General features: G+C 38.1%; 101 protein-coding genes and 1 pseudogene (1 of these 102 only partly in view). 52 read left to right on the plus strand and 50 right to left on the minus strand.

Annotated features, from left to right (window positions below; all coding sequences use genetic code 11):
* Positions 1-982: 982 nt before the first annotated feature.
* The 20 genes from J8L85_RS15315 to J8L85_RS15410 all read right to left on the minus strand — a co-directional run bounded on the left by J8L85_RS15315 (position 983) and on the right by J8L85_RS15410 (position 26,837).
* Positions 983-2,419, minus strand: a complete 1,437-nt coding sequence (locus tag J8L85_RS15315) for a hypothetical protein (RefSeq protein WP_211018715.1) — start codon at positions 2,417-2,419, stop codon at positions 983-985.
* Positions 2,420-2,479: 60 nt separating this feature from the next.
* Entirely contained in the window at positions 2,480-3,961 is a 1,482-nt protein-coding gene (locus J8L85_RS15320; RefSeq protein WP_211018716.1) for a RagB/SusD family nutrient uptake outer membrane protein, read from the minus strand.
* Between the two features lie 21 nt (positions 3,962-3,982).
* Positions 3,983-7,240: a TonB-dependent receptor gene (locus J8L85_RS15325; protein ID WP_211018718.1), complete on the minus strand. Its 3,258-nt coding sequence runs from the start codon at positions 7,238-7,240 to the stop codon at positions 3,983-3,985.
* Positions 7,241-7,811: 571 nt separating this feature from the next.
* Positions 7,812-8,078, minus strand: coding sequence for a hypothetical protein (locus tag J8L85_RS15330; protein ID WP_211018720.1), 267 nt, complete (start codon positions 8,076-8,078; stop codon positions 7,812-7,814).
* A gap of 573 nt (positions 8,079-8,651) precedes the next feature.
* Entirely contained in the window at positions 8,652-9,428 is a 777-nt protein-coding gene (locus J8L85_RS15335) for an SDR family oxidoreductase (RefSeq protein ID WP_211018723.1), read from the minus strand.
* A 22-nt stretch (positions 9,429-9,450) separates the two neighbouring features.
* A complete protein-coding gene (locus tag J8L85_RS15340; protein WP_211018725.1) occupies positions 9,451-10,368 on the minus strand; it encodes a Gfo/Idh/MocA family oxidoreductase in 918 nt (305 codons plus the stop codon).
* Between the two features lie 22 nt (positions 10,369-10,390).
* Positions 10,391-11,263, minus strand: a complete 873-nt coding sequence (locus tag J8L85_RS15345) for a hypothetical protein (protein WP_211018727.1) — start codon at positions 11,261-11,263, stop codon at positions 10,391-10,393.
* A 90-nt stretch (positions 11,264-11,353) separates the two neighbouring features.
* The gene (locus tag J8L85_RS15350) at positions 11,354-12,607 is read right to left on the minus strand and encodes a sialidase family protein (RefSeq protein ID WP_211018730.1); all 1,254 of its coding nucleotides are present in this window, start codon (positions 12,605-12,607) and stop codon (positions 11,354-11,356) included.
* A 345-nt stretch (positions 12,608-12,952) separates the two neighbouring features.
* Complete coding sequence (locus J8L85_RS15355) at positions 12,953-13,909, minus strand: aldo/keto reductase (protein ID WP_211018732.1); 957 nt, start codon at positions 13,907-13,909, stop codon at positions 12,953-12,955.
* Positions 13,910-13,918: 9 nt separating this feature from the next.
* Positions 13,919-14,734: an aldolase/citrate lyase family protein gene (locus J8L85_RS15360; RefSeq protein WP_211018733.1), complete on the minus strand. Its 816-nt coding sequence runs from the start codon at positions 14,732-14,734 to the stop codon at positions 13,919-13,921.
* Between the two features lie 64 nt (positions 14,735-14,798).
* Entirely contained in the window at positions 14,799-16,322 is a 1,524-nt protein-coding gene (locus J8L85_RS15365) for a hypothetical protein (protein WP_211018735.1), read from the minus strand.
* Positions 16,323-16,352: 30 nt separating this feature from the next.
* Positions 16,353-17,627: a sialidase family protein gene (locus tag J8L85_RS15370; RefSeq protein ID WP_211018738.1), complete on the minus strand. Its 1,275-nt coding sequence runs from the start codon at positions 17,625-17,627 to the stop codon at positions 16,353-16,355.
* Between the two features lie 157 nt (positions 17,628-17,784).
* Positions 17,785-18,537: a phytanoyl-CoA dioxygenase family protein gene (locus J8L85_RS15375; protein ID WP_211018740.1), complete on the minus strand. Its 753-nt coding sequence runs from the start codon at positions 18,535-18,537 to the stop codon at positions 17,785-17,787.
* A 24-nt stretch (positions 18,538-18,561) separates the two neighbouring features.
* Positions 18,562-20,055 (minus strand): sodium/solute symporter, encoded by a 1,494-nt coding sequence (locus J8L85_RS15380; protein ID WP_211018742.1) that lies wholly within the window; start codon positions 20,053-20,055, stop codon positions 18,562-18,564.
* 30 nt (positions 20,056-20,085) lie between these two features.
* Complete coding sequence (locus tag J8L85_RS15385) at positions 20,086-21,396, minus strand: neutral/alkaline non-lysosomal ceramidase N-terminal domain-containing protein (RefSeq protein ID WP_211018744.1); 1,311 nt, start codon at positions 21,394-21,396, stop codon at positions 20,086-20,088.
* Positions 21,393-22,406, minus strand: a complete 1,014-nt coding sequence (locus J8L85_RS15390; RefSeq protein WP_211018746.1) for an amidohydrolase family protein — start codon at positions 22,404-22,406, stop codon at positions 21,393-21,395. Before J8L85_RS15390 ends, J8L85_RS15385 begins: the two co-directional genes overlap by 4 nt.
* Complete coding sequence (locus J8L85_RS15395) at positions 22,406-23,347, minus strand: hypothetical protein (RefSeq protein WP_211018749.1); 942 nt, start codon at positions 23,345-23,347, stop codon at positions 22,406-22,408. The genes J8L85_RS15390 and J8L85_RS15395 overlap by 1 nt, the downstream gene beginning before the upstream one ends.
* Entirely contained in the window at positions 23,344-24,627 is a 1,284-nt protein-coding gene (locus tag J8L85_RS15400) for an FGGY-family carbohydrate kinase (protein WP_211018751.1), read from the minus strand. The genes J8L85_RS15395 and J8L85_RS15400 overlap by 4 nt, the downstream gene beginning before the upstream one ends.
* Positions 24,628-24,639: 12 nt before the next feature.
* The gene (locus tag J8L85_RS15405) at positions 24,640-25,470 is read right to left on the minus strand and encodes a hypothetical protein (protein WP_211018753.1); all 831 of its coding nucleotides are present in this window, start codon (positions 25,468-25,470) and stop codon (positions 24,640-24,642) included.
* Positions 25,467-26,837, minus strand: a complete 1,371-nt coding sequence (locus tag J8L85_RS15410; RefSeq protein ID WP_211018755.1) for an aspartate aminotransferase family protein — start codon at positions 26,835-26,837, stop codon at positions 25,467-25,469. Before J8L85_RS15410 ends, J8L85_RS15405 begins: the two co-directional genes overlap by 4 nt.
* Before the next feature lie 828 nt (positions 26,838-27,665).
* On the opposite strand from J8L85_RS15410, the gene J8L85_RS15415 reads away from it, so the two are divergent.
* From J8L85_RS15415 to J8L85_RS15450, 8 genes are all read left to right on the plus strand, one after another.
* Positions 27,666-28,448, plus strand: a complete 783-nt coding sequence (locus J8L85_RS15415) for a DeoR/GlpR family DNA-binding transcription regulator (RefSeq protein ID WP_211018757.1) — start codon at positions 27,666-27,668, stop codon at positions 28,446-28,448.
* Positions 28,449-29,606: 1,158 nt separating this feature from the next.
* A complete protein-coding gene (locus J8L85_RS15420; protein WP_247656698.1) occupies positions 29,607-30,185 on the plus strand; it encodes a Crp/Fnr family transcriptional regulator in 579 nt (192 codons plus the stop codon).
* A gap of 79 nt (positions 30,186-30,264) precedes the next feature.
* A complete protein-coding gene (locus tag J8L85_RS15425) occupies positions 30,265-30,882 on the plus strand; it encodes an NADPH-dependent FMN reductase (RefSeq protein WP_211018759.1) in 618 nt (205 codons plus the stop codon).
* Between the two features lie 92 nt (positions 30,883-30,974).
* The gene (locus J8L85_RS15430; protein WP_211018761.1) at positions 30,975-31,703 is read left to right on the plus strand and encodes a GNAT family N-acetyltransferase; all 729 of its coding nucleotides are present in this window, start codon (positions 30,975-30,977) and stop codon (positions 31,701-31,703) included.
* A gap of 189 nt (positions 31,704-31,892) precedes the next feature.
* Complete coding sequence (locus tag J8L85_RS15435) at positions 31,893-32,513, plus strand: hypothetical protein (protein WP_211018763.1); 621 nt, start codon at positions 31,893-31,895, stop codon at positions 32,511-32,513.
* A gap of 18 nt (positions 32,514-32,531) precedes the next feature.
* Positions 32,532-32,933, plus strand: coding sequence for a DoxX family protein (locus J8L85_RS15440; RefSeq protein ID WP_211018764.1), 402 nt, complete (start codon positions 32,532-32,534; stop codon positions 32,931-32,933).
* A gap of 42 nt (positions 32,934-32,975) precedes the next feature.
* The gene (locus J8L85_RS15445; protein ID WP_211018767.1) at positions 32,976-33,281 is read left to right on the plus strand and encodes an antibiotic biosynthesis monooxygenase; all 306 of its coding nucleotides are present in this window, start codon (positions 32,976-32,978) and stop codon (positions 33,279-33,281) included.
* A gap of 48 nt (positions 33,282-33,329) precedes the next feature.
* Positions 33,330-33,905: a Crp/Fnr family transcriptional regulator gene (locus J8L85_RS15450; RefSeq protein ID WP_211018769.1), complete on the plus strand. Its 576-nt coding sequence runs from the start codon at positions 33,330-33,332 to the stop codon at positions 33,903-33,905.
* A 60-nt stretch (positions 33,906-33,965) separates the two neighbouring features.
* Here the strand turns inward: J8L85_RS15450 and J8L85_RS15455 are convergent, their stop codons facing one another.
* The 13 genes from J8L85_RS15455 to J8L85_RS15515 all read right to left on the minus strand — a co-directional run bounded on the left by J8L85_RS15455 (position 33,966) and on the right by J8L85_RS15515 (position 46,173).
* Positions 33,966-34,295 carry a hypothetical protein gene (locus J8L85_RS15455; protein ID WP_211018771.1) on the minus strand — a complete coding sequence of 110 codons (330 nt, stop codon included), beginning with the start codon at positions 34,293-34,295 and terminating at the stop codon, positions 33,966-33,968.
* An 86-nt stretch (positions 34,296-34,381) separates the two neighbouring features.
* Complete coding sequence (locus tag J8L85_RS15460) at positions 34,382-35,044, minus strand: SDR family NAD(P)-dependent oxidoreductase (RefSeq protein ID WP_247656699.1); 663 nt, start codon at positions 35,042-35,044, stop codon at positions 34,382-34,384.
* Positions 35,041-35,586, minus strand: a complete 546-nt coding sequence (locus tag J8L85_RS15465) for a hypothetical protein (protein WP_211018773.1) — start codon at positions 35,584-35,586, stop codon at positions 35,041-35,043. The genes J8L85_RS15460 and J8L85_RS15465 overlap by 4 nt, the downstream gene beginning before the upstream one ends.
* Positions 35,587-35,598: 12 nt before the next feature.
* On the minus strand, positions 35,599-37,113 hold the full coding sequence (locus J8L85_RS15470; RefSeq protein ID WP_211018775.1) for a serine hydrolase: 1,515 nt from the start codon (positions 37,111-37,113) through the stop codon (positions 35,599-35,601).
* 31 nt (positions 37,114-37,144) lie between these two features.
* The gene (locus J8L85_RS15475) at positions 37,145-37,600 is read right to left on the minus strand and encodes a GNAT family N-acetyltransferase (protein WP_211018777.1); all 456 of its coding nucleotides are present in this window, start codon (positions 37,598-37,600) and stop codon (positions 37,145-37,147) included.
* A 3-nt stretch (positions 37,601-37,603) separates the two neighbouring features.
* Positions 37,604-38,068 carry a nuclear transport factor 2 family protein gene (locus tag J8L85_RS15480; protein WP_211018779.1) on the minus strand — a complete coding sequence of 155 codons (465 nt, stop codon included), beginning with the start codon at positions 38,066-38,068 and terminating at the stop codon, positions 37,604-37,606.
* Between the two features lie 6 nt (positions 38,069-38,074).
* Positions 38,075-38,518 (minus strand): GNAT family N-acetyltransferase, encoded by a 444-nt coding sequence (locus J8L85_RS15485; protein ID WP_211018781.1) that lies wholly within the window; start codon positions 38,516-38,518, stop codon positions 38,075-38,077.
* 23 nt (positions 38,519-38,541) lie between these two features.
* Positions 38,542-39,633 carry an alpha/beta hydrolase gene (locus J8L85_RS15490; protein WP_211018783.1) on the minus strand — a complete coding sequence of 364 codons (1,092 nt, stop codon included), beginning with the start codon at positions 39,631-39,633 and terminating at the stop codon, positions 38,542-38,544.
* A 16-nt stretch (positions 39,634-39,649) separates the two neighbouring features.
* Positions 39,650-42,829, minus strand: a complete 3,180-nt coding sequence (locus J8L85_RS15495; RefSeq protein ID WP_247656700.1) for a M1 family aminopeptidase — start codon at positions 42,827-42,829, stop codon at positions 39,650-39,652.
* 2 nt (positions 42,830-42,831) lie between these two features.
* A complete protein-coding gene (locus J8L85_RS15500; RefSeq protein ID WP_211018785.1) occupies positions 42,832-43,704 on the minus strand; it encodes an ABC transporter ATP-binding protein in 873 nt (290 codons plus the stop codon).
* 223 nt (positions 43,705-43,927) lie between these two features.
* Positions 43,928-44,272, minus strand: coding sequence for a 5-carboxymethyl-2-hydroxymuconate Delta-isomerase (locus J8L85_RS15505; protein ID WP_211018967.1), 345 nt, complete (start codon positions 44,270-44,272; stop codon positions 43,928-43,930).
* Between the two features lie 5 nt (positions 44,273-44,277).
* Complete coding sequence (locus J8L85_RS15510) at positions 44,278-45,345, minus strand: serine hydrolase domain-containing protein (RefSeq protein ID WP_211018787.1); 1,068 nt, start codon at positions 45,343-45,345, stop codon at positions 44,278-44,280.
* A 132-nt stretch (positions 45,346-45,477) separates the two neighbouring features.
* Complete coding sequence (locus tag J8L85_RS15515; RefSeq protein WP_211018789.1) at positions 45,478-46,173, minus strand: DUF4386 domain-containing protein; 696 nt, start codon at positions 46,171-46,173, stop codon at positions 45,478-45,480.
* Positions 46,174-46,372: 199 nt separating this feature from the next.
* Between J8L85_RS15515 and J8L85_RS15520 the strand changes: the two genes are divergently transcribed.
* The 8 genes from J8L85_RS15520 (at position 46,373) to J8L85_RS15555 (ending at position 53,474) form a co-directional block, all read left to right on the plus strand.
* Positions 46,373-46,822: a DMT family transporter gene (locus J8L85_RS15520; protein ID WP_211018791.1), complete on the plus strand. Its 450-nt coding sequence runs from the start codon at positions 46,373-46,375 to the stop codon at positions 46,820-46,822.
* 39 nt (positions 46,823-46,861) lie between these two features.
* Positions 46,862-47,494, plus strand: coding sequence for an NAD(P)H-dependent oxidoreductase (locus tag J8L85_RS15525; protein ID WP_348771769.1), 633 nt, complete (start codon positions 46,862-46,864; stop codon positions 47,492-47,494).
* Positions 47,495-47,530: 36 nt separating this feature from the next.
* Positions 47,531-48,004 (plus strand): VOC family protein, encoded by a 474-nt coding sequence (locus tag J8L85_RS15530; protein ID WP_348771770.1) that lies wholly within the window; start codon positions 47,531-47,533, stop codon positions 48,002-48,004.
* A 471-nt stretch (positions 48,005-48,475) separates the two neighbouring features.
* Positions 48,476-48,877 carry a hypothetical protein gene (locus J8L85_RS15535; protein ID WP_211018793.1) on the plus strand — a complete coding sequence of 134 codons (402 nt, stop codon included), beginning with the start codon at positions 48,476-48,478 and terminating at the stop codon, positions 48,875-48,877.
* A gap of 173 nt (positions 48,878-49,050) precedes the next feature.
* Entirely contained in the window at positions 49,051-49,851 is an 801-nt protein-coding gene (locus tag J8L85_RS15540; RefSeq protein WP_211018795.1) for an endonuclease/exonuclease/phosphatase family protein, read from the plus strand.
* Between the two features lie 280 nt (positions 49,852-50,131).
* Positions 50,132-51,757: an AMP-binding protein gene (locus J8L85_RS15545; protein WP_211018798.1), complete on the plus strand. Its 1,626-nt coding sequence runs from the start codon at positions 50,132-50,134 to the stop codon at positions 51,755-51,757.
* Between the two features lie 330 nt (positions 51,758-52,087).
* Positions 52,088-52,867, plus strand: coding sequence for a copper resistance protein NlpE N-terminal domain-containing protein (locus J8L85_RS15550; protein WP_211018800.1), 780 nt, complete (start codon positions 52,088-52,090; stop codon positions 52,865-52,867).
* 64 nt (positions 52,868-52,931) lie between these two features.
* Entirely contained in the window at positions 52,932-53,474 is a 543-nt protein-coding gene (locus tag J8L85_RS15555; RefSeq protein WP_211018802.1) for a GNAT family N-acetyltransferase, read from the plus strand.
* 113 nt (positions 53,475-53,587) lie between these two features.
* Here J8L85_RS15555 and J8L85_RS15560 read toward each other — a convergent pair whose 3' ends face one another.
* The 6 genes from J8L85_RS15560 to J8L85_RS15585 form a co-directional block, all read right to left on the minus strand.
* A complete protein-coding gene (locus tag J8L85_RS15560; RefSeq protein WP_211018804.1) occupies positions 53,588-54,775 on the minus strand; it encodes an FN3 domain-containing metallophosphoesterase family protein in 1,188 nt (395 codons plus the stop codon).
* 97 nt (positions 54,776-54,872) lie between these two features.
* Positions 54,873-55,730: an endonuclease/exonuclease/phosphatase family protein gene (locus J8L85_RS15565; RefSeq protein WP_211018806.1), complete on the minus strand. Its 858-nt coding sequence runs from the start codon at positions 55,728-55,730 to the stop codon at positions 54,873-54,875.
* A 24-nt stretch (positions 55,731-55,754) separates the two neighbouring features.
* The gene (locus J8L85_RS15570) at positions 55,755-57,488 is read right to left on the minus strand and encodes a RagB/SusD family nutrient uptake outer membrane protein (protein WP_211018808.1); all 1,734 of its coding nucleotides are present in this window, start codon (positions 57,486-57,488) and stop codon (positions 55,755-55,757) included.
* Positions 57,489-57,499: 11 nt separating this feature from the next.
* On the minus strand, positions 57,500-60,997 hold the full coding sequence (locus tag J8L85_RS15575; protein ID WP_247656702.1) for a TonB-dependent receptor: 3,498 nt from the start codon (positions 60,995-60,997) through the stop codon (positions 57,500-57,502).
* Positions 60,998-61,071: 74 nt separating this feature from the next.
* Complete coding sequence (locus tag J8L85_RS15580; protein WP_211018810.1) at positions 61,072-61,998, minus strand: FecR family protein; 927 nt, start codon at positions 61,996-61,998, stop codon at positions 61,072-61,074.
* Positions 61,999-62,061: 63 nt separating this feature from the next.
* Positions 62,062-62,682 carry a sigma-70 family RNA polymerase sigma factor gene (locus tag J8L85_RS15585; protein WP_211018812.1) on the minus strand — a complete coding sequence of 207 codons (621 nt, stop codon included), beginning with the start codon at positions 62,680-62,682 and terminating at the stop codon, positions 62,062-62,064.
* Between the two features lie 359 nt (positions 62,683-63,041).
* Between J8L85_RS15585 and J8L85_RS15590 the strand changes: the two genes are divergently transcribed.
* From J8L85_RS15590 to J8L85_RS15620, 7 genes are all read left to right on the plus strand, one after another.
* Positions 63,042-63,455: a hypothetical protein gene (locus J8L85_RS15590; RefSeq protein ID WP_211018814.1), complete on the plus strand. Its 414-nt coding sequence runs from the start codon at positions 63,042-63,044 to the stop codon at positions 63,453-63,455.
* Positions 63,456-63,511: 56 nt separating this feature from the next.
* Positions 63,512-64,483, plus strand: a complete 972-nt coding sequence (locus J8L85_RS15595) for an NAD(P)-dependent alcohol dehydrogenase (protein ID WP_211018816.1) — start codon at positions 63,512-63,514, stop codon at positions 64,481-64,483.
* 58 nt (positions 64,484-64,541) lie between these two features.
* Positions 64,542-64,892: a tRNA-binding protein gene (locus J8L85_RS15600; RefSeq protein ID WP_211018819.1), complete on the plus strand. Its 351-nt coding sequence runs from the start codon at positions 64,542-64,544 to the stop codon at positions 64,890-64,892.
* Between the two features lie 152 nt (positions 64,893-65,044).
* Complete coding sequence (locus tag J8L85_RS15605; RefSeq protein ID WP_211018821.1) at positions 65,045-66,448, plus strand: hypothetical protein; 1,404 nt, start codon at positions 65,045-65,047, stop codon at positions 66,446-66,448.
* A 66-nt stretch (positions 66,449-66,514) separates the two neighbouring features.
* Entirely contained in the window at positions 66,515-67,099 is a 585-nt protein-coding gene (locus J8L85_RS15610) for an ASCH domain-containing protein (RefSeq protein WP_211018823.1), read from the plus strand.
* 151 nt (positions 67,100-67,250) lie between these two features.
* Positions 67,251-67,634 (plus strand): hypothetical protein, encoded by a 384-nt coding sequence (locus J8L85_RS15615; RefSeq protein WP_211018826.1) that lies wholly within the window; start codon positions 67,251-67,253, stop codon positions 67,632-67,634.
* Positions 67,635-67,863: 229 nt separating this feature from the next.
* On the plus strand, positions 67,864-68,436 hold the full coding sequence (locus J8L85_RS15620) for a hypothetical protein (RefSeq protein ID WP_211018828.1): 573 nt from the start codon (positions 67,864-67,866) through the stop codon (positions 68,434-68,436).
* A 40-nt stretch (positions 68,437-68,476) separates the two neighbouring features.
* Here the strand turns inward: J8L85_RS15620 and J8L85_RS15625 are convergent, their stop codons facing one another.
* The 5 genes from J8L85_RS15625 to J8L85_RS15645 all read right to left on the minus strand — a co-directional run bounded on the left by J8L85_RS15625 (position 68,477) and on the right by J8L85_RS15645 (position 73,364).
* Complete coding sequence (locus J8L85_RS15625; RefSeq protein ID WP_211018829.1) at positions 68,477-69,238, minus strand: helix-turn-helix domain-containing protein; 762 nt, start codon at positions 69,236-69,238, stop codon at positions 68,477-68,479.
* A gap of 115 nt (positions 69,239-69,353) precedes the next feature.
* Complete coding sequence (gene can / locus J8L85_RS15630; RefSeq protein ID WP_211018830.1) at positions 69,354-69,995, minus strand: carbonate dehydratase; 642 nt, start codon at positions 69,993-69,995, stop codon at positions 69,354-69,356.
* A gap of 12 nt (positions 69,996-70,007) precedes the next feature.
* Positions 70,008-71,567: a SulP family inorganic anion transporter gene (locus J8L85_RS15635; RefSeq protein WP_211018831.1), complete on the minus strand. Its 1,560-nt coding sequence runs from the start codon at positions 71,565-71,567 to the stop codon at positions 70,008-70,010.
* Between the two features lie 134 nt (positions 71,568-71,701).
* Positions 71,702-72,022 (minus strand): hypothetical protein, encoded by a 321-nt coding sequence (locus J8L85_RS15640; protein ID WP_211018832.1) that lies wholly within the window; start codon positions 72,020-72,022, stop codon positions 71,702-71,704.
* A 199-nt stretch (positions 72,023-72,221) separates the two neighbouring features.
* The gene (locus J8L85_RS15645; RefSeq protein WP_211018833.1) at positions 72,222-73,364 is read right to left on the minus strand and encodes an MFS transporter; all 1,143 of its coding nucleotides are present in this window, start codon (positions 73,362-73,364) and stop codon (positions 72,222-72,224) included.
* A 366-nt stretch (positions 73,365-73,730) separates the two neighbouring features.
* On the opposite strand from J8L85_RS15645, the gene J8L85_RS15650 reads away from it, so the two are divergent.
* On the plus strand, positions 73,731-74,855 hold the full coding sequence (locus tag J8L85_RS15650; protein ID WP_211018834.1) for a VCBS repeat-containing protein: 1,125 nt from the start codon (positions 73,731-73,733) through the stop codon (positions 74,853-74,855).
* 62 nt (positions 74,856-74,917) lie between these two features.
* On the opposite strand, the gene J8L85_RS15655 is transcribed toward J8L85_RS15650, so the two are convergent.
* A complete protein-coding gene (locus tag J8L85_RS15655) occupies positions 74,918-75,817 on the minus strand; it encodes an AraC family transcriptional regulator (RefSeq protein ID WP_211018835.1) in 900 nt (299 codons plus the stop codon).
* Positions 75,818-76,042: 225 nt separating this feature from the next.
* Between J8L85_RS15655 and J8L85_RS15660 the strand changes: the two genes are divergently transcribed.
* From J8L85_RS15660 to J8L85_RS15700, 9 genes are all read left to right on the plus strand, one after another.
* The gene (locus J8L85_RS15660; protein ID WP_211018836.1) at positions 76,043-77,215 is read left to right on the plus strand and encodes an efflux RND transporter periplasmic adaptor subunit; all 1,173 of its coding nucleotides are present in this window, start codon (positions 76,043-76,045) and stop codon (positions 77,213-77,215) included.
* Between the two features lie 14 nt (positions 77,216-77,229).
* Entirely contained in the window at positions 77,230-80,385 is a 3,156-nt protein-coding gene (locus J8L85_RS15665; RefSeq protein WP_211018838.1) for an efflux RND transporter permease subunit, read from the plus strand.
* 10 nt (positions 80,386-80,395) lie between these two features.
* Positions 80,396-81,805 (plus strand): efflux transporter outer membrane subunit, encoded by a 1,410-nt coding sequence (locus tag J8L85_RS15670; protein WP_211018840.1) that lies wholly within the window; start codon positions 80,396-80,398, stop codon positions 81,803-81,805.
* Positions 81,806-81,831: 26 nt separating this feature from the next.
* The gene (locus tag J8L85_RS15675) at positions 81,832-83,145 is read left to right on the plus strand and encodes an MATE family efflux transporter (protein ID WP_211018842.1); all 1,314 of its coding nucleotides are present in this window, start codon (positions 81,832-81,834) and stop codon (positions 83,143-83,145) included.
* Between the two features lie 90 nt (positions 83,146-83,235).
* A complete protein-coding gene (locus J8L85_RS15680; protein WP_211018844.1) occupies positions 83,236-83,898 on the plus strand; it encodes a hypothetical protein in 663 nt (220 codons plus the stop codon).
* Between the two features lie 236 nt (positions 83,899-84,134).
* Complete coding sequence (locus tag J8L85_RS15685) at positions 84,135-84,698, plus strand: hypothetical protein (protein WP_211018846.1); 564 nt, start codon at positions 84,135-84,137, stop codon at positions 84,696-84,698.
* Positions 84,695-85,138, plus strand: a complete 444-nt coding sequence (locus J8L85_RS15690; protein ID WP_211018847.1) for a hypothetical protein — start codon at positions 84,695-84,697, stop codon at positions 85,136-85,138. Before J8L85_RS15685 ends, J8L85_RS15690 begins: the two co-directional genes overlap by 4 nt.
* A 312-nt stretch (positions 85,139-85,450) precedes the next feature.
* Entirely contained in the window at positions 85,451-86,212 is a 762-nt protein-coding gene (locus J8L85_RS15695; RefSeq protein WP_047247457.1) for a DUF6090 family protein, read from the plus strand.
* A 365-nt stretch (positions 86,213-86,577) separates the two neighbouring features.
* The gene (locus J8L85_RS15700) at positions 86,578-87,642 is read left to right on the plus strand and encodes a serine hydrolase (protein WP_211018849.1); all 1,065 of its coding nucleotides are present in this window, start codon (positions 86,578-86,580) and stop codon (positions 87,640-87,642) included.
* Positions 87,643-87,775: 133 nt separating this feature from the next.
* Here J8L85_RS15700 and J8L85_RS15705 read toward each other — a convergent pair whose 3' ends face one another.
* Positions 87,776-88,246, minus strand: coding sequence for a hypothetical protein (locus tag J8L85_RS15705; protein WP_211018851.1), 471 nt, complete (start codon positions 88,244-88,246; stop codon positions 87,776-87,778).
* 986 nt (positions 88,247-89,232) lie between these two features.
* On the opposite strand from J8L85_RS15705, the gene J8L85_RS15710 reads away from it, so the two are divergent.
* On the plus strand, positions 89,233-89,865 hold the full coding sequence (locus tag J8L85_RS15710) for a hypothetical protein (protein WP_211018852.1): 633 nt from the start codon (positions 89,233-89,235) through the stop codon (positions 89,863-89,865).
* A 298-nt stretch (positions 89,866-90,163) separates the two neighbouring features.
* Here the strand turns inward: J8L85_RS15710 and J8L85_RS15715 are convergent, their stop codons facing one another.
* Positions 90,164-90,454, minus strand: coding sequence for a hypothetical protein (locus J8L85_RS15715; protein WP_211018854.1), 291 nt, complete (start codon positions 90,452-90,454; stop codon positions 90,164-90,166).
* Positions 90,454-90,831 (minus strand): hypothetical protein, encoded by a 378-nt coding sequence (locus tag J8L85_RS15720; protein WP_211018856.1) that lies wholly within the window; start codon positions 90,829-90,831, stop codon positions 90,454-90,456. The genes J8L85_RS15715 and J8L85_RS15720 overlap by 1 nt, the downstream gene beginning before the upstream one ends.
* Before the next feature lie 503 nt (positions 90,832-91,334).
* Between J8L85_RS15720 and J8L85_RS15725 the strand changes: the two genes are divergently transcribed.
* The 12 genes and pseudogenes from J8L85_RS15725 (at position 91,335) to J8L85_RS15780 (ending at position 102,183) form a co-directional block, all read left to right on the plus strand.
* Entirely contained in the window at positions 91,335-91,910 is a 576-nt protein-coding gene (locus J8L85_RS15725; protein ID WP_047247452.1) for a DJ-1/PfpI family protein, read from the plus strand.
* 190 nt (positions 91,911-92,100) lie between these two features.
* On the plus strand, positions 92,101-92,538 hold the full coding sequence (locus tag J8L85_RS15730; RefSeq protein WP_211018858.1) for a DUF3592 domain-containing protein: 438 nt from the start codon (positions 92,101-92,103) through the stop codon (positions 92,536-92,538).
* A gap of 167 nt (positions 92,539-92,705) precedes the next feature.
* The gene (locus J8L85_RS15735; RefSeq protein ID WP_211018860.1) at positions 92,706-93,386 is read left to right on the plus strand and encodes a hypothetical protein; all 681 of its coding nucleotides are present in this window, start codon (positions 92,706-92,708) and stop codon (positions 93,384-93,386) included.
* A gap of 322 nt (positions 93,387-93,708) precedes the next feature.
* Complete coding sequence (locus J8L85_RS15740) at positions 93,709-94,326, plus strand: collagen-like protein (protein ID WP_211018862.1); 618 nt, start codon at positions 93,709-93,711, stop codon at positions 94,324-94,326.
* A 171-nt stretch (positions 94,327-94,497) separates the two neighbouring features.
* Positions 94,498-94,824 (plus strand): annotated as a pseudogene (locus J8L85_RS15745) (multidrug efflux SMR transporter).
* A gap of 191 nt (positions 94,825-95,015) precedes the next feature.
* Positions 95,016-97,058, plus strand: coding sequence for an amidohydrolase family protein (locus tag J8L85_RS15750; protein WP_211018864.1), 2,043 nt, complete (start codon positions 95,016-95,018; stop codon positions 97,056-97,058).
* 76 nt (positions 97,059-97,134) lie between these two features.
* Complete coding sequence (locus J8L85_RS15755; RefSeq protein WP_211018867.1) at positions 97,135-98,055, plus strand: hypothetical protein; 921 nt, start codon at positions 97,135-97,137, stop codon at positions 98,053-98,055.
* Between the two features lie 152 nt (positions 98,056-98,207).
* The gene (locus J8L85_RS15760) at positions 98,208-98,609 is read left to right on the plus strand and encodes an ACT domain-containing protein (protein WP_211018869.1); all 402 of its coding nucleotides are present in this window, start codon (positions 98,208-98,210) and stop codon (positions 98,607-98,609) included.
* A gap of 87 nt (positions 98,610-98,696) precedes the next feature.
* On the plus strand, positions 98,697-99,023 hold the full coding sequence (locus tag J8L85_RS15765; protein WP_211018871.1) for a multidrug efflux SMR transporter: 327 nt from the start codon (positions 98,697-98,699) through the stop codon (positions 99,021-99,023).
* Positions 99,024-99,293: 270 nt separating this feature from the next.
* Positions 99,294-100,802, plus strand: a complete 1,509-nt coding sequence (locus tag J8L85_RS15770) for a choice-of-anchor D domain-containing protein (protein WP_211018873.1) — start codon at positions 99,294-99,296, stop codon at positions 100,800-100,802.
* Positions 100,803-101,025: 223 nt separating this feature from the next.
* Positions 101,026-101,520 carry a DinB family protein gene (locus J8L85_RS15775; protein WP_211018875.1) on the plus strand — a complete coding sequence of 165 codons (495 nt, stop codon included), beginning with the start codon at positions 101,026-101,028 and terminating at the stop codon, positions 101,518-101,520.
* Positions 101,521-101,721: 201 nt separating this feature from the next.
* Positions 101,722-102,183 carry a PepSY-like domain-containing protein gene (locus J8L85_RS15780; RefSeq protein ID WP_211018877.1) on the plus strand — a complete coding sequence of 154 codons (462 nt, stop codon included), beginning with the start codon at positions 101,722-101,724 and terminating at the stop codon, positions 102,181-102,183.
* Between the two features lie 125 nt (positions 102,184-102,308).
* Here J8L85_RS15780 and J8L85_RS15785 read toward each other — a convergent pair whose 3' ends face one another.
* Positions 102,309-103,817 carry a succinate CoA transferase gene (locus J8L85_RS15785; protein WP_211018878.1) on the minus strand — a complete coding sequence of 503 codons (1,509 nt, stop codon included), beginning with the start codon at positions 103,815-103,817 and terminating at the stop codon, positions 102,309-102,311.
* 184 nt (positions 103,818-104,001) lie between these two features.
* Here J8L85_RS15785 and J8L85_RS15790 point away from each other — a divergent pair, with 184 nt between their 5' ends.
* Positions 104,002-104,808, plus strand: coding sequence for a helix-turn-helix transcriptional regulator (locus tag J8L85_RS15790; RefSeq protein ID WP_211018879.1), 807 nt, complete (start codon positions 104,002-104,004; stop codon positions 104,806-104,808).
* A 63-nt stretch (positions 104,809-104,871) separates the two neighbouring features.
* Here the strand turns inward: J8L85_RS15790 and J8L85_RS15795 are convergent, their stop codons facing one another.
* Positions 104,872-105,414: a sigma-70 family RNA polymerase sigma factor gene (locus J8L85_RS15795; protein ID WP_211018880.1), complete on the minus strand. Its 543-nt coding sequence runs from the start codon at positions 105,412-105,414 to the stop codon at positions 104,872-104,874.
* Positions 105,415-106,148: 734 nt separating this feature from the next.
* On the opposite strand from J8L85_RS15795, the gene J8L85_RS15800 reads away from it, so the two are divergent.
* From J8L85_RS15800 to J8L85_RS15820, 5 genes are all read left to right on the plus strand, one after another.
* Complete coding sequence (locus tag J8L85_RS15800; protein ID WP_211018881.1) at positions 106,149-107,732, plus strand: amidohydrolase family protein; 1,584 nt, start codon at positions 106,149-106,151, stop codon at positions 107,730-107,732.
* A 107-nt stretch (positions 107,733-107,839) separates the two neighbouring features.
* Complete coding sequence (locus tag J8L85_RS15805) at positions 107,840-108,979, plus strand: FecR domain-containing protein (protein ID WP_211018882.1); 1,140 nt, start codon at positions 107,840-107,842, stop codon at positions 108,977-108,979.
* Between the two features lie 146 nt (positions 108,980-109,125).
* Positions 109,126-112,698: a SusC/RagA family TonB-linked outer membrane protein gene (locus J8L85_RS15810; protein WP_211018883.1), complete on the plus strand. Its 3,573-nt coding sequence runs from the start codon at positions 109,126-109,128 to the stop codon at positions 112,696-112,698.
* 19 nt (positions 112,699-112,717) lie between these two features.
* Positions 112,718-114,136, plus strand: coding sequence for a SusD/RagB family nutrient-binding outer membrane lipoprotein (locus J8L85_RS15815; protein ID WP_211018885.1), 1,419 nt, complete (start codon positions 112,718-112,720; stop codon positions 114,134-114,136).
* A 389-nt stretch (positions 114,137-114,525) separates the two neighbouring features.
* Positions 114,526-115,343, plus strand: partial view of a carboxypeptidase gene (locus J8L85_RS15820; protein WP_211018887.1) — the 5' portion only. It continues 685 nt past the right edge of the window; the window shows 818 of its 1,503 coding nt (coding positions 1-818); its start codon is at positions 114,526-114,528; its stop codon lies beyond the right edge, outside the window.

The raw sequence follows: 115,343 nt of genomic DNA on the forward strand, positions 1-115,343 counted from the left end.
AAAGGTCCAGTTTTCACTGGACCTTTACTTTTTTTTATTTTTATAAATAATTATCAGTTTAACAAACACCTCATGTGTACCGTTGGATTGTGAACAAATCTCATTATCATAAGGCCTTTTTGAAACCATTATAAAGCAGTTCTATCCTGACATGCTTTCTCTACCAAACTTATTAGAAAGTTCGCCAAAAGTTGATTTTAAATAAAAGGTTAAAGATTAGGGTATAGTGTTTGAAATTTGGCCAATAATAAGTAATAAAAAATGTCTTGTTCTAATTTGATTGCCCTTGGCACTACCCTAGACACCCCTATTTTCTTTAAGACAAACCCTAAAACCTAACATTGACACCCCATACCACCCTATCGCCTAACCATGATAGTCTTTAAAAATGGATGATCAACCCTACCGCTTTATATACAAATTTATAATATTTGTGACTGTAAATGGTTTTATAACAAAAGCATGGATTGGTCTGCTTTTTTTGACAACCTACTCAAGATTTTTTTAATAACCAGAAAACTAAAACGGCATACTGTAGCCTTCCCTGAAAATAGGACAGTTTAAAATTCAGATTTTCTAACTTTAAATTTTAACTGGCACATAAAAAAAGTAAGTTTACCGAAAGCCAGATAGATCATAAAGCCACTGAAAGAGAATGAACGGGGCCGCAAGCTGTTTATCTGAATCATAATTAAAGTTATGACACTCAATGCATCAGAAGATGCTCCCGCCCAACTTTTAAACATATATATCCTTCTTTACCAATTGCTATTATTTTTTACTTCTGACCCCGATAATAAACTACCATATATATAATAACCAAAAGAATTTTCTAATTAAAATGAATAAGGACGGAATTTTCATCCCGTCCTTACCAAAAACAACTAACTCAACAATATTTCTTAATTATATGGCAACAAAGCCTTGCTGTACTTTTTATATATACTTATATTTTCACCTTGTTTTTTTTAAAAGAAAAAAGTTATTCAGTAAATTTTATGGAGTATAGATCAGCATCTTTCATATAAATACGCAACCGAACTGGTTTAGACGCTAACTTTTCTAATTTTCCATTCCATAAAACAGTTCTAGAAATTTCATTTCCTATCAAGGAACGTGACTCTTCCATAGTAAAGCCAGGAATAGCCCTACCATGTTCATCCTGCATCTCAAATTTAATTTCCCCCGCAGCCGAAGTAGAATAATTAACCTCTAACTTACTACCTGTAAATGTAAATAGTTTTGTCTCAAACTCCCCCCCGCTATAAGGAGCTGAAATTGAAGTAAAACCATCAATTCTAAGCGAATAACGATTGAGGTTTGCCGTAGGTTGGGCATAGTTTTGATTCACATATAAAGACATTTCTTCAGGGCTCGTCTGAACTACATTAAGCGCTGGATAGTTCGACCTAGAAACCCAATTATCAAGACCAATGCCGGGGTGGATAAATGCCTCCATAAACGTTCGTGTATATTCATTTCCTCCTCTTGAAGTCATAAAAAAAGCGTCTGAACAATCTTTAAAATATTTTGGATTTACATCAAACTCTTCAGCCTGTTCCTCTGTCAATACCTGACGCCCCGGCATAAAACGCCCCCCAATAGCAATATAAATATGGGGCGCCCTATAATAGGGACTAGTCTGATTGGTGTACAAATGTTCAAGAGGCGTGTCCCCAAAAGTCATTTGTTCAGGTTCAGACCAGTTAATAAAATCTGAAGAAGTAGTACGACTAATACTCCTAATTCCCGAATATCCTTCACCAGTCCAAGTTCTGAAATAACAAACATATTTTTTTTCCGATTCAGACCAGAATGCAACATTTTGCGAATCTAAAATACCCTTGGTAAAAACAGGTTTTTCTTGAATTTTTTCCCAATGAATACCATCAGGAGAGGCATAAGCAATAAGTCCACTAGTCAAAACACCTGTCAATGCTTTATACTTTTGATTTGGTTTTGCATTCGGATTTGTATCTAAAAATGGACTGAAGTTATGTGAAAGGGGAGCCGCATTTGCTAAGATTACATTATTATCTAAAGTTCCATCTATTTCAAATAATCTTAAATTGGGCTTTACCCAGTTAATACCATCTTTTGATTCCGCATAACAAGTAACTTCAGCATCATTACCATCATTACCAGCTTCACGTACACCACGATAAAATGCCTTATATGTATCTCCATCTTTTATGATGGTAGTATAGGTGCTAAAATTACCTTCCCAAGGTTTATCAAACTTCAACACCGGCCCTTCATCTACTGGAGTGTGCTTTACAATTTCCAATCCATCAAGTTTTTCGATTAAAAAACTATCAACGAAAATTTCTCTTCTATCACCTAAATCTATCGGGTTTTGTCCGAAAATAAGCATCGGAAAAATCGAACAAACCAAAATGCTAATTATTCTATTTTTCATGAATTTCAATTTTAATATATGTGTTTTCTTAAGTTCATAATCAATGACACCCCACATAGTCTAATTGTAACCAGGATTTTGTTCTACATTTGGTTCTAAACTCAAAATATCTAACCCAATAGGCCACAATAATTTATAGTCATCACCCGGATTATCCCTGAAATAAGGAACTAACTCAGACGTTTTATTAAACCGAACAATATCCCACCAATACTTACCCTCATAAAAGAACTCAATAAGCCTTTCATTTAAAATAACACTATCATTTTCTTCTTGGGTCCCATTTACAAAAACATGGTCATCATAGTTATCACCAAATGCACGCATTCTTATTTCGTTCATTGGTGTTGATGGATCTTGGCCAAGTGCATTTTGTGCCTCTGCTTTCATTAATAAAACATCGGCGTAGCGATATATAACAACATCATCTAAAAAATACCTTGCCCCATTTTCAACTAGACCGTTAAATTTAACCTGTAAACAACCATAGAAATCTGTGTATTCCCCAGATTCTTCATTCAGAGTATAAAGCTCAACAAATGTGGCATCTTTACGTTGATCTTCCTCTAAGAACTTTGAAATACTTTCATCCGTTAGCGTCCAATAGCTCGCACCAGCAGGTACTCCCAAAATATCAGCCGCTTCAGGTTCTGCGTCTGGAGGTATGGCATCTATATACATGTTTGCCATAAAAGTTGATTCTGATTCAAATTGTTGATTATTACTAGAAAATAATATCTCTTTATTTCCCTTATTATCATAATCAAAAATGCTACTAAAGTCCGATAACAAAGAAACATCACTAGACTCTATTTCATTTAAAGCATCAAGAGCGATTATAAAATCAGGTTCACCACCATTCATCACCTTTGCTGTCCACAAATATACATCACCCTTCAAAGCATTAACTGCAGGCTTAGACCATCTGTTTCTACCAGTAGTGAAATCATTATTTTCATAAAAACTCAACGCTTCTTCTATATCTTCTTTAATTAATGTAAATACATCTATTACAGGTGAACGTTCTTTGTACAATTCTTCTGGGAAATAACCTTCGGTTGGCTCAGTAAATATAACCGCATCACCCCAAGTTTTCGTAATAACGAAGTAACAGAAAGCTCTCATTGAGTATGCCTCGGCAAGGATTTGATTTTTATCCAATTGATTGGAAAACTCAATATCAGGAACATGTTTTATAATTAAATTCGCATCATTTATTACTTTGTAAAGCGTTTCCCAACTTGGTCCTGCATCTATTGCATCCAAGGTGTTTTGGAAAATCCTAACATTTGTATAATCATTCCCAATGGATTGCTGCATACTTTGACTTCTAGCTTCTCCCCATAAAAATAGATTCCTATTTGTTACATCTCTAAAGCGATCATACATTCCATACAAACCTCCCTGGGCATCATCTTCAGTTTGCCAAAATGCCGTAGCAGATATAGTACTAACCGGCTCTAAATCTAAGGTATCATTACAAGATGTTAATTGAATGATTATAACGGGCAGCCAAATAAATATTTTATTTAATTTTTTCATCGTAGATATTTTAAAATTGATTTAGAAATTAATTGATACACCAAAAATCAGTTCTCTTGGAATAGGATATCCAACATCTGAATCCGTCACCTCTGGATTAAGTCCTTCATATTTAGTAAAATAATGAAGGTTATTACCTGTTAAATGAAGCCTTACATCTTGCAATCCAATCTTTTTCACAGCATTCGATGGAAGATTATAAGCTAAAGTGACCTCCCTAATGCTCAAATAGTCTGTTTTTTGAAAGAATCTTGAACTCCCTCTAGAATTCCAAACATTCCAATTTGCGTTTTGATCCGCCCAATAATATTTTGGTTGATCTGTAATATCGCCTTGATTCTCCCATGAGTTAAGCACGTTTGCACTAATCGCATTTGCTCCGGAAAAATTACCCTCAAGTCTAGCTCCCGTCTCATAATAAACAGTACCTCCTAAGGAATAATCCATGCGAAAATTCATACTAAAGTTCTTATAGGTAAATTGGTTTGAAAAACCACCTGTAAAATCAGGATACTGATTCCCCATATAAACCATATCCCTAGTGTCAATAATATTATTACCATCGGCATCCAACCAATTAACATCTCCGCCAGATTTGGTTTTATCATCCCTAGGAATTAACATATCCACCGGACCCGCGGCAGCTTCCTCATCGGTAGCGTATACACTAACTTGTTTGAATCCATATAAATCCCCTATTCTTCCTCCTTCTTGGAGTCCGCCTTTCCATGCATATTCACCTAACTCAGAATCCCAAACATAATAACCTCCCACACGATTATTTTCAACACCATTTGGTGGAAGTTTTAGAATTTTAGTATTCACTTTTGCAGTATTAAAAGACATATTCCACTGCAATTCAGATGAATGAGGAAGTATATGAGCATTCACCCCAATTTCTATACCTTTATTTTCCAATGAACCATAGTTTGTAATAATATTATCAAACCCAGATGTTGGCGGCATGTCAAGCGTTGTTAACAAATTATCACTGACTCGTCTATAATAATCGAACATTATATCAATTCTCCTATTAAAGAGCCCTAAGTCTACACCAAAATCCAATGTTTTTGATTGTTCCCATTTAAGATCCTGATTAGGTAAAACAGAAATCTGCAGAGCAGAATTACTATCATACTTGGCATTTGAACCATATTCTCCCTGAGCCTGATAATAACCAAGACCACTAATATTCCCTGTTACACCGTAACTTCCTCTTAGTTTTAATTGAAGTACACTTTCAGGTATCATGTTTGCCCAAAAATCTTCTTTGTTCACTACCCATCCTGCCGAAACACCTGGAAAAACCCCCCATTTATTTTTTTCACCCAAATTTGAGGCTCCATCGTATCTTAAACTTGCACTCAGAAGATATTTTTCTTTGTAATTGTATGTAGCTCTTGAAAAATACCCCAACAACACATGATGGGTTTCCTGACCAAATACAGAGGTAGGCACTGCAGAACCATTTAATGTAGGAATTAAATCGGTTGCAGCGCCATTACCAGTTGCCTCTACTTCATCAATATCATTCCCTAAATAAGAAAACCCAGCCATTAAGCTTAAATCATGATTGCCTAATTTTTTTGCATAATTGAAAACACCGTTAAACTGAGGACTATAACTTTGAATCACTGATGTACTAGCATTTCGAGATGTATCATAAGAGGCCACTCCGTTCCAATATGCACCAGTAAAGTTTCTCGAATAGTCCGTTCCTTGCTTCCAAGAAAATTGTGGCTCAAACGATAAGCCTTTTGCAATGTCAAAATGGCCACCTACAATCAGAGTTAAATCATTAGAAAGATTACGTGCATCATTAACCGACAAAGAATACAATGGATTAGAGTAGGAAAAATTTCGGCCCGGGGCCAATGTACCATCCTCAAAGTAAAGTTTATTTGTTGGAGGCTGTATAAGACCATCTCTAAAAACACTTTGTATATTATGAACTTGAGTATTCTTCACATTAGAATACATAACTTTAGCATAAGCCTTAATTTTGTCAGTTATTTCTATTTCACCCCCTAAATTTAAAGTGTATCTCTTATAATCCGTCTGAATAGCTATCCCTTCATTATCCGAATACCCAAGTCCTAAACTAAATGACGTTTTTTCTCCACCCCCAGAAATTGATAACGAATGATCAATAGAAACAGCTGTTCTAAAAAGCAAATCCTGAAAATCGGTATCGGAAAAAATTAATGTTTTTGATGGATCTAAGGGATCTGGCATACTTTGCCAACCCTCATTTAGTTTATATTCATTTTCCGGGGTTAAATACTGCAAACTTGAATATGTGCTGTTTGTTAAATCATTACCTATTCCCCCAGCATATGTAGACCCATCCAATTGCGGCGCTATAGCCGGAAGTATTTGTGACGTTGCATCTAATCCTATTCTAGAATAATACACAAAATCCTTAGCACTTAACAAATCATACCTTCTGCTGGTCTCTCCAAACCTTACATTAGTTTTATAATTCACCTGAATTTTTCCACTTTTACCAGATTTTGTTTCAACAATAATTACCCCATTAGAACCTAAAGCACCATAAATAGCAGTAGATGCAGCATCCTTCAATACCTGAATTGATTCAATATCGGATGGATTAATATCGTTCATATCATAACGTGTTACACCATCGATAACATATATCGGAGAGGCACTATTAGGGCTATTAATAGAAGTCCCACCCCTAATTACAATATTCGGGGCAGCACCAGGCTGTCCAGAAGTACTTTGAACCTTTAATCCAGCTATTGTTCCTTTAAGCGCAGTAGCTGCATTGGTAAAAGGTATATTTTCCAAAACTTTGTCATCTAGTTTAGAAACAGCTGTGGTTAGTGTACTTTTAGATTGACTACCATACCCAACGGCCACAAACTCATCTAACCCAAACGCCTCTACTTCCATTACAATATTATAAGATGCACGCCCATCAATAGGCACTTCTTGCGATTTCATTCCTATATATGTAAATTCCAAAAATTCAGCATCAGACGAAACTAAAAGAACAAACTCTCCATCAAAATTAGTCATGACGCCCTGTGTTTTCCCTTTTACCAATACATTGACCCCAGGTAAAGGCTGGCCATCTTCATCAACAACTTTTCCTTGGATTGATTTCTGGTCAACTTGAAGATTTGACAAAATAGCATCATCATAGAGATTCGCATAAACATCTTGTTGACTTATGAAAATCGAGACGAAAATCAACAATAGACGATAATCTATTTTGAAAAAGTGCAGTAGAGGACTTTTAAACTTTTTTTTCATTGGTTCTGGATTAATTGGTTATTATTATTTTAAAATGACAGATACGAACATTAAAACTTAATTAGAAGTTGCCAAAACTCACTATGGTATTTTATTCGCAACAACCCCCACATACAATCATTATAATGTTTGAATCAATCAAAAATAAACATTTTCAGTCAATAAAAAACTAAAATAACAATAAAATATTAGTCACAATATTATCATATTATTAAAAACAATACCCTTTTACAATCACATGTTCATGAATAAAAGCTCATCATTAACAGTAATATCTCGTAACTACTGTTTATATAGGCACTTACAAAAGAAAATAGCATTTTTATATCAAGTTATTCATATTTTGACTAAATCAGTCATATAAAATCATTGATAATCAAAAAATATCCGCGATTATAATTCAGAAATACAAAAGGCAACTGAAAGGTTTTTGAATAGTTCATTTTATATATTAGTTCTCATTTTATTCATGTTGCGAAGAAATAATCCTGAACATTGACACTAATAATAGAAGTATTATCGAAAAGAACATACTCAAACCCAATAAGAACAAATAAGATACACTAAAAAATCATGTTAAACGTGCAAAACCAGAGCGCTTTCGGTTATTTCCCGTTTTTTCAGTGATGCGGCTACGTTCAATGATTTTCCCTATGTTTTCAAAGACTATATCAAGCGCATCGATGAATTTTTCAGAATACTCCTCTTTTTGCACATACATCAAGTAAAAGGCTGATGATACCAGTAAACCATGATCTAGCATTTTTCTTATATATACCGCTTTGACCCCAAGAAAATCTGTTCCAAGTTGAACGTTTAGCTTGGGTGAAGAAGGCATGCCTCCGATTACGATTTTACATGTCGTGGATGTATCTACTACTACATTATCAAGGTCTGCAAACCGCTTCGTGCATTTCGATAATTAAAGCTCCTAGCAATATGGGAAAGAATAAGTCTGACATATGGATAAGTCTGGTAAAGTCGCCGTATTTACTTCTGATTATTTTCGTCAGATATTGCCCTATTAAGAACTATAAACAAAAGCAAATTTCCCTTTTCCAATTTCACTTAAAGATGCACCCTTTATTTGAGTTCTTCCTTAACTCATGCATTCATTTCTTCTCGATTAACTGTTCCGTGAGGTATCCCAAAATAGAGCCCGTGAATAACCTTAGTCGGCATATATCTTAGTAATGCATTTCTATGTCCTTTATCGCCTAATATACCCGTATCTTAAAAAAAGGCAATACATCGAAAGCAAAATGCTTTTGGATTATGGTGATAGGCATGAATATCAAATATTTCATCGGGAATAAACCCTGCGAACTTCGATGTTACAATATTACGTTCTTGCTTTCCTAATATTTTTGCATACTTCATCCTATAATATTTTTGAATTACTTATATCCGGTTAGGCATTCAGTCCGCCATCCATCAATATATTCTCACCGTTAATATAGGCTCCGGCATCGGATGCAAGGAGAACCATTAGTCCTTTGATATCATCATTGTTTGCAAGTCGACCTGCAGGCACCTTTTTACAGTAATTTTCAAGGAAGCGTTCCGGTTGGTTGTTGAATAATCCACCCGGGCTTACGCAATTGACCCTGATATTTTTATTAGCCAGTATCTTTGTGAGATATCGGGTGAGGTTAATCAGTCCTCCATTGTGAAAAAAGTAATCCGGTGGAGGGTTTCCCATATCGGTTCCCTCATAATTGGTAAGGTCAGGACCATACATACCCATCATGGAACTGATATTGATAACACTTCCTCCTCCATTTTCCTCCATAATTTTGCACATCTCACGCAATATATCCACCATTCCGGTAGCATTGACCCGCATTGATTCAGCAAAATTCTCCATTGAATCGTCATACCCATTCATGGGACGCGCAACAGCATTATTTACGAACACATCAAGTTTTCCAAACGATTTCAAAATTTCCTTTTTGAGCGCTAAAACAGATTCATGTATTCCTTGATCTACCTGCATGGCGTGAACATCCAACCCTTTAACTCGAAAAGCTTCGGCTACGGCTTGTCCATTTTTTAAATTACGTGACGCTATTATAACTGTTCCTCCAGCTTCACCAAGCCCTTCCACTATGCTTTTACCATAGGAGCCTGCACCACCGGAAACCAGAATAACTTTTCCTTCTAAATTCAATAAATCTTTTACGTTCATCTTATATATTTTTTGGTTGCCTTTATAAATACACGGTTTTACCCCCTTTTTCGAGACTTTCCGTTGCTCCGATAAGGGTTTTAATGATCATTTCCGTTTTTTCAAATGGGAGCCTAGGCTTACTTTCTTCTACCGATCTGACAAATTCAATAATATTGTCTCTGAACATGGAATACGAATTTTTAATATCCATTAATCTCCATCCTTTTTGTCCAAACAATGAAATTTGAAAGGTAGGAGCGATGTCCATAAAGAGGTGTAAGGTGGTCACTAAACCATTTTCAAACTTAATATAGACAATGTCTTTTCCAGCTTCCCCAACGTGTTTTACGGATACCGGTTTAGGGTCATCCAACAAAGAAAACAATGCTTCCATAAGATGGACTCCATATTTAATCCAATCTTTTTTACCGACCGCAGTGACCAATTCCAAATTGCCCAAAGAGGCTAGCTCTTGTTTTACAATCCTACATTCGTTGGCATAACGCATCGAAGAACAGGACATAATGAATTTTCCTTTGGCGTTTTGATTTGAAAAATATTCCAAATCTTCAACGGTAATGGCGAGTGGTTTATCAATAAAAATGGGAATGTCCGCATCGATAAAAGGCTTTGCCATAGCGACATGGTTTCTCGGATCATCCCTCGCCAGTATTACAGCATCGACCATGCTAGCCATTTCTTCCAAACTACTTGCAATGGTTTCAATTTTTGCAGTTTTTGCGATGCTTTCTGAAATGTATTTATCTTGGGTCCAGACACAGGTGACTTTTGCCCCACTAATGCCTAAAGTATCCTCATTCGCTTTTAGGTAGTTGGATACAGCTGGGTAACCCATCTTGTTAATCTCCTCTGCATTATAGCAACCATTTATTATGGCCGACCATGAGTGGGGATGAGCATTTCCTTCGCTCATTCCTATAATCCCTAATTTTATCATATTGTTTAATTTCATTAAAAGCCTAACGCCCCGCTCCTGCAACACTCAATATTGCATTTGCGGCAGCCATTGTTATTTCTATGTTATCCTCATCAATATCTTTATTCATAAACGATGTGAGAAAAGGTATATCTTCTTCGGTAGCAATATATTGGTATACGGTCAGTGCTGAAGAGAGCTCATTGAAATTCGATGAATATATTTGTTCATCCAACTTTTCCCTGCATTTAAATACACGTTTGGAAAACAAGGAATCTTTAGGTGTATTTGCCAGTGTACAGGTCAATAAACTTGTATACAACGGTGAATCCTTATGTTCGTTAACAGCTCTAGAAGATAATAAATCCCAATTTTGGACACTTATATCCTTCATTTTATATAATGCATAAATCGCTATTTTCTTAACTAAAGTTGATTCTTCAGAATTTAAAATGATGTCAATAAATTTATTTTTCACCTCGCACATTTTCTTTTCCGAAGTGTAGGCTGTACCCCAATAGGTATAGGCCCACATTGGGTCATGGGTACTTTTAAGGACCGAATCCGTAACCTTAACAGAAATAGAATATGGTGACACTTTTAATTTAGCCAAAGTTTCAGCGGCATGTATACGGTCAAGGGAAGTATACTCTTCGTATACCATTGAAATTGAATCGAGCCACTTATTTTTTTCCTCTAAAGATATTGACGCTTGATTTAACACGCGCCACAACCCTATACGGTAATAAGGCTCTTTTCTATTATACTTCTCTTCTTCAGCAAAAATGTCGTACACATTATTTGAATAATTATGATTAAGAATGTACTCTGCTGCATGGACCTTCTGCCATTTGGAGGAATTCTCTATAGCATACTGCAACTTGTCCTTCGCGTTTTTAACTACTGATTCTGACACAAAGTTTTTTTTATTCATTTGGCAACTAAATATTTGGGTACCTATTGAAACCAGGATTATATATCCGGTTATTTTTATAAACCTCATATATCATTTATTCTCTATTTCTAAAATAGTACCAGCAATATAGCGTGTGCCATTATCATGATTAAAGTAATAGATTACTAAAACGTTGTCATCCTCGGTTTGGGTTGCCCAGGTATAACCAATATCCCTACTACCTCCATCATCACGAAGTACGATCTCGGGAGCTGTTGCAAAATCGGTACATTCCGGATTTAGAATACGGGTGCGTATCCCATATGGTTTATGGCGGTATCCGTAAGTTAGTAGTACTCTCTTATCTTTTAACTGCAAAGCATTTAAAGGATGTCCTTGGAAACCCATCGACTCCCATTTAAAAGTTTTACCCCCATCCGCCGAACGGGAAATAACAGCTTGGTCTTCAAAATTAGCGGTCCTTAAAAAACCTACAAGATCTCCTTTTGGAGTTTCAATTATTGATGCTTCATTAAAAGAAATTATACTATCTACAGCTACCGGAGAAACATAATCCCATGATAATCCTTGATCCTTAGATGTGATAAGATGATTTGAGGTCTTAGTAGGGGTGTCATGGGCAGCTACTATCCATAAAATCTTACCATCATTTGCCTCATACAATGCTCCTCTATTATATGCAGAAACCGGATTACCAAATGCATCATTCAATATTTCCGGTTCTATATGTGGAGGATACAAAACGTCACCCCATGTTTGCCCGCCATCATAAGAACGAACCAAATAACCCCCTAAAAAAACGGCATTCTCTGAATTAATTAAATTAGGTTGCTTTAAATTGGATATACCATCAGGCCTAAGAAAAGCCCAACCATAACTTGCACAAAGAAGTGTTCCATCTTTCAATTGCAACAAACAGGGATCTTGGGAACCTCCAAAGGGATGGGAATAAATTAATTCAGGCTTTTCAGTCCATGTTTCTCCATAATCATTTGATCTTACCATTACCAAATAGCTATTTGGGTCAACATGGTTTGTCTCCCCCTCTCCAAATATTCTACGATCCGGCGCCCTACGAAATGCTACTAATATCTCGCCATCCGGTCGTGTTATTACCGACGGAAATGTTGAGAAAAACATAGAATCCCTGTAAATTACGACATCCTTTATTTTACTTACACCTAGAGTACTATCCCCCAGATATTGCTTATTTTTATGTGTAGCTGTTCGGGAATCTTCTTGTTTTATTTCTGTACTTAAATTAGCTGAATTCGTCTTTTTACAACTCAAAGCAGAAGCAAGAATGAAACATAAAAAGCAAACATTCATTAACTTATATTTCATGATAATTGTGCTTTATTCGTTTTTTATTAAGTCCGTCTGAGTAGATTTCAACAGTCAAATCAAGTTCTTTTAAATTATTTTTAATCGTATTAGCAATACTTCTGACGACGTGCCGATTAAAGAATTAGTTCGAGAGTGCGATTGTTCTACATTACATTGGAGGGATCGTTGGCTCCAAATTGAAAACAGGCCGCAGTTTTATGTAAAACATTACAAGTAATAATCATATAACAACCCTTCAAAACCCTATCAAAAAAGATATTTAGGGAGTATAAAGATGCTAAAGAACAAGAACTTTAATAATTGATATTAATAAGTTTACAATAACCGACTATAAGTAAATCATTATGTCAACCATCCCATTCTTTCCCATTTCACCAAATCTAAAAAATCAACATCAGGGTACTCAAGTTCTCTTGCTCTCCCTAATAATTCTTCATCTAAATAATTGCCATCTGCAACATCTACTGAGTTCTTTAAATATTCTATCCGATCAATACCAACAAGTACTGAAGAAACTTGATCGGATGACAACGCAAATTTCAAAGCCAATCCGGCAAGATCACAATTTAGTTTACTACATAATTCTTTATATAGTTGAAGATGTTGTTGGACATCTTTTAATTTAGGATGCAAAGACCTTCCTTTTTTGCTCAATATTCCTTTAAACAAAACAGAGCGAACCATAATCCCTATTTTACACTTCTCCGCCAAAGGAAAATGCATCTCTTGTGATTGATTCATTAAATTGTAAGGTAATTGCACTACATCCCAATTTCCCACCTCAATAGTCTTCTTTGTTTCTTCCAATGAATAGGTGGAAGCCCCTGTTGCCCTAATCATTCCTTTGTTTTTTAATTCAAGAAAAGCTTCGGCAATTACATCATTATCCAAAATCTCAAGATCTGCTTGATGTAACATATAAACATCCACATAATCAGTTTGCAAGGCCTTTAAACTATCATTTAAGGACTTTTCAATAATTTGCTTTATTTTTTTAGCCGAGGGCAAGACTCCAAACTTGTCTCGTATTTTTACACATTTTGTACTAATGATTACTTCATTTCTTTTATCCTTAAAAGCTTGCCCCATAATATTTTCACTAGCACCATACATACGTGCCGTATCAAAAAAATTAATTCCTTTGTCCAAGGCAGCATGCAATAGGTTAACAGATTCACTTTGCGAGAGCATATCAGCTTGGCTTTTAACCCCAATACCATATGGCATTCCTATTTCAACACCACCAAAGGCAATTTCCGACACGTGAATTCCCGTGTTTCCCAAAAGTCGTTTTTTCATATTACAATATTATTTATATGGACTTTCCGTTCCTTTTTTATTTTCCTCTGCTTCATTGTCTTTTCTGGAATCGAATCCTTTGACAATATCGCGGCAATAGGCTGACAGACCTACGACATCCGCCCCTACGCTAACAAAATCATAGCCCATATCCAGTAATTCATTCAAATTATCAGGACTGCCAACTGTGGCCGCATATTTACCATATTTATTGGCCATTTTCGCTATCAACTTTCGGGTTTCAATTAATTTTGGGTGATTCCATTGTCCAGGAGCACCAATTCCCTGACTAAAATCCCCAGGACCAAAAAACAACATATCATAGCCCTCCAATGCTGCAATTGCCTCAATATCCTCCAATGGCTCGGGGTCTTCTATCTGCAGGGCAACAAAGCGTTCTTTATTCGCTAATCGAATGTATTCATTAAAATCAAGTGCCGTATAGGCTCCGTCTGCATTACCCCCATCAATTGGACGACGACCGACTGGATGAAAACGAACCATATCAACAACCTTTTTAGCATCTTCCAGACTCATAATATGGGGAACCATTATCCCAGTTGCATCCATTTCCAACGGTCTAATATAATCGCTGTAACCGCCACGGGAAACCCTGACCATGACGTCGGTATCATGTGCTTTTGCAGCCCAAATTCCTGCAGAGAGCGTAGACCAATCCTGGCCAATATGTTCCTGATCTACCCAAACACAATCGAATCCCGAGATTGCAACAATCTCGGAAACTTTTGCATCGTTCAGATTGACTTTAAAACAACTGGCCGTCTTTCCTCCCCTTAATTTTTCCAACACTCTACTTCTTCTCATATTTTTATTATTAAAAATTCATCGAAATTATCATAAACCAAGGTATTACAGGCTATGCCTCCTATTAATCAGCACGTTTAGCTTCTGTACCTGCAAAAAAACCATACAATTCCGTATTCACCATCTCAAATTTTATACTAAAAGTATTTTCGTTTTTAGGCAGCTCGCTATGCTTTTTCCATCGAATTGATTGAACAGTCCCATCTTTAACAATTGGGTGACAATCTTCTAAAGAATATCCGGGAATTGTGTTGCCTTCCGAATCGATTAATGTTGCACGTAGGGATCCATTACTAGCATCGGCATTGATAAACAATGGACCATCTGCATTTTGTATGGTCTTAGTAGTAATTGAGGCCGATTCCTGGCCAGCATTCAAGGAAACAAAACCATTCAAGCGCAGGGTAGCCAGTCCAATCCCACTATTTCTGACCTTACTATCGTGTGTATTGTCCCAGCCACCGTAATAAATCAGTGTTTTATCACCATGATTGAACACGGGAGCACAAAAAATCATTCCATCGTCCCAACTGTCGATTTTACCCAATGGGAGAAATGTTTTCTGATTTGCAACCCGCTGCCATTTCTTATTGTCATGACTAATAGTAAGCTGAATATCAATAGTCTCATCACCCGGTTTTTTATACGATTGAAGTAATCCAATATATGAGTTTCCATATTGGGAAACAGTCATCCCATAAGACTGAGGGTCTTCAATATCGAATTTATGACTGATAACAACTTCGGGCTCCGACCAATTTATTAAATCGCTGCTTTCGATACGTACAATTTGCCTAAACGCTGGCCAAGGTTCTGCCCAACCTTTGGTGTAGGCAACAAATTTACCTGTTTTTGTATCTTTCATAAGAGACATAACATCACTAATGGATTTGGATGTTTTATTCACAGATAGAACAGGGTTTCCTGCATACTTCGTCCAATGGATGCCATCGGGTGAAAAGGCAACGCACATTCCATCGTCCTTGTACCCTTCTTTCCCCAAAGGAAAGTCCCACCAAATCATTTTATACCTTTTGGCCGGATCAGGATCTTCATTATCCTTTATTACACTTGGGGAATATAAATCATGAAACCCATAATTATGAAGAACAATATTATTCTCCGTCAACCCTTTATACTCTTTGATTCCAAGATTTGGTCGGACCCAATTAATACCATCTTTACTGATAGAATAAAGAATTGGTGTTTTTTCCTTTATTTCAGCTTTATGATTATAACTCTGATACCAAAATTTGAAAATAGAATCCTGCTCATCAAAAATAACAGTTCCAAAACAATATGGATTTTCTTCCCAAGGAACATCTGCCCGAATCAAAGGATTATCATTATGCCTTTCGGGCTGATGTAGTTTGTATGTAATATTTGTGCTATCCTCAATCCAAAAATCATCAATAAAAAGTTGCCAATTAGCCGTAGTTTTTGTCAAGGAACTTTTAAATTGATTCGAAACCTGTACCTCTGTATTATTTTTACACGCAGAAATTTGGGCAACAAAATAAATTATAAACAAAAAATACATTGAATTAACCGTCACTCCCCTTTTTTTATTTATAATTTCCCTTTTCATAATTGAATATCTACTAAAAACAGTTAACCATTAATGGCCCATAGAAAGTGCTTCCACTTGTTTTGGGAATGGAAACTGTATATCATAAGAATCTTCCGGTAATTTAAAGCGCATTGCCCGGATTGAACTCCCTTCCCCCTCTTCGTAATATATAGCCAATATTGATCCGTCGGATAATTCTACCGTGGAAGGGTAGGCACCTGGAGTATTATCTATAAGGTATGGACCTTCCCATGTTTTAGCTTCGTCTCGGCTAATTCGTAAGCCGGTATAGTATCCACTTTCATCACAATAGGCCCGATATGAAAGTAAAATTTCCCCACTTTTAAGACGTGTTAAAGAGGGAGCGTGGCCTACGAAACCGATATCCTTTACAGGCGTCCAGCTCTTTCCAAAATCGTTGCTTGATGCGTAATGCATATTAACCAGAGAGCGATCTCCTCGTAAAACGGCAAAAAGTGTTTCATCTTTTAATAAAATAACATCTGTTTCTGCTGCAAGTACAAGGTTCGCATCTTCCCCTATTGACACAACTTCACCCCAAGTACTACCCTTGTCGAAGGAAGGAATAACGCCGCCCCAGGCAGCCTTCTTTAAAGGTTCAGACCGATAAACAGGTAATAACCATGAGCCATCGGGCATTTCTCTAACTTTAGCAGAGCAATTCCATTCCGGCCTTGAAGTAGATATTAGTTTCGCTTCTTTTTGCCAAGTGTTGCCATTATTAAAAGATTTTAATATATATGGTCCTTTACTGGTCCATTTGATCTGCCCGGTAGGCCTGACTTTCACTTCGGAGTTTTCCGGTTTTTGTTCGTGTAAAAGATCTGGATTGTTACCAAATTTGGAAACCTGGTCTTGGTTGTAAGAAGGTTCTTCACCTTTTAAACCTTGTGATTCAGAAACATCAAATTCCAATGAAAAAAAGCTTACGATTAATGAGCCATCACTCATCTGATTTATATGGGGATCACGATTATCATTCACATCGTCATATATCACAATGGGATTACTCCAAGTGCTCCCTTCGTCCTTAGATCTAATCAAACAAATTCTTCCTGCATTAGGATACTCTGGATTGGGATACGTAACATGGTTGTCACCATCATAAAAGACTACCACTATATCCCCATTATCTAGACGGCAGGCATCAGGAACTGCTTGATATCCTCTAGTAATACCCTTTTTAGAAATTATTTTATAAAGTACGGAGTCTTTATCAAATACCTGCTCGCCAATAGAATCGTGAATAACCTTTTTTGGGCTATGATTTTTACCACCACAGCTGATTAAAACAATTAGCATTGGTAAAAAAATTAGCGCCATTTTCAAACCCATTATATTAAATTTTAAATTTCTCATATTGATTTATTGCAAAACACTAAAAGTAGATTCTAAAGAACAACATTAAAATTTCACAACCCCAAAACATAATTTTTCCAATCACCCCATAACTATTGTTTTATGCAGGCGGAACTGCATCAACCGCTTTGGTATATTTTTCCTTCAATTCCTGATTGGTTCGGGTATGTTCTCCTCGGTATACAAAGAGTAATCCAAGACGTGAATTACTTGAGTGATTAGGCTCAGAATGGTGCACCGTTTCACAATGATGGATTGTAACGTCACCCGAGTTTAGCAAACCGCAAAATTGATCAGTTTTTGGGATATTTGGCCGTTCGGCCAAGCCAATGGAATTACCCTTCACACCTGAGATTTTGGTAGGTCTCATGCCGGCTTTATGTGACTCTTTAATAAAATAAACTGGACCATTCTGGGGAGTTACCGGGTCAATCGCTATCCAAAGAGTGAGCATATCAGGCGGTGTCTGGCAAAAATAGGCATTGTCCTGATGATAAGGCACATCCGAGCCAACCAGTGCCGGCTTATTAAATGTCTCTACCCCTGAAAGTATCGCCTTGCCATTCACAAGCTTGGAAATTAAAGAAATGATTTCATCTCTTTCAGCCAATTCTTTAAAATATTTATTATAAAGCTCCAACCTCCAAAGATTGCGAATAGTTTTACCATCTTTTTCCGTGGTTTTGGCATCTGGGGGCAAAGAAGGTAAATCATCGCGCATATATCGTTTTAATTCATCTCGAATTTCCGCTACTATTTCTTGTGAAAAAAATTCTCTTATACGTACTACCCCATCCCGTTGATAATCTTTCAACAGTACTTCGTAATCATTTTTGGGTATGAATTTATTCATAAACTTACTTATAACATTTTTTCATCACTTCTCCTTTTTTCGCGTTTCCAAAGTATCATTTGTTAAAAAACCTAAAACCAAACTAATTAGAACCCCAACAATAAACGAGCCTGGAATAATCCAAAGAAAGGAAATGGTTTCTCCAAAAAACTCATAGGAAAAACTAATCAATACTGCCGTAACTCCACTTAACAGCGTACCAATAAAAGTAGCGGTAGGTTTTGCCTTTTTTACAAACATGGCCATGAAAAATGGGACAAATAATGGGGCTACCAGTAAATTGATAGTCTTGTACGTTATCTCTAATAAATTCCCCTTAATGTTACCTACCACAAAACTTAACAAAACAATAATGAAACCAATACTGAAGGATATATATTTTGCCCATTTCACCTGATCCTTATCCGTGATGGTTTTGTTACTAAACCGAAGAATAAAGTCATTTATAATAGACATGGCAGAAGAATTAATACCAGAAGAAAGACTTGACATCGAAGCGGCAAGCAAACCTGCTAAAACCAGACCAGAAAAACCAGCAGGTAGACCGATTACAATAAATCTTGGAAATAAGGTATCCGCTTCATCTATTATTGAGCTTCCATTCAAAACTAAGTCTGGAAACATATTGAAATATGCAAATAGAGCAAGGCCAAGAATTGCTAAAAGCAAAGTAACAACAGCGTTGGATAATATGGAATTTAGATACATTCGTCTTGCTGCCCTGATATCTTTCGTTGCCAAATAACGTTGTATAGCCATTTGATCAGATCCTGCCGTACAGACATACCATCCAAAAGTAGTTATGACAATAGGCAAAAAACTGAGACGGGCCTGAGCATCAAAAAATTCAAATTCAGCCCATTGGCTTGGCCATTCAGTAGGGATTATATTCGAAACACCACCCACCTCATTTACGATTAATATAATTGCTACTATTGATCCTCCAAATAAAATAAACGTTTGAACAACATCCCCCAATACAACACTTTTTATACCACCAAAAGAGGTATAAACTACTGTAACCACTCCCATGGCGATACTCACGAATAAAGCTGTTTCTTCAGGCCAACCCATTATGGGAACAATAACTTTTTCAGATACCATATAGATAATTACAGCCATCCAAACGATACGCATTGTCAAAAAGTAAACCGCAGCAACTATTCTAGTTCGAACATCTAATTTTGTCTCCAGTAATTCATAAGCGCTCGTTATCTGGAGCTTCATTATATAAGGAATAAAGTAATATGCAACCACAAGGTATATGAAGGGCAAAGCAAACAATGATGACCAAATCATCGGTCCGTACTTTATCATTTCTCCAGGCATAGACAGATAAGATACGGCACTGAACATCGTAGCAAAAAGAGAAAGCCCAACCTTCCATGGTGACATATTTCGCCCCCCAAGCATATAATCATCAGAATTCTTATTCTTGCTTGAAAAATAGAATCCCACAAATAACATACCTAAGGCATATCCTATTATTACTATCCAATCTAAAGTCGTTATTGTCATTTTTTTTCTAAATAAATACTCCCAATGGTTTTAACTCAACATTTCATAAACCTTTTCAATAATCAATTTCCCTCCTTCTGCAGAAAAAACACTATTCGAAGCTTCATATCCTCCTTCTTTTTCTGCTTTCTCGGTAACAATATATCCGCCCAAAACACCATTAGACAGGGTGCTAACGAATACCTTTTTTGGTAATTTTTCCTTAATCTTTAAAGAATACTCCACGAATAATTCACCCGGCAGAAAAACAAAATAAAATTCACCTAAAGAAATACTGCTAATCTCTGCTGGCAAAATAGAACCATACACCTTTTCCAAATCTCCATTAATCCACATTTTAGTCAACTTCAAGTTTTCTTCCGCCCCAAACCAGTCGCATTCTACCGTTCTAATTTCTGTGGCCGGTTCACCCTTAATGCGCATTGTATGTAACTTGTTTTTTACATACGCCACTTTCGCTTCAGCATCTTTGAGAGACATAAACTTTTTCCTTGGGAGGTCTAGATTGGATTGTCGAATCTGTAAAGTACACCAATCATGAAAATCGGTCTCTTTTAGTTGCAGAACACTATCCGTAATACGTTTTCCTAGAATAAATCCTAATCGTTTCGCTTCATCAAACGTATTGGAATCAATAAAATGTCTTGGAGATTGATTACCGGAAGGTCCGGTTTGATAAAGCAACACAACATCTTCCCCTAATTTTTCATTGATGTATTTCCTTGTATAACCCGGAAAATCGGCAGAAAACAATTTAGAGTCTTCATGCAATACAGTCGGGTGCATACAATGAATAATTGATAAGCCAAAAATATCCCCTGTATTAAAATCCTTTAAAACAACAATAGGCACTTCAGGGTCAATAGCACCCGAGATACTATGACGATTACCTCCAACACCTGTACTGTCAGCTGACGTTATGGCTATTTTACATCGTCTTTTGTTTTTGAATGCTTCTATAAAAACTTCTGAGATCTTATGAACCAAATACTTTATATACTCTGGATCAGCCTCAGGCACAACAGGGTCATAAAAAATATCAGTAACAATTACTGGCCCTGAATGTGTATGCGAAGCGGAAATCATTAGGTTTTCACCTTTTATGCCAGTAGTCTTTTCGACTTGTTCCCTAACCTGGATTGTAATTTCCTTGGAAATAAAAATAACATCCACCGCACAAAAACCTATTTGATTCTCTCCATTATCTATAATTAATGCGGATGCATATAACGGGTCATGAGTGCCTTCGCTTGTTCGTTCTACATGTGGATAACCATGCAAAAACATTGGCTTTTGTGGTGTCACATCAACTATGGCTACTCCTGCAAATAACTTTTTCATATCTCCTCTCCAAATAAAAAGCGTAAATTATTTTTGTATGTAATATTGGTCTTTAAGGCTTTGGGTACATTATGTAATATGTTAGTTTCCTCCCTATACTCACAATCCAATCGATCTTCAACTAATTTACCATCGCCTGTGTAATACTTTTGTATCCAATAGTTAAAAGGAGTATCACTTCCCCAAAGCATCGTGTCCGGATAGGTTTCTGCCAATTTCACCATTACGGATAGAGGATCATTATAGTCAGCCTTAAAACGAAGGTCTTCGATTGCTATACTGGGCGAATTTTGTACAGCAAGTTTACAATGAATTATAAATGCTGAGAAGTCCACAAAACAGTTATCCAATTCATCCGCTTTTTTTAATACCGGTTCTAAAAAGCGAGCCGAATGAGCTATGCAAAAGCGAATATCAGGATTCCTTTCCGCTAAATCCACTATATCGGAAGCAGAAGCCCATGGGTCATCTGGATGGACTGAAGAATGGAATATAATGGGCAAGTTTTTATTACGTGCGAACTCCAATATTGGACTTCCCTTACCTTCCAAATCATTTACAAAAGCTTGTATATATGTGGAAGCTGTTTTAATTCCGAAAATAGAATACTTTTCTGAAATCTCTTCCATGAAATTCGCTTGTTTCTCAGCCTCCCGGGAAGGATCGAACATTAAAAATGGAAGTATTTTGTTCGTGTATTCAGGAAATATTTCATTTATCTCATTCAACATATTCTTGTTTTCCAATTCAAATGGAAAATTGCAATATTCAGTGGTCGTTTCAATCCTTGAAGAGCTACTATTATTTACATAATATGCAGAGTCAACAAAAGGAAATGTTACAGAAAAATCAATACCAAGCTGATTCATACGAATAACAAGGTCCTCAACTGAAAGTGCATAGGGATATCCATATTGATAAAAGAATTTAGGGGATATTCCAACATGGGTATGCACGTCTATAACAGCTTCTTTTTTATAAAGTGTACTTTTAATATTCTCGTAGTGCATTAATATCCTTTTTCAAAATCAGGTTCAATATTCATTGCTATTGTTTCCGTAACATATGAATCCGTTCGTAAAAGTTGGTGTACGGATTCAGGAACCAATGGTGTTGGTTCTCCATGTAGAACAAGACGAGTGACCAAACGTTGCCATGAACTGACCGTGCCCTGCACGCTGATTCCACAAAATTGCATTCTATTTTTTGCCCTCACCACTTGGGCAGGACCAATAGTGGCCGCCTTAGGAGGCACCATTGCCAAATCACCACTCATGCCAAAACTACCATGAAGGGAATTTTGTGCAAGGGTAAATGGACTCAGTGTAACAATTCGAGGATCCATTTCCATCCATTCGGCCATTGAACCAGCTTTAAATTCTGGTGCGTCGGGCTCAATAAATGCTAAATGACCTGTCCAACCAGGACCGCTATAAACCATGTCGGCCTCACCAAGATCGGAAATCATTTGACCATAATCATTAATATTCTTATTCGTAAACGTATGTATCTGTTTTTCAGGAGGACGAATACTTTTGTCCAGGTTGGAATAGAAATAATTTTTAAATGCATAACCAAAACCATATTTCCAAGTTTCAGGAGCAATATTTCCATCTTGATCCGCGTACTCATCCATATTGAACGTATACAGTTTACTACAATCTACTTTGAACTTATTGAGCATGTGTGCCAACATTCTAAAGTGCGGCCAAGGATTGGGCATAATCAATACAATGGGTTCGTTAGCATCAGAGGCGGTCTTAATACGGTGAAAAATATCAAAAAGCATTATAACACCCATATCCGCATCAGGAACAACTTGAATATTGAAATCAGGGTTCTTGTGTTTCTCTATATCTTCCCGCTTTATATTTCTAACTCTTGCCAATACTTCTTTATCCCTAAAGGGAACATGTTTTGACGGGTCGTAGGTGAAATCTTGATTTTTCATATTTTTGATAGATAAATATTCAAAGCACCAACTAATCCGGCATTTTCTTGATTGTTGATGATTATCGTTTGTTTAACTTCTTTTTTAATTATTTGGAGCAATACGGTTGATTTTGTGATTGCACCGGATAAAAAAACATTATTAACACACACTTTTTGACCAATGCCAATGATGTGTTGTTTTAATTGATTGACATAATATTTAATAATACTGGCACAAAATTGATGGGCTTCTTTACCGGTATTGAACTCAAGGTCATTATCTAAAAAATCCGGTGTTCTTTCTTCTATTTCTGGATAATCAATATAAGTCTGAAAAAGTTGATTATAAGTACCATCTTTAAATAATTTTTCCTTTAAATCCCTTATGACAATACCGAAATCCGGCTCATAGTTTAATAAAAAACAGTCATCAGATATTGGATATTTACCCGCAATTTGGTCCACCCCTAAATCTGTGGTAATATTTTTGGTTATCGAGAATAATACCAAGGCAGAACCAAAATTTATTGTAATATCCCCAGCATCTTTTAAACCTGCACCAGATGCCGAAGCACACTGATCGTTACCACATAAATAGACAGGAAACCTATACGGTATTTTCCATTCTTTGGATATTTCTTTAGAAATTAACACACCTCTTTTTGCCGCATCCTCTATCGTAGGGAAATTATCTGTAGTAAGTTCTAAAATCTGTAAGAGCTTTCCATTAATATCTTTTTGAACAAAATCATACATTCCGCTCATTCCAAAACTAGTAGTATCGGCATAAAAATTATATGTAAGCTGATACACCAAGTATTCATTGATTAAAGGAAAGTATTTGGCCTTTTGAAAAACATCAGGTTCATTTTTCTTCAACCACAATAGTTTTGAAGCGAACAATCCTGAAAGTGGTTGCCCAAAACCTGAGTATTTAGGATAATCAGGTAATTGTGCTTTTAAATAATCAGCTTCATCTTTTGCCCGTTCATCCAACCAAACGATTCCTTTGCGCAATGGGTTAAAATCATTCGTGACAGGGACGAATGTATTGGCCTGACTTGTTATAAGCAAGGCCTTTACCTTCCCCATTTGAACAACCTTTTCAGAAAGACACTGTAGGATTAAATTCTTAACAATATCAAAGAATATAACAACGTCTATCTCAAAAGAACTTCCACTATGAATCATCGGAAATTTTTCTTTCTTTTCGACTAAGATATCAGAAGAAGAGGTAAGACATCCACATTTGATGCTACTCGTACCTATATCCAATACTAAGAAAATTTCCTTTTTCAATTCCTTTGACTTTTATTTAAGAAATTCTAACGCCTGACCAACTGTGATATCATCATGCACAATACCCATTAACGCCTTGGTTATCGCTCCTGGGTTTTCATGTTGAATAATATTTCTGCCATACACTATTCCCGACACTCCTTGATCAATCAATGTCTTTGTTCTTTCCAGAATCTCTTTATCGGATACTTTCCCTCCTCCTCTTACCATTACCGGAATCTTCCCCGCTATTTCAACTACCTTATGATAATCGTTTACATCATTTGTGGGGTCCGCCTTGATAATATCAGCTCCTAATTCTACGGCCTGACGCACCAAAGGCAAAATCATACTGGGGTCACCATCTACCATATAACCTCCTGCCTTTTCATTAGGCTGAAAAACAAGCGGCTCTACCATTAGCGGCATTGAAAAACGCTCGCAAATTGGTTTTATTTTTAGTATATTTTGGATACAGTGATCTGCTACTATTGGTTGACCAGGTATCTGGAACAAGTTGACAACTACACAAGCCGCATCCTGATTAAGAGCTTGCTCTACAGGATGTTCTATCATTCGACTAAATAAATGACTAGGTAATTTTTGCCCATAAACATTGGCAACATCCGTTCTCATAACGAATGTAGGCTTATTTTTTCCAGGCAAAGATTGTAAATAATGAGCCTGACCTACTGTAAGTTGAATAGCATCTGGCGCCGCATCGACCACTGTTTCTACAGCCAATTGAATATTTTCAATACTCTTTAAAAATCCAACTTCATTAAAAAAACCATGATCAATTGCCACATTGAGACAACGATTTGACTTTTCATTGAACAACCTATTTAAACGATAATTTTTCATCTGTAACCAAATTCTTTTTCAACTTCCGTGATCGACTCTTCTATAATATCCAATCCCATATCCGCATGTTCTTTATCCATGATAAGCGGTGGAGACATTCGCAATATGTGACCTGCAGGAATCCATGCCAACCCTTTAGAAAATGCTTTTTGATAAACCAATTTTCCAGCCTCATCAAATGGTTCTTTTGTAGCCTTATCTTTCACCAATTCCATTCCTAGTAGAAACCCTTTTCCTTTTACATCTCCAATGATAGGATGATTCTCTTTCATTCTTTTCATTCTTTTCATGAAATGGGCACCAACCTCACGTACATTTTCCAAAATCTGTTCTTCTTCAATTACCTCAATTGAAGCTAATGCCGCCGCACATGCCATGGGATTACCCCCATAACTCGACGATGCAGAAATCATATCCAAAGCTTCAGCATGCTCCTCTTTGACAACCATAGCGGTTACCGGAAACCCATTACCAAACGACTTACCCAATGTAACAATATCGGGAACTACGTCCCAATGATTCATACATAACCATTCACCCGTTCTACCCATACCCGTTAATACTTCATCAGCGAAAAACAGAATATCTTTTTCTTGACATAATTGTTGAAGTTTAGGAAAGAAATCCTCTGGAGGAAAAATAGACCCTCCCCAACCTTGAGCAGGCTCTAAAACAAACGCCGCAACATTTCCGACTGTAGCTTCTTGAATAAATTGCCTATAAAAATCTATATAAGCATCGGTATCAATTGACCCATCAATCTTTTTAAAAACAGGACGATAAGGATCAGGACGCGGGACCATATAAAAACCGGCCGTTCTCGTAGGACCATAACTAAAAACATCTCCTCTAATCATTCGAGCCATATTAACAGACCCCATAGTCTTGCCATGAAAATCTTTATAACAAGATATAAACTCATGACGATTACCAATCGCTCGAGCCGCCCTAATCCCCGCCTCTACAGCTGTAGTACCATCGCTATACAACTGAATAGAGTTAAGATTCCCCGGTAACACATCTGCCATTTTCTCTAGCAACTTCTCCTTTACAGGCGTGGCAAAATCATGACAATTCATTAACTTTTTCGCCCATTTTGAAACAGCTTCAGATATTTTTGGGTGACAATGACCTAGAGAAGCTACATAAATACCGGATGAAAAATCTAAGTACCTATTATTATCCACATCCGTTAAGGTAATTCCAGACCCTTCAGAAAAGGCAACGGGAAATTGTTTAACCTGCGAAGAAAGTCCTCGAATATACTTACTTGTATTAGCATGCATTTTTCGAGACTTTGAACCAGGCAATTCAGTAATTATATGGGGTATACCTTTTGCTTCTTTTTTCCACCAATCTTTATTCATTATTAAAAATTTAATTTATTAACTATAACTTCTTAAGTTATTATGACTATCGCAATGTTTTATTCTTCCCTACCCTCTTTACAACTAACCAGCAACAAGAACAACTGTACTTTCTACCCCACTTAATTAATGTTACCCATCTCTTAAATTAAAATAGAATCGAACAAAATATAACCACTAAACCCTTCCCCATCTGTATCTACAAAATCGTTAAACACTTATACTATACTTAACATATGTTAGAGACAAGTACATGTACAACCTTTTATTATACTTCTGCTAGCCGATTAAACGAATACCATAAAATTCAACAATCATTTTATGTTCGTTTTAATCAAATTCAATCAAATGTAATCATTTTAATTAATTATCCAAACATTTATAATTACATTCTTGACATTTGTATTTAAAACTCATTTTTTGGTTTAAGTTTGATTTACGCCTACTTACAGGAAAAGTAAAGAAAATCACGTTATCATCTCCAGATATATCAACCAGCCGACTCCAGAAACTATCACTACTAATCACTAAAAATTAACTGGCTAGCTATTTTTATTAAAAACCATTTGTAGAAGTATTAACTCAGAAAAACAAAACCAACATTATTTTTTATAAATACAAACCATATAGTTAGTTATCAGAGAATTGTTTTTAAAATACTTAATAGACTGTCGTCTTAAAACACCATTATAAAACGCTTTTTAAATAAACTCATTCAACTTAAATTTAATACTGAATTTCTTTCAAATCGGATTAACTTGATTAGTTTTGTAACTTATTGAATGAGATAATCATTTATTTCTGAATACTAAAGTAGAATTGAATATAATGAATAATAAAAAAACCAGAATCAAAACACCAGAGTCTCGGAAAAAGATCATTTTAAATCTTTTGAAAGAAGAAGATTCGGTCTCCGTACAAGAAATCGTTGATGAATGTCAGGCTTCGGAAGCAACTATTCGGCGTGATTTATCAGAATTAGAAGGAAAAGGTTTACTCATTAGAACGCATGGAGGTGCGACTAAAAACACTGCTACAGAAAACCTCTTTACCTATAGTAATAAAATGAACCAAAACATGGACAACAAGGAGTATATCTGCAAAATTGCTTCTAAGTTCGTAAATGATAATGATATTATTTTTATCGATTGTGGTTCAACTATTTCTTTTCTCTCAAAATATATTTCCAATAAAGAATTAACAGTTATCACCAATTCTCTTCCCGTTGTATCCGAGCTTATTAACTTCGATAATATTAAACTGATTGTAATTGGCGGTGAAGTTCTTAATGAGCGAAAAGCAATATATGGCCCTTCAGCGGAACGGTCCATTTCACATTATCATGCAACTAAGGCTTTTATTGGCTCCGATGGAATATCACTATCCAGAGGATTATCTTCATATGATGAAAATGAATCTTTAATTACATTAAAAATGGCAGAAAATGCCGATGAAGTCTTTCTACTTTGTGATTCAACAAAAATTGAAAAGGACTCGTTTGTCAATTTCGCCCCAGTTTCGATTATAGATTATGTTATTACAGACAAAAATTTGAATCCTAAATTAATTTCAAAATACAAAAAGAATCACGTGAATCTTATTAATGAATAAATTAAATTGGTTACCTCAAAGTTCATGTTTCCTGCTTTCTCCTTTTTTAACAATCATTAATTAAAAGAAATTACAAATAGCTCTTTAGAGTCATTTTCAATATAAATAATAGAATCAAGATTATGTCATATCAAGTACCTAAATTATGCGAGCCTATTCTTAGAAGACGATAAGAGTCTAAAAAAATATCTGCTTGCTTTTTTGATAAATTACTCAAGAATTTTATAATAACCAGAAAACTAAAACTGCATACGTTTTTGCATACGATTTTATAATCTAATAGTGGCTGAGCCCTATAAAACCGTTGGAATTTTTCCACCCTTGGAGCTCATAACCCGAAGGTCACTGGTTCGAGTCCAGTTCCCGCTACAAAGCTTAAAGTAAAGGTCCAGTTTTCACTGGACCTTTACTTTTTTTATTTTTATAAATAATTATCAGTTTAACAAACACCTCATGTGTACCGTTGGATTGTGAACAAATCTCATTATCATAAGGTCTTTTTGAAACCATTATAAAGCAGTTCTATCCTGACATGCTTTCTCTACCTAACTTATTAGAAAGTTCGCCAAAAGTTGATTTTAAATAAAAGGTTAAAGATTAGGGTATAGTGTTTGAAATTTGGCCAATAATAAGTAATAAAAAATGTCTTGTTCTAATTTGATTGCCCTTGGCACTACCCTATTTACATAAAACACCCCCTTTGCCTCCATAGGGTCACCCCCATAACAACCCTAGTATCTCCCACCCCTCCTTTTACCCCCAAAAGTACCCCCACTAACTACCCTAGACACCCCTATTTTCTTTAAGACAAACCCTAAACTAACATTGACACCTCATTCCACCATCTTAAAACCTACCCATAATAATCTTTATTAGCTACCAAAGAATGGATAACCTACCCTATCACCTACTATTTATTGAAGCATAAATTTAGATGTCCGGTAAGTCGAATCCATATACAAATCTATAAACATCACCATTTTGATTTTCCCATTAGTCGATGAAGAATTTGAAAGTTTGAAAGAAATTGGATTGTAATATTTTCTCCCGACCTTATATATTTTAGCTTTCAATAGTTTACAGCTCTTATTCAAGTCATTACAAAGTTCTAAGAGGGAGTAGTTGATTTTTACTATCTTAATAGCATACTTTTTAGTTTTGCAGGCAAAAGATAAACTCATAGCACACTTAAGGAGAATTATTCAATTATCCCCTACCGAAGAAGTTATTGTTAGAAATAGCTTCAAAAAGAAACATCTAGACAAAAAAGAGGTTTTGCTATTTACTGGAGAAGTCTCCTCGCATATGCAGTTTATTGCAGACGGTTGTCTAAGGGCCTATTATATGGACGATGAGGCTAAGGAACATATCGTTCAATTTGGAATCGAAGGGTGGTGGGTAAATGATTTGTATAGCTATCTTACCCAGACACCTGCTAAACAATTTGTACAAGCTTTGGAAAAAAGCACTGTTCTACAAATACATCGAGACACTTTAAATGATCTCTATAACGAGGTTCCTGCCGTTGAGCGCTTTTTTAGGTTGAAATTTGAAAAGGCTTATGTTGCTTTTCAATATCGTACTATCGATGCTATGGCCAAACCTGCTGAAGAACGTTATTTGGAATTTCGTACAAAATACAGGGATATTGAACAAAGGGTCCCCCAGTATATGGTCGCTTCTTATCTAGGCATCACCCCTGAATTTTTAAGTGCACTTCGAAAAAATTTGCGATAGAACCCCTTTCTTAATCCACCTTAAGATTATTCACTTTTGTCACCCATAGGTTTGTACCGTAATCTTAAATCAGTGCAAAGTGAAAAAAATAATCGCATTTACAGGAAGTAACAATCCAGATTCAATAAACGAAAAATTAACAAAATACATAATTAAGGAATTCCCGAATCGAGGAATTGAATTTGTGGACCTTAAAGAATATAAACTACCTATTTACAGTCAAGAAATAGAAAAAAGGGGTATTCCCAATAAGGCCAAAGAACTTTTTCAATTGTTTACCACTGCGGAAGGTTTTATTCTAGCCTCTCCCGAACATAATGGTCTTCCTTCCGCATTTTTAAAAAACACCATCGACTGGCTTTCAAGAATAGACCAGCGTTTCTTTGGCGACAAGCCCATTCTTCTCATAAGTACATCACCAGGGGCAACGGGAGGGAGCTCACATTTGGAAATAATGGGAAACTTGGTGCAGCGTTGGGGAGGCCAACCCGTAGGTCGATTTTCTTTAGGCAGTTTTCAACAACATTTTAATGAGAATACGGGTCGTCTTACTAACATACAAGAAACCTACGTACTTCAAAAGTTGGTCGTTGCCCTTTTAACGGATCAACCAGTCAATATGGTAGATGATTCAAATGATATTAATGAGCTAATGGCCAACATTACCTCCCAACTTAAATCAAAAGGGTTTTTATAAGAGAATATCAATTCTCCTTTGAACTACAAGGGTATTATAGAATAAAATTTCATAATTCATCCGTTGTCAGTTTAACTCTAAATATAATAATCATGAACAAAAAAATAATCGAACATTTATTCGAGTTTTGGAATGAGATAGGGCTTAATGGCGGATTTCTTATAACAGGAACAGGTTTTAACAGTACAGTCCCTTCTGAAAACGCATGGCCTAGTAAGATCTTCAATGTAAACCCTGAAGTAATCACAATAAAAGACCTCCAGCAAAATATCAGGTCTAAAAAGCTACCTAATTCACTAGCTATATATGAAAAGGAGTCCTTTGAAAAAAGGCTGACCTCTTATGGATTCAATTTGACTTCTACCTTAAAGGCCATGGCCTTGACAACCAATAAAAATTTCTATGATAATGTTAGGGAGTCCGATTTTATCATGGTCAGTTCGGAGAGCGAGGCGGAGCATTTTGCTCAAGTAGCATCCATGTCCTTTGAATACCCTGTTAAAGCATCTACGATAATTCCACTTTACAAGACCCCTTCCCTTAAACTCTTTATCGGAAAATATCAGGATTCTTTTGTGAGTTGTGGCATGGTCTATTTGGATAAGAATGGGGTATCCGGTATCCATATGATTGGGACAAAGGCCGATTATAGGGGATTGGGACTTGGAAAAAAAATGACACAACTTTTAGTGCATGAAGCCCTAAAGAATCAAAGTAAAAAAATATACTTGGTCGCCTCAAAAGCAGGGGAAAGAATATACACTAAAATGGGCTTTAAAACTTATGGAGTATTGAAAAGCTACGCCTTGCCCATGGATTGATTACTTGATATGATTGTAAAGTGACGGGGTAATTGTTTTTCACAATTAAATGAAGAGCAATTACCTTTTGTTATATAATCCGTTGAAATTCTTTTTTGGTTTTATTTCTTTCCTCGTCATTTCTTAAACTACCTTAATAAACACATAAAACACTGATAATAAATTTGTTGCACACAATAAACAGTTGCAATGTCTAAAAATATAGCCATACTCATTTTAACTGATTTGACCGTGCTAAACGTTACGGGCCAAGAACTGGACTTTTCGCCAGATATGGTATTGGGGAACAGATCTGTCACCTATAAACATTTTATTGGATATTCCATAAATTCCAGATTATCTATAGATCAACTGACTCTATTTGATACGGAGTATGAAGAAGACGCCAACAACATCTATTTTATCAGAAATAATTTCTCGTATCATTTCAACGAAAAGATTAAACTCAATACGGCCATTGGAATAAAGAACCCAGGGGCATTCTGCACGGTATCCCTCGGGTTTTCCATGAAAACGAACAATTTTTCCTTTACCTATACGGCGGGCAGCACCTATCAAAAGGGGTTCTCATTTGAACAATCCGTGGTGTTCAGTTATACGCCGGATTTAGGTCATGGCCTTGAAGGATACATAAACCTACTTGCAACGGCCAACATCAACGGGGATGGATATATAAGGGGATTGCAACAGTTCAAAATCGGAATTCGAAAAAAACAAATGATTACGGGGCTAGCTTTAAATCTAGATCAGTTCAACAATGCCCAAAAAAAATTAGAAAACATGGGTGTATTTGTGAAGTATAATTTTTAACCTTAAATATTCAATAAAATGAAAAAAAACAAAAACCTTGCAATTTTTATCTTAAGATTAGCGATACCTTTTACCATGTTGATTTATGGTATAAACAAAATAATTGATGGTACGGGATTTATAGGAAGTCTTTTAGAGCAATTTGGTTTGCCCAAGATTATGGCAAATGGCGTATTTGTCGGTGAGATAGTCGCTCCTATAATGCTCATGATCGGATTTAGGACCAGATTGGCCGGACTGATTTTTTCCTTTAATTGTTTCTTGGCAATTGCCATGGCTCAAACCCAAAATATATTTAAATTGAATGAGTTTGGAGGATGGTCGCTGGATTTATTGTTTATTTATCTAATTGCTGGAATTGTATTTTACTTAAGTGGAGGTGGGCAATATGCTTTATCAACATCCAGTAGTTGGGATTGACCCTCTATTTCTCCAAATCACCTTTATAAAAAAGATAAAACGATGCACGCCATAATTTATAAGTTCAATGTTATAGAGGATCATGAGAACGACTTTGAAATTGCCTGGGAAAAATTGACAAAGGCATTTATGACCTATTCAGGTGGTCTAGGTTCACGACTTCACAAAGACTCAGAAGGTAATTATATCGCATATGCCCAATGGCCAGATAGGGAAACATGGAAGAAAGCAGGAAGTAAACTTCCCGAAAACACCAAAAAATGGGTAAAAGCAATGAAAGATAGTAGTGATGGCACGGAAATATTGCACCAAATGGATGTGATGAATGATTTATTGATAATAAAGTAAAAAAAAGGGTACTAAAGGGGATATGATTAATTCTTAATTTAGTGCCATATGGAGAATGACATAGTCAAATTAATTTCCAGATTCCTTACGCTTACCGAAAAGGAAAGTACTGCATTTATAGAATGTATACCTATTATATCATTTGAAAAAGGAACTATACTCTTAAAAGAAGGGCAGATATCAAGAGATTCTTACTTTGTTATCGAAGGGTGTGTTAGAAAATATTACATTATTGATGGTGAAGAACGAACCACTGAGTTTTATGTAGAAGATGAATCTTTAGCTTCATTACAGAGTTATACAAATAAAACACCTTCCAATCACTATTTTGAATGTGTTGAAGACTGTAAATTGGCTGTTTTGAATTATGACAAAGAACAGGAATTATTCGAACGTGTCCCAAAATATGAAGCTTTGTGCAGAATGTCTATGGAAAATGATTTCGGCGAGCAACAAGAAGCTTTAGCTAAATTTATTACATCTAGCCCAGAGGAGCGATATAAAAACCTTTTAGAAACAAGACCTGATTTACTTCAACGTGTACCGCAATATCATCTAGCAAGTTATTTAGGTGTAAAGCCCGAATCATTAAGTAGAATACGTAAAAGATTAACAAAGAGGTAAGAATGATGCCCTAGAAACATATTCTAGAGCATCTTAATAATCATCAAATTAGGAAAAGAATTATTCTTCCCTTTTTATCACTTTTACAGTTTTAAGATCTACCATTCCTAATGAAAGGATTCGAAGCCATAAACTGGATTTCGTTTCAATGGTATACTTTTCAGCATCCATTACGCTAACAAGTGCCTCCACATTACTTTCCTTTACATTGATGCCAAGCAGATGCAAATCACTTGTTTTCTTAAAGGTTAATTCCTTTGTCTTTTCCCCAAACACTTTTCCTCCATTTTCAAAGGGTTGTGTTTCTGTATTCACTGCAAACTGTTGTACGGAACAGGATGTTAAGGATACACATACCAACATCCCCAATAATACTTTCTTTATGCTCATAATATTAATTTATTTTATGAAGCAAATGTATTGTTGGGTTAAAATTTATTCATTGACTATAGTTAAGAAGCATGGTGTTTTTGGGGTTACCACTTTCTGACCTTTCCTTGGTGCCAAAACTGCCCTGTTTCTACCTTATTATTTAATAAATTTAAAATATCAGCTGCTACATCTTTTGGTAAACGAGGGGCAACTTTTCCTCCCATATCGGTTTGTGTCCACCCTGGATCTAGAGACGATACTTTAATATGTTGTTCCTCTAGTCGTTTTGCAAGTAACTTAGTATACATATTCAACGTGGCTTTGGACATTTTGTAATGTGGTTGAAAGGCATCGAAATTTGGTTCACTAAAGGAACCCCAATCTGAAGTTATATTGATGATATGCCCATTGGAATTTAATCTTGGAAGCAATTTTTCAGTTAATTCTATAGTCCCGAAAACATTTATATTGAAGGTTTGTTTTAATTGGTTCATGTCTATCGCAGAAACATCCCATTTTTCCAGTAATATTCCTGCATTGTTTATTAAAAAATCCAGTTTAACATCACCGAGTTTATCGACAAATTCCGCGATGGCTACACTATTGGACAAATCCAATTTTAAGGCTTTAAAATTTGGACGAATTAGCGAGTGCCTACCCGAGGTAGAACTACCAATAATTTCAAAATTTGGGTTTTCAGATAACAACGCTACCGTTGCAAGTCCTATCCCCCTGCTGCTTCCTGTAACGATGCCGTACTTCATCATATACTTTTTTTAGTTCGGTTCAATAAAATAAAAATGGTAATCACATAAATTACAACTATGGTGAATGGAATTACCACAAACCGTTGTTCTGGAAACACATACCAAAAAAGTACAATTAAAACCGTACGTAAAACGGCATGAAATATTCCCGCCCAATGTTTGATAATCCATGAGAAAGGCAACCACATGGTTCCTGTTAAAATACCTACGGTCAATGGTAAAGATGTATAATCTGTCAGAAAGAATGGGATGGCAATGCCATAGACCAAAACGGCTTGAGCCACTGTATACATAAATAAGGCATCAAAAACATTTTCGGGTCTGTTTTTGTCAAGAAAATTCTCTCCGGTAAATTTGGAAATCAACAAGGCCAAATAAACGATACACCCTGTAGTAACAAACAGTACCCAAACTGTTATACGATCAGGGAAAATCAAACCGGAAACACCAACCAACAACCAGGCTATTAATCCAGAAAATGGCGTTGCTAAAAATTTTCTGTTCGCAAATTCGGTGCGTTGTTTCTCCAAGGAATTCATCATATTGAATAAAATTTAATTAGTAGAATTTAATTTTTGAAGTTGTGATGAAGAGTTTTCACACCAAAAGCAATCATCATTTTCTGACTTTAGTTCCAAGGCTCTTGAGTAAGCACCAATAGCATTTTCTTTTTCATTAACTTTAAAATATGCATCTCCAAGGGAATCCCAGCTATTTCCATCTTCAGGAAATAATTGTGTGTTCAATTTATAAATGGCAATGGCTTTTTCCATTTGATCCTTTCTGTAGTAAACCCCACCTAAACCATTTAGATTTCTTGGTGAATCAATAACATCTTCAAATTTTAGCTTTAATTCTTTCTCTAAATCGTTAACAGTACCCTTGTACGCTTCGGTAAATTGGTAAAGTTCACTTACCATATATTTTGGTAATTCTTTTGGTATATAAGTTTTATCAAATAACATGTTTTCTATTTCTCGAGTCATTCCTCCTATTGGTCTAACAAATGCATTAGATGAAAATAGTATAACAACATCTTCTTTTGGAAACCATACAAACTCGTTATAAGAAACACCATTAAATCCATTATGGGTTATGACTTTAGTATCTCTTTTAGAGGTATAAACAGCCCAACCATAAGCATAATGACTCGACTCATCTTCATATTCGGCTACATAAGGTTTTGTGAGTTTTTCAAATGACTCCGGAGACAAAATTTTATTTGTCTTTAATGCTTGATACCATTTGTACATGTCATTATTTGTGGAGTGTATGCCACCATTTGCAAGTACCGTTCTTGCGATTTCTCCATCTTGTTTATACTGTGCAATATGTGAACCTTCATTAGAAACGTTAAGCAAATATTCATTGGCAACAGTCGTGTTTTCCCAATTGGGTAATAAATAACCAGTCTGTTGCATTCCTGCTGGTTGGAATAATTTTTCACTCAAATACGTTTCATAATCCTGACCAGAAACAAGTTCAATAATTCGTCCTAAAATACTATAGCCTGAATTTGAATATGAATATTCTGAGCCTGGAGTAAATAACAACTTCTCTTGAAACAGATTTGAAAAATATATATCTCTTGGGGTTAAATCAAAATCATCGGTACTACCATGGCCAAAACCAGCTGAATGTGTTAATAACTGATGAATGGTGATGTCTTTTTTATCCTCTGGCAGATCGTCAAAGTAGGTACTGATAGGACTATCCAATTTTAATTTATTGTCTTCAGCTAATTTCACAATAGCAGCACCTGTAAACTGTTTTGATACAGAACAAATATCATAAACTGTATTAGGTTTATTGCCCAACTTATTTTCTTTGTCGGCAAATCCGTATCCTTTATTTAAAATAATAGTATCATTCTTAGCGACCAAAACTGCTCCTGAAAACCCATTAGCCTCACTTTGTTTTAAATAATCATCTATGCGATTGCTTAACAAATTAGATTCATCTGTCGTTGTTTTTTTCGTTTGGCAGGCTACACTTAAAACAACCATTAAACAACCTGAAACAAGGTGTATGTTAGCTATGATTTTTTGTATCTTTCTTATATTCTTCATTATGATCATTTTAAAAATTAACTTAATCATTTTATCCTATTTGCCATTTAGCAAATGATTTTTCTACTACTTGGGCTCCGAGCTTTTTATAGAAATGAATGGCTTTTTCATTATTACTTTCAACCTCCCATTTTATGAGTTCAATATTGTTTGAAACACAAATGTCTTTTGCATACTGCATCAATTTTTGACCTACACTGTTTCCTCTAAACGGTTTACATACAAACACGTCATCAATAGACATGTATGTACTTCCATTCCAAATAGAATAGTTCCACATATAAGTAATACAACCTATTAAAACACCTTTATGTTCTGCTACGATAGCTTCGAATTTTGGAGACTTTAGATTTGAAAACCCTGATTCCGTTATTTGGTTTAAATCAGTTTTAAGGTATTGTAATTGCCCTTCATATGCAGCAAGTTCCTTTATTAAACTTAACAATGCTTTGGCGTCTTTCTGGCTTGCTTTTCTTATGGTTGTCATATTCTACCAATACTCTTTAATCATAAAAATCTTTCCACCCTTAAATTCAAAAAGAGCCATTTGCTTATCACCTTTAACCACTTTACCGTCTTCTTTTTTGATGAAGCGTTTGCTTACTGTAATGGCATTTAAGCCATAAATACTATTCTCTATTTTTATATCAACAACACTTCCGTCATAGCCACCATTACTTTGGTTTCGTTTATAGCCGTTGTAAAGATCCTCTCTTGTATAAATCCCACCGTATTTTGGATGCACATAGGTAAAATCATCGGTAAATAACTCAAAAATGTTATCGATGTCTTCTATGGTCGAGTTTTGTTGGAATACTTTTAGGTTTAACTTGTAGTATTGATTTAGTATAAAGTTCAGTGAATCTTTATGTGTATTTAGTTTTTTTTGCTGTGCTTGAATTATGGTAAGGCTACTAAACAATAGTGTAATTAGAATGACAAATTTTAGTTTCATGTTTCTTTATGTTATTAATTCCATATGTAAAATGGGGTAGGGTTTTCCAGAGGTATCAAATTCTGATCGTCCTTTGGTTTCAAAGCCACAATGTTCGTAAAATCCAACAGCTTGTTCATTCTGTTCGTTTACATCAACCTTGGTTACATTAAAATGGTTGATTGCATAATCCAATAAGGTCTTACCTATTCTTTTACCTCTATGTGCTGGATGAATGAACAACATTTCTAAATTTTCATCAGAGACACCAACAAACCCTACTATTTTATGATGCTCATCTCTATAACATCTTAATTCAACAGCATCTAAATAGGTGTTTAGAATCAAAGGTTTGAAATAGGCGATATCTTCTTCTTTTAAAAAGTGGTGTGTAGCCCTAACGGAAGCTTCCCAAATGGCGACAACTTCTAAATATTCCAATTTATCTATTTCGTCTATTTTATAATTCATTTTTAATTGGCTTTAATCATTAATCAACTCCCGATAATCCAATTTGAAATTTCATTCAAAAAACCAGTTACAAATTTCTTTTCAAGTGTACCGTATTCATCGCGTTGGCCGGTTACTGCTTTTTGGAAAAAATGATTCGCATCCTCAAAAGTCACAAAGTGATAATCTGTCCCCGATTTAAGAAGTGCATTTTCCATTCGGTCTTTATTTTGGAATATAGGAACCTGAAAGTCCAGCCCTCCAAATAAGCTTAATACTGGGACTTTTAATTGTTCTAAATCTTTTGAAGGGTCGTGGTATAGAAATGAGGTAAGTGAAGGTAACCCATAAATTATCTTGAATTCATTTGCTTTAGCAATAGCACCTTGTTGTATTTTTAGGCTATCTACAACTGCCTCTGAAGACGAAAATGCATACAAAATGGATGCTGCCGTATCTTTGAATAAACGATAGGTATCATCAATATTCTCGTCATCTTCAATGGACCTCATCAATTTATTGTGTGCAGATACATCCGCTTCAATAAGTGATTTAGGAATATCAGCATTATTATATTCTTGCCTTACTTGATACAAAACAACCTCTACCAGCGGAACTGCAGGAGCAGCCATTAAAATTACTTTTTTCACAGATTCATTTCCAACAGCCACTTTTCCAGCAAGAATTCCACCTTGACTATGTCCAAATAATATAAAATCATCAAAGGGATGCTCTTTGTTGGTTTTAAAATAGTCCATAATGTTTTCTAAATCCTTCGAATGGTCTTCGATGGTACTATTTACAAAATCACCTGTGCTTTCACCCACACCTCGATCATCATAACGAAAAGATGCTATTCCTTGAGAAGCCAAATGCTCGGCAATAATCTTCATTATTTTAAAGCCCTCTAATGTTTCGTCTCTATCTTGTGGTCCACTACCGGAACTCATAATAATTAAAGACTTTGTACTCAAGTTGGATGGAATAAGAAGTGTGCCTCCAATGTAAACACTCTCTAATTCGACAACTAAACCAATAGATTTTGAATCTTCATTAATTGTATTTTCACTTGAATAACAAGAAAATGTCACAATTAAAAATAGTATTAAAACGGTTAAATGTATTCGTGTTCTCATTTTTGATTTATTGTCATCATTTTACATTACCCTCCATGAACAATTGATCAACTTTAGACTTCAACGCATCATTTGGCAATACCCTATAAAATTCTTCAAGCAGGTCTAATGACGTTGGTTTTTTAGGATATTGATTATTGGCCAAAAAACTTCTTAGTGCTTCATTTACTTTATCTTCGCCTATTAATTCAGATAATTCTACCATTGCTATTGCACCTTTTGAGTAAGCTATATGTGTTGCGCCATAAGGCACTTTGTATAAAGGTGAATCTCCGTAAAGCCCTTTTTCATTATCATAAATTTGTTGATGTATTTTAACGCGTTCCATCATGCGTTCTTTTCCATACATTTTTTTGTAAATCATCATTTCGGTATACATGGCTAAAGACTCTGTAAGCATTGAAGCACCTTCTCTTTCATCTGGATTTATTTGACTATTTCCCCACCATATATGTGCTAACTCATGGCCTGCTAATTCATTTATAACATCTTTACTTGGATCACTATCTATATTAGCATGAAATATCATGTTTTCAGTCATAAAAATGGTTGCTGGATATGCTGTTGCCGCAAACCCACTCGTAAAAGATGAGACCTCAACAAAACTTATTTTTTCAAATGGATAAGCACTAAAATTATCCACACAATAATCTAAACTCAATACGACATTTTTTAGCAGTCGATCTACATTTTCAAAATGCATGTCATGATAAAGTACTTCAATTTCTATGTTACGATGCTTGATAGCTTGTTTTTGGTACTTAGCAGATGCAACTGCAAATCGAAATGGAACACCATCGGCTTTGTATTGGGTATTCGTCCTATCGTTTTCAGTCCAGGTTTTAACAATATTACCTATTCCCATAGGTGTTTGATTGCTTTCAGTGGTAACTACCATATTTAAATTTATAAAGTCATTTTTAAAGACTTTTGGTGTTTCAAGCCTCTTCGAACTTGTTGGATTTCCAAGTCCGTATTCTTCTCGTTTTTGCTGATCCTCTATCTCTTTATCTGATTGGTATCCCAACAAAGGATAATAATTACTAATTCTCATAAACGAACCATTATCAACGATAGCATTAAAAGATTGATGCCCATTGACAGCGAACCATCTGTATGATAAATTAAACTCTAGAGTCGCTGTATCACTCGGCATAAAAGGCTCATCAAGTTTTACCTCTGAAACAATCTCATCAACTGAAATTTCTATATTATGGATTCTAAATGTTGCTTCATTTAATTCTAAGTCAGAATGAAAATTCAATAGAATCCTGCTTATCGGTTTATCTGTTAGATTTTGGATTCTATATTTTCCTTGAATCTTATAAGAATTTTCAGAAGGGTACAAGTCTATTTTTGTGTCTACATCTATAATTGTAGGTTGGGGTATATTTTGATAATGACGGTAATTTTTTTCATAATTAACCGCTTCAACTAGTTGTGAATCTTCATTTTTTGGTGAGTAACCATTCATAAAATTAAAACCTCCACAGATGCCCAATCCAAAAAAAACAGTGACAATAAACGATTTCAATTTGGTCCATTGTTTAAATTTCAAAAATGATTTTAATGCCCATATTAAGCCCAACAGGCTTATTCCAAAAAGCAATCTGTTTGAAAAGGCCGACAGATAAGCACCATAACCATTCAATTCGCTAAACACACCTTTGAACCCTGAGAAAATGTGTAACAATGGATATGGCAACAACATCTTAACTAATGGTGTTGCAAAAACTACAACCGCTAATATTGAAACACCTAAGGCTACATATTTGCTGTTTATAATAGTATTGATAAGAAGTAATAATGCACCGAAAAGGAAAAGCGGAATTGTATTAAATATAATAACCCCAAAATAAGCCAACCAATCAATTTGGGTATATCCATAACTTATTTGAAACACTAATGCTAATACTATAAGTAGCGTAGTTAAGAATACCAATAGCACAGCTAATGACATTAAGTGCCCTTTTAATTTCGCTTTTGAAAAAATTGTACTGTCTTCAATTAAATAAAAATTGGCTGTAGTACTTCTCCAATACATATCATTTATAAAATACGCTAGAATAAATGCTCCTAATAAGTGAAAGCTTTGAGAAATAGAAGTAGCCAAAAGTCCTGAACTGGCATAATAATCTGGTAAACGAATGCCTTTATCTATATCAGAATACATTTCCATACCAACAAAGAATACCAACAGCATTGAAACGGCAACTATAGTTACGCTTTTAAAAAGGTAAATTAAATCAACCTTTGCAAAGGAAATGATTGAACTGAACTCTGACTTAAAACCAAAATTAAGAACAGGTGTTTTGACCTTTGTTAATCTTACTTTTGCATCTTTAACTTTATGCTGTTTACGTCTCAATTCGTTTTTACTTGTAGCTTTATTAAATACATAAAAACGATAAGAAATAACCAAAAACAACATTGACAACAGCATATAAGCTATACGATTGATAGCCAAAAAACCTTTTAATGGCACGATGAACTGATTTTTATCGCTAACACTTAAGTCTTTAGCTTCAAAGAAATATGCAGAAGCTCCAAAAGGATCTAATAATGATGATAGTTGCTGTACTTCAATAGATTGTGGTATGCTGCCTGCCATAAATGGCGAATTAGAAAACACCAATAATACCATGTACAGTACATACAATAGTAAACCTCCAATAACCACTAATAACTTCTTGCGTGAAGTATAAGCAATCATAAACAAGAAGCTACAAACGAAAAAGCAGTTTAAAACTCCAAAGATTAAAAAAGGATAGAGATACGACCAAAAACTAAACCCTAACTGCATTTCGTTTCCAGTACGCGAGTTTTGACCAATGACAAAACCTATAATTAAGATTAAAAAACTTAAAAAAGTTCTTAAAGTAAACACAGAGAATTTCCCTATTAAATAGTTTTTAAGCGTAATTGGATATGAGAACAACATAATATCAAATTTTGTGTCCCATTCCTTAAACAGAATCTCTAAGGCAAATAAAATGGCCATAAAAATTATGGATAGACTCAACAAAGCCATCATAAAGCCAATTGTGTAAGGGGAATTAAGATAAATTCCTTCACCAGCAGTTAAGTTGAACTTATAACCGCAAAACCATCCTATAAACACTAATATTAAAGCTGTTAAACCTAATACATACCGGTTACCGCTATGCTTTAATTGAAATTGAAGTATAGCATTCATAATTAACTGTTTTGAGAAAGAACATTAAAGTAAACGTGCTCTAGTATTGGTTCAACTGGTGAAAATCCTTCGGGTTGTATAGGTGCAAACACTGTAATTTGTAGTTGACGCTCTATAAGTTGTTGACTAATAACTTTTAGATTTGATTGATAAATTTCTAGTTCATCGTTATCAATAAATTTTGACCAGATTTTACCTTTTAAATCTTCAATTAATTCTTTTGGCTTGCCAGTTTTAAGAATTCGACCTCTATTCATTATGGTCATTTCAGAACAAAGGTTTTTAACATCTTCAACTAAATGAGTAGATAAAATCACAACTACTTCACTACTAATATCACTTAGAAGTGTATTGAATCGGTTGCGCTCTTCTGGATCCAATCCTGCCGTAGGCTCATCCACTATAATAATTTTCGGATTCCCCAATAGGGCTTGAGCCACACCAAAGCGTTGTTTCATTCCACCAGAAAACGTATGGACCTCCTTATCTTTAAAATGCCATAGGTTTACTTTTTCCAATAAATACCGTATCTGGTTTTGACGTTCAGCTTTATTATTAACACCTTTTAAAACAGCTATATGGTTTAATAAATCGTATGCATTTACTTTAGGGTAAACACCAAAATCCTGTGGCAAAAATCCTAGATTTTTTTTTATATAATCTGTGTCTTGTACTACATCTATATCATTAAACTCAATAGAACCTGAAGTTGGTTTTTGTAAGCCCACAATCGTTTTCATTAAAGAGGATTTACCAGCGCCATTGGGACCTAACAAACCAAACATGCCATTCTTTATCTCTAGGGAAATACCATTAATGGCATTGTAACCATTTTTGTAAATTAAATTTAAATCGGTAATTTTTAAGGTATTCATGATATTCGTTTTTTGATTGATTGAAAACTGAAATTGACGCTTTTTGATAATAATTAAGCATTAATTGACTCTGACTAATTATGCTTTCTGTAATAAAAGTAAAAACTCTGACCTTACTGTTATTGGACAGGCTTTGTTTATAACCTTTTTCATAGATACAGAACTAATATGTTCGCTTTCTTTGGTTTATTAATATTTTCATTTTTAACTGCAATAAGCATTTCTAAATCATATTTCTATTACAATAGGTAGCTTTCTCAAAATCCCTTATGTTTATTGAGATAATTGGCACCTGAGAAAACATGGCTTTTAGTTCTGTCACGATTTGCTTTGACAGATTCGATTTCTGTTCGGTATTTCGTCCTTGCATGATATTAGCAAACACATGGATAAAATCATCTTTGGTATTGCCAGTATTATAGTATTGAAAAGGATTGATCCGTACTTTAATGTCTTCAGGAGCAAACAATCCGGTCGATGCTGCCGTATCATACACCTTTTGCATGATTTTTTCCGGTGTTTCTAATTTGATGACCTGCTTTGAGCAGTCTATTACAAAATGTGGTATATCGTTTAATTTTTAAGGTTTGCATTAATTACAATTGAAGCTATATCTCTAGTGGCCTTCGTTGGTGAATTGCAATCGCAATTACTAAACCCGATTACGTAAATGTCTAAACCAGGCACATAAACGCCCATAGATTTAAATCCAAAGATGCTTCCACCATGTTCTCTCGAAGGCTCGCCATCTATATCCTTTAGATGCCACCCATAACCATAGGTAAATGGCGTACCATTGTTTAATGTGTATTTAGTGAACATTCGATTGATTGTACCTTGAGAAACCAATACACTATTATTAATGGCCTCTTGCCATTTTAACATATCTTCTACCGTAGACATTAAAGAGCCGGAAGCATAAGGTATACTTAAACTCACATACATCTTATTTGTGTACTCTCCTCTGTTATGATAGCCGTAAGCTCTATGCTTTACGATGTCTCTATCGCTTGCATAGCGGGAATCGGCCATACCCAATTTTTCAAAAATGTTGGTTTCTATAAAATCTTCATAAGTACTTCCGGAAACCAACTCTATAATATATCCTAAAACAACGTAACCGGAATTATTATAGGAAAACTGTTCCCCCGGTTCAAAATCAACGGGTTCATCCTTAAAGAAATCTACCAGCTCTTTCGGAGTAAGGTCTTTTTTGGCGATGGTCATGATGGATTTCATTTTGGTAAAATCCTTTATACCAGAAGTATGCGTCAATAAGTGATGGATGGAGATATTGCTTCCATTCGGATAATCTGGAATATATTTTGAAATCGCATCACTCACATTTAATTTCCCTTGTTCTTCCAGCATCATAATGGCAACAGCTGTAAACTGTTTGGTCATGGATCCTATTTGAAAGACATTATTGGGTTTCATTGGCACATTCAATTCTAAATTGGCCACACCAAAAGCCTTTATGTAAAGGGGGTTGCCGTCTTTTGCAACAAGAAAGACGCCCCCTGGTCCATTTTTGTCTTTAAAAACAGTGGTTATAACACTATCAATTTGAGTTTCTAATGTTTGGGAGCAAGTGACTTGCAGCGAAAACACCACAATTAAAAAGGTTAATACTAATCTCATTGTATTCGTTTTTTGATTGATTATTTAAATTTTTGTTTTGAATTAAAACTAGCTAGTTCAATAGTCAAAAAACTTAAGGTATCTTAAGAAAACTATGAACTTAAAATTATGACTGTAAAACATATCTGGAGGTTACACGGTTTTTATACTATGCTTTTTAAAAGACTTCTTCCTAAATCCTTTAATTAACAGCCAAACAGTCAATGAGAACTCACCAATAACAGTAGGCATAATCACTATAACTTCGAAAATATTTTTATAATCATCATAATTTGACATACTTAGTTTTGCCATTCCATCTATGATATAACCAAACGCAGCCAGTACCAATAGGACCCCTAATGCTTTTGGAATATACGTTGACTTTATAATTAGATACCCAAGAACAATTAAGTGGATACCAAAAAACAACAATCCGATAGTCCAAAGTGTATCAAAATCCAACAACAACTCCGTTACTACTTGTTGTAATTTTATGGAGTTAGAAACGTTATTTGTCAATTCATAAATATGTAATAGTTTAAGAAGGGCCACACAAAAAAACACAGCGTGCAGTATTCTAAAAAAAGAAGCTAGATAAGATAGATTTTTACTTGTTGATTTTGTTAAGTTGAAAAGTGACCAAACCAATAACACATCAAAAAACAACATAATAGTAAAGCCAAGTAAACCACTGCCGAACTGTGAATGATTATTAATGAAGTTTGTAGTTGTAATGTGTTGGTTGCTGCTATCTATTAAGCCTTCGAGTACTGCAAAATTGGCGTAAAAACCAGCAATAAAAATCATTAAATAAGCTATTCCTGAAATTTTTGCTATCTGTTTCATAATTGATGAATTTTAAATTTTCAAACAAAATTATCGCTTCACAATATGGAATTCATTGACTTTGGTTAAGAAATTGAATGAACCTTATGAAGGTATAAATCAGTTACAAATCTAATTCTGACTAATCCCTGATTTCTTAAGCTACCTTAATTTTCACCCAATTCTTTCCCCATAATTTTGTTGTTTAAAAGGTAGAATCATGAATCAAAACATCAATAGCATACTGGCAATTCTTGGAGGAATTTTTTTAGCAATGCAAGGAGGTTTTAATGCACAGCTTGGCGTTCAATTAAGAAATCCATTAATGGCGTCATTGGTAGCATTCTTTTTCAGCATGGTTTTCGCTTTGCTAGTGGTTTTATTGAGCCTCAAAAGCTTTCCGAAAACATCAATACTGTTTGATATACCCAAATATTTATGGTTTACAGGAGCATTTTTCAGTGTTGTTGGAATTTGCCTTTACTACTATACAATTCCCAAACTGGGAATATCCACCATGATTTCGTTAGGTCTTTTTGGTCAACTCCTATTCTCTACTATCGCAGGGCACCATGGTTGGTTTGGGATGCCCCAAGAACCTATGGAAATTAAACGAATACTGGGAGTGGTGGCCATGTGTATCGGAATTTTTCTAATTAAAAAAAGCTAAGCCTCAAAGCGTAAAAATAATACGAACCTTAAAATAAATATGATGAGACTATTGGAAGATCTAAAATGGCGTTATGCTACCAAAAAATTTGACCCGACCAAAAATATCGGCACCACTGACCTTGAAAAATTACAGGAGGCCATACAATTATCGGTTTCTTCGTACGGACTGCAGTTATATAAAGTTTTGGTTATCAAAGATCAAAAATTAAGAGAGCAGCTTAAAGAAGCCTCATGGAATCAATCGCAGATTACAGAAGCTTCACACCTTTTCGTTTTTTGCAATTATATCGAAAGAAGCGAAAAGCACATTGACGATTATATTCAAGCCACTGCGACCATACAAGGTACACCATTGGAAAAGCTAATGCCTTATGGCGATTTTATCAAAAATAGTTTATCTCAAAAGTCTGATTCGGAGTGGATAAGTTGGTCGGAAAAACAAACCTATTTAGCTCTATCGAACCTTTTAATGGCCTGTGCAGAATTAAAAATAGATGCGTGCCCAATGGAAGGGTTCGAACCGGATAAATACAATGAAATCTTAGGATTGAAAAAGAAAGGTTTGAATGCAGCGGTAATTGCACCGGTGGGATACCGATCGGAAGAAGACCATACGCAATTCAGGACCAAAGTCAGAAAACCTAAAGAGCTTATTTTCAAAATGATATAACCAATATTAAAAGTGTTAAACGTAAAATCTTGCAAAGTGAAATTACCCAAAACATATATTGTCTTTATTTTTATAAGCTTTCTCGTTACTATCTTCAGCTTTGTAAAAAAACCTCAAGATAGAACCACATCACTTCGTTTGGAGCTTTTCAGTTCCAATGTTGAAGAATCCGTAAATTTTTATACAAAAATCCTTAATTTTTCAAAAGAAGGTGATTCCATTAATCAATCCTATCAACAAGTCATAAATGGTTCTGTGATTATAGGAATAGGACCTGAGGCTAAGTTGTCAGAGGATCATTTTTTGAAATATAAGGAAAGTGATTCTCGCCGTGGCATCGGTGTGGAAATTGTCTTGGAAGTAGACAATTTATTAGCTGTTTATCGGCAAGTGAAACGAAGTGATTATCCAATACATGCCGAGATAAACGATAGACCGTGGGGACTTACCGATTTTAGATTGATTGACCCCGATGGTTATTACATCAGAGTCACCTCAAGAAAAGATTAAGGGCTGTAAATGCTTTTATAATAAAATCTTATAAAAGCATGCATTTGTATACTTTTTTTGATAAATTACTCAAGAACTTTATAATAAACAGAAAACTAAAACTGCATACGTTTTTGCATACGATTTAATAATCTAATAGTGGCTGAGCCCTATAAAACCGTTGGAATTTTTCCACCCTTGGAGCTCATAACCCGAAGGTCACTGGTTCGAGTCCAGTTCCCGCTACAAAGGCCTAAGGCCATAAAAAAAGGTTCGTATTTCACGAACCTTTTTTAGTTTATTTACTTTTTTGATTTGTTCTAATATCCACAATATGAACCAGTAATCTCCCAAAAGTTAATCCCCGAACATAGTATCTGCTCTATGTAGACATATCAATTCCCGCGAAATAATCCAACTCTATACATAACAGACAGGTGTACGATTTTACCGGAAAGTTTGAGTATTTTTATAAGGCTTCAAAATATTCTTATGGATATTATTACAATTCCTTACCACTTAATCTTACCATCGATAATCGGACTTTTAATTATCGGTTTATTGATAATATTCAAAAAACGATTTTGGACAAAAACCTATTGCAAAAGTCTTTGGTTTAGCGCTTGTGTCTTTTTTGGACTGTACTCGATCATTGTTGGATATGCAGCCTATGAAGATATTTGGCTTCATCTTGAACTTGAAAAATATGACCTGAACAACAATCTATTTTTTGATGGTGAAGAATGCACTAATGAGCATTGTACGGAATTGATGAAAAAATTGGTTAATGACACCGGAAGAAATTTATCAGTATTTACGGGCGGCATTAAAGCATTGGTTATCGCCATACCCATTTTATTAGTTGGAGTTGCGACAGAACGGTTAACAAAGTAAAAAACTTCAGAAAAACACCGTAATCAATACGGAATTAAAATTTTGCCATAAGGTTTTTAGTATTTTTATAACGTCCGAATTGTTTTTGGATCTCACGGTGCCAATTGTGGAAACTAGAACGTTCATCTGTTCCTACTCTTTAAAACAAAACTGCTGATCTATAAATTGAAAAAATGAAATTGAATACTTGTATTATCTTGTTCCTATTGGCCATCAGTCATAATATATCATCTCAAAAAACGGCCGCCGATAGTAGTAGGGTCGTAAAATTACTTACGTTCAATATTCTTCATGGGGCCACTACCAAGGGTGATTTTGACCTAGATGTCATTGCCAAGGTCATAATAGATGCCGACCCCGATTTTGTAGCCCTGCAAGAAGTCGATTACAAAACAAAAAGAGCTAAAAAGTATGATCTGGCCACGGAATTGGGATGGAGGAGCAAAATGGCACCCATCTATGCGAGGGCTATGCCTTACGACGGAGGTGAGTATGGAGAGGGAGTACTTTCCAAACACACCTTTTTACAAACAAGAAATGTGGCCTTACCTTTTATTCCAGGTGACGAACCTAGAGCGGCATTGGAAATAACCACCGTATTACCTTCTAATGATACCGTTTCATTTATTGGTACGCATTTAGACCATCAAAAAAATGAAGCAAATAGGATAATGCAGGCCAAACATATAAACAAGGTGTTTTCCTCTAACCCCTACCCTACCATTTTGGCCGGGGACCTAAACGCAGAACCCGATAGCAAGACCATTGCTATACTAAACGAAGTATGGTCGGCCTCTTACCCTAAAAACAACCCACAACCCACATACCCATCGGACAAGCCCATAAAAAAAATCGATTACATTATGTTTTACCCAAAACACCGATGGAAAGTTCTCAAAACAGAAGTCATTCAAGATTCTATCGCATCAGACCATTGTGCATATCTGGTAACCCTTGAGCTATTGCCACAGTAACAAAATCTATAAAACACCCCACCCCACTGGGCTGTTTCAATTTTTTTTTGGTTTTGGACATCGTATAAATCAAATTGTCCAAGATGACATTAAGACCGTATTAATTAATTTAGTTGCACAAAATATGTAACCGATAGAAATATTGGTTGCTATCGGATTTCTGTTCTCAATACCATGGCATCCCATATTCTATACCATAGAAACAACATCAGATAACAATAAAACTACAAGTGCCTTTTGGATATAAAAGGCCGATTATTACAAAATAGTACTAGAATTCATGAAAAATAAATCTTACGAGCAAGGGTTAAGCAACACCCCTTTACTTGGAGAAACGATATCGGAGAACTTAAAAAGAACGGTCGAAAAATATCCTGATAGGGAGGCATTGGTGGTCCCATACCAAAATTATCGGGCTACATATTCTGAATTTTGGGAACAAATAGGTCTAGTATCGAAAGGTTTGTTGGCTTTTGGCATAAAAAAGGGGGACCGCGTGGGAATTTGGTCTCCAAACCGTTTTGAATGGGTCATAATACAATATGCCACCGCACGAATCGGTGCTATTATGGTAAATGTAAATCCGGCTTACAAGGCACAAGAATTGAGTTTTGCATTAAAACAATCGGAAATTAGCCTCTTGATCATGTCCAAAGGTTTTCGCAAAACAAACTACATCAACATTTTAAGCGAAGTAAGATCATCATGCATTCATCTAAAAGATGTATTGGTCATAGACCACGACTGGGAGAAGCTTATTGCTATGGGTGCCAATATATCGGATGAGAAACTGGAGGCCATTGAAGCTACCCTTGAATTTGACGACCCTGTCAATATACAGTATACTAGTGGCACTACGGGGTTTCCGAAAGGGGCCACCCTATCTCACCACAGTATTTTAAACAATGGTTTTTTTATTGGTGAGCGTTTGGGTTACACCGAAAATGACCGTGTATGTATACCCGTTCCATTATACCACTGCTTTGGCATGGTCTTAGGAAACCTTGCCTGTACCACACACGGTGCCTGTATGATTTTTACGGGTGAAGCTTTTGAACCTGCTACCGTACTCAAAACGGTACAGGACGAAAAAGCAACCTCTCTTTACGGAGTGCCGGCCATGTTCATAGCCGAGCTAAACCTCCCAGAGATAAACGATTATGACCTTTCTACTTTACGTACCGGTATTATGGCAGGCTCACAATGCCCCACGTCCGTTATGCGAGATGTACGCGAAAAAATGCACATGAAAGAAATTGAGATCTGTTATGGGATGACAGAAACCTCACCGGTGAGTACGCAAACATTTTTGGATGACAACGAAGAAAGAAGGTGTACGACCGTTGGAAAGGTACACCCACACCTCGAAATAAAGATCATAGATCCCGACACTGGTAAGATAGTACCTAGAAATACACCTGGCGAACTATGTACAAGAGGTTATTCTGTAATGTTAAAATACTGGAACAACCCCGAGGCCACTGCAATGGTCATAGACGAAGGCCGTTGGATGCATACCGGCGATATGGCCGAAATGGACGAACATGGGTATGTTAAGATCGTAGGTAGGATAAAAGATATGATCATCAGGGGCGGAGAGAATATTTCTCCCTATGAAATAGAGGAATACCTACAAAATCACGATGATATTTTTGATGTACAGGTAATAGGGGTGGCCGACAAAAAATATGGGGAACAGGTAATGGCATGGGTTATTCTTAAAGAAGGAGCCATTGTTACCGAAGACGAGCTCAAAACATACTGCCAAGGTCAGATAGCCACCTACAAAATACCGTATTATTGGAAATTCGTAAGTGAATTCCCCATGACCGTAACCGGCAAAATACGCAAGGTTGAAATGAGGGAAATAGCAAACAGGGAACTAGGACTTTTAAAACGCGCCTAATAATAAACACCAAGTTACTTATACGCTTACAAAAAAAGGGGCCCGAAATAAGATTACGTTTCACACTTATATATCATATTCGATAAAGCAAATAAAACGGGGTATTCTTAGCATTCAACACCCCGTTTTATTTTTTTAACCATAAGAGCATTGCAGTAGAGAACATTGGCACGAAAATGGTTATAAATTTTAAGATACCGAAAGAATGCTTTTATCTTTGAACCAAAGACCCTCAAAGTATATCTTTTCAAATATCACATCAATACACTCAACAATATATAACCGATATTAAAGGTCTTACACTACACACATAACATTAAAAATCGAAAAATGACAAGAACCCATTTAAAGTATATCATGGCCACAGCCATAACAGTTACCTTTATGTCTTCCTGTGCCATAAAAAACAAGCAAGAACCAACGGAGAATTCTGTAGACCACCATACGGCCGAAATAGCATTTGACTGGCAGGGGAGTTACTACGGCCTGCTACCATGTGCCGATTGTGACGGTATAGCGACCCGATTAGACCTCAACAACGACCTTACCTATGTTTTGACCAAAGCTTGGAAAAAGAACGACAAAGCCTTGTCCGATACTTTAAAAGGGAAATTTACATGGCAAGGAAACAATATAAAGCTAGAAGGTATTGCGGATAAAAGTAGCGCAGACACCTTTAAAGTAGAGGAAAATCGTCTTCGCCAATTGGACATGGAAGGAAATGAAATCACTAGCGAACTGGCAACACATTATATACTATCTAAAATGGGAAATTCACAAGTAGAGGATAAAAGGTGGCAAATAGTTGAACTGAACGGAAAACAGATAACCGGTGCACCTGAAACGCATTACATTATTTTTCACTCCAAAGAAGGTCGCCTAGAGGCCAAGGCAAATTGCAATATACTATCTCGAAGTTACAGAATTACCAACCAATTAATGATTTCCATTGACCAAGGTATTTCAACCATGATGGCCTGCCCCGACGATTTAGACTCTCAATTGAACAAAGTTCTTGACATGGCCGACAATATTTCGGTAGGTGACGGAACAATGACCATCAATAAGGCCAGAATGGCTCCCTTGGTACGCCTTAAGCTTGTGGAATAAAAACTTTTATCAACTATATACTATTATAAAGCAACCTTTGCTGTAATTAAAACGACACCGCCAATTGAAAAAAGACTATCTGTTTAAATCTGAAAGACTCGGTTTCCGTAACTGGATAAAAAATGACCTGACGCCATTTGCCAAAATAAATGCGGACCCTGAAGTGATGGCGCATTTTCCAAAACCTCTGACCAAAGAAGAAACATCGAAGCTTATAGATAGACTACAACAACATTACCTAAAAAATGGATATACCTATTTTGCGGCCGAAATTTTAAATACGGGAGAACTGATCGGTTTTATAGGCTGCCTTTACCAAGATTATAAAACAGATTTTACACCTGCCGTGGACATTGGTTGGCGATTAAAAAAAAGTAGTTGGGGCAACGGGTATGCCACCGAAGGAGCCAAAAAATGCCTTGAATTTGCATTTAACGACCTGAGTATTGATAAGGTTATCGCCGTTTGTACCCTACAGAATTCAGCATCGGAAAATGTGATGAAAAAAATTGGAATGCAAAAAGTAGGAGAGTTTGACCATCCCAAACCAAAGGTATATCCAGAACACGAGAAATGTATCTGCTACGAAATAAACAAAAACCTTTAAAAACAAGGATTCCAAGAAAACAAGAAAATCGTTTGGGGGACGGATCCCCCGAAACGATTAACGTTCAACAACAATATTTTGGATATCAACAATTCTATAAAAGAAAAGACTGGCTATTTGTCTTCGAAGAACACTTCTGAAATTAATTTAGAATCCATCCCAATTCTTTTTGCCCTGATACCAGAGCTATCGATCGCCAGGTCCACACGCGATTCGTGATCCACTATCAAAATAGGAAAATTGTTACGACCCGGATTCTCTGGCACCAAAGCATACGAATGTGTATGTCCGCAAACCATTAGATCAATATCTGTCTTGTTTAAAATGGGCATAAACTTCTTTCTCACTTCCAGCTCACCGTGCCACTCCCTACCTTGTTTTTTGGTAAAAGGGGGAATGTGCATAAACACCACTTTCCGTTCCGCATTCTTAAAAGCTTCCGATGCGACTACCTCCGTAAGCCATTTGGCCTGTTTGCTACGGTACGCGTCAAAATCGGCCATACCGCTATACTCTATATCGGAATCGGGCTTATCTTCCCCGGAATCCAAAACAATAAAAAAGGTACTCCCCGATGAAAATGTGTAATAGTACCGGTTTTGGGGAAAATGAAAATACGAATCCAGTTTACCTGCGGCCGCCCCTCTAGTTTCGTGATTTCCACGTACAATATAGAGTGGTTTTTCCTGGGCAAATATATCTACCATAGTATCCAACACACTGTATATGGCCTCTTCGCCCGTAGCATTGTTCACAAAATCACCGTCCATCAATACAAAATCGGTTTTTGCCCATTCCACGGTCTTCAGCAACTCTGCTGCTTTAGGACCATTTTCATGCATATCGCTTAGAACAACACATGATGTTCGTGATTTTTTAGGATCCGCAGTTGTAAAATAAAGCGGTTCTTTTTTATATACCCTTGTAGCCGCCACTTTACCCATATTACCCTCTTTGGTTATTGCTTGTGAGTACACCCGATAGGCATATTTTGTTCGTGGGGCAAGCCCCGAAATGGTTACCGATTGTTGCTTGCCAATATTTTTTAATCCACCTGTGGCATTGTATACTTTTGTACGTTCTTTTTGGTAAAAATAAGAGCCGTCCTCTTCGTAATATTCTACCCACGAAATACAATCTACAGAGGAGCTCCAGTTGATGACCACACTATTGGCCGTTAAATGTTGAATAAACGGACCATGGGTAATGGCCACATCTTGGGAATAAGTGAATTGAACAACACATAGGATCGCGATCGCGACCTGACAGAAACGCCGTATCCTATTTTCCTCTTTTTTCATTTTTATGTTTTTTAGAGCTTTTTATTTTAAGGACATATGACCCGTTCGGACCATAAAAAAGTGCCGCCCAACAAGATGGGCGGCACTCAAAAAAATATTATTGGAAACGCGCATCTACCATAATGGGAAAATGATCGGAGATATATGTATCTCCTCTTTGCCCATCTATCGTGTGGTGTTTTAAAATATCTACATCTTCACTAGTAAAAATGTAATCTATTCGTTCCCTCTCTTGGTCGGGCTCCAACATAAACCCGTTAAAGGTATAATAAGGACCGTATACCATTTTTGCCCGCGTCTTACTATCCAATATCTTCGCATCGTTCTCTTTCTGGCTCAATAGTTCAGTATAAGGTGCCGCCGATGGCGGAAAGTTAAAATCGCCACTGACCAAGAACGGTTCGTCCTTAGCTATCTTTTGAACCATTTTTTTCAAAAGCTTTGCACTTTCTAAACGAGCGGTTTCCCCTTTATGATCAAAATGGGCATTAAAAAAGTAGAACTCCTTACCATTGGCCAGATGTTTCAGCTTTACCCATGTTATAATACGTGGCAAGGCGGCATCCCAACCTTTCGAATTCACCTTGGCGGGCGTTTCAGACAACCAAAACGTACCACTGTCCAATAGGTCAAAGGTTGTTTTTTTGTAAAAAACAGGGCAAAACTCCCCTTCGTTACCTCCATTTCTACCTATGCCCACATACGCGTATTGCGGCAATCTTGCTACCATATCGTTCAACTGACTTTCAATTACCTCTTGGGCTCCGAAAACATCTACCTCAAAAAAATTGATGCTGCTACAAAGCCAGTCGCGTCTATTTTCCCAGATATTGATTCCGTCCTTAGGACTAGCGTATCTGATATTAAAAGTCATTGCCTTTATATCGGTTTCTTTTTGGGCATACATACCCAAAGAGCAGATCATAAAAACAAACATTATAAATCTTGAGATCATCTTTTTCCTTTTTAATGGTTCAAATTATTCCCAGCCAGGGTTTTGGGTCAGGTTTGGATTCAATTGTAATTCTACCCTTGGGATAGGATACAGGTAATCTCTTTCCTCGTCAAAAGACCTTGTATTAAAATCGGGTTGGGGGTTGATCAGGTTATTTTCATCAAAAAATACATCCGAATCAATTTTGATATATTGTACACCCGTCATTTGTCCGGCTGGATCATCCCCTTCAAACAACACTACATCAATATTACCGTCCGAATCCAGATCGTACTCCCCGGCTCCTGGAAAATACATACCCCTTAGCGGTTGGATCAATGTTTGGCCAGATTTCCACCTAACTATATCGTCCCACCTAAAGTTTTCCATATAAAGTTCTATTCTACGCTCTCTTCTAATTTCTAGAATCACCCCTTTGTTGGCTCCGGTTACGGTAGGGTATTGATCTTCTAAAAATGAATCGGGATCGCTATTGGCATCGCTTAAGTTCATGGCGGGCATACCTACTCTATTACGCAACAATTGTATGGATAGATCCAAATCGGATTGTTCCAATGTTCCCAATTCCGCTTTCGCCTCTGCATAATTCAACAAAACCTCACCGAACCTTAAAATGGGTAAATCTCCAATAGACTCGTCATAAGTATCATAAACAGGTTCTGTAACGTACTTGGTAAGTTGATACCCGGTCATGGTAGCACCCAAATTAGGAACCAACGCCATACTTTCACCTTTTCTGGTATATCCGGGAGTTCTTATGGTCTGCGACAACCGTGGATCCCTATCCTGAACCTCATCGGTAAAGAACATTTGATCATAACCTGCATTGTCCGTAAACCTAGATCCATCGGCCATTAAATAACTGTTCACCAAATCTTTGGGCATTCCGGGTCTACCGTACGAAGAAGTTGTAGTGTAATAATTTACATTATGGTCTACTGCCACGGTCTGTGAAAACTGCCTGCTCAAAATAACCTCTGCGGTCTGGGCATCGTGCGAGTTGAACAGGTTCATGTAATCCTCTGCAGTGTTTCCTGTGCTATACACCGCGTATGGGGAATCTTCCATTAGCTCCAAGGATGCATCCACGGCAGCGTTCAGGTACTTCTCGTACCCAGAAATAGCACGATACTTCTCATAGGTTCCCTCATATAGGCCTACACGAGATTTTAGGGCCAAGGCACTGTATTTGGTAATACGGTATGCCTGTACCTCTTCGTTCAAATTATCAATGGCGCGGTCCAAGTCTTCCAAGATCTTATCCGTAATAAACTGCCTGCTTTCCCTTGGCGCCTGAAGACTTTCGGTATCGTCCGCCTCAATAGTACCTTCATAGTAAGGCACTTCTCCAAATCGCTTTAATTTTTCAAAATAAAAGTATGCCCTAAAAAAATAAGCAACCCCGCCATAATGCAATTTAGCCGCTTCATCTTCACATTTCTCGTAATTTTCAAGAAAGTAATTAATATCCCTAAGATATTCCCAATCCCATCCACCACCGGTAGTGGGTACGGTTCTAGCTCCGCGCATCTCTTCGCTCAAGGTAGTAGCTATGATATTATCGGCCCTTTCATCTCCGTCGTATATAGATGTACTCGGAAACATTCTATAAAATCCGTTGGTGTACAGTTCCAAGTCACTAGACTTTAAAAAGAACGTGGATGGCGTTACGTCCGACAGGGGTTCCTTGTCTAAAAAATCGTCACTACAACTGCTGACTACCAGCATGCAGATCAATATTAAATAATTAAATTTCATAATGTATATTTTTAAAATTGTAATGAAACACCTAGTGAATAAATTTTTGAAAATGGCACGCTCTGCGCCGTACTTCTGTTCGTGGAAGTAGAAGGCGAGTTCAGGTTAATGGAGTTACCAGCAGCCTCAGGATCTATATAATCGGTGAGTTTGGTAAATGTCAATAGATTTTCTCCACTAAAATAAATTCTCAACTTACTTAACGGCAAGCGGTCTATAACCTTGGCCGGTAAGGTATACCCCAAGGTGAGGTTCTTCATTCTTAGGTAAGCGATGTTCTGCAAATACCTATTGTTTACGGCACCTAGGGCATCACTATCTGAAAGGGCTATATAACCGAACAATCTAGGGTAATATGCATCTGTGTTTTCTGGGGTCCAAATATCATTGACCAAATCTTTTCTGATGTACGAATCGTAAGGTCTGTTGTACATGGCCCAAAATAATCTGGAGTCTCTGTGTGGATACCAATCTTGCTTTCCTACCCCTTGAAAAAAGGCGGATAGATCAAAACCTTTATAATCGGCATTTATCTTAAAACTATAAAGATATTGTGGTGCCGTATTACCAATGACCCTACGATCACCAGGGTTGTCCAAGGTATTTTCACCCTCGTCTATGACACCATCGTTATTTAGGTCGTTATATTTAACATCTCCGGGCTGCAGCCCCCCAGCGGCCACAATTCTATTGGACACCCTTGTTTGATCTGCATGTGCCGCAACTTCTTCTTCCGATTGAAAAAGGCCGTCTACATCATAACCCCACAACTCACCTATGGTCATACCCTCATAATAATCCAATAAACTATTGGTAGGATTATCAAATCTGGTAATCTTGGTCTTAGAGTTGGACAAAGAACCTACGATTGAAAAACTGAAAGTGTCCTTACCAAGTTCAAAAGAATCATGATACCCCAAAGACCATTCAAACCCGCGGGTTCTTAGATCGGCCGCATTTTCTTGTGGAGAGGCAGTACCCAATACACTTGGCAGGGTAGCACCTTGGGTAAGCATACCTTCGGTATCTCTTTGAAACCAGTCGAAATTTGTGGTCAACCTATTCTTAAAAAATGCAAGGTCCACCCCAAGGTTCAAGGTCTTCACCTCTTCCCAAGTTATTTCCTTCGGATTTAAACTAGGTGATTCTATATAGTCCAAGGTGCTTCCATCTATGGCATACCCCGTATCTATATCTTTGTTCAAAGTTGGTATGTAGGCATAATCATCTATATTCTGATTTCCCAGAGAACCGTAAGATGCCCGTAATTTAAATTGATCTACAACATGACTTTCTTTTAGGAAATCTTCGTTGGATACGATCCATCCTGCGGATACGGAAGGGAAGAATCCCCATCGGTATTCCGACGGAAATCTTGAAGACCCATCATACCTACCGTTCAATTCCAAAAGATATTTTTTCTTGTAATCGTAAGACAGCCTATAAAAAAGTCCTTGCAGTCCCCATGCCGAAGCACTGCCCGTAGCCTCCGCATTGGAAGTTGCCAAGCCCAAAGAATTAAGATCATCGGATATACTGTTCAACTTACTGGCCTGTATATTCTTGATTCCGTATGACTCTTGGTTGAAACCTACCATGGCACTCACAAAGTGATCTGATAACTGTTTTCTGTACTCGCCATAGATGTTAAAAGCATTGTAGCTAGCCTGGCTGTTGTACTCCGTTAACCGATCACTGCCCATAACACCCACCTCATCGGTAAATATGGAATAGGGTATTCTGGTAGATCTTTGGTACCTGTTGTAGGTCATTTTTCGCAAGGCATAGCTCGCCGTTATTTCCATACCCTCGAAAGGGGTAACAATGGCCGTAGCGATATTCGAAAACTCTTGATTATCGGTTTCCTGTTTTGATTTGCCATGCAAAAGAGCTGCATATACCCCATCACCAACGGTATAATTATTTAGCTCGGTTCTCCAAAGGGCATTACCATCTGGATTAACGGGAACGTAGGCGGGCAATGCATGTACCCAGATAAGGCTGCTCCACGGATCGGAATAATTGCCGTACTGGCTTCCGCCATGTTGTAAGTCGTTAGAGCGGTTGTATTGCATGTTATTACTAAAGGTCAACCATTTTTTGGCCTCCACTTCTAATTTACCCCTTACATTGTACTGCTTATAAATATCATCCTGTACCTTAAGAATTCCGGTAGATTGGTAGTTTCTATAAGAAAAGAATGTTCTTACTTTATCCGACCCACCTGAAAGGGAAACATTGGTTATATTGGAAGGCGACGTTTTTCTAAAGAAGGTGTTCCACCAATCGGTGGCCCCATAATGTACATACTGTTCTCTACCGTTACGCATATCGGTTACGACCCTTGCCTTTGATGGGTCTTGCGACACCTCTAAAAGAGCCGCATAATCTTGTTCGGTATATCCGGTATACGATCTTCCTACCGCGGTTCTAAAAGCTTCGTCCACCAGCATGGTAGACTCATAGGGATCGGTTAAGAAATCGGTATTCATTGTGGGCGAGCTAAAGGCCGTGGTGTGGTTTACGTTGATCGTAAAATCTCCCTTCTTTGCTTTTTTGGTCGTTACCAAAACAACCCCAAATGCACCTCTTGCACCATAAACGGCAGAAGCACCGGCGTCTTTAAGAACACTTATCGATTCTATATCATCGGGATTAAGACTGTTGATATCACCTTCTACCCCATCTACCATTACCAAGGGCGAACCACCATTTATAGTAGTAAATCCACGAATATTGATAATGGGTGCATCTCCCGGTTTTCCGCTGGACTGCACAATGTTCAACCCAGGACTGGCCCCTTGCAATGCATTGGCGGCATTGGACAACGGCCTGTTTTCTATGGTAGAAACATCTACCTTGTTAACGGCATCTATTAGCTTCTCTTTACTCTTTTTACCGTAACCGACAACCACCACTTCTTCCAAAGCATTGGCATCGGGCTGTAATTCTACCAAAATATTCGACCCGGTCGTGGTGTTAACCTCCTGTGTTTCAAAACCAATGTAAGAAACAAGAATGGTGGAGGCAGCCCCTGCCACCTTGATGGTAAAATTACCGTCAAAATCGGTCGTGGTACCATTGGTGGTCCCTTTTTCCATAATAGTGGCTCCCGGCAACGGATTGCCCTCATCATCTATCACCGTTCCTTGGATCACCCTTTCTTGTTGGGCTGTACCCTTATCGGAACTTTGTGCGACCAGTACTTGTTTCTCGTTTACCTTATAGACAAAATGTGCCTTTTTTGCGAGCTCTTCCAACACTTTTACCAACGGACTATTTTCTTGAACGACCGAGTATTTTTCTTTACTACTCAGTACAAATTGCCCATAATTAAACTCATAATCCGTTTTCTCTTCCAGCTCGGAAAAAATATCTACGAGCCTAGCATCTTTAAGTTTAATACTTATATTTGGCCCGCTTGAACTGCCAGAGGCATAGGCCCCTACGACGAATAGGAGGGCCAACATGGACAGTTTAGGTTTAAAAAAATTAAATTCTATTTTCATATTAAGTGTTGTTTATTTTTTGACATTCGACGCTTACATCGGAGGGGTCTGTGGCAGCAGACCCTTCTATTTTTTTATTGGTTTTTAAATTTGGCTTCTATTTCATTCTGTGGAGTTTTGGTTAATTCTAATTCAGTGATATAGTTGATTTTATCTATTACCTCTGCTAAGGTTTCGTCTTTAGAGATAGACAATGTCATTTGAACGGCTTCAATGTCGGTGCTAAGGAAATGTATGTTTACCCCATACCTCTTTTGTAGAAATACGGCCAAGTCGGTCATTTTAACCCCTTTAAATTCTACCTTTTCCTTATACCAAGAAGTATAGAGATTGTGGTCTATTTCCGATCTCTGTAAAGATTTGGACCTTGTATCGTATACCACCTTTTGGTTGGGGCTTAGCTGCACCGCGTTATCCGCGTCCGAAACCTGTACTAGGCCCGTAGCTACGGTAACATGTACCGCACTATCGGTTTGCTTTATATTAAAACTAGTGCCCAAAACCTTGGTGCTAAGGTGTCCAGTTTGTACAACAAAGGGTTTTTGTTCGTTTCTGGCCACCTCAAAAAAGGCCTCACCTTCCAATTCTGCCTGGCGTATACCTTTGTAATCATTGGCAAACCGTAAAGAACTATTCGTATTCAGGGTTACCCGACTACCATCTTCAAGCGTAGCTACTTTAAAAGTTTCTGTTGTATTGGCAATTACAATTGTCCGTGGAAAAACCGTGTTGTAGAAAAATCCGGCAAGTCCTAAAAGGATAGCCAATGAGGCCGCTACCCTCATCCATTTCCATTTAGAAATGCTTTTCTTGGTCCGTGCCTTTATAGTACGATAGATCTCTTTCTTGATCTTTCTCTGCTCCTCCCCAGATTTAAAGGCGCGCCCTTCTGTTTGAGAAATAGCAAAGTCCTCAAAATCACGTAAGATTTTTTCCTCTTCGGGCGTTGTCTCCCCTTGTAGGTATCTATCTAAAAGATCGTTAAATTGTTTATCGGTCATTTTCTGTGTTCTACCCTTATATACCAGAACACGGTGACCACACGTAAAAGAAAATCGATTTTTTTAAAAAAAAGAAAAACAGAGCAGAAGAACAGATATGGTAAGCTCTCGTTTTATTCGCACTATGGCGTTTGAAATATGGGTTTCTACGGTTCTTTGGGATATATTCAACATTTTTGAAATTTCGGCGTTCGCCAAACCCTCTTGTCGACTCAAACAAAAAACCTGATTGCATTTTTTGGGGAGCCGGTCTACCGCTTCCCCTATTTTCTCAGCCGTTTCTTTTTCATATATTTTTTGCAAAGCACCTTCCGACTCCGGTGTTTTTAACTGCTCTAAAAAAAGTTCGGTAACAGTACTTGTCTTGGTCGTATCCCTTAAGGCCTTAAACACCTTAAACCTTGTAGCCTTCATCATATAGGCTTCAATATTCTGGTTTTGAACGGTACTTCGCCTTTCCCATAGATCGATCCATACTTCTTGCACAATATCTTTAGAAACCGCTTCGTCACGTAAAATACCAAAAGCCAGTACGTACATTTTTTTCCACAACTTGCCATATAGGATTCGAAGCGCCAATTCGTCAGAATCTTTAATTCGCTCCATCAATTCGTAGGAAGAAATCCGATTTATATCGTGTTCGTGCATGGACACAAATAAATCAAAAATCCATCTACGGGACATTAACTAAAAGTAAAGATTAAATTATGTACATATTATAGATATCCTCTTATATACAAGCATCATCTTATGACCCAATAAAAAATTAATGACCATAATTTACATAAGACAAATAAGTTGTGTATTTCTGTATGACAGTATCAAACACGTTAATTGGTGATAAAGGCCAACATTCTGACCCGTTTTTAATTTGAATATACAATCCGAGCCTAAACCTTTAGTTTATTCCAAATACTCCGAAATAAATAACCATAGCAATAATTTATGGGTTATTTTAGATATGTGGTTGTAACCAACCCTATATAACCGTTTGTTTTTTGCGATACCACCTTCACAATTAAACAATCGTAAAAAAACAAGAAATGAAGAACTTAGTAAAATACTGTTTGCCAATGGTACTATTACTGGTACAAAGCAACATAAGCGCCCAACAAAAAATGGAAATACAGTTTGGAGAACCTTTTACATTATTGAACAATGTAAGCACTACCATCGGTGATAAAGACCACCCTATGATAATAGAACTTACCGATTTTATGGAAGAATGGGGCTACGATGCTCCCCCGGAAGTGGAGAATCGCAACTATTATTCCGATGTACTGTACACCATAAAGATCAAGGCAAAAGAAACTGAAAAAGATATCAGTTTTTATAGTTCAGAGATTAATCAAGAAGGTGATTTTAGTGTCGATTTAATGGACTATAAACTCATTATACTATCAGACAATTACCAAAATTCATCTGCATCCATAGAAATGATAATCAACCATTTATAGCATCGCACACACTCAAGGCGCGATCGTTATATCATAGTAGACAATAATCAATAAAAATGAAAGCATCGATCCGTAGAAACTATTGTTCCCCTAGACAAATAAAAGTTGAGGAGGTAGAAAGACCTATTCCAAAAGACAATGAAGTATTGATAAAGGTCTATACTACTACCGTAAACAGGACAGATTGCGCCAACCTTACCGCCAAACCGTTTATTATGAGGTTTGTTCTTGGCCTATTTAAACCAAGAAAAGTTATAATAGGAACGGATTTTGCAGGAGAAGTAGTCGCTATTGGTGCCAATGTCAAATCTATTCATATAGGCGATATGGTATTTGGCTTCAATGATACCGGAGCCGAATCACAAGCTGAATACATGACGGTCGCTTCGCAAAATGTTTTTCCAATTCCGAAGAACATTAATTATAAACAGGCGGCCGCAAGCTTAGAAGGCGCACATTACGCCTACAGCTTTATACATAAGGTGAAAATTGAATCGGGACAACATATACTGATCAATGGCGCAACCGGGGCCATTGGTTCTGCCCTATTACAATTTGTTAGACAATATGACGTAAAAATAACCGCCACCACAAACACAAAGAACGTTCAACTTATACGAAGTCTGGGTGCCGACAAGACCATTGATTACACCAAAGAAAATTTCACCGATAAAGACGACACCTATGATTTTGTCTTTGATACGGTAGGCAAAAGTACTTTTGGAAAGTGTAAACCCGTACTTAATAAAGAAGGGGTGTATATCTCCTCTGAATTGGGTCCGTATTCCCAGAATGTTTTTTACCCTTTGCTTACCTACATAACAAACAAAAAAGTAATTTTTCCTGTACCCTTTGATAGTAAGAAAACGATACCCTACATCAGTAATCTCTTGGAAACAGGAAAATTTAAGCCGGTAATCGACCGCGAATATCAATTAGATGACATAGCAAAGGCCTACGAATATGTAAGCAAAGGAGAAAAAACGGGAAACGTTTTAATAAATATCGCAAAAAACCACCTTGCTTAAACACAACTTAACCAACTATCATATAATAAACCTTACGATTACTTTATAAAATACAACCATGAAAACGATAGAAAACCAACAATTGACCTGGAACGAGTTTATGAAAGTTGAAATGAGGGTAGGCACTATTATTACCGCCGAAGAATTTAAAGAGGTAAGAAATCCGGCCTATAAAATGACCATCGATTTCGGGGAATTGGGCACAAGAAAAACATCTGCCCAGATCACCAAGCTATATTCCGTTAACGAACTAATAGGAAAGCAAGTAATCGCAGTGGTCAACTTCCCTCCCAAGCAAATAGCAAATATGATGAGCGAATGTTTGGTCTTGGGCGGTATCGGCGACAATAAGGAAGTAACTTTGATACAACCCGAAAGAGCGGTAAAAAACGGAACACGGATCGGTTAAAAAACATCGAATATCAATTAATGCACTTTTCTTATTTTCTGTTAATAAAATCGCACAAAAAAACTATCTTTAGAATCGACCAGTCCCCCTACAATATATCACAGCAACCCATTTTAGCCTATATTTCGGGCTTTATAGTAAAACTTGACGATATGAAACCATATGTAACAAGGCTGCTCATAGTAATGCTCCTCCCCTTCGCCCACATAACCGCCCAAGATAAAATACCCTTGCTATCGGGAAAAGTGGAAATCTCCATTTCGCAAGGCACTTTTGAATGTGACCTTACCTTGAGCAATATGCCCCAAATCGACGATTATTTTATCCGTATAAATTCGGGAATGAACATACTTCACATGAGAAGTAAAAAGCCCAACGATTTTCTTGTCTATTATACTAAATCGCTTAAAGATAGCCTTTCTACAGGTGAAAGTAATGCTTACTATTTTAGCGACAATACCGGAGAGGGCAAGTTTCTTCCTGAGTCCATCCAATTCAAATATGTAGGTAAGTATCCTGTAGTAAAAGACACCTTACAAGATTACAGTGTAGAAGATTGGAAGGGAAACATCGCATTTAATCACAACTCGACACGTTCAGATGGTTTTCAATCTGCCTGGTATCCTATTTTATATAACATCACCAACGACAAGCTATTCCATAAAGTAACCTATGATATTGAGCTTACCTGTACGGACTGCACTACTCTGTATATTAACGGTAACAAACCTGTTAAAGCACAATCTTATAATTTTAAGAGCGACATACCGCGTGAATTGACCCTCTTTTGCGGCAACTACGATTTTACTTCGCTGAACAACACCTATTTTTTAAATTCGGGTTTTACTCCTGATGAGATACAAGAATTTGGAAACCTTATAAATTCCTATAAAAACTTTTACGTTAAGAACATAAATATTCCTTTTGACCAACCGGTCAGTTTTGTACAGACTTCCCCAGTTTCTAAAAACAATCAATGGATGTTCGTCTCATATCCCACTATTATGAGCATTGGCTGGCAAAACGGCCTAAAGAGCGTGGTAGATCCCTATTTTCGAAATTTTTACCAGCCCTTTATGGCCCACGAGCTAGGGCACTTCTATTTTGGAACCCATAGAGTTTTTAATTCTGAACTTGGGGATATGATGACCGAAGGTTTTTCAGAGTTTTTATCTTTAATATTGACTGAAAACATTATTGGTGAAGACGTTTTTAAGGAAAAGGTACATGAGAAAATTGAAAACTTAAAAGATTTTAATGCAACGCCCTTTGGCAAGATAAAATCACAGTCAGAATACAACAACAGGCAATTGTATGTTTATAATTATGCCCCAATAATATTTTTGGCTATCGAAAAAAAAATTGGGGAAAAGCAAATGTGGCAATGGATTCATAAAATATTGACCACGCCCACCCAGTTTACCGATTACGATTTTCTTATTACCACATTACAGCAAACACTCACCGATACAAACAAAGTCAACACCTTAAAAACCCTTTATTTAGAGAGTCCAAAATCGCTTGAAAATGCAATCAGCACAATCGGTATAAAATAACGGCCATCCATAACAGCGGGCCTATAATCGGTATGTACAAACACTACTAGCTGCAACATTAAAACTATGAAAAACCTGACGATTGCCCTTTTATTCATCTTTATTGGCTGTAAAAGCGAAACCAAAACAAAAACAGCGGAAGAAACACCAGCAGTCCCCCAAACGGAGGCACAAAATGGGGTTGACAAATCGGTATATGAAATGTGGAGCGACTATGTAACCGCAAATCCGCAATCGGAAAACGAGGAAATACCCGAATCCGATTTTTTTCATGACAATGAAAAAGATGCAAATAGGTTGGCAGAATTAACCTTACACGGAAAAAAGAACGCTTCTTCGGGACTTCTTAGTCTCTACAAAAAATATAAGGTGGATTTGCCAAAAGTGGGCGCCAAACAAATTGTAACCGATTATAACGGGAAGGCGATAGCGATCATCGAAAATAAAAGTGTGGACATTGTTCCGTTCAATAAAATTTCAGAAGCATATGCCCAATCCGATATGGGGACCGACATAGCACCTCTTAAAAAGTGGAAGAAAACACATTGGAATTTTTTTAAGGCCATCTTAGAGGAAAGCGGTGACAGTCCTACAGAAGAAATGCCAATTGTCTGTGTAAGGTTCAAGACCATATGGCCCGTTAACCCATAGTTGGCAAACCATAGTTACAAAAAACAGAAAATCTACAGATTCGATCGTTTGGTCGCCTACAGCCTTTACTCACTAAAAATGTAGGTCTACACACGACCGTTATTACCTAAATACCCTATTTTTAAGAACACGCTCGGTAATTCATATTTTTATGTCTCGCTATTATAAAAAAAAAGAACTGATTGTGGTCAGGGCCAGAATTAGATCTACCATAAAAAACTCCGGTTTTTTTGTAAAAAATTTATGGAAAGTAGTAGGATTCGGAATCTTTTTCGCCATCTGGGCACCTACATATGTTAGCGTAGATCAATTGGGTAGAAGTAAATCTGCCATGGAAACAAGCGGTCTCGAATATAAAGAGCTTGTAATACTAACGGCCGTACTCTATACTTTTTTTTCATTTTTGGCCCACTTTATCTGGCAAAAACAAGATAGAAAAAAGCTAAACAGATTGGAACAAAGAAAACGTGAACTGGAAAAGGAACTGGGTCTTGGCATAAAAAAGACGAAACAAGAAACACAACAAAAACCTTAAACAATCAGCGAAACAAAAAACCGTTCACCAACCGACCCTTCATAACACTGCCATAAAACCACCAGAATATCATTAATTGTTAAAAACCTCATTTATAATTAATTTCAGGTGGTTAATATAATTCAAAAGCTTACGCCCCAACTTTTCTATCTTTGATAAAAAAGTACTTTACACTTAGCTACAATACTGAAAACAAGTATCTTAGCAAATTATTTTAAACAAACCGCGAATGAACAAAATTATCATACTAACACTTTTCATGCTTACCGGATTGGTATCCTGTAAAACTTCTGAAAAGAATTTTGATAAACTTGAAATTGCAAAAAAATACTACAAGGCACTAGACGACTCAGACGATTCTGAAATTGCAAATATATTGTCGGACACCATTTTGATCAGAGAAAACGAATATGATTACGAGGAAGTTTTTCCTCTAAAAAGATATGCCGAATGGATAAAATGGGATTCCGTTTTTAACCCAACCTACGAGGTTCTTACCCTAGAGGAAGAAAATGGAACGGTAAGGGCAAAGATTTCTAAAATGGACAAAAGAATATCATTTCTACACAAAGGACCGATCGTAACCAATGAAACCATTTTTTTTGACGATGATAAAATTAACAGGGTCGAAAAAACCAAGTACCTGATATTTAACGAAGTAATATTTGTAAAAAACAGGGACGAGCTGGTAGACTGGATCAAAAAAAATCATCCTGAATTAGACGGATTCATAAACGATCAGACCAAACAAGGGGGATTAAATTACTTAAAGGCGATAGAGCGCTACGAAAAAGCCCATTAAAGTATCCTAAACCAAAAATGGTCTTACCCCGACCTTAATGCTAGAGGCTTGACTTATACACGGAAGGATTTACCCCTACATTTTTCTTGAAAAAACGAGAAAAACTGCTCATAGAATCAAAACCCAGCTCAAAAGCCAGTTCCTTCACCGAAATTTCACTTTTGACCAACCTCCGTTTTGCCTCCGTAATCTGGCGCTGCTGAATAATCTGCTTTGCAGTCATACGTAGCTTATCCTTAAGTATTTGATTCAATCGTTTTACACTAATACCCAGTTCATGGGCATAAAACGTGGCATTTGGCTCTTGTAAAAAATGGGTCTCCATAAGTTCTAAAAACCGAAAAACCCTTTTTTGGTGTAGGTCTTGTTGTAAAAAACCATCGTTTTGATAACGAATCAGGTGAAGCAATAAGACCTTCAATAACGTTTTGAGCATTATATAGGAAGCCGAATCGTTATAAAACTCTTCTTTCAGTAATAGCAACAGCTTATGTATCTGCCCTATTTCACTTGGCTTACGCACCGAAAACTGCGGATACCTGTTAAAAAGAAACATGACGTCCAAGGCATATTCAATATCATCTTCGTCTATAAGGTCCCGTTCAAAATTTACCATCGTGCCCGGATTATCATTAAAGACCTCTTTCTTAAAAACCTCGTTCAAGGGCTTAAAATGAACCAACAAGCCAATTTCTGAGTTCTGTTCAAAATAAATCCCCATAGAATTACCGGAAAGCAATTCATTATTGCTATTGAACTGCTCTAGAATAAGAATTTTGTCCTTACCGTTACGTATATCCATTTACTTTTAAGATTACCCCAAAAGTAAATAGAATTTACCCGCTCTACCGTTCAACTCTTTCACTTTAAGTCAACTCGTACGATCGTTAGGTCAAAAATGTACCATAGCTTTTATCTTATACAACTGCTAGCCTGTAAAATTCTTCCAATTGCGAGTTACAGTTAAAATTAACCTGTAGGTCTTTAATAATGCCCGTTCCTACTCCATAGACCCAACCATGAAGGCTAAGCTCATGTCCCCTTTCCCATGCATTTTGCACAATTGAGGTCTTTGCCAGGTTATACACCTGCTCCATCGTATTGTATTCTACAAAACGATCAAAAAGCTCGGAGTCATCCGTTATTTCTCCTAAAACATCTTGATGCTGCCTGTATACATCTCTAATATGACGGATCCAATTATCCACAAGACCGTACGATTTTTTTCCCATAGCGGCTTGTACTCCGCCGCAACCATAATGTCCGCACACGATAATATGCTTGATCTTTAGGGCATTGACGGCATAATCCAATACACTGAGCATGTTCATATCGGAATGTACCACCATATTGGCGATGTTTCTATGTACGAACACCTCGCCTGGCTGTGCCCCAATAATCTCATTGGCAGGCACACGGCTGTCCGAACAACCGATCCATAACAAAGGGGGTTGCTGTCCCTTTTCCAATTTTTTAAAAAACTCAGGATTTTCGTCCAGTTTAGACGCTACCCATTTTTTGTTATTCTCTATTAAACTTTTATAAAAGTCCGATTTCATAATTTTTTAGTATCAATGTTCCATTTGAAACACTTGGTGCCCAAAGTATTTTCTAAAACTTTCAGGGTTGTCCAAGGTTTCTTTTTCTGCAATTATTTTAATATGGATGTTGTTATTTTTCGCCTTAACCGAAAACTCGTCCAAGTATTCCAAGATGTCATAATCCAACACCTTGGTTTTTCTAAAATCCAATTCTAGATAAGCTCCCTCTTCCAAGGCATCCAATTCTTTAATGATTCGCCCCTTGTTTATGAATGTAACCTCTTCTGCAAAGTTGATATGAAAAAGATTTTTTTTCCCTTTGTACTCCTTTAACAATAATTGGTGCGAATTGTAATAAGATTTTAAAAGAACGGTAATCAACCCTACGGTCAGCCCCACCATAATACCCTTTAACAGATCTGTGGATACAATACCCACTACGGTGACAATGAAGGGAATGAATTGGGTCTTGCCCAATTTGTACATTTGAACAAAGGCTTTTGGATTGGCCAACTTATAACCAATTACCAGAAGCACACTGGCCAAAACGGCCTGTGGTATCAGATTTAACAAGGTAGGTATGGCAATGACGCTCAATAAGATCAAGATACCGTGCATAATGGCGGACAGTTTGGTCATTGCCCCGCTCATTACATTAGCGGAACTACGCACGACCACTTGAGTGATGGGAATACCACCGATCAATCCCGAAACCGTGTTTCCGACCCCTTGGGCTATCAATTCCCTATTGGTAGGCGTCTGTCTTTTTAGAGGATCAAGTTTATCGGAGGCCTCTACGCTCAACAAAGTCTCTAAACTTGCCACAATGGCAATGGTAAATGCCGTTACATACACATCGCTATTTGTAAGAGCCGAGAAATCGGGAAACGTAAACTGCCCAATAAAAGAGGTTACATCTTGTGGAACCGGTACACTTACCAACTGACTTTCATGAAGGGCGAACAAACCTGACTGCCCCAAGGTGACATAGACGACAATCCCCACGACCACGGCTATCAACGGCGCCGGAACAAGTTTAAAAACTTTGTTCTTTTTGGCCAAGATACTATCCCAAAGCAATAGTATACTCAACGATATAAAAGTAACCAATACCGCCCCGAGGGTAATCTGGTCATGAAGGCCGCTAAAATCTATCCGGTCGGTGTTCACATCACCGCTAAAGCCGAAAGCCAGAGGTATCTGTTGTACAAAAATCATGATCCCGATAGCACTCAGCATTCCCTTGATGACCGCCGAGGGAAAATAATATCCGATAACCCCGGCGCGTAATACGCCAAGAATAAGTTGAATGACCCCTGCCAAGATCACCGAGGTAAGAAACAGCTCATAACTTCCCAAATCGGTTATGGCATTAAAAACAATGACTACCAAGCCGGCAGCCGGTCCACTTACGCCGATGGAGGAACCAGATAGATAGCCCACCAAAACCCCTCCGACAAAGCCTGCTATAAGGCCCGCAAACGGGGGTGCCCCACTGGCAAGGGCTACCCCCAGACATAAAGGTAATGCCACAAAGAAAACCACAAGACTTGCTGGCAAGTCCTTTTTCCAGTGTTTAAATAAATTCATAAAAATATAGGTTTGTAATATAAGGTCTATAGAGCACCGATATCCCATATATGGACCGATGTCACCTATGACCTATAATTAATAATAGTTTTGAAAGTAGATATACCGCCAAACGACGGTATACAAATAATATATTAACCTATATGTTTTGGGGGTGGGGTTGGCTGAGATGTTCCTATTCTTTGAACAGTAAAATCTAGGTTTAGGGAAATATCGAATCTACATACCATTAAAAAATTCTTGGCAAGTAGCGATTCATTAAAAGGTATATCCAAATCCAAGATATCTTCATCAATATCGGGTTCGGGCTCAGAATCATTTTGACTATCATGGTGTTCCAACTCCATGACAATTGAAGTATCATCAGAATAGACTGCCATGGTTGTCTTAACCAGTCCCATCATAAAAACAAAGACTAAAAGAACAGATATAATAGACTTAGACCCGATTATCATATTTTGACAAAATCAACCATTTTGATGAATTATTTTCACTAAAATTATGATTACCCAAAAAAAATCAAACAAAAAGACTGTTAAATAGAATGTTAATTAAAATATCAATAAAAACCAGGTTTCCATTTTAGGTATACGGCAAGAAATAGAACCAAAAATGTTTGAATTCTGTAATTGGTCAACCAATTCTACATATAACTTAGTTCTTATTTATTTTTTGAAACAAAAAGTAAACAACAAAACCAATAATTAGGGCCATGGTAGCCGCCACAGTATATACCGCCTTATAATCGTGAGAGATATACTCTATAAAAGTGGATAAAAACTGTCCCCCAAAAACACCCATAGAAAATAGCCCCAAATTCTTCCCTTGGGTTTGTAACATACTTGCCTCTATCATCATATGGTTCAATAACGGAATGGTAAACCCAAACCCGATACCTATAAAAATAATGGTCAGTAATAGCAACAACCAACTGGTAGAAATGGCCAAGACCACATAGCCAAGCATAAAAAACAAAAAACCGAGCGCTACTGTTTTTCCATCGCCCACCATATGTACCATTTTTGGCATTTGACTGGCCGTTAAAATGGCCACTACCGATATGGACGCCATAAAATATCCTGTTTCAGATTCTCCAAAACCAAAGGAACCGGGCAAGTATAGGGGCAGGGTTACAAAACCGATAAAAAAGAGCATCATGGCCAACAACGAAGCCCCAAATATCGACCACACCTTAGCGGCACCCTTCGTATTCGTATCCAGGGCAACCTCTTCCCCTTCTTTATTGGCCTGCATTTTAGGTAATGTTTTCCACACCAAGAACAAGCATAGCAAAGCTATCAGGTAGATATAAAAAGGAAATTGCCAGTTTATTTCACCAAGCATGCCACCAATAGCGAGGAAAATAACCCCTCCCAACTCTATGGCCATCCCTTGCCAAGCGATCATCTTCATCCGCTCTTTGCCCGTAAAACACTCCGCAATGTAAGCTGTTACCGATACCTGTACCGTTACCGTGGCGACCCCCAACAGAAACCTATCCAAGATCAATAAAAAGTCATTCGTTATGTAAGCCCCGATGACGCCCAAAACACCATACGGTATCAGGCCCAAGCTTAACAACCTCAGCGTTCCCAACCTATTGAGCAACCTACCTACAAAAGGGGCAAAAACGACTACTCCCAAAGAGGGCAAGGTAATTAACCAACCGGGCGAAAAACCCAAATTCTTATGTTGTACGATACCCGATAGCGAAGGTGCTATAACCGTACCCACCATAATCGTTAAACTACTTACGAACAGTATGGTAAAAATGCCGAGGTTAGATATTTTTTTCATACGGCAAAATTCCCGCTATTCTTCTAGAAGCACTTTACCGGTTTTCTAAATAAGTTGTCCAAAATGGAAATTAGGTGAAATACCCAGTTTTGTTTTCTTATTTGGGGATTACGCTTTTCTGTAAAATAGAAGAGGATCTTTTAAAATATCTATCGATGATATGAGCGAAAGTTAGAACCAGGTGATATTCCCTAAATATTTTAGTCATTAGTTAAAAAGGGTATTTTGTAAAACACCCTTATTGCCATAAAGGAACATCACGACCCTACTGTTCGTAAAAAGCCCCAACAATTTACTTTGCGGGTTTATGTATTTTTATGACATTTACAAAACACTGAATACACGGCCCTAAAAATCCATTCACCTATGTTAAGACTTGCTTTTCTTCTTTTTCTCATACCATTATTATTACCTGCACAAAAACACGGTTTTTATGCCAGGAACGATATGAGCCATGAGGAGCCTAGGTATAGTTTCGGCACTAAAAAACAACGCAGTGCCTCTATCGATTTTGGCGACATCAACAACGACGGACTAATAGATGCCGTTGTAGCCAATGGCCGACATTGGCCAGAAACCAATTACATTTTCTACAATTACGGCAAAGGCTTTACCGCAATGACCCCGATCGGGCAAATATCGGCTACCAGTTATGCGGCAGAATTAGTGGATTTGGACAATGATGGTGACTTGGACATTCTTGAAATAAACGACAATGCCCCTCATAAAATATATTTGAACGATGGTTCGGCAAACTTTAAATTTCATTCGACCGTCGCCAAGATATCCAATGCAAGAAATGTAGCCTTGGACGATATAGACAATAATGGATCTATCGATTTTATCATCACCAATAGAGGACAAAAAAATATAATCTGCTATAACAATGGCGACCTACAATTTGATTGCATAAAACTGGATACCCGTAAAAACTCGACCATCGACATTGCCATAAAAGATCTAAACAACGATCACCTACCCGACTTGGTTCTTGCGAACAGAGATAATATTCCCAACGAAATATTCATCAACAAAGGCAATCGTACGTTTGAAAAAAAACTCGATTTTGGTACAGGAACTTTTGAAACCCGATCTGTTGCCATAGCCGATATGAACAACGATGGTTATTTGGACATTATTACAGGAAACATCAATGGAGCCAATATTATTTATCTAGGCAGTAAAAACTTCACTTTCAAAAAAACCATTGCCTATGGTGCCAATGACACCGACACCTATAGTATTGCACTGGCCGATTTTAACAAAGATGGCCTTATAGATATCGTAACGGGCAATTACCTTATGCCCAATATCGTATTCTTGAATATTGATGGTAGTCATTTTGAAGAAATTCACCTCGCCGATGCGCCCTCAAGAACATACGATATTGTGGTAACCGATATAAATTCTGATGGTTGGGCAGACATTGCCGAAGCAAATTCTGATGGTTTTAACCTATACTACCTAAATGTTTTTAACGAAGAGCAATAAACATCTACTGGATCTTTACCAGTATAAGACCCCTTAAACTTAAAACGACCATAAAAACTACATCATCTCCCATTTCCCTTCTTGCGAAACTGGCTGGCCGTCATTCCCGTATTGCGCTTAAAAAACTGGTTAAAATTGGCAACTTCATTAAAGTTTAATGCATAGGCAACTTCAGATACCGATTTATTCATTTGATGCAACAGTGTTTTTGCATACAGTATTTTGTAATCGATAATAATTTTCTGAGCACTCTTTCCCGTTACTTTTTTCACACATTCGGTAAGGTAAATAGGGCTAATATGCATTTGTGATGCATATTCATTTACAGATAAGAATTTATTACTATTGGACAGAATGATCTGCTCAAACTTAGACATTATGTTTTGGTACCTATTTGTTGTAACTATCCCATTATTGTCTTGGGTAAATCGCTTAACCTTATATAGAAAAACAAGGAGCAAAGACCTTACAATCTCAAAGTTATGCATTTCACTACTTCTAGATTCTTTATATAAAACCTCAACAATATCCAGTAAATCCTTAAAGTTATCATCTGATAATTGATATATGGGCATGGTATGAATTTTAAAAAAAGGAAACTCATTTTGTAGCTCATATGACTGGTTTAAATTAGTGAAGATAGAGGCGTTGAAATAAATAATATAGCCATAATCATCATTGGGTGGAACTCTACTATAATTAATGACTTGAAAAGGGGAAACGATGGCTAAACTGTTTTTTAACTGATTCATCGTTTGATTGCCTATTTGGATATTGGTATTACTTGATTGAAGAATGGCAATCTCAAAAAAATCGCGCTTATGAGGTCCCCAAAACTCATCATCGGGTTCCACAAATTCCATATCCTTAGCTATTCTTCGTATAAAAAAACTGTTAGCATAATCATTTGCAGGTTGCGTATGGTTCAAAAAGTAAGAGTTGATATCTCTAAAGATTTTCATTCAGCATTTTTTTAAGGCAAGTTTCAATATATAAAAACTTAAATAATAATCTAATTATCCAAAATAACAATTCACAATACAATATAACACAAGCATACTTTTGTCCTTTCAAAGAACAGTATTGACCTACCTGTATAAATCGGTACCCAAAAACAGGCAAGGTACATCTTTAAGATATGAACGTATGAACTCTAAAGTTGAACAAAAAGAAACAATAAAATAGAGATGAAAACTAGAAAAACGAAGCTTTTTACCTGGTGCCTTGGACTATTCATAGGGCTACTTTCCCTCTCGTGCAACAATAACAAGGAAGGCCGTCCCAACGGGGGCATTGCCGAATACAAAGTATTAACGGTAGCACCAAAGACCATAGGCCTCTATAGGGAGTTTCCGGTAACCATCGAAGGTACCGAGAACATAGAGATTTATCCTAAAATCGAAGGTTTTATAGAAAAAGTACTTGTAGACGAAGGAGAATATGTGCAGAAAGGGCAAGCGCTTTTTTTACTGAACGCCCCTGAATATGAACAGGAACTTTTGAGCAGCAAGGCCGCGATCAGCAGTGCAAGGGCCGATGTAAGCTCTGCGGAGGTCAATGTCGAAAAAGCAAAGCCTTTGGTTGAGCGGGAAATTATCAGCAAGTTCGAGTTAACTTCTGCCGAAAACGCACTTACCGCCGCAAAGGCGGCCTTAGAGCAGGCACAGGCCAATTACTCAAATGCACAAACCAACTTTGGCTATACCAAAATAACGGCCCCAGTTTCGGGCTATATAGGTTCTTTGCCCTATAAATTGGGGAGTTTGGCAAACAGTAACATTACCGAGCCTTTGACTACGGTATCGAATATCAAACAGGTGTACGCCTATTTTTCCATCAACGAAAAAACATATCTGGAGTTTACAAAAGAAGGCTTGTTGAGCAACATGAACGAGGTCTCGCTGTTACTTCCTGATTATACCTCCTTTGACCAAAAAGGAAAAATTCAAACAGTGAGCGGTCAGGTAGACGAAGAAACAGGCTCGTTTAATGTTCGTGCTATTTTTGACAACCCCGATAATTTACTTAGAACGGGCAACAGCGCCACCATACAACTTCCAAGAACTATTGAAGGGGCCTTTCTAATCCCCCAATCGGCGACCTACGAGATCCAAGGTGGCGTATATGTGTATTTGGTAAACGGGCAGTCGCAGGTACAATCCACTAAAATTACGGTAACAGCTACCAATTCGGGGCAGGCCTATATTGTTACGGACGGACTCAAAGACGGTGACCAAGTGGTTCTTGAAGGCATCACAACCTTGTCCAGCGGTACGGAAATAAAGCCTGTTCAGGTAAAAGAGAGTGATATAAGTGCCTTGCAGCAAATTACCGAAAAGGTGACAACTACCAACAATTAAAACATCAGATAACCATGTTCAACAAATTTATAAAGCGACCGGTTCTTTCGGCGGTAATTTCTATCATCGTATTGATTTTAGGAATTATCGGGATCACGACCCTTCCTATATCCCAATATCCAGATATAGCACCTCCAACGGTACAAGTTTCCGCTTCCTATGACGGAGCCAATGCAGAAGCGGTATTAAACAGTGTTATCGTGCCTTTAGAAGAGGCGATCAATGGCGTTGAGGGCATGACCTATATGACCTCTACAGCAACTAGTGGTTCGGCAAGTATAACCGTATATTTTGAATTGGGTACCGATCCCGATATTGCAGCGGTCAACGTTCAAAACAGTGTATCAACGGCTTCCAATTTATTGCCTTCCGAGGTTATACAAGCGGGTGTCACTACAAAAAAACAACAAAGTAGTAATGTATTTATTTTTGGACTGTACAGTGAAAATGATAACTATGACGAGGAATTTATTCTGAATTATGCGCAAATTAATTTAATACCTGTACTAAAAAGGATAGATGGGGTTGGTAGTGCTTCAGCATTTAGCTCTAGAGATTACAGTATGCGTATATGGCTAAAAGCCAATATTATGGCCAACTACGGTTTAATTCCATCCGATATTACCACTGCACTAAATGACCAAAATCTTGAAGCAGCACCTGGTGAATTAGGTTTGCAAGGAAATCAAGCCTATCAATACACCTTAAAGTACAAAGGCAAACTACAAAATGTTACTGATTTTGAAGAAATCATTATCAAGACTACCGATGATGGGCGTATTCTACGTTTAAAAGATGTAGCCAGGGTAGAACTGGGGTCACAATCTTATAGCTCAATTACCACTATTAATGGCAAACCAGGAACAGGTGTTGCTATAGCACAATCTGCGGGATCCAATGCCCAAGAAGTGGTAGAAAAATCTATTGAAACGTTAAAAGCAGCTTCCAAAAATTTTCCTGAAGGTCTCAAGTATACCGAAATGGTAAATGCCAACGACTTTTTAGATGCCTCTATCGAGAAAGTAATCCATACCTTGATCGAGGCTTTTTTATTGGTGTTCCTTGTGGTATTTATCTTTTTGCAAGATTGGCGTTCCACATTGATTCCTGCCATATCGGTACCGGTGGCCGTGGTGGGCACCTTCTTTTTCCTTAGCCTTTTCGGGTTTACGATCAACTTGTTGACCCTATTCGCCTTAATGCTTGCCATTGGTATTGTGGTCGATGATGCCATTGTGGTGGTAGAGGCCGTACACGCCAAACTGGACTCAGGGTATAAATCTGCCCGAAAAGCGAGTCTGGATGCCATGGGCGAGATTTCAGGGGCCATTATTTCCATTACCCTGGTCATGTCGGCGGTGTTTATTCCGGTAACATTTATTAGTGGATCTTCAGGGGTGTTCTACCAACAATTTGGTATAACCCTTGCCATTGCCATCATTTTATCGGCTGTTAACGCCTTGACCTTGAGTCCTGCCTTATGTGCCCTTTTATTAAAGCCGCACGAAGAGCATAAATCAAAAAGTTATCTGCAACGTTTTTATATGGCGTTTAACGTCGGTTTTGAAAAAACAACTTCAAAATATAAAAACGCATTGAACTTCTTAATTCGTAAAAAGGCTATTGCCGTTGGTCTTATCGTTGTTTTTATCGGGGTATTCGTTTACCTAATGAATACCACGCCAACAGGCTTCGTGCCCGATGAAGATCAAGGAACCGTTTTTGCCGATGTCAGTTTACCTGCGGCATCATCCATGGAAAGAACGGACGAAGTATTGGATGAATTACAGAAAATAGTTGAAGACATACCTGAAGTACAATCGTTCTTAAGATCTACCGGACGTGGTTTTTTAAGTGGTACCGGATCAAACTATGGTATGTTTATTTTAAAACTAAAACCATGGGCCGAACGTATGGGAGAAGGACAATCTGTACAAGATATCATCGGCCAGTTGTTCGCAAGAACGGCTACCATGAAAGATGCCAGAATTATATTTTTTGCTCCACCCACTATAACCGGATTTGGTTTAAGTAACGGGTTCGAAATACAGTTGCAAGATCAAAGTGGTGGTACGGTAGACCAGCTATATAAAGTAAGTCAAGATTTCATCCAAGCATTGAGCAAACGCCCTGAAATACAATATGCCAACACAACATTCGACCCCACTTTCCCACAATACGAAGTGGTAGTGGACGTGGACAAAACCAAATTGGCCGGATTGGATGTGGAAGGTGTTCTAAGTGTCATGCAAGGCTATTTAAGTGGAGTGTACGCTTCTAACTTCAATAAATTCGGAAAGCAATACCGTGTTATCTATCAAGGGGAACCCAACTTTAGGGCCAACCTTGAGAGTTTAAATGCCATAAAAGTTAAAAACGGGAATGGTGTTATGGCTCCCATTACCGAGTTTATAACCTTAAAAAGGGTTTACGGACCTCAAAGTTTAACCCGTTTCAATCTATTTACAGCGGCAAAAATAAGTGGGGCGCCCAATGATGGGTATAGTTCTGGTGATGCTATTAATGCCATTGAAGAAGTAGCTGCAGAAACATTGCCAACGGGTTACGGATATGAATATTCTGGTATAACCAGGGAAGAGATTTCCGCCGGTAGCCAAACGGTTTATATTTTTATGCTGTGCTTCATTTTCGTTTATTTCCTATTGTGCGCACAGTACGAGAGCTTTATTCTTCCTATTTCCGTTTTGCTATCTGTACCGGCCGGACTTTCGGGGGTTCTGATATTTGCAAATCTATTTGGTATCAGCAATAACATCTACATACAGATCACCCTGGTGATGCTGATCGGGCTATTGGCCAAAAATGCCATTCTAATTGTCGAGTTTGCCATACAGCGTAGGCGAGAGGGAGAAACCATTGTTCAATCGGCCATAGACGGTGCCATTGCTAGGTTCAGGCCCATTTTAATGACCTCATTTGCCTTTATCTTCGGATTATTTCCGCTTATGATCGCAACAGGTGCGGGTGCTGTAGGTAACCGTGCCATTGGTACGGGAGCCATTGGAGGTATGTTGGTCGGTACCATATTGGGTATCATGGTTATACCGGTGCTTTACATCATTTTTCAACATCTACAGGAAAAATTAGTGGGCATACCCGATCACGATTGGGGAGATGAAGAAGAAGAAAAACTTCCTTTGAACAAATAAAAAAACGGATATGAAATTTACATCTATAAAATACATCGTTCCCATTACGATGACACTCTTACTGTTAGGGTCTTGCGGTGTGGTCAATAAAAGATACACCACTCCCGACATCGAGTTTTCGGAAAATTACAGGGATACCTTGGTAGAAGACTCATTATCTATGGCAACCCTGCCATGGAAAGAAATGATATCGGATACCATCTTACAAGGTTTGATCGAAGAAGGTCTGCAAAACAATCTGGACCTAAAGACGGCCCTGGAGAACATCAACCAGGCCCAAGCCACTTTGGCGCAGGCCAAACTCTCCTTTTTTCCCAGTTTGGAAGGCAATGCCCAGGTAACACGGTCCAAAACATCGGAAGCGGCCCTGAACTTTGGAGGGGTCAGTGGCATCAATCTAAACACCACTACCTATACCGGACAGTTGAGCAGCAGTTGGGAACTGGATGTATGGGGAAAACTACGTAGTAACAAACGTTCGGCTTTGGCCTCCTTCTTAAAAACGGAAGCCGCGGCTAGGGCGGTTCAAACCCAATTGATATCGGATATAGCACAGAGCTATTACAGTCTATTAGCCCTTGATGCCCAATTGGCCATTACCAAAAAAACCCTGGAAAACAGGATTAAGGACCAAGAAACCATGAAATTCCTAAAAGAGTCGGGCGTGGTAGATGGTGCCGCAGTGGTGCAAAGTGAAGCCAGTAGGTACGAAATAGAAACTTCTATTCCGGATATAGAAATATCCATTTTAGAACAAGAAAATGCTTTGGCTATTTTGTTGGGCAGATTACCTGGCGCTATTGAAAGAACATCTTTAAAAGAACAAGAGGCATACGCCGATTTAAAAATAGGAGTCCCATCTTCCTTATTAAGAAACAGACCAGATATACAAGAGGCGGAAATGGCTTTTAGAAGTGCTTTTGAAGATGTAAATGTTGCAAAAACGAATTTTTATCCATCTTTGACCCTAACGGCAAATGGCGGACTCTCTTCATTGAGCTTAGAAAACTTTTTTGACCATTCGGTGTTCTACAATCTGATAGGTGGCTTAACACAGCCAATTTTTGCGAACGGAGAAAATAAAGCAACACTGAAAATCAATAAATCGGTTCAACAACAGTCATTTTATGATTATAAAGCAGCATGGTTAAATGCAGGTTCAGAAATATCGAACGCCCTTTTTTCATACAACAAGACCAAGGAAAAGCAAGAGTCTAGAGCGCAACAAATAGCTGCTCTTGAAAAATCTGTAGAATTTACAGAAGCTTTACTAGAATATTCATCTAGCACTAATTATACCGATGTATTAACTACAAAAAACAGTTTGTTATCAGCACAATTAGATGGTGTAGAAGATAAAAAAGAAGAGTTACAAGCCATAATTGAATTGTACCGCGCCCTTGGTGGTGGTTGGCAATAACAGAACCGATATAGCATAGTAAAACAATGGCATCAAAAGAACAAACTGTACTAAAACAGTTATTTGTATATGTCGGACCCGCCGTTCTAGGCCTCTTGGTGAATGCACTCTATAACATTGTAGACCGTATTTTCGTAGGGCAGTTCGTTGGGGCCGACGGCCTTTCGGCCGTGACCATGGTGTTTCCCGTTTCGCTTTTGAAATTCGGTTTTGTACTACTGTTCGGAAGCGGCGCCGGAGTATTGATCGCGAAATATTTAGGGGAATCGGACCCCGAAAAGGCGGAAGTTGTATTGGGAAACATGATGGCCGGACTCTTGGTAACCATTGTCCTATTTACTACGGCCGGACTCTTTTTTTACGAACCCCTGTTGGAAATTATGGGCGCACGAGGCGCATTGCTCCACATGTCGGCGGAGTACTTAGTGGTCATCATACTCGGGTTCCCCTTGTCGTTTTTTATAGCCCTCGAATTTACCTGTCGCGCAGAAGGAAATCCGCGCTTGCCCGCCCTACTTACCTTGGTCTCCGCCCTTATCAACGTGTTATTGGACATTGTTTTTATGAAAGGCATGGACATGGGGGTCCGTGGGGCCGCCCTCGCCACCATTATCGCACAAGGGGTGAACGCCCTGCTCTTGCTTAGATATTATTTTTTGGGTAAAAGCAAAATCGCCCTGAAGTGGAAGAACATCCGGCTACAACAAAAAGTGATTTCCCCCATTATGTTACTGGGGCTGGCGCCCTTTATTATGGACAGTGCCACCAGTTTACAAAACATGATCGCCAATAACTTGTTGCTCCAGGCAGACGGGGCACCGGCAGTGGCGGTAATGGGTATTATTTATGGAGTCAATGTAGTTTTTATGATGATCGCCCTGGGTATGGGAGACGGCATACAACCCTTGATCAGTTTCAACCTCGGTGCCAACGACCACGACCGAAACCGAAAAACGTTACGCTACACCCTTATCATCGTAGGTTCGGCAGGGCTTCTAGGGATGCTCTTTTTAGAAATGGCACCGAATGTAATCGTTGGTATTTTTATAGACAACAACGAAACTATCGAAAACATGGCCAAGGTGGGCTTGCGCATTTTTGCCCTATCCATCCCCTTTTATATGCTGCAGATCATAGCAACACGCTATGTACAGGCCCTGCAAGAGAAGAAAATCGCTATTTTTTTCGCCCTCCTCCGTCCTATCTTGCTGTACGTTCCCATCGCCTACGGACTCAACGCGATGTTCGGTCTTAACGGGATTTGGAGCTCTTTTGCGGTCAGCGATGCCTTGTCGGCACTGGTATCCTTTATCATTATCAGGAAAACGACCGGTCTTTAAGCCCTCGTCCACCCTGTTCCATAAAAATCAGGTAACCATATACGAAATAGGCCTTGGGTCCGTTATTTTTTAAATCCAACCACCTTGCTCATGATGAGATCTAAAATACTACTACCGTTACTATTCCTTTCTTTTTTTGGTTGTAAAGAAATCCCCTATGACATTAGATCCATCGAACAAAACGAACTGCTAGAACATAAGGTCGACGAAAACCGTTTTGAACTTGGTTGGTTTCCCGAATCCAATGCTGAAAAACCGTTGTTTCGCGATTACAGCATTCCCGATAAAGAGATTACCCCAGACCCCAATATAGAACCTTCCTCCATTTACCATCCATCGAACCAACCTAAAAAAGTTGGCCTGACCCTAATGACCGACAGTATATCGTTGGACAACAGAAAAAAAATGATCGCTGTAAGCGGTAAAATAATGGGCGGCCACAACGGTACAAAACCCGACGATTTTAAGGTATATATAGGAAAACGAAAAGACACCACGGTAAATGTCACCTATATGATGAGCCCCCATATAGACAACTATTACAAAGGTGAAAAAATTGACCAAGACATCGATTTTAAGGTGCCCGCCTTTTATTTGACGGACCCTCAACAATTTCCTGTGGAACAAAATGGGGAGACCAACGAAAACATTCTGCACATCACTACGCTGATCAACGAAAAAAGTGTGCTTGTTCTTGCCTTGAACAATAGCTATGTAGAGGTTTTTGAAATAGGAAAATTACTAGTTCCATAAAAGACCAGTTTATGGCCCGCCATACATTCAAACCCCATAATAGCGCAATACCACCGATATTGTTCGTATAAAGGCCATTAATTGCTTGTTTCCCCAATAAAAACTGGCTTTTAGGTTTTTTCACCCCGGAGGTAATTCTTAATTTTACCCCCTCGTATGTACCGCACAAGCAACTACACCCCCAATAGACCCGCTATCAAAACCGATACGCAGTTACCCGCAAATAATACGTATCGATGAGGAAACACAAAACCATAAGAATTTTTATGGTACTTACCGTATTACTGATCCAGGTAGCATTTTTGACCACCATTGCAAAAGAGAAATTTGAATCGGGGAATTTTATGGCCCTATTGTCTATGCTTCTTTTGGCCATGACCCTTTTTTTAGGATACCGGTACATAGACCTGCACCATGAAAAATACGAATATGAAAATATTTGGGTCATTGTATGGGTACCCATTGGTGCCGTCGTTTGCTATCTCTTAAATGTCATGGGTGGCTTGGGCAGTGTGCTTTCGGCCGGTATTACGGGCACCGTGGCATCGTTTGCACCTGAGATCAACAGAGAATCAAATTATTTAAAAAAACTGCCCGCTGCCATCTATTGCGGTGTTTTCGTAGGCATGTCCAGCGCAGAGATCGTACCCTCCATCGGTTTCGTAGCCGCTGCGGGTACGCTGGCAGGTGTGTTTCTAATGCTGTCAAAAAACCTATTTCTCGGTATTGGCGGTAAGTTGGGTACAGTGGCATTCGGGGGCGTAATCATTGTTTCATTACTTTACGGACTAATTACATGAACTACCTCATTATTATTGTTACCGGCATTTTAGGGGCTTGGCTAACCTTCTTTGTCAGTGAACGCTTAAAACAAGGTCCGGTTAGGGCATCGGCGGCATTGGCGCTTATCGTAGGACTCTTTTTTTATTGTTTCCCAGAACTCTGCAATGCCTACCTGACAAAAAATATCCCGATCGTATTTATCGGCACCTCGTTTATTGGTATGGTAGCGCCCCGGGCAAGGGGCAATTACATTCGTTTGGCAGTGGCTGGAGGTCTTTTTAGTATCATCTATTTTTACAAAGGTCATTTTTTTGAAGGCTATGGCGGTGCGCTCGGCGCCTTGGCATTTATCGCCCTACTTTCCGCCATGGGGTTTTCGGTGATTATTTCCCGAAGTTTTCTACTAAAAAAAGGCATCGTAAAGGTGAGAAAAAAGGTATTGAAGCCTAAAAGGTAAAACCCATCACTCCATGTGCTAAAAAAACGGCCATATCGATCTTAAGATTGGCGGTAACTATCCAACACCGGTTTTTAAAACACAAAAGAGGCGGACACTAAATACCAAGAAATTTTTGAGTTAAACCTTGAACTGCGTAAATTACTGTCCCATAACATTTAATAACCAGTTATCTACAAGTAAAACCCTTACTGACAAACCTATATGCTTGGTATGAAATAAAGTTTAAATATTATCTTTTTTTCTTTTGTATGGTAAAGAAAACCATAAACAAGCTACCTTTTTTATGTATGACCGACCAAACCAACTGCAATGAAATTTTTTAGAAAAATACGACAGCGACTACTTTCGCAAAACAAGTTTCGCCAATACCTCGTTTATGCCATCGGCGAAATTATACTTGTGGTCATCGGTATTCTGATCGCCCTGGCCATTAACAACAAGAACCAAGATCGCGTAACCCAAGAAAAGGAAAATATTTATTTGCAGGGACTACGGAAAGAGTTCGAAATAAGCAAAACCAAATTGGCCGAGCTGATCCAGGTCAACAAAGACAACTTTAACGGGGCCAAGCAACTATTGCATTACATTTCCTCTGCGGACGAAGTACCGACCGAAAAACAATTTTCACAACTGTTGTTCAACTCTTTTTCTTCCGATATCCTATTCAACCCTAACAATTCACTGCTACAAGAGATCATTAACTCCGGAAGCTTAAAGGATATTTCAAATACCGATTTACGCATACAGCTCACCAATTGGGTTTCTACCTTGGACGACATTGCCAAACAAGAAAACGATCTGGGCATTCAAAGAGAAAAGGTGATCGATATGTTACGGACAGAGAACTACAGCCTTCGTACCATATTCGATGATGCCGGGGTAAACCAAGAAATCGGGCTTCCCATATCGGAGGAAAACACAAGTAATTTACCGCTATTGGATTCCAAAGAGTTCGAGAACAACATCTTAATGTTCGTTCTGGCGAGCAGTGCCATGGAAAAGGCGCACTACCAACCTTTAATGGACGACCTAAATTCGATTTTACAGCTCATCGAAAGCGAAATCGACTAGTTTTTCGTCTCCACAAGAAAGTAATTTTCCGTTCTAGGCCGTAGCATTTGCCATGTACCTACAACAAAAGTTGCTCAAAAGAACTATTTCCTGTTTACCGGATTTTTACGCACACAAACTTCCCTACTGTATTGTAACAACCCCCATACACAAAAGAAGTAGCAGCACCATAAAGAACATGTGGCCATGGTCATTTAATGCCCCTAACTACCACCCTTCTAAAAAAACGATGCATAAAAATTAAGGACGCACAAAATCGTACCCTCACCCCCTGACGAATGTAATACACTTAAAAAGAATACGTTATAAACCACAAGATCAAACCTTATTTGTTTTTATGAGTCCAACCCATAAACCGTTATAACATGAAAAACCATTTATTACCAATTCTGATGATAGCATTGTTAACGGTCGGCTGTTCTTCCAATGATGACAATGATAATGAACCGGTGAATGATACCGACGATATATTTACCACCGAACAACTGGCCGATGCGGCCCACTACTCGGAAGAAAAAGGCGGAAGCGCCGTTCTGGTCATGAAAGACGGCTCTATAATCTTTGAAGATTACCATAACGGTGCCGATGAAGATACCGCACCCCATATTTATAGTGCGACCAAGCTTTTTTGGTCGGCCGTTGCCGCACTGGCCAAACAACAAGGTCTTATAGATTACGAAGAGTACGTTTCTAACACCATCACCGAATGGCAAGACACCAGTCTGCATCCGGGTAAAGATGAAATAAAGATCAAGCACCTATTGAACCTTTCCTCTGGGCTTTCCCAGAATTTTTTGACCATATCGGATGAAAGCGACAGATACGGATATGCCATTGATGAATTGGACATGGTAAGCACGCCCGGCGAAAAATTTTCTTACGGCCCTAGCAACTATTATGTTTTCGGAGTTCTTTTAGAACGAAAGTTGCAAGAGAAAGGTATTTCTCAAAACCCTTTGGAATATCTGGAATCGGAAATTTTTGACAAAATAGGGTTGCACTATGAAAGCTGGACCCACGACGAGGCCGGAAACCCCAACATACCCAACGGCTGCTATGTAACCCCCAGAAACTGGGTAAAGTTCGGTCAGTTTATGCTCGACCAAGGTAGCTGGAACGGCACACAGATCATAGAACCTTCGCTATTGGAAGCTATGTTCGTTGCCACCGGCCCCAACCCCGGGCACGGAAATTTTTGTTGGTTGAACAACGTAAACGGTTATGCACTCACCCCCCTCGATGCCGCACCCGAAGGCTCCACCGGCGGTATTATGTATTACAGTGGCTATACCGAGATCATTGGCGGTTTGGGGGCCGGTAAAAACAGGATGTATTTAATACCATCACTACAAACGGTAATTATTAGGCAGACCCAACTTGGTGAAGACACTTTTGAGGACAACGATTTTCTAGCGCTTTTATTAAACTAGAAAAGACGCAATACACCCCTCTAAAAATAACAATGAATTTCGACCATAAAGAACGGGGGAGGTAGTTGCAATACCAACATAAGGCTCTCTCTTGCCCAACACAAGACCAGCCTGTTTTTAACCGATTAGGCTTTTATAATGAAATCGACTTTTTAAAAATCACCCCTTCTTTTCTATACACCAGCATGTAAACCATTTCATTTTCCATAGCGTAGTATTCGGGGGTACTTTGCAATGGCCATTCGTCTCTTCTTATCCGAATTAATTTATCGGGCCATTCTTCAAAACTTTCGGAAGGGTTCACTTTTTCGAACCCTTTTAACCAATTATCCACGTCTTCGGGACTAAGCTTTATCACGTATCTGTAATCTCTATATTCGGGCAAATAAAAGGTGTTTACATGAAAGGTAAATCCTTTTGAATTGTACAACAGAAACTCTGCGTTCTCAAAATCACTATGTACTTCAATTTCTTTTTTAAGGGTAGCTACCCGCTCCGCCTTGGTTCCATAATTGAGGCTGTACAGTTCTTTCTTTATTTCTTCATCGGAACAACTACATAGCATTATACAACAGACAGAAACGGTAAAAAACAGTCTATTCATTCCATTGGTGTATTTCTAGTGCAAAAGTAACAAAATCGGTTTTTTGCCTATGCGCCCATACCCTGCGTCATGGCACCCTAAAGAGAGCAATTCCCCCTTTGAAGAGGATGCCCACAGGGCTGGGAATGTTTTTGTTACACCAACAAAAGTTCCTCTCCTACCCTCACAAAACCAGCTTATTTATAATGGCTTACGCTTTTCTGTAAAAATATAATTGTTCGTTTTTTTACATTTAAAGTATAGATATAGACAATCTAAGCCATTGTTTTACAATCAAATAGAATCCTTTATGTATAATGGCAGCCGTATAGGATTGTTGTCACACATTTAAATGACAGAACTAATTTTAGAAATATCATGGAAATAAAAAAACTAACCGTGTTTTTGCTATTGATAAGCTTAATGAGTTTTGGAACCACAGAAAACTTAAAAGCTGATAAAAAGCCTACAGAAACTATAGTTTACGTCTGTGGAAAAAGCCAAATATATCATAGGAGCAATACGCATTCAGCTCTAGGTCGATGTAAATCTGGAATAAAAAAAATGACTGAGTCTAAAGCTAAAAGTTTAGGAAAAAGAGTCTGTAGGTGCAGAAATTAACAAAACATATTACAACAAAACGTCTTATTTAAAACCCTAAACCCGTTTCTAAAAAATCGTTCACTCTTAGGGCCAGCGTCACGCTCGACAGAACACCCCTAAAATAGGCTTTCAGTTTCTTTTCTGTCTCTTCAAGGGAACAATTAATTCCCCTTTGAAAGGGGGATGCCCACAGGGCGGGGGATGTTCTACAACACCAATGAAAGCCCCTCCACCCAATACAAAACCCACTCATTTTAAACAACTTACACCTTTCCAAAAGAACAAAATTGTAAGAATTTTTATATTCGTATAGGTTGGGGTAATTAAAGCTATTGCTTTTATACCCAAATAAGAGGTATATGTGTAATTGTACACATATGCAGTTGTTGGTAATAATTAATAGCATGATAGAAAATCATCAAATTCCGCCTCAATTAAAAAGTCAATTAGGTGATGAGAGTATTTCTTTTTTTGTGAAAGCTGCTAAGGAAAAATCCACAAAAGATTCATGGAGTGCAATACGTTGGGGTTTGCTTTGGATTGCCGTAATTGGAGGGATATTTACGGCGATGGTTTATGAACTGTTATTAGGTAAGCCTACAGGTTTAAATATTGGAGATACTAGAATAACCGTAACCCCAGATGACCTATCTCCTTTATATGGATTCTTTACTTTCGGAGCATTTTTTGTTTTACCGGGATTTATCGTAATCGGGCTTGGAATTTATGGTTTTTATAGAAAAGGCGGGTATTTTCTGGGAACAGAAAACAGACTTATTCATCTAAATAGTTGGAAAGAATGTTCTGTTTATAATTGGTCGCAATTTCAGAACAAAATAGATATTTACTTTACCAATAATAGAGGAAACCTAGTATTTAGTTTAGAAGAAAAAATAATTACGAAGAAAAACGGTAAAAAAGTAAAAGAAACTGAATCAATAGGAATGGCAGAAATAAATCACGCAAGGGAGATTAAGGCATTTTGTCACGAAAAAATAACTACTGCCAACAAAAGTAAGCGTTGCACAAGTCCATAAACAGCGAAAAAAATACCTTTTTTAAGCCCTTTTTGGGGCTTTTTGTTTATAGGTCGAGACCCACCTGGTACATGTGTCACGCTCGTGCCATGTTCAAAAACGCTTCTAGAAAAACAAGTTTACAGGTTTATTTAGCGAAGAAGAAAAAAACTAGGCATAATAAAGGCTAAGAAAACATAGGGCGTTTATAGAAGAAAAAAAATATTTATATATAACTAAGAAAAAACCGAAACGAAAGTGCTTATCACCTTCCCTACGTTTCTTATACTGAACGTTGTATCACATTTGAAAAAAGAAATTATCGGTCTGTATAACCGCCATCTTTATATCCCTTTTCATTTTCAAAGTATTCGAGTAGTTCGGACATAAAACCCAGTAAAATAGCTTTAGAGGTGGCTTGAATAAAATTAAACTCCCCGTCTATTGAGCGGATAGTTACTTGACGTTTATAAATGGGTTTATCTCCAACCATTAAAAAGGAATAAGAATTTCCTACCTTTCTCTCAGTTGAAGAATCAATCTTTGAACTATTCCGTATTTTGTCTAGCAAAAATTCTTCACTGACAGTTGGGTATTCACTTTTTGACATTAAGCAATAAGTTCTAGTGTTTCAGTATAAGAATTACCAGTCTCTAGAATCATGTCAATTATATCATCGTTTGTTCCCCAATATAGAGAAGCTTCTGAAAAAGTTCTATTTGAGAAATTCCAGCCTGCTAATTTCAATTCATTTTCCAAACCATTACCAAATTTTTCCGCGTTCAAACAAAACAAGTGAATAGCTTCACGTATTGCCGAATCAACATCTGAATCGTCCTTTGCAGAGGTTTTAATTCCGAGAATTGGAATATCAACGGACAAAAAGCCATCTTCCCCTTCCTTCGTCCACACGGGAAGAGCAACTGAAACGGACTTAAGGACTCCTTTTGTCCTTAAAATATCAATATTAGCCTCTTGAGTTATCATTTCTTTAATCTTGGTTTAATACAAATATATCAATATGCAGAACATATACAATCTATTGTAACATATATATAACACTAAATTAGACGTAATACATGTAAATATATTACAATGCGAAAAAAACGCAATATAACAATGTACATAAAAAATAACTATTTCCGTGCCATATTCGAACGAAATACACTTTTAAAACGTTATTTTAGTCGGAAAAGTATGCGTTTACTTATGCGCTACTTTTCATATACTCACCGTTGTATAAAATTCAGCTGAAGCTGACCTATGTTGCTACACACAACTCCATTGTTTCCGCATCACAGGAAATTTTGCAACACGCTCCAACCACCCGATCAAAAAATAACGAAACCTTCACTTTATTTTAATAGTTCACCTTCTATTTTTCGGCACGTATTTGTTAAATTAGATGCTACGCCCGTACCACCGATCTAATCTTAGAGATGTGGGCGTATCACCTTAAATATCTTTACTAATAAATACAGAATAGAAAAATGAAAAAAGTACTGTTCCTAACAGGAGATTTTACCGAAGATTATGAAACCATGGTACCCTTTCAAATGCTGCAAATGGTAGGCTATGAAGTGCATGCCGTCTGCCCCGACAAAAAAAAGGGAGATACCGTTAAAACTGCCATTCACGATTTTGAGGGCGACCAGACCTATACCGAAAAACCGGGGCATAATTTTGCCCTGAACTATAGTTTTGACGATGTGGTCGCCGAAGATTATGACGGCTTGGTAATTGCCGGTGGTAGGGCCCCGGAATACTTAAGGCTCAACAAACGATTGTTAGAGATCACCACCCATTTTTTTGATGCCAATAAGCCGGTGGCCGCCATTTGCCACGGTATTCAGATATTAACGGCCGCCAATGTGGTAAAGGGCAGAAAACTGACCGCCTACCCTGCCGTGGGTCCTGAGGTGACCTTGGCCGGGGGTGAATTTCAAGACATACCTGCAGACGGGGTATTTGTAGACGGCAACCTGGTTACTTCCCCAGCATGGCCCGGACACCCAGGGTTTATACGTGAGTTCTTAAAAGTTATGGGGGCTACCATTACCCTATAAAACCGTATTCCATCATTTTAAGGGAAACCCTATTGTAGATCAATAGAACGGAAAACATAAAAAAGAATCCGCATCGCATACCCCTTTTTGCATATCTTGTTGCCGAACATTTAAGGCAGGGGATCTTTAAAAAGTTGGCGAACGGGTTCTTTTTGTTTTTAACCTTATTATTACAGACCGCAGACATGCTATGATCTTTAAGATTCTAAACCCCATCTTCAACATCGCTTTCTACCTGATGTTTCTTTTTCTGCTATGGAGCAGCTCTCAGGTAATCTTAAGCAACATTAAATATCCGTATGAAATTAAATCGGGGAAGATCATCGATATCGAACCAGAAAAAGGAAGTCAATCGGAACACTCAAAGGTTACTTACAACAATACGGTCTTAACGACCGACCAGCTTACAGTGTATGGCGGAACGCAAAAACTATATGAAATAGGTGATAGCGTCACCTTAAGATACAGGGGAAAAGTGCCTTCCGTTATTTTTAAGGTGAACAACAAAAGAATAGGGGACAAATACGATATCTGGGATTGGCTCTCTCCCGTATTGTTCTTGTTCTGCCTATTTATGCTCTACAAGCTCACCAGAATGTGGATCTCTACATTTATCCAAAGGTCTTAAGCCGTAGCTGTATTCTTCCCGTTCAATTTTAAAACGGAAAGCACCAAATTAGGAGTGTTTTTTTGTATTTTAACAGTGATATATTTTTACTATATTTTATTTATAATCAACAAACTACGGCCTACAAAGGGCCTGTTGTTATTTTGACACCCTAAAAACTATCGATCATGAAAAATACGATTCCCGCATTACTGATTACGACAATGTTGATTTCCTGTAACCTATCCGATAAAACAAAAAATCCGGTAGCGGAACCTTCGGATACGGAGACCATGACCGAAACTGCCCCAAGCGATGACAAAAAACAATTAAAGCCCATTGAGACCGATGAGGACCTGGTCGCCACGGCATTAATGGCCACCCCCAAGGCCAGTAGGGCCGATTGCACGGTTATCGGCTATAACATGGCCGGTGAATTTACCACCTTAAAAGAAGGCAGCAACGAGTTTATCGTACTTGCCGACAACCCTAAAAAAAACGGCTTTAATGCCGCCTGCTACCACAAAGACCTAGAGCCTTTTATGGCCAGGGGCCGAGCCTTACGGGAAGAGGGTAAAAACTCCGAAGAAATATTTAATATTAGAGAGGACGAAATGAAATCGGGCAAACTCACTATTCCAACAGGGGCCACCTTGCACATCTACTACGGGGAACAAACCATGTACGACCCCGAAACCTCTGAAGTGGAAGGTGCCAAATTACGTTATGTGGTGTACATGCCCTGGGCCACGGCAGCATCTACCGGGCTACCCGAAATACCTGCGGCTCCCAACCACCCTTGGATCATGAACCCCGGCACCCATAGGGCACATATAATGATCTCTCCCCTACCCTCACCGCAAGAGTAGTCATAAAAGAAAGAATACCACTTACCCCGAGCCTTATACCGGCCTTTATCGCAATAGGTTTTGCGGTATAGATTTTGCTTGCCCATTAAGAATACGAAATGTTGGAATATGAACATACGTAGACGCCCTTCTATTCCATTTTTGAGGTTGCACAATACTGCCTGCACGATTAAAACATTTACCTGACCGCGCCATTGAACCTTATACACTTACCACATAACACCAAGGCCATCAGTAATGCCTGGGTATTTTTTACTCCGTAATATGTTAACCTTTTCTTCTAGGACCATTAAAGGACATAACCGAAATAAAAAATGAAATCATGAAAATTACTACAAAAATCTTCACCGTTACCTTAATGTCTTTTGTCTTTGCACTTGCCTCATGTTCTAAAGATGGGGAGGACGGAGACATTGGTCCCCAAGGGGAAATAGGAGAAACAGGTCCGCAAGGAGAGCAAGGGGTAAAAGGGGATAAGGGAGACCAAGGCGACCCGGGTACCGCCAATGTGATGTACAGCGATTGGCTGGACCAAGATTTTAGCTATCTAGACGGGGCAAGGAATAAATCAATGAAAGTAGATGAAAGTAGACTAACTCGAGATTTTTTAAATAACGGAGGTATTGTTCTTGCTTTTTATAGAAGTTCATCCAATACGGTATATCAATTACCCCTTGTTTATGACTTTGCGAGCTTTGCCGTACGCCGTTCTTTTATTGCCATCCATTTTTTAGATAGGGGAGAAATAAGGTTCAACGCCGACTCTCTAGACGATACAGACCTCAGCGATTACGAATTGACAGGCTCTTCAATTGGCGAACCACAATACAGATATGTAATGATACCCGGGGGGATAAATATCTCTGGGCGTTCTGAACAACCAAATTATAAGAAGATGTCATACGACGAAATCGTAGCGTATTTTGATTTGGAATATTAATGAATGGGAAATCTAAAATGCAATAAGCGATAGGGCGAACGGCAAAAGACAGCGAAAAACGGATACATTGAATTTTGGAATAAAAAACTACATCAACACCAAAAGGTGAAAAATAGGTGTTTTCGCATAACCGAATGCCGTAATTTTGCAAGCAAAATTGGCCTATTCAAAATGAACTGGATACTGCTGATCATCGCCGGACTTTTTGAGGTTGCCTTTGCTGCTTGCCTTGGAAAGGCAAAAGAAGCTACAGGGGCCGAAGCAACTTATTGGCACATTGGTTTTTTAATCTGTTTAGCAGCCAGTATGACCCTTTTGATCAAAGCTACGCAAGAACTTCCCATCGGAACCGCATATGCCGTTTGAACGGGAATAGGGGCCGTAGGTACTGTATTGGTCGGAATCTTTATTTTTAAGGAACCAGCCACCTTTTGGCGACTATTTTTTATCACCACATTAATTGCCTCTGTCATAGGATTAAAAATTGTCTCGCACTAACGGCAACCAGACGCTAAAAAGGTACAAGATTTAAGGGTGGAATTAAATGCATTGGCAACATTCCATAATATGGTCACACCTCTAAACGGAGTCATACGTTGTGCTAAAAATGGCCCGTTTCATGAAATATGGGTGTTAAATTATAGCTATAAATTAGTATCTTCATTCTATATTAAAACCAACCTTCCATTATGAAAATTCAATTTCTTTATGTAGGCCTAGCCCTATCATTATTCATTGCCTGTAAACAAGAACCTGCCGAGGTATCTTCCTTGGCCAATTACCAAGGTGACGAAACTTATACCGTTATTCTGGGGAGTACCGCCGTGGGTCACCTAAAAACACATACGGTAGGCGACACCATACAAATAGATTACGATTATAAGAACAATGGTCGTGGCCCTACGATGAAAGAGACCATAGTACTGAACAAAAGTGGTTTTCCGGTACAATGGAACATTACAGGAAATACGACTTTTGGCAATAGTGTAAACGAGGAGTATTCACTAAAAGAATCTACGGCCTCTTGGAGCGATGCCACAGGTAGCGGCAATGCCACCGTAGCCAATGCTTTGTGGTACGTAAACCAATCCGGAAGTCCATATTCGGCCATTCTTACCGCACGCAGTCTATTAAAGTCACCCGATTTCTCGGCCGATGTATTGCCTGCAGGGAAGTTACAGCTTACAGAAATGGAAAAAACAAGTGTCACCGTTGATACTACCACTATAGACCTTACCACGTATGCCCTTTCGGGCGCGGATATGAATCCCTCTTATTTTATTGCCGATAACGATATGCGTCTCTTTGCCGTGATCACTCCACGGTTTGTTCTGGTTCGTGAAGGGTTTGAGGCCAAAGAGAAAGAATTGCGGGCCTATGCCGAAAAATATTCTACCGAACGCTTTGAATCGCTTCAGAAGAAATATGCCCATAACTATGGAAAAAAAGTGCGTATTGCCAATGTAAAAATATTCGACCCCAATACTTTATCGTTAACACCACTTTCTTCGGTATTGGTAGATGGCGATCGTATTGTTAGCATCGATGCCCCCGACACTACAGGTGAAGACGAAGTGGTCATCGACGGGGCCAACGGTACCTTGGTAGCGGGCATGTACGAAATGCATGCCCATACCGGAGACGAAGGCGCCTTGTTAAACGTATTGGCCGGGGTGACCTCTTTTCGTGATATGGGCAATAACAATGAGGTACTGAACGATTTGACCAAAAGAATAGACGAAGGTATTTTGGCCGGCCCAAGGGTACACAGGTTGGGCTTTATTGAAGGAAAAAGTAAATACAGTGCCAATAACGGCATGTTGGTAGCCAGCGAAGAAGAAGCCTTGGCAGCGGTAGACCGTTACCATGATATGGACTTTTACGGAGTAAAGCTATACAATTCTATGAACGGTGATTGGGCTCCGGCTATCGTAAAAAGGGCACACGAGCACGGCATGTTCGTTTGTGGGCATGTACCCGCGTTCAGCAATGCCAATGCCATGTTAAGGGCCGGATTTGATGAAATGACCCATATTAACCAAACCATGCTTGGGTGGGTATTGGAACCCGATGAGGACACACGTACCTTGTTGCGCCTAACGGCCCTTAAAAGATTTCCGGACCTAGATTTGAATAGTCCCAAAGTACAGGAAACAATGGACCTGTTTGTTCGTAACAAGACCGCTATAGATCCTACCTTGGCCATACACGAAGTACTCATGAAATCTAGAAATGGTGAGGTCTGGGAAGGAACCAAGGATTATATAGACCATATGCCGCCGAACACACAACGCGAGTTTAAGATCGCCATGGCAGACGTTGCCTCACCCGAAGATGACAAGGCCTACCGTGAGGGATACGATAAAATAGTGGAGGCCCTAAAAATGATGAAAGAGAAAGGTATATTTATAGTGCCCGGTACGGACCTGGGAGGTGCTTTTTTCTACCACCGCGAACTAGAACTATACCAACAATTGGGCTACACCCCGGCAGAATTGCTAAAATTGGCTACCTATGACATGGCCCAATATATGGGAGATGAAGACCTTGGTAGCATCGCGCCCGGCAAATTGGCCGATTTCTTTTTGGTGCCGGAAAATCCCGTTAACGACATTAAAGCCATTAAAACAATTTCTATGGTATCTAAGGGCGGTACGTTCTACTACCCCAGCGAAATCTACCCCGCTTTTGGTATTTCCCCTTTCACCGACATACCCGAAGTAAAGGAATGAAAAGGGCTTAGTAACCAGAAACAACCAATATGTGGCCGTTAAACTGTCGCATATTGGTTTTATATCCGTTTGATCTATGAAGAAACTTATAGCGATTGCCTTTACAGCCCTCATTCTTACTTCTTGTAAAAAGGCAAAAAAGGAACAAACGGAGCATTCACCGACCTCGGATTTTGTAGAGATAAGGAATACGGACTATGAATTGGTGAAACCGGCCAAAAACACCGGGAGGGTTTTGGTGCTTTTTGGTGGTTACCCAGAAGATGCGGAAGATATAAAACGAGAGTTCAATATACTAGAAGGGGCAAAACAAAAAGATATCGCTGTCCTATTTATGAACTACAATCAAAAATTATGGCTTCAAGAAGATGAAAAACAACAACTCGCGGCCCAACTACTAAAAATTTTCAAAGACCATAAACTGCCCGACGCCAACGCTTATTTTGGCGGTTTTTCCAGCGGTGGAAATGTTGCCTTACTAATTAGCGATTACCTGACCGAAAAACAAAGTTCACTAATACCAAAAGGGGTTTTTATTGTGGACTCCCCTATTGATCTTGTAGCCCTGTACAAAAGTTCGGAGAAGAATATTGCCCGTAATTTTTCTGAGGTATCGGTTCAAGAAAGTACTTGGTTACTAAAGACCTTGGGCGATCAATTCGGCAATCCGGAGAACACCGTTTTAGCATACCAGAAATATGCGGTATATACCTCACGAACAGAGACCATAGACAACATAAAAAACTTAAAAAACACCAAACTCAGATTGTACACAGAGCCCGATACCCTTTGGTGGAAAGAGAACAGAAGGGCCGATTACGACCAAATGAACGCCTATTACCTAGAACGCTTATCCAAGACCCTTAAAAAATCGGGTTTTGACCAAGTAACGTACATACCCACAAAAAATAAAGGCTATAGAGCGGACGGCACAAGGCACCCACATAGTTGGGCCATTGTAGACCCCGAAGAGCTGATACATTGGATCTTGGAATAAAAATTTAGCTGTCTGCCAGTGGTTTTGGCATGTAGAACATCCCCCCATGATAATCGCTACTTTCATTGGCCCACATTTTAAAACAATGGATAGATGCCATACATTTGATTCCTGATATTTTTAGCTTGCATATTTTTTAAAATGAAATTTTTATGGCCGGAGAAACAAACTTGTCCGAACTGATAAAAAAAATGATACCTAAACTCAACGATGGGGAATATGTATTCTCTACCGTAAAAGATATTAGTGTTATCGACAGAAAGGATAGCGTTTGCGAATTCAAGGAAAAAGAAGGAACAACCGTGGTTATGCAGAGAGAAAAAGCGGACCAATTAAATTTGAAGTATGACTACGTGGCGTCTTGGATCACCCTTACTATTCATTCATCTCTAGATGCAGTGGGCTTAACCGCTATATTTTCTAATGAATTGGCAAAATACAATATAAGTTGTAATGTAATCGCCGGATATTACCATGATCATATATTCGTTGATAAAAATGATGCCGAGAAAGCCGTTAAAGCGCTGACAAAACTCTCTAAAAATTATAAATAGGGCGATTACTATAAATGTACCTAGGCATATGTGGCCACAGGCCGTTGCCGCACAATGTAATTTACCCCTCTCTAAAGAATATAAAGCATGAACTGGATACTACTGATCATCGCAGGACTTTTTGAAGTTGCCTTTGCAGCGTGCCTTGGAAAGGCCAAAGACGCTACGGGTGCCGAAGCAACCTATTGGTACATAGGTTTTTTGATCTGCTTGGCGGCCAGTATGTCGCTCTTGATCAAAGTGACCCAAGAGCTTCCCATTGGAACCGCCTATGCCGTATGGACAGGTATAGGGGCCGTAGGCACTGTATTGGTCGGAATCTTTGTTTTTAAAGAGCCTGCTACTTTTTGGCGACTGTTCTTTATCACCACTTTAATCGCCTCCGTAATTGGGCTAAAAATGGTCTCGCATTAAACCATCGGGTAAATAGGACGCTATTGCGAACTATTCCACTTAATATACATAAAGGCATAAATATCTTTTGGGAGTACGCTTTTCCGTAAAGTAATTTTAAGATTTTTTTTATATTGTAAACGCGAAAATTGGGACACCAATCTTAACATTTAGAACCACTTAAGGTTCTAATATCCCAATTTCGATTGTAGTAACCGTGGTAAAAATCTTTTGAACCTCGACAAATTGAATATCAAAAAAACAGTTCTCCAATCCTAAAATTTCTTTGGTATGAAACATCAATTCGGCATCGTTCTATTGTTTTTTTCTATAATCCTAACCAGCTGTAGCTCTTCTGATGATCAAAACTCATTAGAAAAGATCCAGGAGCTACAGAATTGGGATACCATGATCATCGACCTAGAAGATTTTGAGTATAATCAGATAGATTTTGGCGACGTTGTAACCAACATTACATCGACCAAGACTTTTAGTCTAAGCAACTCCGGCAACTCAGATTTGAACATTACGAACATTATTTTACCCGACAATTTTAGCATAGACTTTACCACAGCAAGTTTGCCCCCCGATCAAAGCAAAGAATTTACACTGACCTTTGTGCCCACAGAGGTCAAAGATTATAGCGCTGTTCTAGAAATAGAATCCAATGCAACCGGGGGAACCGAAAAGATAGAGCTATTGGCCTTCGGCGTAAGTCCCGTTTTCGATGGCACAGTAGTACTAACGACCCAAGAAGAAGTGGATGATTTTGGCAAATCTGGCTATACGTCTATCACTGGCGGACTTAGTATTGGCCATGCGAATACTGCCGCGAACAGTATCGTCTCTCTAGAAAGCCTTAAAAATATTACCGAAGTTGGTTCTCTACAATTTTTCAGTACCACATCTCTGGAAAACTTAAATGGTTTAGAGAACTTAAATGTGACCAATAGTATTCAAATGGTCTCGAACATAGCATTGACCAATGTTGATGCCCTAAAAAGCATTACAAAACTAACTGGGTACTTAAATCTTCTGGGCAACAGATCATTAAAACAAATAGATGGTTTTCAAAATATAACTGAAATAGGCAAAAACGTTCGTATAAAAAACAATCCAAAATTAGAAAATATTGATGGGCTTTCCGGCCTTACAAGTATTGCCACCGATTTTGAGATGATATATAACCCATTGGTGGAAACATTGGACGGGTTATCGAACTTAACTTCTGTTTCACTTATAAGACTACAGGATAATGAGTCTCTTTACGACTATTGTGGAATAGTAGATTTATTAAAAAATAAAGGAAATGAAATTCACTTTACCGTTTCTTTGAACGAAACCAGTTATAACAAATACAACCCTAGTCAAGGTGAGCTTGTATGGGGCAATGTTGAATGTAGAGGTGACGTGCCTCCAGGAACATATCATGGCGCGGTCAAAATTAGTACAGAGTCAGATATCGAAAAATTTGTTTCCAAAGGTTACACCGTTATTGATGGGTCACTTCATATTTACAGTTCCAGAATCACTAATCTAGATTTTTTAAGTGAAATAACAACGGTCACCGGTTATATCGATATTTGGAATACAGCCCTAACCAATCTTGATGGGTTGGCACACATGACACACATTCCCCGTATTTCCATTAGCGAAAATGAAATGCTTTCAAATTATTGCGGTATAAGTACATTAGCACAAAACGGCAGCTTTCAGCGTGGCGATGGGGCTTTTTTTATATATGATAATCTATTTAATCCGTCTTTAGAAGATGTACAAAATGGAGAATGCTCGCAATAACAATATTGGTAGAAAAAACCTTGAAACCATAAATTCTAAAACTCCGTAGGGCATCGTTCCATAACATGGTCACACCTCTAAACGGAGCAATAGGTTGCGTCAAAAAATAGCTCGTATCCTTTTAATTAATAGCATTTTACTATATTCCCTAGATAATTAGGGCATTACAATAATGCTACCGTTGCCATTTATAGATGCTTCTAAAAAGGCCTTATCTTAATTTATGAACTACCTGATACAACATATAATAGATCAGCTTATAGAAATTCAACAAGGCAAACCTTGGATCGGAAGTTCATACGACAGCAAATTGCAGTTGATCTCAAACGATATAGTTTTTATAAAACCTACCGAAAAGCTACACAGTGTTGCCGAAATTATCTCGCACCTTACCTTGTGGAGAAAAGAGGCTCTTCTAAAAATTAAAACCGGCACGGGCAGTAAAACCGATGATTGTGAAGAAAATTGGTTATCAAATGATAAGTTGATCTCTAAAGGCTGGATCAAAATAAAATCGGAGTATGACAACAGCCTCTTAGAGCTAATAGCCCTCTTAAAGGAAAAAGATGATTCTTTCTTGAACGAAACCTATTACGACACCGATTTTAAAGGCACATATCGCTATAACTTTTTACTAAACGGTATGCTTCACCACGATATTTACCATTTAGGACAATTGGGGATCATACTAAAGCACCTGAATGGAAACAACGTGTAGCCACGCTTTTAAACTTTAAAAAAGCACTCTTTTAATAATACCTCCCTTTCCGATTTAATTCCAAAATCTTTCCAGTTTTGGCTTCTACATTTGCCTTGCAATTAAAAAAAACAAGCTATGAAGACATAAACAATTTTATCTACACAGTCGAACAGTTCAAAAAAAAAAAAAATTCAAAGAAAATTAATTCTACACACAACAATGAAAAAGACAATTAAAATCCCCGTAATCGCAATGGCATCGTTCTTAACCGTTTTTACATCTTGTAACGACGATGACGACAACTCTAACGACATCTATTTAAGTGAAACTGAAATCCCTGAAACTATCCAGTCTTACATTACCGATCATTTTGGGGAAAATATGATTCTTAATGCCGAGAAAGAAACGGAAAATAATGAGGTAACCTATGAAATCTATTTAACGGACAATACCAATTTAGAGTTCAATAGTGATTTGGATATAATTGATATCGATGGCACCTCTAAACTTCCAGATTCGGTTATACCGGCAACCATACTCGACTATACCGCTACCAACTATCCGGACAATTATATTACCGATTGGGAGTTGGAACTAGACCACCAACAAGTGGAACTGGACAATAATGTGGAGTTGGAATTTGATATGAACGGAGATTTTATTCGCATCGACAACGATTAACACATCGTTGTTATTTGAGTGCGGATCAGTGCAACCAAAAATAGCTAGGTGATTACCTAGCTATTTTTGGTTATATACATTTACAAAGACATTTCTACCTATGATGAAGGTAGGATCGCTAATGATCAAGCATGATCATTGGCATATTCCTGCATCTTCATAGTCCCTTGACTCCTGAACTGTGTATGCCAACTAAAGGCTTTTTGAAGTATGTGCGGAGTATGCCCGCCCTGTTCGTAAGCTTCTTCGAAATATTCTGTTAGTTGCCCTTTGTACTCTGGGTGTACGCAGTTTTCAATAATTACACGGGCCCTTTCTATGGGTGCCAATCCCCTAATATCGGCCAAACCTTGTTCGGTAACCAATATATCTACATCGTGCTCGGTATGATCGGTATGCGAAACCATGGGAACAATATGAGAAATCTTACCCCCTTTAGACATCGAGGGGCAGGCAAATATGCTCAAGTAACCGTTTCTTGCAAAATCGCCCGAACCGCCGATACCGTTCATCATTTTGGTACCTGTAATATGGGTAGAGTTCACGTTTCCGTATATGTCGAACTCAATGGCGGTATTTATGCCAATAACTCCCAAACGGCTAATGACCTCGGCAGCGTTGCTAATATTTTGGGGTCGTAATATGAGCTTGTCCTTATACTTTTCAAAATCACCGAAAACCCTGCGGGAACATTCCTCGGTCACGGTGATGGAAGATGCCGAGGCAAACACCAATTTTCCGGAATCGAAAAGCTCAAAAGTGCTGTCTTGAAGTACTTCAGAGTACATGGTCAGGTTCTTGAACCTACTGTTGGTAAAACCAGATAAAATGGCATTGGCCGTTTTACCGATACCTGCCTGCAACGGTAATAGCGATTCCGTTAGCCTACCTTCGTCCACCTCTTTTTCTAAAAACTTAAGAATATGATTGGAAATGGCCGTTGTTTTTTCATCCGGTGCGGCAATTACCGCAGGACTATCGGGAACCTCGGTGAACACAATGGCCGCCACTTTTTCCGGGTCTATTTTTATGTACGGCACCCCAATTCGCGTATCTGGCTCAAGTATAGGTATGATATCCCTATTGGGCTGCTTTTTTAGAAATTTCACATCGTGCACCCCGGCGAGGTCTTCAGGAAAAGTCTTGTTGATCTCTATAATGATCTTGTTCGCCTTCTCGGTAAAAATAGGTGAATTACCGACCGAGGTAGTAGGTATGATATATCCTTCTTCGGTAACGGCCACCGCCTCTATAATGGCTACATCTATTTTAAAGGTATCTATACTTTGCAGCATATCGGCAGTTTGCCCCAAATGTTGGTCTACATATAGCACTTCATGATTATTGATACTCTTTCTTAGGGTGGGATCGGCCTGAAAAGGCATTCTTTTATATAGCGCCCCATTTTTTGCCAAATCGGCATCGGTATCGTACCCTAGGGAAGCTCCACTTAAAACCGTTACTTTCAGCTCTTCGTAAAGTGCTCTTTCCGCCACTTTTGGCAAAACGGTCTTGCTATCTCCTGCCTTTGTAAAACCACTGACTCCCAAGACATCACGGTTTTTAATGAGCAAGGCCGCCTTTTCGGGTGTTTGAACCTTGTCTTTGTACGGGGCATATTTAATTCTGTCCATCTTCTTAATGTATATTTTATAATTTTTGGTTAGAAAAATTCTCTATTTGATCAATATTTTTCTTCTGGTTGCCGTTTTCTCAAAAAACGAGCCTGTAATTTATAGAAGATATTTTATGTCTATTTATTTAAATAAGACAATGTTTTATTAATTTAGTGCATAACCGGTCTTACAGCAATTAACCATGAACAGTAAGTATTATTTAACCGAGGTAGACAAGAAGCCCCACAGCATTTTTTGTTACCATAATTTAATGGGCGAAACGTTCATTGAACCACACTCACATGATAAGGGGCAGTTTTTATATACCGAGGGAGGGGTAGTGCATGTGAAGACAGATAGTAGAATGTACTATTTACCGGCCAGACATTACATGTGGATACCGCCGGGGGTAAGGCATGCCATTTACCCCAGTTCTCCACGTGTTATTATGAGAAACCTATACTTCCCCATGTCATCGAACGCCTCCGGATTCTATAAAAAAGAAGGTATTTACCCGATCAACAACCTATTAATGGAGTTGTTGCTGTTTACCAAAACATGGAACGGCGATATCACCAAGTCGCAAAAAAGTAAATATGCCGTGGTCTATGCCTTTAAAGAATTGCTAAAGCAAACGGTCTCAAAATCTTTACATTTAGAACTGCCACATGCGAACGATAAACGATTGATCAATATTATAAATTACATTACCGAACATCTGCACCAAGAACATCTATTACCGCAATTGGCTTCTAATTTTAGTATGACGGACAAGTCGTTATACCGACTCTTTAAAAAAGATGTAGGCATGTCCTTCATCAAATATTACACACAACTACGAATTTTTAAGTCTTTGGAGTATCTAATAAACTCTGACCATACCATTTCAGAAATAGCGAATATGGTCGGTTATAACAGCTTGCCGACCTTTAGCAATACCTTCACGAAAATTATGGGAAAACGGCCTTCTGAATATAGAACATCAAATGAAATCTACTTAGAGTCTTAACCTTTGGTCCATACAAAAATCGTTTGGAAAAAGAACATCCTTTTAGGTACAGGGCGTTTTACTTCAAATAAGGGAAGACGATATTAAAAAAATGTAGAATAGATCCTTATCCTTTACTTTGGACCGTAAAAAAGCATACGACCTCTTTATTTGTGTCTTTACCGTATTTATAGAAATACCGTTGGTCTCAGCTATTTCAGCATAACTTTGACCATGTAGCACAGAAGAAATAAAAATCTCTTTTCTACTTGCGGGCAGTTGGTTCAACAATTCCAACACCCTTTCATAATTATTGGGCTTGTCCAATGCTTTTTGTACTTCATATTCTTGTTTGCCAAGGTTTTGAAGTAGCGATTTCTCTTTTATTCTTTTTTTAACGGCAAGCAAACTTAAGTTCTTTACCGCCCTAACGGCATATGCCTGAAAAGAGACATTAACAGTAAGTGTTTTTCTTTTTGTCCAGTAATAAATAAAGAATTCTTGCACTACATCCGTTGCTTCATCCTTATCCTTCAAAATAGAGAAAGCCACCAAACACAATAAGGCATAATGTTCTTTGAACAACTTCTCTATTTCGATATGCACTGGGGGGAAGTGGTCTTTCATAGTTTCACATAAACGTTTTATTAATAGATCGATGAGATATTAACACCCGGTAAGAAACATTTGAAACCACATACAAACCCCTTTTGAAAAAATGTATCAAATAAGGATTAACGGAACCGGTACATACTTTGCCACCATACCCTTTTTTAGGAGTAAGCGAATTCTCTTTTACGCCACAAAAATATGTTTGATTAGAACAAGTAGCATAATAGGTATCTACACGGTCAAGGTTCTCTTTATTTACATAAATGAAACTTTTGTCAATGCTGGTATTACCAAGCCAAAACCTTTTCTGTACCGTCTGTTCAGGTGATGTTATTAGTGCATTTATAAAATTCCCCTGAACCGACATTGAAAAATATATTATGTTTTGATGAATTAAATGTAATAAATGTTTATTTAATGTAAAAATTTTAAAAAATTGTCACCCTATTCTCCATTTTACACAACTATTAATTGAGAACATCTCTTTTTTGACTCAAAAAAATACGTTTTTGACAAATTTTAATGCTTATTGATATTCAGGTTTTTGATTTCTAAAAGAAATGATATTGCCCAAAACCAACTTCAGTAGCCAGTAAACAGCTTCCTATTTTTTAATAGGAAACAGAAAGTTCTCACCAGAAAATTATGTGTAAAACACTATGATCTAAAAAACTATCGTAGCCCTATTCAGTCAATTGTAAATGCCAATTAAACATTTTTTTAACCAACACATTTAAAACCAAAATGTTATGAAACGTTTTTTATTTACCACCTTTTTAATTATCCCAATTCTGGTTACCGCCCAAATGATCGGTGGCCCGGACAGAAAACCGGGGGAGGGCGAGGGACCCTATGACCGCCTTATCATACGAGGTGTCACCATGATCGATGGTACCGGAGGCCCACCAAGGGGACCTGTAGATATCGTCGTAGAAAAAAATAAAATTGTCGATGTAATATCGGTAGGGGTTCCAAAGGTAGCCATCGACGAATCTAAGCGACCCAAATTAGGTACAGGAAACACCAAAGAGATCGATGCCAGTGGAAAATATATTATGCCAGGCATTATAGACCTTCATGTACATACCGGCGGTGTACCAAAAGCACCGGAGGCGGAATACACATACAAACTTTGGCTTGCCCATGGTATTACTACCGTACGCGGAGTACCTACCGGAGAAGTGGACTGGTCGCTCAACGAACGAGAAAGAAGTGCTAAAAATAAAATCGTAGCGCCAAGGATCGTTTCTTTTCACAGGCCCGGAAAAGGCAAAGAATGGAAAGGCCGTAAAATACTTACTCCCGAAGATGCCAGGGAATGGGTACGGTATGCCAAGAAAAAAGGTATCGATGGCCTAAAGTTAAATTCTCATCGACCAGAAATAATGAAAGCCCTATTGGACGAGGCCAATAGCTTAGGTATGGGCAGCACGGCACACTTATCTCAAAACGGTGTAGCACAGATGAATGCCTTAGATGCCGCAAGACTTGGCCTAACCAGTATGACCCATTTTTACGGACTGTTCGAGTCTATGTACGAAAACAACGATGTACAACCTTGGCCTATAGATATCAACTATGGTGACGAGCAACATAGGTTCGGGCAAGTGGCCAGACAGTGGAACTTGGTTAAACCGGGCGGAGAAAAATGGAACGCCCTTTTGGACGAGTTTATAGAAATGGATTTTTATATCAACCCGACCATGACCATTTACTCTGCAGGAAGAGATGTAATGGCCGCGCGTAATGCCGATTGGCACAAGACCTACACATTGCCCACCCAGATGGATTTCTATACCCCAAACAGATCTAGCCATGGAGCCTATTGGTTCGACTGGACTACGGAAGACGAAATTGCATGGAAAAAATATTATCAGGTTTGGATGCAATTCTTGAACGAATATAAAAACAGGGGCGGTAAGGTTACCGTAGGATCCGACTCAGGGTTTATTTACCAACTGTACGGTTTTGGAACCATACTAGAACTAGAAATGCTTCAAGAGGCAGGTTTCCATCCTTTAGAGGTAATACGTTCTGCCACCATGAACGGGGCCGAGGAAATTTTTAAGCCCTTGAAAAAACCTATAGAATATGGTGTTATTCGTCCAGGATTATTGGCAGACATGGTAATCGTTGATGAAAATCCGTTACAAAACCTAAAAGTTCTTTACGGTACAGGTGCCGTTAGGGTCAACGACGAAACCGGAAAACCAGAACGTGTAGGCGGTGTTAAATACACTATAAAAGATGGTATTATCTATGACGCCAAACAACTATTAAAAGATGTTGAAGCTATGGTCATAAAACAAAAAAAGGAACGCGGAGAAGAATAAAAAGTTTCACTGATTTTCCATAACGGAATATTTTTTTCAAAAAAATCAACTTTTTTGTCACCCCGAGTTTACATTTTAATAACATATATATAAGAACAATATAATTTATGTCTTCAAAATCACGATTAAAAGCTGCATTCGAAACTATTATGGACTCCGGTACCCTTGATTCGGATACGCTCAATAATTTAACCGAAGAAGAAAGACGTATTGTTCAAAAACTCTATGACGAAGGTTTGGCCAAGGCATCCCATGAGTACATCGACGGATTAAATGTGGATGACGATTGGAAGGCGCTTACAAAAGAGATGGCCCGATCAGAAAAAAAGGTGGTTCCGTTATGGAAATCAGTTTTAAAATATGCCGCTATCTTCATGGCCCTTTTGGGGATCGCCTATTTCTATCAGGTAGCGAACAGTTCAGACACAGATCTTCAGATTACCGAAGATGTGATCGTATTAAAGTTGGGCGACGACAACATAAAGATTATAGACCTATCGGCAAAGCAGCAGATCTTGAACAAATCTGGGAAGCTTATAGCTGAACAAGACGGCGATAAGATCAAATATCTGGCAAGTGCCGAAATTGATGAGTTAAAATTCAATGAGCTGAATATACCGAACGGAAAAATGTTCGAAGTAGAGCTATCCGACGGTACGGTGGTACATATAAATTCGGGGTCTAAAATTAAATATCCCGTAAAGTTTTTGGAAGGCCAAAAACGAGAAGTATTTATAGAGGGCGAGGCTTATTTTAATGTAACAAAAGATAAAAAACACCCTTTTGTAGTACGTACAGATTCTGTTAGTGTAGAAGTATTGGGTACAGAGTTCAATATTTCTTCCTATCCGGAAGATTCTGAGATCAAAACTGTTTTGATAGAAGGTTCCGTAAATATGGGAAACACCTTTGTACCGGACGACAATATCATTCTTAAGCCCGGAAATAAAGGGTCTTGGCACAAAACAGAACACCAAACAAAATTAGAGGAGGTAGATGTGGACATCTATACCGGTTGGATGAGAGGCGAATTATATTTTGACAATACCAGGTTTGAAGACATGACCAAGAAATTGGAGCGCAAATACAATGTGCGCATTACCAACAAAAACCCAATCTTGGCCCAAAAGATACTGACCGCAAAATTTAGCTCGCAAATAGAAAGTATTGAAGATGTATTGACTTCTATCCGGGAAATATATCCGTTTGATTACGAAATAACCAATAACCAAATATTAATTTATTAAAAAAACCAAACCAAACGCCAATGAACTAGACCCACGCTAACTTAAATGACTGAAAAATAAAAATCGGGAAATGTTGCCGCATTCCCCGATCAGTCAATTGTGAATTAAACATTGTACCAACAACTATTTAAATCCAACACAAAACTATGAAAAAATATAGAAGCGGTGTCTCACCGTTCCGGATATTGCCAAAAATTGATCTAAAAATGAAACTTACGATTCTTTTTCTGATAGTTTCATTATTAAAGATCCAGGCCAATAATTATACGCAAGGTGACAAATTCACCTTAGATCTAGAAAGAGCCAGTTTTGAAAAAGTTTTTGAAGAAATCGAAGCCATTTCTGAATATCGATTTTTATTTGAAAGCAATGAAATTGAGCTCGACAGAAAAATTACACTGAAAGTCAAGAACAAGAAAATAACGGAAGTTCTGGATTTTCTTTTTAAGGACACTTACATTAAATATAGGATAAAAGGGAGACAGGTAATTCTTATCAATGCCGAAATAAAACCTTTTCTTCAAAACCCCAAAGCTTCTTTAGACAACGAAAAAGAATCGGGGGCAACAGTACAACAACAAGTTAGCGGTGTTATCTACGACGGCCAAGGGCAACCTTTACCCGGGGCCAACGTACTTGAAAAAGGAACTACCAATGGATCACAAACAGATTTTGACGGTAATTTTACCATCTCGGTAGCCAGTGATGCCATCTTAGTAGTTTCCTATATTGGTTTTAAGACCAAAGAAGTACCGGTAAACAACCAGAGCACCATTAGCATTACACTTGAAGAGGACTCCGCCCAATTGGACGAGGTGGTGGTTACCGCCTTAGGTATTTCTAGAGAGAAAAAATCGTTGGGTTACGCTACCCAAGAAATTGACGGGGAAGATGTAAACAGAACGCCCACAGATAACGTAGCCAATGCGCTCTCCGGTAAGATCGCCGGTGTTCAGATCAAGAACAACACCAACCTTGGGGGATCTACCAATGTAGTGATCAGGGGTAGTACGTCGTTAACGGGAAACAACCAAGCATTGTTCGTAGTGGACGGTGTTCCGGTAAGTAATTCCAACTTCAACACATCTGACCAACAAAATGGTACCGGGGGTTTTGATTACGGAAATATGGCCTCTGACATTAACCCGAACGATATTAAATCCATTAACGTACTTAAAGGCGCCGCAGCCACCGCCCTATACGGGTCAAGGGCCACGAACGGAGCCGTTATCATCACCACCAAATCCGGTTCCGGGGCCAAAAAAAAACCAACCGTTACCATTAACTCCAATGTTACCGTTGGTTGGATAGACGAATCTACATGGCCAGAATTTCAATATGAGTATGGTACCGGTTACGGTGCGGTATATGGTTCTGGTGGCGATAGTTTTTTTGTAGATAACGATGTTGATGGCGACGGAGTTGTTGACATGGTCACTCCTTCTACCGCATATGGTTCTTACGGAGCTCCGTTCGACTCTAATTTAATGGTATACCAATGGGATTCTTTTTACGAAGGTTCGCCTACTTATTTACAACCCACCCCTTGGGAGGCACCAAAGGACAAACTGATTTCTTTCTTCGAAACACCCATAACAACGACCAATAGTGTTGCCGTTGCCGGTGCCGGGGAAAAAGCTACCTATAGAATAGCTTATACAAGATTTAACCAAGATGGTATACTGCCAAACAGTAACCTTACCAGAGATAATATCTCTATAAATACCACTTTTGACATTACCGATAAATTATCCGTTTCCGGTAGTGCCAATTATGTTTTGACCGATGCACTTGGTAGAAACAGAACAGGTAACGAAACAGGCGCCAATGCACAGAACGTAATCTCGTCCATGAGAAAGTACTGGGCCATGAACGTTGGTGTTCAAGAATTAAAAGACGCCTATTTTAGTACGGGCAACAACGTTGACCCTTTTATGGGAGGTACCATAGACAACCCTTATTGGGTAGTTTACGAGAACTATCAAAACGATTCTAGAAGTAGAATTTTCGGAAACGTTTCCGCAAAATATAAGTTCACCGATTGGTTGAATATAGAAGGAAGAGTATCATTGGACACTTATTCCTTTATACAGGAAGAAAGAAACAACAAAGGTACTGCCGGTGCAGTTGGTAGATATTCTAGAAGAAATATCAACTATAGCGAGGAGAACTACGATCTTATGTTGAATTTTAATAAGTACGTTACCGATAAATTAAATATTAGCGGTGTACTTGGTACCAATATTAGAAGAACAGATCTAAGCTCTATATATGCAGAAACCAATGGTGGTCTGGTATTGGAAGGATTATATTCACTTTCCAATTCGTATAGCCAACCAGCGGCACCTATTGAAAATGTCGAAAAAGTAGGTGTTGATGGTTTTTATGGACTGGCATCTTTCGGTTATGACAACCTAATTTATTTGGATGTAACCGGTAGATTTGACCATTCCTCTACATTACCATCGGAAAACAGCACCTATTTCTACCCATCTATCTCATCGAGTTTTGTTTTTTCCAACATCATAGACAAAAGCTGGTTGAGCTTTGGTAAGTTCCGTTTAAATTATGCCGAAGTAGGAAGCTCTGCACCTGCCAATAGCTTGGTAGATGTTTTAGACAAACCAACACCTTTTGGATCTGTAGCCCTCTATGGCACCAATGCGACCAAAAACAACCAAGACCTGGTTCCAGAAAAAACCGTGAGTATTGAGACAGGTTTGGAAATGAGGTTTTTGAACAGCCGTGTGGGCATGGACCTATCGTTGTACAAGACCAACTCTAAAGACCAGATTATACCCGTAGCAGTTTCAACAGCGACAGGTTATAGCTCTAAATTTGTAAACGCCGGGGAAATAGAGAACAAGGGTATAGAAATTGCACTTGACGGAAATATTATTCCGACAGGAGATTTTCAATGGAAAGCCAATGTTAACTGGGCCAAAAATGAAAGCACCGTTCTGTCTCTTTTCGAAGGTGGAAGCAACTTACAGTTAGGTTCTGTCTCTGGGGTCAGTATCAATGCAACCGTGGGCGAACCATACGGAACTATTCAGGGTACCGATTTCTTATATGTGGACGGTAAACCGGTCGTTAACCAAACAACGGGCGCTTACGAACGTACCACTACCTCCAATAATGTAATCGGGAACATTACACCTGATTGGACCGCCGGTATTACCAACTCTTTAAAATACAAAAACCTGGACCTTAGCTTTTTAATAGACATTCAAAGCGGTGGAGACGTATATTCGAACGATATATCTACAGGTAACAGATCTGGTCTTTACAGCTGGTCTGTGGGAACTAACGATCTAGGCAACCCTATTCGTAATTCGCTTGCCGATGGTGGTGGTATCATCTTGGACGGTGTTGCCCCCGATGGCTCCAAGAACACTGTTAGAACGGCAATGGATACGTATAGAAACGCAACCGGAAGTGTAATGGCCCCAAAGGCTTATTTCATTTACGATGCCTCTTATGTAAAGCTTAGAGAAGTAGCGTTGAACTATAATTTTCCTAAAATGAAATTTATGGAAAAACTGAGCATTCAGTCTTTTAGACTCGGTGTTGTCGGTTCAAATCTATGGATCATTCATAAAAACCTACCATTTGCAGATCCTGAAGCCGGGTTAAGTTCCGGAAACCTTCAAGGTTCTCAGAACGGGGTATTGCCAACGGTAAAAAACATTGGGGTAAACCTTCAAGTTCAATTCTAAACCAATAAAAAATTAGAAAATGAAAAACTATTATATCATATTTTTGACAGCCCTGTTTTTCTCATGCTCTGGAGATTTGGAAGACATGAACGTGGACGTAAAAAATGCAACTTCAGCACCTGCCGAAGCATTTTTCAATACAGCTTTAAAAAACATGTCCGACCTAGAAAGCGGCATCACTTATGGAGCTGATGGCAACCCTTTTAATACCACAAGACTTTTGGTACAACAAATTTCATCGGTCACCTATAATGAGGGTACCACCTATTATTCGAATTTTGATTGGAGCAATGTCTACATGGGGGTTCTTATAAACTTGTCCAAAAGTGCCGAGGTGGTCAATGAAGAAATAGCGTCGGAATCTGGCACTGCCGCCGTTAGCCAAAACAAACTGGCGATCATTGAGCTGATGAACGTGTACACCTATTCCAAATTAGTCGAATCTTTTGGGGATATTCCATACACCCAAGCTTTGGATGTAGATAATATTTCACCAGCCTACGATGATGCGGAAACCATCTATATCGATTTATTGGCAAGACTAAGTACCGCTCTTGGTAATTTGGATGAAACCGCCGCCGGTTGGTCAGACGATATTATGTACGACGGCAACATTAGCGGATGGAAAATGTTCGGTAGGTCTTTACAGTTGCAAATGGGCATGCGTATTGCGGATAGCAATCCACAATTGGCATCGGATACTATTGACGAAGCCGTTTCTGGCGTGTTTACCTCAAATGCCGACAATGCAGAAATCGAACATTTAGGTTCACAGCCCAACACCAACGAATTATGGACAGACCTTGCGGTAGGTAACAGAAGGGATTTTGTTGGCGCAAAACCTTTTATAGACTACATGAACGATTTGGACGACCCAAGATTAAATGTGTTTTTTCAACCTGTAGGTAGCGAATATATCGGGGCTCCTTCGGGGCTTGTAGTGGCCTATGACGATTACTCCATTTTCGGTACTCTTTTCTACGAACCTACAACTCCTGTATTGTTTTTAGATTATGCGACCGTAGAGTTTCTTTTGGCAGAGGCGGCCGAACGCGAATTGGGAGGTGTAACAGATGCCGAAATGCACTACAACAATGCGATCAAAGCTTCTTTTGAATACTACAATGTTGAAGGCGCGGATGCTTATCTATTGCAACCGGACGTTGCGTACGATACGGCACTTGGCGATTGGAAACAAAAAATAGGTATGCAAAAGTGGGTAGCTCTTTTTAACCAAGGATTGGAAGCATGGACGGAATACAGACGTTTGGACTACCCTAGTCTTTCCGCACCACCAGATTCATATGTAGATACGGTTCCTGTTCGATTGATATATCCTATTTCCGAACAAACCCTAAACCGTGCAAATTACGAAGCGGCGGCCGCAGCTATTGGAGGTGACCTACTCACCACTAAACTGTTCTGGGACCAGTATTGATAAAAAAAGTAATGAAACCAAAACATAGTTTTTAAATAAGGCAACATATAACAATACCCATAATAAAAGTTTTTAGTGTTCATAATTAGATGTAAGTATTGTTTAAGTTAGCCAGTGAACGAGTAAGGCAAAAGATCTACCATTAGGATTAACCTACCTAGGATTGTCTTTTGCCCCTCTTTCACTATCAAACCATTAAATTGAAGTTTATAACATAACATTTAGTACGATACCGACAAGCATCGGTACCCCTCTAAACTCCCAGATCGACCAACCAAAAAAGTATGACCCGAAGATGTAAGTATAGATACCATTAACCCCTATAACAACCAACATTGAGATGTCTTGGCAACAAGTAGTTCTCTTATTAACTAAAAAGAACAACAAGAATGAAAAAAATTTACAGACTACTACTCATCTTAAGTATAGTTTCTACTCCTATTGCAGCACAACAGCTCAACACGAATATGGACTCCGTTGTAACTACCTATGGACAAGTGACCATTAAAGGAGCTCCTGTAAAATATAAGGCAATAGCAGGAAAACAACCTGTTTGGGACGATAAAGGAAATATAATCGCCGGTCTCTATTTTACGTACTACGAAAGATCAAATATCAAGGATAGATCTAAACGTCCGTTGTTTATATCGTTCAATGGTGGCCCCGGGGCCGCATCGGTATGGATGCATCTTGGCTATACCGGACCCTACCGAGTTAAGGTAGACGACGAAGGGTATCCCGTACAGCCCTATGGTGTAGAAGAAAATCCGTATTCCATATTGGACGTTGCCGATATTGTCTATGTAGAACCCGTAAATACCGGTTTTTCCAGACCTATAGATTCTATGGACCAAAAAGAGGTCGCCAAAAGATTTTTTGGTGTCAATGCAGATATAAAATACCTGGCAAGCTGGATCAATACGTTTGTAACCAGACAAAACCGATGGGAATCGCCTAAATACCTTATCGGTGAAAGTTACGGCACCCCTAGGGTCTCTGGCCTATCGTTAGAACTACAAAATGCCCATTGGATGTATCTGAACGGGGTGGTATTGGTATCCCCAACAGGATTGGGAATAGAGCGTGGCACCGCCGTAGAGGCCGCCAACCTGCTCCCCTACTATGCCGCAACGGCATGGTATCATAAAAAATTATCGCCAGACCTACAATCAAAAGACCTCCCCGAACTATTATCGGAAGTAGAGGA

It is taken from the genome of Maribacter sp. MMG018, assembly GCF_018100785.1.
Classification (GTDB): domain Bacteria; phylum Bacteroidota; class Bacteroidia; order Flavobacteriales; family Flavobacteriaceae; genus Maribacter.

Coding starts and splice junctions, on each gene's coding strand:
- J8L85_RS15370 (WP_211018738.1), bottom strand. CDS start 17,627: ATGCTAATTGTTTTAATCAGCTGTGGTGGTAAAAATCATAGCCCAAAA.
- can (WP_211018830.1), bottom strand. CDS start 69,995: ATGAAATCGGACTTTTATAAAAGTTTAATAGAGAATAACAAAAAATGG.
- J8L85_RS15705 (WP_211018851.1), bottom strand. CDS start 88,246: ATGAATAGACTGTTTTTTACCGTTTCTGTCTGTTGTATAATGCTATGT.
- J8L85_RS15760 (WP_211018869.1), top strand. CDS start 98,208: ATGGCCGGAGAAACAAACTTGTCCGAACTGATAAAAAAAATGATACCT.
- J8L85_RS15670 (WP_211018840.1), top strand. CDS start 80,396: ATGAAATTTACATCTATAAAATACATCGTTCCCATTACGATGACACTC.
- J8L85_RS15645 (WP_211018833.1), bottom strand. CDS start 73,364: ATGAAAAAAATATCTAACCTCGGCATTTTTACCATACTGTTCGTAAGT.
- J8L85_RS15450 (WP_211018769.1), top strand. CDS start 33,330: ATGGAGAATGACATAGTCAAATTAATTTCCAGATTCCTTACGCTTACC.
- J8L85_RS15700 (WP_211018849.1), top strand. CDS start 86,578: ATGAAAAACCATTTATTACCAATTCTGATGATAGCATTGTTAACGGTC.
- J8L85_RS15395 (WP_211018749.1), bottom strand. CDS start 23,347: ATGAAAAATCAAGATTTCACCTACGACCCGTCAAAACATGTTCCCTTT.
- J8L85_RS15640 (WP_211018832.1), bottom strand. CDS start 72,022: ATGATAATCGGGTCTAAGTCTATTATATCTGTTCTTTTAGTCTTTGTT.
- J8L85_RS15440 (WP_211018764.1), top strand. CDS start 32,532: ATGAAAAAAAACAAAAACCTTGCAATTTTTATCTTAAGATTAGCGATA.
- J8L85_RS15805 (WP_211018882.1), top strand. CDS start 107,840: ATGTCTTCAAAATCACGATTAAAAGCTGCATTCGAAACTATTATGGAC.
- J8L85_RS15755 (WP_211018867.1), top strand. CDS start 97,135: ATGAAGAAACTTATAGCGATTGCCTTTACAGCCCTCATTCTTACTTCT.
- J8L85_RS15595 (WP_211018816.1), top strand. CDS start 63,512: ATGAAAGCATCGATCCGTAGAAACTATTGTTCCCCTAGACAAATAAAA.
- J8L85_RS15565 (WP_211018806.1), bottom strand. CDS start 55,730: ATGATCTCAAGATTTATAATGTTTGTTTTTATGATCTGCTCTTTGGGT.
- J8L85_RS15455 (WP_211018771.1), bottom strand. CDS start 34,295: ATGAGCATAAAGAAAGTATTATTGGGGATGTTGGTATGTGTATCCTTA.
- J8L85_RS15520 (WP_211018791.1), top strand. CDS start 46,373: ATGAATCAAAACATCAATAGCATACTGGCAATTCTTGGAGGAATTTTT.
- J8L85_RS15775 (WP_211018875.1), top strand. CDS start 101,026: ATGAACTACCTGATACAACATATAATAGATCAGCTTATAGAAATTCAA.
- J8L85_RS15765 (WP_211018871.1), top strand. CDS start 98,697: ATGAACTGGATACTACTGATCATCGCAGGACTTTTTGAAGTTGCCTTT.
- J8L85_RS15610 (WP_211018823.1), top strand. CDS start 66,515: ATGAAAAACCTGACGATTGCCCTTTTATTCATCTTTATTGGCTGTAAA.
- J8L85_RS15665 (WP_211018838.1), top strand. CDS start 77,230: ATGTTCAACAAATTTATAAAGCGACCGGTTCTTTCGGCGGTAATTTCT.
- J8L85_RS15735 (WP_211018860.1), top strand. CDS start 92,706: ATGAAAAATACGATTCCCGCATTACTGATTACGACAATGTTGATTTCC.
- J8L85_RS15785 (WP_211018878.1), bottom strand. CDS start 103,817: ATGGACAGAATTAAATATGCCCCGTACAAAGACAAGGTTCAAACACCC.
- J8L85_RS15770 (WP_211018873.1), top strand. CDS start 99,294: ATGAAACATCAATTCGGCATCGTTCTATTGTTTTTTTCTATAATCCTA.
- J8L85_RS15380 (WP_211018742.1), bottom strand. CDS start 20,055: ATGACAATAACGACTTTAGATTGGATAGTAATAATAGGATATGCCTTA.
- J8L85_RS15525 (WP_348771769.1), top strand. CDS start 46,862: ATGATGAGACTATTGGAAGATCTAAAATGGCGTTATGCTACCAAAAAA.
- J8L85_RS15495 (WP_247656700.1), bottom strand. CDS start 42,829: ATGAATGCTATACTTCAATTTCAATTAAAGCATAGCGGTAACCGGTAT.
- J8L85_RS15385 (WP_211018744.1), bottom strand. CDS start 21,396: ATGAAAAAGTTATTTGCAGGAGTAGCCATAGTTGATGTGACACCACAA.
- J8L85_RS15790 (WP_211018879.1), top strand. CDS start 104,002: ATGAACAGTAAGTATTATTTAACCGAGGTAGACAAGAAGCCCCACAGC.
- J8L85_RS15405 (WP_211018753.1), bottom strand. CDS start 25,470: ATGAAAAATTATCGTTTAAATAGGTTGTTCAATGAAAAGTCAAATCGT.
- J8L85_RS15445 (WP_211018767.1), top strand. CDS start 32,976: ATGCACGCCATAATTTATAAGTTCAATGTTATAGAGGATCATGAGAAC.
- J8L85_RS15620 (WP_211018828.1), top strand. CDS start 67,864: ATGAACAAAATTATCATACTAACACTTTTCATGCTTACCGGATTGGTA.
- J8L85_RS15685 (WP_211018846.1), top strand. CDS start 84,135: ATGAGGAAACACAAAACCATAAGAATTTTTATGGTACTTACCGTATTA.
- J8L85_RS15675 (WP_211018842.1), top strand. CDS start 81,832: ATGGCATCAAAAGAACAAACTGTACTAAAACAGTTATTTGTATATGTC.
- J8L85_RS15680 (WP_211018844.1), top strand. CDS start 83,236: ATGATGAGATCTAAAATACTACTACCGTTACTATTCCTTTCTTTTTTT.
- J8L85_RS15515 (WP_211018789.1), bottom strand. CDS start 46,173: ATGAAACAGATAGCAAAAATTTCAGGAATAGCTTATTTAATGATTTTT.
- J8L85_RS15810 (WP_211018883.1), top strand. CDS start 109,126: ATGAAAAAATATAGAAGCGGTGTCTCACCGTTCCGGATATTGCCAAAA.
- J8L85_RS15570 (WP_211018808.1), bottom strand. CDS start 57,488: ATGAAATTTAATTATTTAATATTGATCTGCATGCTGGTAGTCAGCAGT.
- J8L85_RS15545 (WP_211018798.1), top strand. CDS start 50,132: ATGAAAAATAAATCTTACGAGCAAGGGTTAAGCAACACCCCTTTACTT.
- J8L85_RS15575 (WP_247656702.1), bottom strand. CDS start 60,997: ATGAAAATAGAATTTAATTTTTTTAAACCTAAACTGTCCATGTTGGCC.
- J8L85_RS15360 (WP_211018733.1), bottom strand. CDS start 14,734: ATGAGAAGAAGTAGAGTGTTGGAAAAATTAAGGGGAGGAAAGACGGCC.
- J8L85_RS15475 (WP_211018777.1), bottom strand. CDS start 37,600: ATGACAACCATAAGAAAAGCAAGCCAGAAAGACGCCAAAGCATTGTTA.
- J8L85_RS15585 (WP_211018812.1), bottom strand. CDS start 62,682: ATGTCCCGTAGATGGATTTTTGATTTATTTGTGTCCATGCACGAACAC.
- J8L85_RS15815 (WP_211018885.1), top strand. CDS start 112,718: ATGAAAAACTATTATATCATATTTTTGACAGCCCTGTTTTTCTCATGC.
- J8L85_RS15695 (WP_047247457.1), top strand. CDS start 85,451: ATGAAATTTTTTAGAAAAATACGACAGCGACTACTTTCGCAAAACAAG.
- J8L85_RS15460 (WP_247656699.1), bottom strand. CDS start 35,044: ATGATGAAGTACGGCATCGTTACAGGAAGCAGCAGGGGGATAGGACTT.
- J8L85_RS15625 (WP_211018829.1), bottom strand. CDS start 69,238: ATGGATATACGTAACGGTAAGGACAAAATTCTTATTCTAGAGCAGTTC.
- J8L85_RS15590 (WP_211018814.1), top strand. CDS start 63,042: ATGAAGAACTTAGTAAAATACTGTTTGCCAATGGTACTATTACTGGTA.
- J8L85_RS15485 (WP_211018781.1), bottom strand. CDS start 38,518: ATGAATTATAAAATAGACGAAATAGATAAATTGGAATATTTAGAAGTT.
- J8L85_RS15480 (WP_211018779.1), bottom strand. CDS start 38,068: ATGAAACTAAAATTTGTCATTCTAATTACACTATTGTTTAGTAGCCTT.
- J8L85_RS15315 (WP_211018715.1), bottom strand. CDS start 2,419: ATGAAAAATAGAATAATTAGCATTTTGGTTTGTTCGATTTTTCCGATG.
- J8L85_RS15580 (WP_211018810.1), bottom strand. CDS start 61,998: ATGACCGATAAACAATTTAACGATCTTTTAGATAGATACCTACAAGGG.
- J8L85_RS15540 (WP_211018795.1), top strand. CDS start 49,051: ATGAAATTGAATACTTGTATTATCTTGTTCCTATTGGCCATCAGTCAT.
- J8L85_RS15510 (WP_211018787.1), bottom strand. CDS start 45,345: ATGAGATTAGTATTAACCTTTTTAATTGTGGTGTTTTCGCTGCAAGTC.
- J8L85_RS15535 (WP_211018793.1), top strand. CDS start 48,476: ATGGATATTATTACAATTCCTTACCACTTAATCTTACCATCGATAATC.
- J8L85_RS15375 (WP_211018740.1), bottom strand. CDS start 18,537: ATGAATAAATTCATACCCAAAAATGATTACGAAGTACTGTTGAAAGAT.
- J8L85_RS15715 (WP_211018854.1), bottom strand. CDS start 90,454: ATGTCAAAAAGTGAATACCCAACTGTCAGTGAAGAATTTTTGCTAGAC.
- J8L85_RS15320 (WP_211018716.1), bottom strand. CDS start 3,961: ATGAAAAAATTAAATAAAATATTTATTTGGCTGCCCGTTATAATCATT.
- J8L85_RS15435 (WP_211018763.1), top strand. CDS start 31,893: ATGTCTAAAAATATAGCCATACTCATTTTAACTGATTTGACCGTGCTA.
- J8L85_RS15800 (WP_211018881.1), top strand. CDS start 106,149: ATGAAACGTTTTTTATTTACCACCTTTTTAATTATCCCAATTCTGGTT.
- J8L85_RS15355 (WP_211018732.1), bottom strand. CDS start 13,909: ATGAAAAAACGACTTTTGGGAAACACGGGAATTCACGTGTCGGAAATT.
- J8L85_RS15350 (WP_211018730.1), bottom strand. CDS start 12,607: ATGAAATATAAGTTAATGAATGTTTGCTTTTTATGTTTCATTCTTGCT.
- J8L85_RS15740 (WP_211018862.1), top strand. CDS start 93,709: ATGAAAATTACTACAAAAATCTTCACCGTTACCTTAATGTCTTTTGTC.
- J8L85_RS15560 (WP_211018804.1), bottom strand. CDS start 54,775: ATGAAAAAAGAGGAAAATAGGATACGGCGTTTCTGTCAGGTCGCGATC.
- J8L85_RS15795 (WP_211018880.1), bottom strand. CDS start 105,414: ATGAAAGACCACTTCCCCCCAGTGCATATCGAAATAGAGAAGTTGTTC.
- J8L85_RS15430 (WP_211018761.1), top strand. CDS start 30,975: ATGAACAAAAAAATAATCGAACATTTATTCGAGTTTTGGAATGAGATA.
- J8L85_RS15615 (WP_211018826.1), top strand. CDS start 67,251: ATGTCTCGCTATTATAAAAAAAAAGAACTGATTGTGGTCAGGGCCAGA.
- J8L85_RS15750 (WP_211018864.1), top strand. CDS start 95,016: ATGAAAATTCAATTTCTTTATGTAGGCCTAGCCCTATCATTATTCATT.
- J8L85_RS15725 (WP_047247452.1), top strand. CDS start 91,335: ATGAAAAAAGTACTGTTCCTAACAGGAGATTTTACCGAAGATTATGAA.
- J8L85_RS15690 (WP_211018847.1), top strand. CDS start 84,695: ATGAACTACCTCATTATTATTGTTACCGGCATTTTAGGGGCTTGGCTA.
- J8L85_RS15365 (WP_211018735.1), bottom strand. CDS start 16,322: ATGAAAAGGGAAATTATAAATAAAAAAAGGGGAGTGACGGTTAATTCA.
- J8L85_RS15490 (WP_211018783.1), bottom strand. CDS start 39,633: ATGAGAACACGAATACATTTAACCGTTTTAATACTATTTTTAATTGTG.
- J8L85_RS15410 (WP_211018755.1), bottom strand. CDS start 26,837: ATGAATAAAGATTGGTGGAAAAAAGAAGCAAAAGGTATACCCCATATA.
- J8L85_RS15550 (WP_211018800.1), top strand. CDS start 52,088: ATGACAAGAACCCATTTAAAGTATATCATGGCCACAGCCATAACAGTT.
- J8L85_RS15465 (WP_211018773.1), bottom strand. CDS start 35,586: ATGATGAATTCCTTGGAGAAACAACGCACCGAATTTGCGAACAGAAAA.
- J8L85_RS15325 (WP_211018718.1), bottom strand. CDS start 7,240: ATGAAAAAAAAGTTTAAAAGTCCTCTACTGCACTTTTTCAAAATAGAT.
- J8L85_RS15635 (WP_211018831.1), bottom strand. CDS start 71,567: ATGAATTTATTTAAACACTGGAAAAAGGACTTGCCAGCAAGTCTTGTG.
- J8L85_RS15605 (WP_211018821.1), top strand. CDS start 65,045: ATGAAACCATATGTAACAAGGCTGCTCATAGTAATGCTCCTCCCCTTC.
- J8L85_RS15720 (WP_211018856.1), bottom strand. CDS start 90,831: ATGATAACTCAAGAGGCTAATATTGATATTTTAAGGACAAAAGGAGTC.
- J8L85_RS15710 (WP_211018852.1), top strand. CDS start 89,233: ATGATAGAAAATCATCAAATTCCGCCTCAATTAAAAAGTCAATTAGGT.
- J8L85_RS15500 (WP_211018785.1), bottom strand. CDS start 43,704: ATGAATACCTTAAAAATTACCGATTTAAATTTAATTTACAAAAATGGT.
- J8L85_RS15340 (WP_211018725.1), bottom strand. CDS start 10,368: ATGATAAAATTAGGGATTATAGGAATGAGCGAAGGAAATGCTCATCCC.
- J8L85_RS15780 (WP_211018877.1), top strand. CDS start 101,722: ATGAAAAAGACAATTAAAATCCCCGTAATCGCAATGGCATCGTTCTTA.
- J8L85_RS15330 (WP_211018720.1), bottom strand. CDS start 8,078: ATGCCTTCTTCACCCAAGCTAAACGTTCAACTTGGAACAGATTTTCTT.
- J8L85_RS15600 (WP_211018819.1), top strand. CDS start 64,542: ATGAAAACGATAGAAAACCAACAATTGACCTGGAACGAGTTTATGAAA.
- J8L85_RS15655 (WP_211018835.1), bottom strand. CDS start 75,817: ATGAAAATCTTTAGAGATATCAACTCTTACTTTTTGAACCATACGCAA.
- J8L85_RS15660 (WP_211018836.1), top strand. CDS start 76,043: ATGAAAACTAGAAAAACGAAGCTTTTTACCTGGTGCCTTGGACTATTC.
- J8L85_RS15730 (WP_211018858.1), top strand. CDS start 92,101: ATGATCTTTAAGATTCTAAACCCCATCTTCAACATCGCTTTCTACCTG.
- J8L85_RS15415 (WP_211018757.1), top strand. CDS start 27,666: ATGAATAATAAAAAAACCAGAATCAAAACACCAGAGTCTCGGAAAAAG.
- J8L85_RS15390 (WP_211018746.1), bottom strand. CDS start 22,406: ATGCACTACGAGAATATTAAAAGTACACTTTATAAAAAAGAAGCTGTT.
- J8L85_RS15335 (WP_211018723.1), bottom strand. CDS start 9,428: ATGAACGTAAAAGATTTATTGAATTTAGAAGGAAAAGTTATTCTGGTT.
- J8L85_RS15470 (WP_211018775.1), bottom strand. CDS start 37,113: ATGAAGAATATAAGAAAGATACAAAAAATCATAGCTAACATACACCTT.
- J8L85_RS15650 (WP_211018834.1), top strand. CDS start 73,731: ATGTTAAGACTTGCTTTTCTTCTTTTTCTCATACCATTATTATTACCT.